The organism is Pseudoalteromonas sp. A601 (assembly GCF_002165575.1).
In the GTDB taxonomy this organism is placed as follows: domain Bacteria; phylum Pseudomonadota; class Gammaproteobacteria; order Enterobacterales; family Alteromonadaceae; genus Pseudoalteromonas.
This window is the reverse complement of the sequence record NZ_MXQF01000008.1, coordinates 1-115,343: the sequence shown is the minus strand read 5'-3', so window position 1 is coordinate 115,343 and position 115,343 is coordinate 1. Positions and strand designations below refer to the sequence as shown.

Genomic DNA, 115,343 nt, shown 5'->3' with positions numbered 1-115,343 from the left:
AGTACAACGCTCATGGGAAAATGGTTCTTTATGGGAAGAGGGGCGTCAGACACTTGATTTTTCAGCAACATATAAAGTAAACAACAATATTTCTGTATCGCTTCAAGTTGCTAACTTAACAGATGAAGGTGTTCGCCAATACTTTACCAGTCGCTTTTTATCAGCGGGTGGCGAAACATTTGCAGAAGGCAGCCCACTTGATGGTGATGCAACGCGTTCACGCACGGTCTATAACTACCATACTGGGCGTACATTTAGATTAAACACTCGTATTAACTTTTAAAAACTTATGGCTCACAGCTTTGCTGTGAGCCTATTAAACAAAAAAAATTGCTACAAATTTAACCCTGAAGTTCAACATCTCCTAACCTTTTGGAGATTTTGGAAGCAACTATTACAATTTCATAGTCGTAACCAACCTTTTCAAGTATTAGTTTTATCTGTGCTACATATGATTCAGAAAACACTTAGTCGATATTTTGGTATAGGGTGGTATAGGCGAAAAAAGCCCTCTTGATTTTCACTACGCTTTGTTAGATAGGTATACCCTTACTTTTAAGGCTTCCATGCAAATGGAAAGGCTTGTCACCACGTTTGATCTAAAAAGCAGCTCTATATCTTCAGCAGCAGTTTTAAATGCTACTAGGCCGTAAATCGAGTTTTTATTATTCGTAGGTACCGTTATATTTTTATTTCGAAATCAATTTTTAACATGTTGTATCTCATTGATTTATAACAGTAATGAAATTTTTTGTTAAATTTGTTGCATAAATGTATTGATATTTTTGACTTCGAAGTCTATTTTGTATTAATGCATTTTCAATTAATACAAACTGTTTACTGTAGTAATTGAAAATGTAGGTTTTGGGGAGAACTTAATATATTTTATAATCGGGAGAATAATTATAATGAAAGCTAAATTTACAACGACTCTCGTTCATTTTGCTGTGACTACCGCTATTGCAGCAACCACAATGAATGCCCACGCAGCACAAGAGCCTGAATCGGCACAAGTGCTAGAACAAGTTAAAGCAGAAGTTAAAGAGCCTGCTATTGAGCGCATAGCGGTAACCGCAAACCGACGATCACAAGATCTGCAGGAAGTATCATCATCAATTACGGCATTAGGGGAAGGCGATATTGCCCGTGCTGGTATTATTGATGTGACGGGTCTTGAGCAGGTTGTACCTGGCTTACGTATGGGGTCATCGGGTGGTGAGGTTCGCCCTGCTATGCGCGGCGCACGTACAAATGAAGTAGGTGTAGCTGGCACCGGTATTGCCGAGCAAATTGTCGGTATATTTCAAGATGGAATTTATGTACCTACTACTTCATCGGGCTTAGGTGCGTTGGTGGATGTACAACGTATAGAAGTATTACGTGGGCCGCAAGGTACGTTATATGGCCGTAATACGTTTGCGGGTAGCATTAATATCATTACGAACCAACCTGTTTTTGATGATTTACTGGGGAGTGTAAAAGTTGAAACAGGGAGTTATAACCGCAGCGCTTATGAAGGTATCATAAATATCCCTGTGAGTGACACGGTGGCAACCCGTTTTGTAGTGGCCTCTGATCGCCACGATGGTTATATCAATAATTTAGTCATTCCAGGGCCTTCGGATGACCTACGTGAAAAAAATCAGTTTTATATGCGTAACGTTACCAAGTGGGAACCAAACGAAAAGTTTAATGCCACAGTACGCTTTGACTATTCACGTAAAGACTCAAACTCAGAAGCTATTTGGGGTTATCAGCAAATAGCGGGCTACCAAATTGAAGAAACCTCGCCGGGTTCGGGTGTATTTAACACCACACCTACAGTAACCGAGGGGCATATTTATCAGCCAAGTGATGCGCAGCACGAAGATCTTGGCCCGTATGATGTTTACCGCAATGGATTTTCACTTGATAAGCAAGAAAGCTTTTCGACCACATTAGCACTTGAGTGGTATACCGACTTTGCTGATATTAAATGGACCACTAATTACTCAACACTTAGTGGTAAGCAATATTACGATAATGACTACAGCGATGGCGGTATTGATTTTGTGGGTGGCTTTGGCCGTGAGGATGACCAAAAAACTTTATCCTCTGAGTTACAGCTTGCCTCTAACGACGATGGTGATTTTTCGTGGATTGGTGGCCTTTACTACTTTGATCAAGAAGCCGACTGGAGCTGGTTATCGCATACAGATACCACAGGCGACGGTATATCTGACTCTGTTGTAGTGCCTTCGTGGGGGAACCCTGATTACGACCCACATACGGCTAAATCAATTGCGGCGTATGGACAATTACGCTACCAAGTAACAGAAGATTTGCGCGTGGTAGGTGGATTGCGTGTAAACCAAGACGACAAAACATTTACTGGCGATACAATACCAGATTGGGATGATTCAGCCCTGCTTTATAAAGCGGCTGCCGAGTACGACATTAATAACGATATTATGGTGTATGCAAGTGTAGCGACAGGCTACAGAACCGGTGGCGCTAACGACTCGCGCGTTGTAGCACGTGGTGCGGATCCACTATATGATAACGAAGATGTTATTTCCTACGAAATGGGAATGAAGAGCTATTTGCTCGATGGCGCAATGCGTGTAAATCTTTCTGTATTTATGAATGAATACGAAGATGTAAAAGCACAGTTATTTGCAACTTCATGTAACGATACAACCACAGGCGATACGGTTTTAGAGTGTGTATCTGCAGGTACAGCCACTACGTTTGAATACTACGAAAATGGTGGTGATGTAGAAACGGTAGGCCTTGAAGCAGATATACAATGGGTACCAATAGATAGCTTAACGCTAACAGGAACTTTATCGCTGCTAGATAGTGAGTTTGCAGATGGCTACGCCGTTGGCAACGAGCAATTACGCCCGTTACTGGCACTGGGTAACCAAGGTGGCCGCCAAGACATTAACGACAATGCTAGTCAGTTTAGTTTTGAAGGCTGGAGCCCAGCTATGGCACCTGAGTATAGTGTTGGTTTATCGGCTCGTTACGAGTTTAGCTTGGGCGGAGATTCGTACTTAGTACCGTACATTCAAATGAATTACCTCGACGATTACTACGCGTTTGATACGAATATTCCAGAGGTGCAAGTAGATGCGCATTTAATGGCTGATGCACGCTTAACGTGGTATATAAACGACAGTGTTCAAGTAGAAGCGTACATTAAAAACATTGGTGATAAAGCTATTTTAACCCGAGGCGTAGTTCACTCACAAATTGTTGATGGCTTACCCGCTAACTCAGTACAAGCTAACTGGAGCAACCCACGTACGTGGGGCGCAAGCTTAAAATATCAGTTTTAGAGTTTCTGAAAATGGCCGCAACGGTCATCACTTCCAGCCAGCTATTTATTAGCTGGCTTTTTTGTTTTCAGCCCCTAAACCACCTACTTCAGTAGGTGGTTATCATCAAATAGGCTTTGCCTGTAAAAAGTACTCATGTTAATTCCTAAGTTGATTTTTAGCGAAGTCACAAAAGGAAAAAACATGAGTAGATACGAGAAAGCATCGCATGTGTATTGGCGATGTCAATATCATATAGTTTGGACACCGAAATATAGATTTAGGATCCTTAAAAACAAAGTAGGCAGGGATGTATACAGATGCATTCAGGTCTATTGTGAACAGCTTGGATGCAAAGTTGTTGAGCTGAATGTACAAATAGATCACGTACACTTAGTAGTAAAAGTGCCACCAAAGCTGTCAATTTCAAAATTAATGGGAGCATTGAAAGGTAAAATAGCGTTAAAAATGTTTAGTAAATATCCGTATTTAAGAAAGAATAAGTTATGGGGTAATCATTTTTGGCAGCGAGGGTATTTTGTTGACACGGTTGGCATAAATGAAGAAGTAATACGAAGATATGTCAGGCATCAGCAGAAAGAAGAGAGGCAAGAGCAAGCTCAGTTAACACTGGAGTAAACAACGCCCCCTTCTTTAGAAGGTGGATCTTTTACTTTAAGCTCGTGGTTAGCGTTACTATTGTGTTTAACAAGCCTTTACTCGCATCCATCAAGTGCGCCTTCATTAGCTTTAATTGGAAGCTTAATCCTCTGAGAACTATAAAATTGGCGACCATGTTCAGTGTTTCTTATTGCAAATACTTTCTTCACTGTCATTAGGGTCTTATATGGACTCCCCTTAAATAGTTAAAGGCTAAAACAAAAAAAGCGCTCAGTGAGCGCTTGAAGGGAAGTGACATAAATTATCTTATAGTGCAAATTGTTGGCTTAGCGCCAGCGTATCAAATTGCATTACTTCGTCGGTGATCAGTTTATCGTTAATAGTAATTACTGTAATTATTTGTTGGCGAACACGTACGTTTTTAGCGTTAAAGCTGCCATCGAGGGTCCAACATACGGTGGCTTGGTTTTTAGCGCTGTCATACTCAACGGTTTCTAGCTGGGCGTAGCGTCTGCTCAGTGATTGTGTAAAGTTTAAATGGCAATCAAGCAATGCACTAATCGGCTGTGGTTCTGTATTACCTGCAAGGATAGCTGTAGCGCTTGGAGTATAAAGGGAATTAAAGTGAGCCAGGTTGTTGGTTTGCCAAATTTGCCACCAGTTATCTAAAGTACGAGCAATGTGAGAGGGTAGCTCGCAGATAGCGCTGGGCGTTGCATGAAAAGTAGTAGGGTGTAGCTGATTATCTAAATCGCTAACAATAATAGGATCGCTTTTTGGTAGTTTAGGAATAACCGAGTTGTTATTTAGCGTTGTATTTACATACTCGTTATTAGCCAGCGACAGCGTATCCACGATGCACTTTATTGTTTTAATAAACGTGCCGTTATGTTTAATTACAAACGTTAAGTGCACCGGGCTTTTAAGCTTTTTAGGCTGTAAAACCAGCTGTAGGGTTTCACGTTCTGCCCCTTTACTGTGTGCCTGCGATACTAGCTCTGAAACACCATACTGAGCTAAAAAGCTAAGCCATAGTGGCTGTGCTTGCAAAGCGCCCATGGCCGTAAAATGATGTTGCTGCCAACGGCTACTGCGTAGTAGTTTACCGCTTAGAGTTTCAATGTCGGCTTTAGTGTATAAATCGATAATAGCGTTGATCATGCATTTTCCTCCAACTGTGCTTCGCTAATTAATGCATGTGCTTTAAATAAGTTTGCATAAAGTGCCACTTCATCAAAAACCGTGATCTCTTCGATAATTTTTTTGTTTTTAATGCGTAAATGTGATGCGCCTAAAATAAAATAAGGTTGCTGTTTTAATGCCTTTAACTCATTATTTTGCGGGTTAAAATGCCCCGCAAGTGACCAGCGAATAGCGACATCGGTGGTGGTTTCGTTAAATGGGGTGATCGCTAAATGATCAACCGTGAGCTTAGCGTCAGGACAGTTTGCAAAAAATTGTATAAACACGCCGTTTATTTGTGCAAGGCCAGTAGCCATTCTGCCGCTAGGCCATTGTTGTGTGGCTGTTAAGTTATAAAACTCGTGTACCTTTGCAAACTGTTTTTGATTAAATAAAGTATCTAGCCAATTATGTGCAAAGGCAGCCAACTCCCCTGTTAAAATAGGGGTACTTGCGACGCGATGATCTATCGCGCGAACACGGTTAAATTCTTCTTCAAGCCACAGAGTGTGTTTGTCATTACTGGGTATTTGCGCCATGTACTTGGCTACATTAATAATATTTAGGCCCAGTTGTTTAACTAAAAAGCCGTTGTCGCGTACTAGCCATTCTTTTACTATTTTATTTTCAAAACACACGCAGTCAGCAATTGTGGTTACGCGGCCAGTTTTATGAGTTGCAGGGCCAAACTCAGAATTACCCGTATTGGTCATCACGCTGCTAATTAAGTGTGATGAATAATAGTGCTCGTTGGCTTCTTCTGAAAACACCACGTTTTCGCCAATCAGACTTCTATCGGGGAAAGCTGCAATAGTTTTAAGTGTACCTTGAATGACATCTTCTATGTTTTCACCGTAGGCACCTAGGGTAAATACGGGACATAAGTCGGCGTAATAGCGATAACAGAGGCCAATGTTTTTTTGTTCCCAAATGCGGTGTGTTATACGCAAAATGTAATCAACGATATCGACAAACTCGTCATCAAAGCCTATTAAAAGCTGCTGCTTGTTACCTTGCGGATTTAACACGTTTGCTAATGGTAGCCAGTAAGGTTGGGTCATATTATTGTGTTTATTCATACTTACCTCTTATTTAGCTGCAGCTATTTTGCGTTGCATTTGCTCAAAAATATCAATGCCCATACCATCTAATAAGTGAGGGATATCAATAGCGACCCAGTTTTCTTTTAAAATACCGTTTTCGCAGCGCCAAAAATCCATAACTCGCGGGAACAGCTTATTGCCTGAAGGCGGTAAACCTAACCAGTCTGCGCCGGTGTGAGTTCCGTACATATGTGGCCAGCCACCGGTGGCTACAAAGTTATCGTGACTCACTAAACACAGGGTTTTATTAATGCCGCGATCAGGAAACCCTTTTAAAAATGGCCCTTGGTGATGCTCTCTAAAACCGCTAATACCACGGGTTGTGCCTATGCCTGCAGGACCGTACCAAATAAAATCTGGGTGCCAGTATTTTTCTAAATTAATGCTGTATAAATCTTCGCCATCGTAGCGGCCAAGCTCTGTGAGCATATCAACTACGAGTTGCTCGTTAGTTTGGCTAAGCTCCTCGCTTTTTGCAGTCAATGGGACGCCATCAAGTGTAGTGGGGGGCATTACTAAGCCTGAATAGCCTAAGCTTGGGCGCAGTGGATTTACGCCTACTTGGTTCATTACATCAATGAAGTCTAAAAAAGTATAAACATTAACAATTTGATTGTTTTCTATTTGCGCCATTTCGCTGTATCGAATAAAGACACTTTTACCGCTGGCAGGGATCCCCAATAATGGCTGAGTAAATGTGCCGCTAAAGTAACCTGTGGCACAGATCCATTGCTCGTCTTTATAGTCACCTTGAATAGAGATAAATGGTTTACGCTCTATATCAGGTAATGCGTTTTTAAGTACTGAAAAGTAGTCATTAATAACATTTTCTTTTGTGCTAATAGGCTCAAAAGGGTGACTTACCTGCCATTGAACGGAGTCTGCGAGTAATGCTTGATTTGGCAATTCTGCAGCGCTAAAGTTTTCAAAAAGTTGTTCTAAAATATTCATTTATTTCACCTTACACAAAATATTCAAATAACATGAGGGAGACAAAACTCAGTACAAAAAAGCCAAGTAACCAGTAGTTGATTGAGTCGAACTTACCAGGCACTAAGTACCAGCCATTTTCTTTTTCTGGGCGATTTTGTTCTTTAAATGCTTTTAGTTGGCCTTTAATCGTGTATTCGTTGTAATCATTTTGAAAGCCATCAAATGCAATGCTTAATGCAATACTAAATAGCACACAGGTAATGGCGCCTATTGCACAGTACCAAGGCCACGCAATATCGGTATAAAGAGCACATACAGCAACGGTTACAAACGATATCAAAGTACCTATTAGCAATCCTTTTTCGGTGGTGTGTTTAGAGAAAAAACCTAGAGCAAACATTCCCAGTTGAGCACCAACAAAGTAAGAGCCAACTTTGGTGAGTATTTCTAAAATTGAGCCTTCGCTATAAAGGTGGTACATAATTGCAGGCACAATAATGATCACAGCCCACCCTAAGGTAAATAAACGAGTAACGTTTAAGTAATGGACATCATTTTTATCTGGCGCAAAGTACTTTTTATAAAAGTCGATGGTGCTAATGGTCGAAAGCGAATTAAGTGCTGAATCAAGGCTCGACATAGAAGCTGCCATGACTGCTGCGGCTATAATCCCCATTAATCCTGGTAGGCCATAATCGGCTGCAAACTGTAGGATAATTAAATTGTCGTTTTCAAATGTGCGTCCACCGTAATAGCTATAGAACAACACACCCATAACTATAAAAAAGAGGTAGATAAAAAATGCAATGAAGCCCATAAGTAGGTATGACTTTTTGGCATCACCAATATTTTTAGCTGCAAGCGTGCGTTGTACCATCATTTGGTTAGTGCCATACACAGTAATATGGTACAGCGACATGGCTAGCACACCGGACCATACGGTGGTCACTTGTGTAAAGTCGAACGAGAAGTTGAGTGGGTCTAACTTACCTTGTGTTTTTAACTCTGCCAGTGTTGAACTAAATGAACCGTCCATAGAGGTAATTAGCGCATACATAATAATACCAGCGCCAATAAACAAAATGCCCGACTGAATTACATCAGTCCAAATAACCGCGGTTATGCCACCTAGCATGGTGTAAATAAGAGCGATAATAGTGACTAAAAATATTGCTGTAATAACGTTTATATCAACAATAAATGCCAGTACTAAGGATGTGGCATAAAGCACGGCGGCTGAGCCCATTGTTTGCGAAATAAGCCAAATTGTGGAGATTAAAATACGTGCTTTTTTTCCAAATCGGCGTTCTTGGTACTCGTAAATAGACGCGACACCGGCATTATAAAAAAACGGGAAAAACAAACACACCACAGCCACAATAACCAGTGGGTAGTTTAAGTGAATAGCAATAACAGAAAGGCCTTCTTTGTATGACCACGCAGGTGCGCCTAAAAAGGTAAGGGCACTTACATAGGTAGCCACTACCGATATGCCGATGGCCCACCATGGTGTAGTTTTTCTGCCAATATAAAAGTCATTAGCACTACTCACCTTTTTACTTATTACAAATCCAAGTATGAGATTAGCAATAATGTACCCGATGAGAATGCTCCAATTCAATAATCCAAAATCATTCATAATTAATCCTGTTAGATTAGGTTTTACGGGCTTAAGAGCCTATTTGTATTTTTTATTTTGAATCATCATGAATCACTTTGACTTCGAAGTCAATTGTCATTAGTATTATTTTAAACCAATTTATAACTTATTATTCACAGGCTTTTAATTACTCTTTAAATAGAATACATTTTGCTAATGCATATTTATGTGCGGCTTGAGAGTTTAAATTTGACTGCGAAAACAACAAGGAAACATCATGGCAGAAACAATCAATAATAAGCAGCTGGTTCGTCAATTCCATGCTGCATTAGAAAAAACGCAAGGTACTGATTTAAATTTAGTATTTAATAAATACATGGTGGATGATTACCGCTTTAAAGGGGTACACCCGTTTAATGAGCTGAATAATATTAATGCTGTCATTGCACAAGTTTGGCAGCCGTTATTTCGATCGTTTAGTGCACTGCAACGCCGTGAAGATATTTTTATTGCAGGGCAAAGTGAAGCGGATGGCGGCGAGTGGGTTATGAGTATGGGTCACTTTATGGGCTTATTCGATAACGATTGGCTAGGCATTGCCCCTTCTCATAAGTTGGTGACTATTCGCTACGCTGAGTTTAACTGCGTTAAAGATGGGCAAATTGTTGAAACAGGTTTTTTTGTCGATATTATTGGCTTAATGCTGCAAGTTGATTTAAATCCGCTACCGCTCTCTACTGGGCAATACTTTACTTACCCAGGCCCGCGTACTCACGATGGCATACGCTTAGGTAAAAGCAATGATGAGCAAAGTGAAAAAACCATGGCGCTAGTGAATCAGATGATTGATAACCTTACAACGCTTAACAAAAGTGGTATTGATACATGTCCGCCTGAAGTACTTGCAAAAACGTGGGATAAAAACATGGTGTGGTATGGTCCTGCCGGCATAGGTGCTACATATACTATTGAGCGATACCAACAACAACACATGTACCCGTTTAGAGAAGGGTTAACGGGTAAAGTGTTTAATGGCCATATTTGCCGTTTTGCCGAAGATGAATTCGCCTGCTTTTTTGGTTGGCCGAATTTAACTAATACTGCGATTGGGGGGTTTTTAGGCTTACCCGGTGCGAATACCCCAGCTGATATGCGCGTAGTTGATGTTTACCATCGTGAAGGCGATAAACTAGTGGAGAACTGGGTGATTATTGATATCCCTTATTGGCTAAAACAGCAAGGGTTAGATATTTTAAAACGCATGCAAAGTATTGCAAACCCAGGAGCATAGTAGGGTTAATTTATAAAAAAGCTCTGTTATTACAGAGCTTTTTACATTTTAAGGGCCGTTAGGGAGCAAAGTTTAAGTAGCGCGCTTTGCTAAGCTCTTTCATACGTGCGAGTACGTCTACACCTATTTGATGATAAACGTCGAGCATATCTATTAATACCCAGTTTTCGCGGATGAGATTGTTTTCAGTACGCCAAAAATCTAAGCTACGCATAGTAATGTTTTGATTTGCAGGCGCAATACCTAACCATCCATCGTGGCTTATGGTCATGCTCATACCTGGCCATGCGGTAAACCCGACATAGTTTGCATCGGCAAATAAATAACCTTTGCTAGCATCGCCAACACGGTTGGGCAGGGCGTTTAAAAATGGAATTTGGTGCCAGTTTCTAAAGCCTTTTATACCCCGTGCGGTTCCTATCGTACTTGGCCCATACCAGCTACAGTGTGGGTGCCAAAACTGTTCTAGCTTCATAGCTGCTATACCACCTGTTGAATAAAACCCCAGATGCTCACACATATCGCCGACAAGTTTTAAGCTTTGTGCTGCTTGCTCTGTATTATATGGGCTTGTGATTAACCCATCTTGAGTGGCTGGGCCTGGTACATGCCACTCTTTTCCTAAGCTAGCAGAGAGCGGCCACACATTGGCTTGCATCATTACTTCAGGAATATCCCAAATAGCTTGTACTTCAACTACTTTGTTATTTTTTATGCGATAAAATTCATGAAAACGCATGCTTACTTGGTGCCCTGTCGGGGGGATATCAAGCCATGGCTTTTCAAATGAGCCGGTATAATAGCCGCAACAACCAACCCATTCAGAGTTGTTAATGGAGCTACCTGCCATAACAATGGTGTCACGGCGCTCAAGACCTATAAATGCGTTGGCAAGGGGGGTGTAGGCTTGCTCTAAAAGTGCGTTTGGGTTTGCGAAGGTTTCAAACGGATAACATAGTTGAATGAGCGCGTCATCGGCAAAGACGCGATTGATTTGTGCCTGTAAGGCTTGCTGATCAAAGTTATACAGTGCCTCTGTAAAACCTTGTATTAGCGCTTTGTTGCTATTATGAATACTCATTATTTTGTCGTGCTCATCTCGGTATCAAATTGGTTACGTAATTGCTTAGCGCCGCTTAATAAAAAGCTATGATCAGAGCTTAATAAATAAAAGCTTACCCCGAGTGATTGCCAATGACTTAGTTCACTCAAGTTACCGACAAACATGCCACAACATTTATTATACTTGGCTGCCGCATTGGTTATTTTTGTTACGGCTTCTAAAACACTCGGTGCACTTGGGTTGGTTTCGCCAAGAGAAATAGTTAAATCCATTCGGCCTATAAAAATGCAATCAATTTCGTCTATTTGGCATAGCTGCTCAATATGCTCCAGTGCATCGGCATCTTCTATTTGAGCAATAATGCAGGTTGATGACTTATTAGCTGCTAAGTTCTCGGTTAAAGCATGGGTGGTATAACCTGCAAAACGGCTAGAGCCAGCATAACCTCGACCATTGTTTCCATAAAAGCAGTGTTTAATAATCGCTTTGGCTTGCGCTGGCGTTTTTATGTGCGGTAGTACAAGACCCTCTGCGCCCATATCTAAACTGCTTAATAATGTGGCGTGATCGGTATTACTAACCCGTATTAGTGTGGGCATGTGTTTAGTGCGTGCTGCCATAATACAGCTGTCTAAATCGCCTTTATCAAAGGGAGCATGCTCGGCATCAAGGCACAGTACATCTAGGTTGGTATGCGCGAGTACCTCAGTATTATGATAATGCGTGCTCTTTATAAATGTGCCAAGCAGTAACTGTTTGGCGTTTAATTTTTGTTTTAAATTCATGATAAAGACTCCAACCAATCTAAAAGTATTACGTTTAATGTGTTGCTTCGCTCAAGAGGGATAAAGTGCCCGCAATTACCTAATAAAATAAGATCGCTATTAGCGCAGGCGTTATGCATGGTTTGCTGAATGTTAGTTGGACATAAAACGTCATGTTCACCACCAATGAACAGCAACTTTTTAGCGGTTTGCGCAATAACGTTTAAGGTATCTTCACGGGTGGCAAGTGCTTGCAGCTGCGCACTAAAAGCGTTAACGCCAAGTTCGTTTGCCATAGTTAAGGCTATTTGAGAGTGTTGCTCATTTGGCTGGTGGAAATAATGTGGTAAAAAGTCGTTTTTTAATACATCTTCAATATTGGTACTGTTTGCTTGTGCTATTTGCTTGAGTCTAATCGCAGAGCGTTCTGGCTTATCCGCTAGGTGGTTGCTAGATATTAAACACAGCGATTGTATCAGTTCAGGGTTTGATTTTAAAAGAGCAAGCGCAACAATACCGCCCATTGAAAAACCAATAAAAGGCGCGGGTTCAAGGGCTATGGTTTTAGTAAGCTCTGCCATTTCCGCAATGCTTGTTTGCTGGGTAAATGGAATAACATGGGGCGTGTAACCCGCATTTTTCAGCGCAACTATTTGCGCTGCAAACATACGCTGGTTACACAATGTACCAGGTAAAATATAAACAGGATTTTTGGCCACAAAAATTCCTTAATTTAACGTGTTTTAATAGAGTTCCCCTCAATTAATGAACCAGTAAAAACTCGCGCTTCTGCCGCCGCTTGAGGGTTTTCAATACGCTCCATGAGTATGTCTACAGCGGCTTTGGTTAGCTGTTTCATAGGTTGTTGTATTGTGGTTATTTGATAGTTGTACCACGATGATGCGCTTATACCATCAAACCCTACTACCGATATATCGTCGGGGACATTTATATGGAAGTTTTCTTTTAGTTCATCAATTACGCCAATGGCCATTGCATCGTTGCTGCATATTATGGCATCGGGCTTGGGGTGTTTTTTTAACCATTCATTTAGTGCTTCACGTGCTGATTTATACCCATAATCACCATAAATAACTGGGGTGTATTCTACCCCAAGAGTGTGTAAATAATTTTCGGCAATTTCTCTGCGTTCGTTTGCCACGTCAGAATCAGTAGGGCCGGCAATTATTAAATACGATTTATGATTAGCTTGGTGTAATAAGTCTATTAACTGCTTAATGCCTTTGTCATGATTGCAGCAAACCGTGTTTGCATTCGACTCAGGCACATTGCGGTTATAAAGCACAATAGGCGTACTGTGTTTAGCAAATAAATCTAAGCTTTTACTATCAAAATGGGCGGCTAGGGCAATTACGCCATCAACCTGAAATGTCCAAATGTTTTCAAGTAATTCGTCTAGCTCGTCGGCATTATCTAGTGTAAAAAGCAGCACTCGTTTATTATTAAGTGCTAGCTCTTTATTAAGCTCAGAGAGTACCTCAGGGTAATTTAGGTTAGCCTGCGATGATAATATCACCGCAACCATACCAGATTGTTTGGTGATCAACATACGGGCAATGGCATTAGGGCGATAGCCCATTTCATTGGCCGTAGCGATTACCTTTTCACGGGTTTTTTTAGACACACTAAATCCGGGTCTAAATACACGCGATACCGCCGATTGTGAAACACCCGCTTCGCGGGCTACATCGTATGAGGTGACTTTTTTTTGCTTTGACAATGATTTATTTCCTATATCGTCTTACTCGTATGTCTGCTTGTTCTTTGTGACCAGCGAACCCTTCTGCAGCACATAAACGTGAACAATACTCACCAACTACTACTGAGGCTTCTTCAGTTACTTGTTGGAAAGTACATGTTTTTATGAATTTTCCTACCCATAGTCCGCCAGTATAACGCGCTGCTTTACCTGTGGGTAGTGTATGGTTGGTACCAATACATTTATCACCATAGGAGACATTCGTTTGTGGGCCTAGAAATAAGGCGCCAAAGTTTTGCATGTTATCTTTAAAGTAACCAGTGTTGCTAGTCATTACTTGCACGTGTTCAAAAGCCAAGTCGTTTGCTACTTCAATCATTTCTTCATAAGTGTCGCACACAATGACTTCACCATGATCTTGCCATGCTACGCCTGCTATATCGGCAGTAGGTAAAATAGTCAGCTGTCTCTGTACTTCGGCCATTGTATCTTTAGCTAATTGCTCAGAATTAGTCAGTAAAATAGCAGGAGAAGTAGGACCGTGCTCTGCTTGCCCTAGTAAATCGGCAGCACATAGCTCACCATCAACGCTGTCATCCGCAATAACCAGTGTTTCAGTAGGGCCTGCAAATAAGTCAATACCTACACGACCAAATAACTGGCGCTTAGCCTCTGCTACAAAGGCATTACCTGGACCGACAATCATATCTACAGGGGCAATAGTTTGCGTACCAATTGCCATGGCAGCAACGGCTTGCACGCCGCCTAAGCAGTATATTTCATCTGCACCTGCCATATCCATAGCAACCACAATTTCAGGTGATGGTTTACCATTAAAAGGCGGGGCCATTGCGATAACACGTTTAACACCCGCTACTTTGGCGGTAAGCACACTCATATGGGCAGAAGCTAATAATGGGTACTTACCACCAGGTACATAACAACCGACGCTATCCATGGCGATATGTTTATGACCTAGTGTAACACCGGGTAAAGTTTCGACTTCAACATCTTTCATAGAGTCACGCTGAATTTGCGCAAAGTTTCTAACTTGGCTTTGTGCCCATTTAATATCTTCGATTAACTGCTCATCAAGTTGTGCATAACACGCTTTGATTTCTTCAGTTGAAAGTTTGAAAGACTTCGGAGTCCACTTGTCAAATTGTTCTGAATACTCGCGAATTGCTGCATCACCCTCGGATTCAACACGTGCCAAAATATTCTCTACAATATCTCTTACTGATTGATTTTGTTTTTCTTTTGAGTCAGATGGTTGACCCTTTTTTAAGTGCTTTATCATTGCTAATATCCTTTGTGAATCGTTTTTATATACACATTTGGTGAGACGCATTGGTTAAATAATGTCTTGCATCTAACTGCACTCTAATTAATAATGACTTCGAATGCAATATAGAATTTAGGTGAAAGAATGGGATTTGATAAAACTCTGTTACTTGGTAAAACCATTTTAGTTACAGGAGCGGGTAAAGGCATTGGCAAATCGTGCGTACAAAAGTGCGTTGCTGCTGGCGCAAACGTGATTGCGGTGGCTAGAACAAAACAAGATTTAGAACAGCTAAAACAATACGCGCCTGCACAAATAGAAATTTGGCCACTTGATATAAATAGCGATGCATTTTTTGCACGATTACGTGAGCTTTCTAAACTTGATGGATTGCTTAACAATGCAGGCATTAATCGTGTTGCTCCCATACTTGAGCAAACAGATCAGAATATTGATGATGTAATTGCGATGAATATTCGTAGTGTTTACAAAATTAGCCAAGCGGCATTGCCAGCCTTAATAGCCTCAGGTGCTGGAACTGTGGTTAATATGTCATCGCAAATGGGCTTTGTGGGCTCGGCCAATCGCAGTTTGTATTGCATGAGCAAGCATGCGGTGGAAGGACTAACAAAAGCGCTTGCTGTTGAATTAGCAACACAAAATGTAAGAGTTAATACAGTAGCTCCAACATTTGTAGAAACCCCAATGACCAAACCTATGTTAGCAGACCCTGCTTTTAATAAATTTGTTTATGAGATGATCCCAATGAAAAAAATCGCTCAAACAGATGATGTTGCTAATGCCTGTGTATTTTTGCTTAGTGAACTGTCGGCAATGATCACGGGTACAAGTATAAAAATTGATGGCGGCTGGACCGCTCAATAATTAATTAAGGAGATAGTAATGAGTTTATTTGCAGAGCGCTTAGTACGATACAATGATTTAATTCCGTGCAAAAATGCTTTTATAGATACACGTTCGCCAGGTAGCGATCAAAAAGAAAATTTTACTATTATTGGTCCAGGCGTTGCCGAGAACCCGAATCAGCATGTCCATATTTCGATCCCTCATGGTTTTAATATTGGTGGTGCACGCCAGCCTGCAGGATGTTTAAATTCACAGCATAGCCACTTAACCGAAGAGATTTTTGTTGTCCACACTGGTACGTGGGCATTTTATACCGGTGTAGAGGGTAAAGATGCCAAAGTAATTTTAAATGCAGGCGATATCATTTCAATCCCACTGGATATTTTTAGAGGCTTTGAAAACGTAGGCGATGATATTGGTTACTTATATGCAGTACTGGGTAGTGATGATCCGGGTCGAGTGTTATGGGCCCCACAAGTATTTGATATGGCAAAAGAGTTTGGCTTAATACTATTAGAAAATGGTAGTTTAGTTGATACCACGCTAAATGAAGAAATTCCAGATGGGGTTAAACCCATGGCGGTGACGAGTAAAGAACAAATAGCGCAACACAGAGTGATTACCAATGAAGAGCTTGCTGAAACAGTTGTTAGAGCAACGAACTTCAATTGGCAACAGCGCTCTTACCTGAGCCAGTTTAAAGGTGTTTATGAAGCCCCACTCGTTGGTAATTTAAATGCTGATACGCTCATTCAAACGCAACTAAACTGGCCACATGGGTTTAATATATCCGCTTTAAAACTTCAGCCGAATGCCGAGATAGCGCAACACATTCGTTTTGAAGAAGAGGTTATTTTTGTTCACCAAGGGTGCTTAACAATCGACTTGGGTGAAGAGGTATTAAAGCTCAACGAAGGTGATACATTCTCGGTACCTATTGAACATAGCAGGGCATTTAGTAATCAAACTGATGGTGATTGCATTGTGTATGTAACTCGCCGAAATGACTCACCAATACCACCGAATTTTATTTAATTATATATTCTATGGGCATAATAAGTTCTAGTTTAAATATACTTTAATAAGCCAGCACTAAAGCTAGGGCAAGAGCATGAAAAAAGTCTATGAGTTGTTCAATACCTTTTCAAGGTAGGTTGTACTGCGCATAGCTTTTTTCTGTTTTGCATGTATGCATTTATCAAAGCTAGCCTCTGCTTTTAGCTGATTAAATGCTATGTGTTGTGTCAGCTTCGTAAATACAGGTGGAGCAACTTCACGCTTAATTCGGCAATCGTCTTTTTAAGTGATCTTGTCCTGAATCATTGCCAGTCACGACTCTCTAGTTTTCTATAGGTTAAGATGACAAAGTTAAAGCTTTCGTGCGGTCTTGGTATGTAGAGATCATTGGTTTGATGTAACATGACAATAAAAAACCTGAGACTGAATTAAGTCACAGGTTTTTCTAACTATTATATTTTTATACAGTAAGAAGTTTAAAACTTACCTATTTTAATTAGCTTATCAGCATTAATATCGTTCACTATTTTTTTACTACCATCTCGCCAAGTAACGACGACTGAATTAACCTTATTCGCGTTAGCTAAACCAAAGTGTGCAATATTAAGTTGGCTTTGAGAGTGAGTGGCACTGTGCGAACCCACAATTTGATATTGCTTTGTAGATGCAGATTGAACCTCAATTTTTGCACCGAGTGGGTCTACACCCGATTCAGAATAGCCAACTCGAACAAGCAAGTGGTGTGCATGGCTTAAATCGGTATTATTCTGATACAAATGCCATTTTCCGTTGTCATCATCACCGCTAAGTAAATCGAGTTTACCATCTTGGTTATAATCAAATGCAGCTCCCATATCACCATGAGAGTCTTGCCCTAACTCAGTCGACGCATTATGAGTCAGTTGTGTTTTAAAGGTAAAATCACCGTTATTTAATAGCAGTACATCTTCAATACGCTCCTTTAATTCACCAAAACGATAAACCATAAAATCAACGTATGTATCATTGTTAAAATCCCCAGGTACTACGCCCCAATTGTTTGCGTTGGTGAGGGCTGGTAGTTGATCTGACACATCAACGAGTTTACCGTTATCATTTCGTAATAAAGCATCTGGTATCGCTAAGTTTTGTGGTTTCCAGTCACTTTTATAAGCTGAAATATTTTTAAATGATGCACGCACATCCCAAGCAAGATTATCTGCAAGCATCCACTCAACGCGCCACTGCCCATTACCAATATAACCAATATACCAACCTGTTTTATCAGTCTTTACAGGAAATCCTTGGGCACGTTGTTTTGTGATCTGAATATTATTATCAGGTGTTTCGATCAGCTCTTTGTTTTTACCTAGGTAAACAGGCATATGATCGAGTAATTTTGCACGTGGGAAATGATAAAAATCACTGAGGATGATATCACCTTCAGCAACGAGAGTGATGCCATCGTGGCTCTTATTACCTTCATCACGAATATCGAGACGTTTTTTACGTTCATTAAACGAAATACTATTATTAGCAATGGCATAGTGTAATTTGCCACGAGCAAGGTAATAATCCATATCACCATCGTTATCAATATCTGCTTGTGCCATTGCAAGCGTACCAAAGTAGTCTTTTGAGTTATCGGCTAATACATCTTCAGTTACATTGGTAAAAGTGAAGTCGTTATTGCCTTTGTAAATACTTAATTCACTATGGCCGTTAAAGCCAAGTATATCTAGAATGCCGTCGTTATTATAATCGCTTAATAACACCCGCTCAGCGTGTAAGTTTTCAAATTCTTCAGAAGGGTGGTATATAAATTGTCCATTACCTTGATTTTCAAAAAGTATATTCCGTGGTGTATCTTCGTTTACTTGCTTGGCCGCATTAACTTGCATAAAATCAAGGTCACCATCGTTATCTAAATCGACCCAGCGCACAGAGCGGCCTCGTGCGCCCATTTCTGATAATCCTGACTCGACAGTCACATCCGTGAACTTTCCATTATCATTACGCAACAGTCGTTGAGGCTGTGGCGTTTGACCATTGCCGCCACCTAGCGCAATTAAAATGTCATTGTCACCATCGTTATCGTAATCACCACTGGCCATACCATGTAGGTCAACACGAGGATAAATATCGGGTTGTAACGTGTATGTATTATCACCATTAGCCATAAATAAGCGTATGGGAGTTGAATCATGATTCGTCAATAATAAGTCATAATGACCATCATTATTTAAATCAGAAATAGTCGGGCCCCCATACTTCCAATTTTCATCAGTTTTTAATCCAGTTTCAACAGAAACATCGTCGAACACTATCTTGGAATGAACCTGTGTGCTGGTAGGTTGATTACTGCAAGCTGTGATGGTGAGTGCAATTGAGATAGCACTGAGTTTAAATAGTGTATTGTTCATAGAAAATACTCCTTACAATTTGTTGGTAGAGGGTTTCACCAAAGTGAATTCATTAATATAGCTTTCTAAGTTTTCAACAATGCCAGTTAAGTTATCGACCGTTTGTTGACTACTTTGGGTAGTACTTGCCACAGATTGAGCGTCATTATTGATCAAGGTTATTTGCTTATTAATGGCATTAGATACCGATGTTTGTTCTTCTGTGGCTGTAGCTATTTGCAGCGCCATATCTATTACTTGATCAAGTTGTTCTTTTAATTGTGTAAAAGCCTGTGTGTTATTAATTACATTATCAATTGCTTGATTCGATTTTTCTTGTAACTGCGCCATGCTTTGGGTGGCTGTTGTCGCACCTGTTTGTAGAGTATTTATTTGCCCTTGAATCTGTTTAGTTGATTGTTGCGTACGACTAGCAAGGTTTCTTACTTCGTCGGCAACAACTGCAAATCCTCTGCCTGTTGTTCCTGCGCGAGCAGCTTCAATCGCGGCATTAAGTGCAAGTAAATTCGTTTGCTCTGCAATTCCTTCAATCACATTTAAAATATTACTAATCAGTTGAGCTTGCTCATCTAACTTTGTAACTACCTCAGTGGTTACACTGAGTTCTTCGCTTAGTTGCTGCATCATGGTTTGGCTGATATTGGAGTTCTCTAAATTATTAGTTGAGAGTGTATGAGCTTGTTCTATCGCATGATGAGTTCGATTAGTCATTGACGATACTTCACTGATGGTTGCTGTCATTTGATTAATTGCCACGGAAATACTGTGCGTTGCTAATTGTTGATTATTGCTCAACGACGTACTGTCTTTTATTGCGTGGTGGATAGTGTCTGAGCTGTGTGATATTTGTTGCGACTCTTCAGTTATTTTAGTTAAAGTGCCATGAAAGCTGGATAATAATAAGTTAAATGCGTTAGTGAGCTCAGTTAATTCATCTTGTCCATTTTGGTTAAATCTAAAGGTTAAATTTTTTGTACGTGCCAACTCACACACATTCCCTACGATTTCAGATAATGGTTGGGTAATGCTGCGAATAATAAACCACGAAAATAAAGCCAGAAATACAACTTGCACCACGAGGGTTAAAACATTGCTGTATAGCTGATTTTTTGCTTGGTCTATTAAATTATTTTTAGTGTCGATCAGCTCTTTAAGTACAATTTCAATAGTACGCTGCTGTATGTCTGACACATTTTTAACAACCTCTGGCCAATGAGTACCTTCTATATTTAGCGGTTTGTTGACTGTTTGATATATATTTGTGCGGGCTTGTAGCGCAACTTCTTCAGATTTTAGGTAGTCCGCATTTTGTTTCATTTGGGTAAACGCAGATTGTGCATCTACAGTGGCGAAATTATAAAATAGGTTGTTATAGGTCTGAATAGCAGTGGCACTTCTGAATATTTCACCGTATATGTATACATCCAACTGTGTGTTGCTTGCCGTATTTATAAAGCTATCGTGAAATGAGCGTTCGACACTACTGGCAACTAAATAATAGTAAGCATTCGACATTTTTCCTAATTGTTGTTCACTACTGGCGATGACTACAATTTCGCTCAACGTCATTAATAATTTGCGGATCAGATCGTTAATCTCATACATTGTGTGAACTTCTCGGCCAAATTGCGCTGTGTATGCTTTACTTAGGTGATTTTTTTCATCAGCTACCTGTCTGACTACTTGCAGATCCCTTAATTGCTTTTTTATTATTTCTACTTGGTTATTCAGGGTCGGAAATTGCTTAATTGTATGCTGGTTCTCAGTAATGAATTGTTTAAACTGATTAGCATTTGTTAGCGCGTTTTGTCGATAAGTGAGCATCTGTTGCTGCGCTTTTTGTGCTCCTGAGACTGCATCAAGATACAATCTTGTGTAAAACCCTTCTTCTAATAAGCTTGAAATTAGTGGATAAGTGACATGAGCGTAATCGAGTATTGCATCAAGTTTAATTATCGCTTGCTGCTGCGCCAAAGAGGATCGTACTTTTTCAACTGACATCAATCCTGTAATTAGCAATGGAATGAGCACTAGCGCTAAAATTCGTGTCTTTATTTTATAGTTAGTTAGAAATGACATAATGAATTTAATTCAATGTTAATTGTTAACAATTTTCTTAGATTATATTTTTTTGTTATTAAATAGCAACCATTAATTAGCGCAATAATAGTCCAAAGCATGAAGCTGGGTGCTAAATGTGATTAGTTAATTGTTTTATCGTGTCACTTCGATAAATGGCAAACTCGTTAAATATAAGGAATTAAAACAATGTCTAACCGTGTGTTAGTGCGCATGAAGTAGGGGCCTATAAAACATGTAACCTCAGGTTTGAATGACGTTTTTATAATTTCTTAACGTTTTTATGAAAACAAATGCTGATATTTTCACCAAAAACATATATTGTTTGTTTACTGTTAACAATATCCAATAAGTGAGATGAAAATTATGAATAAAAATATATCTCGTCGTTCAGTCCTCAAAATGCTAGCCGCAGGAGTTGTTGCTACAGGAGTTTCTGGTTGTAAGAGTCATTTAGGTACTACTGCATCAGTTATAACTAGCGGGACCCAGTCGCACCATGATAATTGGCATAAAACCTACAACAGAGTCTGGCTAGGCAAACAATATTGGGCTAATCCAATGGAGGATTGGCGCGTTGTTAATGGTGCTGCTGAATGTATAACTCGAGGGGGTAATCGCAGTGTTCATTCTTTAACACACCAAATAACGAATATTGCTAAACCTTTTTCCATGTCAGTGGAAGTTGCTCGTTTAGAGCAAAACAGTAATGATGGTGGTGCTGGTATTCGTCTTGGCGCTAAAAGTGAACTCAATGAATACCGTAGTAACTGTTTTGTTCAACAGGGATACGACCTCGGTATTAAAAATAACGATTTAGTGTTAGGGAATAACACAACACCTTTAACGACTACGATTGAAAATCAAGCAGTTACTCTAACGCTGACTGGCACTCCTCAATCAGGTGCTATGGCGTTAGAGTTAACTGCTAGTTTAACGTCGTCAGGAAAAGTGATAGGTACTCTCACTCACTTGGCTGCAGCCACTGAATTATTAGGCAATGTGGCGTTGGTGAGTAACTTTTCGATTCCATCCGTCACATATGAAAATGCACCTGAAGACAAATTGGGCGCACGATATAAATTTAGTAATTGGACCATGCAAGGTGAAGCATTTTCAGTAATAGATGAACAAGTGTTTGGTCCAATACTTTGGACTATGTATTCGTTAAACGATACATTGAGTGATGAAGGCTTTGTGATGAAGTTGAGTGCTTACACAGGGCCAATAGGTGAGCAAGATAATCAGCAAATAGAGCTACAAATTCAGCGTGATAATCAGTGGAACGCTATCGATTCGCAAGTCATAGACCATGACGGCTGGTTGGCGACCTTTCGTATTGCCAATTGGGATGAAACACGCGATACGCCTTTTCGGGTTGTATATCGTGAAAAACACACTGACGGTACTCAAACCCCTGATATATATTCAGGAGTTATAAAAGCGAACCCAGCGAGTGAAAAATTACGAATGGCTGCGCTGACATGTCAAAATGATTATGGTTTTCCGTACCAGCCAGTTGCTCAAAATGTCGAAAAACTAAACCCCGATTTGGTGTTCTTTTCTGGTGACCAAATTTATGAAAGTCATGGCGGGTTTGGTGTAATTCGTACTCCAGATAATTTAGCAATTTTAAACTATTTACGAAAATTCTATCAGTTTGGTTGGGCTTTCAAAGAGGTCATGCGTAATCAGCCGACAATTTGTTTGCCCGATGATCATGATGTACTCCAAGGTAATTTGTGGGGTGAGGGTGGTGCAAGGATGGAAAACATTTCGAAAGACCCTACAGCGAGTGTTTTAGGTGGCTACATTGATTCTGCACGCGTGGTTAATATGGTACATAGAACGACTCTAAACCATCACCCAGATCCTCATGATCCAACACCAACCAATGGTATTAGCTCGTACTACGGAACGATGTTATACGGCGGTGTTGGTTTTGCCATACTTGCCGATAGGCAATGGAAAAGTGGCCCAGAGCGGATTAATGTTGCGGTAGGAGAAACAGGGCAAGACGAAGATCCGCTTTATTATAATCCAGTATTTAACCCCCCTGGCTTAGACCTGTTAGGAAACCGCCAAGAGAACTTTCTTGTGCAGTGGGGTAATGACTGGCGTGGACATAAATTAAAAGCGGTATTAAGCCAAACTGTATTTGCAGCTATTTCTACTCATCAGCCCTTACCCGATCGTTTCTTGAAGTATGATTTTGATTCAAGTGGATGGCCTGCCTCTGCACGTAACCGTGCAATTGATGCAATGCGTGACTCTATGGCGTTACATATTTGTGGTGATACCCATTTAGGTTCTTTATCGCAATACGGCGTAAATCAGCAAAGAGATAGCAACTGGGCTTTTTGTACACCAGCTATTTCTGCCGGTTGGCCAAGGTGGTGGAAACCTGACTCTATGAAGATGCCTTATCAAAATCGCCCAGCACATGGGTTTGCTGAAACAGGCGAGTATCATGATACCTTTGGTAATAAAATTTATGTCTATGCGGTAGGTAATCCTGAAGTAGGGAAATCTACTAACCGATATGTAAAGGCACATGAGAAAGGGAGTGGTTTTGGTTTTATTACCTTTGACTCTAAAAAGCTCACCTACACAATGGAAGCATATCGGTTTTTAGTTGATGTAGCTGATAATAAGGCAAGTAACCAGTTCCCAGGTTGGCCTGTTACAATTCATCAGCAAGAAAACAAAGGCCTAAATTTATTAAGCTAACTTAAGCTAAAGTTAAATGGAAGCGTTTGCATTGTAGGTGTTCTATAACTTGCAATAGGCAATATCTGAAGGGTTTTAATAGCGCTTAGGTCTTAATTGTAAAAAAAGTTAATGGTTTATTTAGGGGGCTAAAATATAGAGGATTAATTCAAGGGGTGCTAGTAAAGTGGCAATGCCCCTTGTAATTAACTTCAAATAGACTGCCTGGTTTGTCTTATCTAATAGGTGTATTTGTATGCTAGCGAGTGCTTTATTCTAAAGTGATAGCGATATCGCCGTCGGGTTTACAACAACAAAGCAATACTTCACCTTCACGGACAAACGCGAGAGGTTCTTGATTATAGATGATGCTGCCTTTCGTTAACTTGACTCTACAGGCGCCGCAATACCCTTCACGACATTGGTATGAAACCGTTAGTTTATTGTGTTCGAGGCAGTCTAAAAGAGAAGGGCAGCCAGAGTCAAAGCGTACATTCTGGCTGCTATCTGTAAGGTCAACCCTTACAGTTTTACTATCAGGCATTACAGATCAAAATCACCAAAGTCAGATGCATCAACTTGTGAATCTATTTGACCAACCAAGTAAGAGCTGATCTCGGCTTCTTGTGGTGCTACTTGAACGTTATCAGAAACCAACCAAGAGTTTATCCATGGGATTGGGTTACTGTTATTAGCAAATTGCGTTGGTAGACCTACAGCACTCATACGTGCATTAGTGATGTATTCGACATATTGGCAAAGAATATCTTTGTTAAGACCAATCATTGAGCCATCTTTGAATAGGTACTCAGCCCACTCTTTTTCTTGCTCTGCGGCATCAACAAACATCCTTATAGCTTCATCTTTACATTGTGCAGCGACAATAGCCATTTCAGGGTCGTCTTTACCATCTTGCATAATATTTAAAATATGCTGAGTGCCAGATAAATGCAATGCTTCATCACGGGCTATGAGTTTGATGATTTTGGCATTACCTTCCATTAATTCACGCTCTGCAAAGGCAAATGAACAAGCAAAACTAACGTAAAAACGAATTGCTTCTAGAATATTAACTGACATCATGGCGAGGTATAACAGCTTCTTCAGCTCAAATAAGCTGATATGCACGGTTTCACCATTTAATTCATGTTTACCTTCACCGTAAAGGTTGTAGATAGCCACTTTATTGATCAGTTCGTCATAATATTTTGTCACCGCATCAGCGCGCTCACTAATTTTATCGTTACTGACAATATCATCAAAAATGAGCTCAGGTGATTGTGTCACGTTACGAATAATATGCGTGTATGAACGACTATGAATTGTTTCACTGAACGCCCATGTTTCAATCCAGGTTTCAAGCTCTGGGATTGATACAATGGGTAGTAAGGCAACATTTGGAGAGCGCCCTTGAACACTATCAAGTAACGTTTGGTATTTTAAGTTACTTAAAAATATATGTTTTTCGTGATCTGGTAGTGCTTGAAAGTCTAATCGATCTTTACTTACATCTACTTCTTCAGGGCGCCAAAAGAAAGATAACTGCTTCTCGATTAATTTTTCAAAAATAGGGTATTTTTGTTGATCATAACGAGATACGTTAACTGTCTGGCCGAAAAACATCGGTTCTTGTAATTGGTTATTATGGTTTCGGCTAAAAGTAGTATAAGACATAGGTTCACTCAAAAAACTAACAGGGCAAAGCGGGCATAAAGCCCGCTGTGATTTTATTTAAATATTTTTATATTTTACACGCACCGCCTGCGCAATCGTCATCTTCTACTTGCGGAGCAAGCTCATCTTGTGAATCTGATGCACCGTCGCGGGTGTTGTGGTAATACAAGGTTTTTACGCCAAGCTTATAAGCAGCAAGCAAGTCTTGCAGTAATACCTTCATAGGTACTTTACCACCTTCAAACTTATTTGGATCATAATTTGTATTTGCTGAGATAGTTTGATCAACAAACTTTTGCATAATCCCCACAAGTTGCAAATACCCTTGGTTTGAAGGAATATCCCACAATAACTCATAATTTTCTTTTAAGCGGTCATACTCAGGTACAACTTGTTTTAAAATACCATCTTTACTTGCTTTAACACTGATATGACCACGTGGTGGCTCAATACCATTGGTTGCGTTTGAGATTTGTGATGATGTTTCTGACGGCATAAGCGCTGACAATGTTGAATTACGCATACCGTGTTCTTTAATGCTCGCACGTAATGCATCCCAATCTAAATGCAGTGGCTCGTCACAGATTTTATCTAAATCTGTTTTGTACGTATCAGTGGGCATTATACCTTGTGAATACGTTGTTTCATTAAACTTAGGACATGCCCCACGCTCTTTTGCAAGCTCGTTTGATGCTTTCATGAGGTAATATTGAATTGCTTCAAATGTTTTGTGGGTAAGTGCATTGGCACTGCCATCTGAGTAACGTTTACCATTTTTAGCTAAGTAGTATGCGTAGTTGATAACACCTATACCCAGAGTACGACGACCCATAGTCGCATTTTTAGCTGCAGGCACTGGGTAGTCCTGGAAATCAAGTAAGTTGTCTAGTGCACGTACCGCAAGCTCTGCAAGCTCTTCTAATTCGTCAAGTGACTCAATTGCGCCTAAGTTAAAGGCAGAAAGCGTACATAAAGCAATTTCACCTTCTTCATCATTTACATTGCTCAGTGGTTTAGTTGGTAATGCAATTTCTAAACATAAGTTAGATTGACGAATCGGTGCAACCTTAGAAATAAATGGGCTGTGCGTATTACAGTGATCAACGTTTTGTAAATAAATACGGCCAGTGCTGGCACGCTCTTGGGCAAACATTGAAAACAGCTCGATTGCTTTTATACGCTTTTTACGAATTGACTCATCTTGCTCATACTGAACATATAAACGATCGAATTCATCTTGATCTTCGAAGAATGCATCATAAAGACCAGGTACATCAGATGGGCTGAACAAGGTAATATAATCATCTTTGATCAGACGTGCATACATTAATTTATTAAATTGTACGCCGTAGTCTAAGTGACGAACACGGTTATCATCAACACCACGGTTATTTTTAAGTACTAATAAGTTTTCAACTTCTAAATGCCATAATGGGTAGAATAACGTTGCTGCACCACCACGGACACCACCTTGCGAACAGCTTTTAACCGCTGTTTGAAAGTGCTTATAAAATGGGATACAACCGGTGTGGTAAGCTTCACCATTGCGAATAGGACTACCTAAAGCACGGATTCGACCAGCATTAATACCAATACCTGCACGTTGCGATACATATTTTACAATGGCAGATGAAGTGGCATTGATAGAATCAAGGCTGTCACCACATTCAATTAGAACACATGAACTAAATTGACGTGTTGGTGTACGTACCCCCGCCATAATTGGCGTTGGTAATGAAATCTTAAACATTGATACCGCATCATAAAAACGTTTGATGTAATCTAAACGCGTTTCTTTTGGGTAATCAGAGAACAAACTTGCCGCAACAAGAATATATAAAAACTGTGCACTTTCGTAAATTTCACCCGTTACACGGTTTTGTACTAAATATTTACCTTCTAGCTGCTTTACAGCTGCGTAGCTGAAGTTTAAATCTCGGCTATGATCAAGGTAGTTATCTAGCTCGTCAATTTCTTGTTCTGTGTAATCAACCAGTAGATGCGCATCATAACGCTTGTCTTCTACTAACTTAGTAATGTGATCATATAAACGTGGTGGCTCAAATTGGCCATATGCTTTTTTACGTAGGTGGAATACAGCTAAACGAGCCGCTAAGTATTGATAATCTGGGCTGTCTTTAGAGATTTGATCAGCAGCAGCCTTGATAATCGTTTCATGGATGTCTTCAGTGCGAATACCATCATAAAACTGAATATGTGACTTTAACTCTACTTGCGAAACAGAGACGTTATTTAAACCTTCGGCGGCCCACTCAATAACGCGATGAATTTTATCAAGATCAAGTGACTCTTTACGGCCGTCACGTTTGCTTACAGATAGCTGTTGGTTCATAGTTTTGCCTGTATTCCTTGGGAAATATAGTCTTAGAAAATTATTATTCTAGTTATAACGTTAAAAGCGAATTTAATTGAATAACATTTAGCCACAATATCTGGTGCTCTTCAAATTCTAGATCACAAGATAGTGTGGTCTGCGATCATTTGCAAGGGACAGAAAGGAGACCCTTTGTGGATAAGTTTGGGATAACATGCTTGTGTTAGTAGCCATTAACCTTTGACCATTTGATTAAGGTGAAATTTATAAAAAGCAACTCAAGATCTATTAAATTTAGTCATTTTAAAAATAAATTTTGGCTGCTTTTTTTATCAACACAGTTTGAGCTAATTTTAAACTAATCACAACATATAGTGTTTTTAAACTGTAAATTCACTATATGTGGTTAAATCCATCAATTGGGCTTTGCCAGTTAAAATCTGCATTCCAACTTAATGCCTCGGCTTCACTTGGTACATAACCCCACAGTGCGGTCGCGCTGTGCATATTGGCGGCTTTTGCAGCTTCTATATCACGTTGTGCATCGCCGATATATAAACAGCGCTTAGGTTCGACATCTAAAAGCTCAGCTGTATGTAACAAAGGTAAAGGGGAGGGCTTTGCAATATTGAGGGTATCACCACTGACTAAAGCGTGAGTATCTTTGAGTTCAGGTATTTGGGCAACTAATGGCTTAGTAAGAAACTCTGGCTTATTTGTCATGATCCCCCATTTTATCTTTTGTTGATCAAGGGCTAATAACAATTGCGCGACGCCGGTGAAGCACTGACTATGAGCTGCAATATTAGCACTGTAGGCATCAAGTAATTGCTGACGCAGCTCACTTTGGTCTTGCCGTGATTGCCATAACTGACCAAAACCGACTTCTAAAAGTGCTACTGCACCATTGGAGGCGGCAGGGCGGTATATGTCTGCAGTGACCAAGGGCATTAAATGTGCTTTGAGAACACTATTAAGCGCAGCACCTAAATCATCCGCTGTATCAAGTAGGGTACCGTCTAAATCAAAAATAAATGCATCATATTCAATTGTTTGCTCTGTTTTATTGAAACTTACCATTAGGCAAGTTTCTCAAAATGTAGAATATAATTAACGCTTACATCACTATTTAATGTGTATTGCTTTGACAGTGGATTGTAATTTAAACCCGTACTAGCACGTACTTTTAAGCCCGCTTGTTCAGCCCAAGCAATTAATTGGGCGGGTTTGATAAACTTTTTGTGATCATGAGTACCTTCAGGCACCATTTTTAAAAGCTTTTCTGCACCGACAATAGCGAATAAATACGCTTTAGGGGTTTTATTCAAAGTTGAAAAAAATATGTCAGCCCCCGGTTTTGCCAGTGCTGCCACAGCATGGATAATTGAGGATGGATCAGGGACATGCTCAAGCATTTCCATACAGGTAATTACGTCAAAGCGAGCAGGGTGTTGTTGTGCGTACTCTTCTGCAGGTACTTTAATGTAATCAACATTCACTCCAGTTTCTAAGCTATGTAACTTTGCCACTGTTAATGGCTCTTGCCCCATATCAATGCCGGTCGCTTTAGCACCCATACGGGCCATACTTTCTGTTAAAATTCCGCCACCACAGCCAACATCAAGTACTTCCTTATCAAATAGCCCTTGTGTCTTATTACAGATAAAATCTAATCGTAACGGATTAATCTCATGAAGGGGTTTAAATTCACCTTCGCGGTCCCACCACCTTTCGGCAATGGCTTCAAACTTTGCAATTTCTGCACTATCTACATTTTGATGTTCGGTCATAAAATACTTCCTCGTCAATCTGAGGCCATTATATAGGGCTAAATTAATAAATCGCAAAGATTTAGCGCCTGTAAATCTAAATTAATTGTGGTAGCATGGTCTATTAGAATACGTTTAATAACAACAAATACTCTATAGCGCCTTTAAAACGGCACTTTGTGAGTTAATACTGAAGGAATGTGATATCAAATGACTGATCTCGCCAATGAAATTCTGCCAGTCAATATTGAAGACGAGTTAAAAACGTCCTATCTAGATTACGCGATGAGCGTAATTGTTGGACGTGCATTGCCTGACGTGCGTGATGGTTTAAAGCCAGTTCACCGCCGCGTTTTGTTTGCAATGAACGAGCTTAGTAATGATTGGAATAAACCATATAAAAAATCGGCACGTGTTGTCGGTGACGTAATTGGTAAATACCATCCCCATGGCGACAGTGCGGTTTATGACACCATAGTCCGTATGGCCCAGCCATTCTCTTTACGTTATATGTTAGTAGACGGCCAAGGTAACTTTGGTTCTGTTGATGGTGACTCAGCGGCAGCAATGCGTTATACCGAAGTACGTATGGCAAAAATGTCGCATGAATTATTAGCCGATCTTGAGAAAGAGACCGTAGACTTTGTACCTAACTATGATGGTACTGAGCAAATCCCAGATGTGTTACCAACGAAAGTTCCTAACCTATTAGTGAATGGTTCATCAGGTATTGCCGTTGGTATGGCAACAAATATACCGCCACACAACTTATCTGAGGTTATTAATGGCTGTTTGGCTTTAATACAAAACCCAGATTTAACTATTCATGAGTTAATTGAATACATTCCTGGTCCTGATTTCCCAACTGCGGCAATCATTAACGGTAAAAAAGGCATTGAACAAGCTTATTTAACCGGCCGTGGTAAAGTGTATATCCGTGCTCGTGCTGAAATTGAAGTGGACGAAAAGTCAGGTCGTGAGACCATTATCGTTCATGAAATTCCTTATCAAGTAAACAAAGCGCGTTTGATTGAAAAAATTGCTGAGCTTGTAAAAGATAAGAAAATCGAAGGCATTAGTGCATTACGTGATGAATCTGATAAAGACGGTATGCGTATCGTTATCGAGATCAAACGTGGTGATGTAGGCGAAGTTATTCTTAATAACCTATATGCACAAACACAGCTTCAAACAGTGTTTGGTATGAACATGGTTGCTTTGATCAATAACCAGCCTAAATGCTTTAACTTAAAAGAAATGCTTGAAGCGTTTATCATTCACCGCCGTGAAGTGGTTACGCGTCGTACCGTGTTTGACTTACGTAAAGCCCGTGACCGTGCTCACACGCTTGAAGGTTTAGCTATCGCGCTTGCGAATATCGACCCGATTATCGAATTAATTCGTAAATCACCGACACCAGCAGAAGCTAAAGCCGCATTAACAGCACGCCCTTGGGAGTTAGGTAACGTTAAGTCGATGCTTGAAAAAGCAGGTGAAGCAAACGTTGCACGCCCTGATTGGTTAGCAGATGACTTAGGTATCCGTGACGGTCAATATTATATTTCTGAGCAGCAAGCTCAAGCAATTCTAGATCTACGCTTACACAAGCTAACAGGTCTTGAACATGAAAAAATCTTAAACGAATACCAAACGTTGTTAGATTTAATTGCTGAGTTATTACATATCTTGGCATCACCAGAGCGTTTAATGGAAGTTATTCGTGACGAATTGGTTGAAATTAAAGACCAATACGGTGATGAGCGTCGTACAGAAATTAACGCCGCAGCACACGATATTAGTCTTGAAGACTTGATCAATGAAGAAGATGTTGTTGTTACCTTGTCTCACGAAGGGTATGTGAAGTATCAACCATTATCAGATTACGAAGCGCAGCGACGTGGTGGTAAAGGTAAATCAGCAACCAAGATGAAAGATGAAGACTTCATCGAGCGTTTATTGGTTGCGAACACCCACGATACTATTTTGTGTTTCTCAACAGCAGGACGCTTGTATTGGCTTAAAGTGTATCAATTACCGCTAGCGAGTCGTGCGGCACGTGGTAAACCAATTGTTAACTTGCTACCACTTGAAGCTGATGAGCGTATTACTGCTATCTTACCGGTACGTGAATACGAAGAAGATAAATACATCTTCATGGCAACGGCATTTGGTACAGTGAAGAAAACACCACTAACTGCATACAGCCGTCAACGTGCTAGCGGTATCATCGCGGTAAATCTTAATGAAGGCGATAGCTTAATCGGTGTTGATATCACCGACGGCAGCAACGAAATCATGCTCTTTACTGATGCGGGTAAAGTTGTACGCTTTAAAGAAGCCGAAGAGACAGCTGTTGTTGATGAAAATGGTAACCCTGTGCTTGATGAAGATGGTAACCCTGAAATCCGCTTTAAAGGTGTGCGCCCAATGGGTCGTACCGCAACGGGTGTTCGTGGTATCAAGATGGCCGATGAGCAACGTGTTGTATCCTTGATTGTGCCTAAGACTGATGGTGCTATTTTAACAGTGACTGAAAATGGTTACGGTAAGCGTACATTACTTGAAGATTACCCATCTAAGAGTCGTGCAACACAAGGTGTTGTATCGATTAAAGTGAGTGAGCGTAACGGTGCTGTTGTTGGCGCTGTACAAGTAGACGACAATGACGAAATCATGATTATCTCTAATCGTGGTACGCTTGTTCGAACACGTGTAAACGAAGTTTCTACCGTTGGGCGTAATACTCAAGGTGTTATTTTGATAAGAACTATTGACGAAGAGCAAGTAGTTGGTTTACAACGTATCGAAGAGATCGAAATCGATGAGCTTGACGTTATCGAAGGCGAGAGCGAAGAAATAGTCGAAACGGTTAATGAAGAAGCGGGTGATAATCCACCGGTTGAATAACATTGACCATTAAAAAGCGGCTTCGGCCGCTTTTTTTATTTATAAATAAAAAAAGTAATTACTGGAATGAGGAAAGGTAATGAGTATATATAATTTTTGTGCGGGTCCAGCAATGCTACCGCCAGCTGTGATGGAAAAAGCACAAAAAGAATTTGTCGATTGGCAAAACTTAGGTGTCTCGGTGATGGAAATTAGTCACCGTAGTAAAGAATTTTTAGCATTAACTGAAAAATGCGAAGCAAGCTTGCGCCGATTAATGAATATTAGCGATGAGTTTGAAGTACTGTTTATGCACGGTGGTGGCCGTGGTCAATTTGCAGCTGTTCCTTTAAATTTGCATTTGGATGATAAAGCCGCTGTTTATTGTGAAAATGGTGTGTGGTCTAAAGGCGCTGTAGCAGAGGCATTAAAGTTTACGCAAGTTGAAGAGCTTGATGTTCGTAATGATACAAACGAACAGTTTTCGATTAAGCCAGTGAGTGAATGGTCGTTTCCAAAGGATCCTTCATATATTCATTACTGCCCAAATGAAACCATTGATGGTATTGAAGTGTTTGATGTGCCAAGCCACCCAACAGCGCCTATTGTCGCTGATATGTCATCAACAATTCTGTCTCGCGAATTTGATGTGAACCAGTTTGACCTAATTTATGCCGGTGCACAAAAGAATATCGGCCCTTCAGGGCTTGCAATAGTCATCATTCGTAAAAGTTTGCTTGAACGCCAAGGCCTACCAAAGCCGGGGATTTTTGATTATGCCCTGGAAGTTAAACAAGGCAGCATGTATAACACGCCGCCAACGTTTGCTTGGTACCTAGCCGCTGAAGTATTTGAATGGCTTGAGCAAAACGGTGGTGTTAAAGCCATGGAGCAGCAAAATATAGCAAAAGCCGAGCTGTTATATAATTTTATTGACGAGTCGCCATTTTATAATAATAAAGTAGCCAAGCATTGCCGCTCTCGCATGAATGTACCATTTTGGTTAAATGACGAAAGTTTAAATGAGCAATTTTTAGCTCAAGCTAAAGCCGCGGGTTTACTTGCATTGGAAGGGCATAGAATTGTTGGTGGTATGCGCGCGAGTATTTATAATGCAATGCCCCTTGCAGGTGTAAAAGCGCTGGTTGATTTTATGGCTAAATTTGCTCAGGAGAACAGTTAATGGAACAGTTACGACTTGAGCCAATATCATCAGTAAATGGCACTGTTACCCTCCCAGGCTCTAAGAGTTTATCTAATAGAATATTATTACTGGCTGCTCTTGCACAAGGCACCACCGTTGTTGAAAACTTACTTGATAGCGACGATATTCGTCACATGCTTGGCGCCCTTAAATTATTAGGGGTTAATGTTGAACTTAATGAAGATAAAACCGTGGCTACCGTACAAGGCGTTGGTGGGCAGTTTTTAACGCCAAGTGAACCTTTGTTTTTAGGTAACGCAGGTACAGCATATCGACCTCTAACAGCCGTGCTAGCGGCTGTGCAGGGTGAGTATGAGTTAATTGGCGAGCCGCGTATGGAAGAGCGCCCAATTGGCCATTTGGTTGATGCATTACAAGCGCTCGGTGGTGAAATCAAATACTTAAAGTATTTAGATTATCCGCCCCTTAAAATCACCGGTGGTCAAATTAATGGTGGCAATGTTGAAATTGATGGCAGTATTTCAAGTCAATTTTTAACAGCTCTATTAATGGCTGCACCACTATTTAATGGCGATACCACAATCACAATTAAAGGCACTTTAGTGTCAAAACCATATATCGACATTACTTTAGACGTGATGGCGCGTTTTGGTGTTGATGTTAGCCATGATAATTATCAATCTTTTAAAGTTAAAGGCTCACAACAATATCAAGCCGTAGAGCGAATTATGGTAGAGGGTGATGCTTCATCTGCATCATATTTTGTTGCCGCAGCGGCTATTGCAGGTGGTGAAATTGAAATTAAAGGCGTGGGTGCTAAATCAGTTCAAGGTGATATTGGTTTTGCCAAAGTAATGGAGCAGGTTGGCGCACAAATTGATTGGTATGATGAGCGATTAGTCGTGCGTAAAGGCCAATTGAAAGGGGTCGACATTGATGCTAATGCAATTCCTGATGCGGCCATGACTCTTGCCACCGTTGCATTATTTGCCGATGGGCCGACTGCTATTCGAAATATATATAATTGGCGAGTAAAAGAAACTGATAGATTGTATGCCATGGCCACTGAGCTACGTAAAGTGGGGGCTGAGGTTATTGAAGGTCAAGATTTTATTGAAATAACGCCACCAACTAAATTCAACGATGTGGCCATAGACACTTATGATGACCATAGAATAGCCATGTGCTTTGCCATGGTGGCAGTGGGTGGTCAAGCAATCACAATTAACGATCCTAAATGTACCTATAAAACTTTTCCAACGTTTTTCAATGTACTAGCGTCTGTAAGTAAATAGTTACAATACGTAAAAATAAAAACTTGCGTACAAAAAGCGGATCTATTTTAATATCTGGCGTATAATACGGCGGTTTTATTTTGGTGTGCATTGCAGGAGGTTTTAAATGCAGGCGTTATTAATGCCCGTAATCACCGTTGATGGCCCAAGTGGTTCAGGTAAAGGAACTGTTTGTCGCTTGTTAGCCGATAAATTAGGATGGGATGTTTTAGACAGTGGCGCGATTTATCGTGTGTTATCACTGGCGGCACTTCATCATCAAATTGCATTGGACAACGAAGAGGCATTGGTGCCTTTAGCTGCCAATCTGGATGTGCAGTTTTTAGTTGATAGTCAGACCAATGCTGGAAAGGTTATTCTTGAAGGCGAAGATGTATCAACCACTATTCGTAATGAAGAAGTTGGTGCTGCTGCATCAAAAGTAGCGGCTTTACCACGAGTGAGAGAAGCACTACTTCGCCGTCAGCGTGCTTTTCGAACCGAAAGTGGCTTAATTGCGGATGGTCGTGATATGGGGACTGTGGTATTCCCAGATGCACCATTAAAAATTTATTTAACTGCCAGTGCACAAGAACGCGCCCGTAGACGTTATGTTGAGTTGAATGAACGCGGTCTTGATGTTACACTAAGTGGTCTATTAGAAGATATTCAAGCTCGTGACGAACGCGATATGAATCGTGAAGTTGCGCCGCTTGTACCAGCAGAAGATGCTATTGAACTTGATACAAGTGAGCTCAATGCACAGCAAGTGTTTGATAAAGTTATGACTTTATTGGATGCTGCGGTTTCTGAAGGTAAACTTCCTAGCAGAAAGTAAACACATTTTTACATGCGCCAGCAGGATGCCAGTGCTATTTTAACAACCCCATGCAGCATGGTTGCTTATTGGTATTAAATATATGAGACGTATATTCGTATGTCAGAAAATTTTGCGCAGTTATTTGAAGAAAGCCTAAAGGGTTTTGAAGCAGAGCAAGGCTCTATTGTTAAAGGTACAGTAATCTCTATCGAGAATAACATTGTACTTGTAGATGCTGGTCTTAAATCAGAAAGTGCTATCCCTGCAGAGCAATTCAAAAATGCTGCTGGTGAACTAGAAGTTGCAGTTGGCGACGAAGTAGATGTTGCACTAGATGCAATCGAAGACGGTTTCGGTGAAACTATCCTTTCTCGTGAGAAAGCGAAGCGTCACGAAGCGTGGATCCGTCTTGAGAAAGCATGTGAAGAGCAAGAAACTGTTACTGGTGTTATCAACGGTAAAGTTAAAGGCGGTTTCACAGTTGAAGTTGATTCAATCCGTGCTTTCCTACCTGGTTCACTTGTTGATGTTCGTCCAGTACGTGACACAACTCACCTTGAAGGCAAAGAGCTTGAATTCAAAGTAATCAAGCTTGACCAAAAACGTAACAACGTTGTTGTTTCACGTCGTGCAGTTATCGAATCTGAAAACTCACAAGAACGTGAAGAGCTTCTTGCTAACCTTGTTGAAGGTCAAGAAGTTAAAGGTATCGTTAAGAACCTTACTGACTACGGTGCATTCGTTGACCTTGGTGGTGTTGATGGTCTACTACACATCACTGATATGGCGTGGAAGCGTGTTAAGCATCCTTCAGAAATCGTTAATGTTGGCGACGAAATCGCAGTTAAAGTTCTTAAATTCGACAAAGAGAAAACTCGTGTATCTCTAGGCCTTAAACAGCTTGGCGAAGATCCATGGGCAGCTATCGCTGGTCGTTACCCTGAAGGTTCTAAACTTTCTGGCCGTGTAACTAACCTTACAGATTACGGTTGCTTCGTAGAAATCGAAGAAGGCGTTGAAGGTCTAGTACACGTTTCTGAAATGGATTGGACTAACAAGAACATCCATCCTTCAAAAGTTGTTAGCCTTGGCGACACTGTTGAAGTTATGGTTCTTGAAATCGACGAAGAGCGTCGTCGTATTTCTCTTGGTCTTAAGCAATGTATTGCTAATCCTTGGCAAGAATTTGCTCGTCTTCAAAACAAAGGCGACCAAGTTACTGGTAAGATCAAATCAATCACTGACTTCGGTATCTTTATCGGTCTTGACGGTGGTATTGATGGTCTTGTACACCTTTCAGACATTTCTTGGAACACACCTGGCGAAGACGCTGTACGTGAATTCAAGAAAGGCGACGAAATCACTGCTATCGTATTGCAAGTTGACCCAGAGCGTGAACGTATCTCTCTAGGTGTTAAACAAATCGAAGCTGACCCATTCAATAACTACCTTGATGCAAACAAAAAAGGTGCTATTGTTAAAGGTAAAGTGACAGAAGTTGATGCGAAAGGCGCAACTGTTGAACTTATCGAAGGCGTTGAAGGTTACATCCGTGTAGCTGATATCGCTCAAGAGCGCGTTGAAGATGCAACTACTGTTGTTTCTGTAGGCGACGAAGTTGAAGTGAAATATGTTGGTGTTGATCGTAAGAACCGCACTTTAAGCCTTTCAGTTAAAGCTCTTTTCGAAGCAGAAGAGAAAGAAGTACTAGAAAAGCTTAAGAAAGAAGAGCCAGTGTTCGAAAACGCAATGGCTGCTGCATTCGCAAATGCACAAAAAGACTAATTAATCAGTCTTAATAATTGGAAGGGCAGTGTTGCCCTTCCTTTATCTCTTTTTAAGGAAACGCTATGACTAAGTCAGAATTGATAGAACAACTTGCCGAGCAACATGCACACGTACCTGTGAAAGATGTTGAAAATGCTGTTAAAGAAATTCTTGAACAAATGGCCGGCTCATTATCAAGCTCAGATCGTATTGAGATCCGTGGCTTTGGTAGTTTCTCATTGCATTTTCGTTCACCGCGCACTGGCCGCAACCCTAAAACAGGTGATACGGTTGAATTAGACGGTAAACATGTACCTCATTTTAAACCAGGTAAAGAGCTTAGAGATCGCGTTAACGCGAGCATTGCCTAGTTACCAGCAGGAGTAGTTACTTGTTTCGGGTATTAAAAGTAATCTTGGTAGCAATATGCTTAATTTTTGCATTTGTACTTGGTTCACAGAATCCACAGTTGGTACAAATTAATTATATTATTGCTAGTAATACATTACCCTTAGCAATGATAATTAGTATCTGCTTTGCTTTAGGTGTCGCAATTGGTTGTTTTATTAGCTTTAAATTGTTTTCACAATTGAAGTGGCAAAATTATCGTTTGAAAAAAAAATTAGCGCCTGAAAAAAATAATAATAAGCTTGTTGCCAATAAAGACACCTAACTATGATTGAGCTTTTGTTTTTACTTTTACCTGTTGCGGCTGGTTATGGCTGGATCATGGGTAAAAACAGTGCTAAAAACCAAGCTCATCAATTAAACCGTCAGATCACCTCAGAATACAGTAAAGGTTTAAAATTCTTGCTCGATAGAGAAGAAGATCAAGGCCTTGAACACCTCATTAATCTGTTAGAAGTTGCAGCGGACTCTGTAGAGCATTATTCAACACTTGCGACCATGTTTCGTCGCCGTGGTGAGTTAGACCGTGCAATAAAAATCCATGAACTTTTGTTAAAGCATCCTAGCCTCAATGAACAGCAAGCAGCTTCTAGTCGTCTAGAGCTTGCTGAAGACTATATTATGGCTGGACTTTTAGATGGTGCAGAAGAGCATTTAGTATGGCTGGTTAAAGCGAATCAAAGTGAAGCGCTTGAGCCTATCCTTACCTTGTATGCACAAACACGTGAGTGGGAAAAAGGCATTAATATGTTTGAAGCCCATAGCGATTTATTTTCAAAACCTCAACATTTTAAAGCGATTGCTAATTTTTACTGTGAAGCTGCATTGCTTGAAAACGACCCGCAGATTATGCGAAAAGCAATTAGCTTAAACCAAAAAGCCATGAGGCCATTATTCGAGCTTGGAAAGTCAGCTTTTGCTAAAGAAGATTACGTAAAAGCCATTTACTATTGGCGCGAACTAATTACCAACTTTACGTTTTTCGCTCCACTATTTATTGACGATTTAGCGCATAGTTACAGTCAGTTAAATTTAACCCACCAATTTCACGAGCTGCTAGTACAACTACTTGATAAAGGTGGCGTTTTAATAAAAATAAAGCATTGCCAAGCTTTATTAGAGCAAGGGCATACAGAACAAGCAATTAAGTTTTTAACAGATAGTTTAAAACGCCAGCCGACAATTCGTGGTTTTAGTTTTTTATTGCAGTTATTAGCTAAGCAAAATCATGATATTAAAGAAGTGCTCGACCAAATTGATAACTTAGTTACGTCCTATATAGCAACTAAACCAGACTTTCAGTGCCAGCACTGCGGTTTTACTAGCCACACTATTTATTGGGTGTGTCCTTCGTGTAAGCACTGGGAAACCATAGTGCCGAGCCGTGGCATAGACGGTTTTTAATTTTACTTATATTTTCATTCTTGTTAGGAAAGTTATGTCTCTCGAACAATCAAAAAAAGTTCTTATCGCCCTTGATTACGATGATCAGCAAACAGCCTTAAATTTTGTAAAACAACTTTCTCCAGATAGTTGCAGATTAAAAGTAGGCAAAGAAATGTTTACCTATTTTGGGCCGGCGTTTGTAAAAGAGCTCATTGATCTAGGGTTTGATGTTTTTCTAGATTTAAAATTCCATGATATTCCTAACACGATAGCAAAAGCGGTTACTGCCGCGGCTAAAATGGGTGTATGGATGGTTAATGTTCACGCCAGCGGTGGCGTAGAAATGATGACGAAAGCTAAACAAGCGCTTGAGCAGTTTGGTGATAAAACACCATTATTAATTGCGGTCACTGTATTAACCAGTATGGATGAAGCTGAACTTAAACGATTAGGTGTCGAGAAAACACCTGCGGAACAAGTAATCTATTTAGCCAAGCTTGCAAAAGAGTCAGGCCTTGACGGGGTAGTGTGCTCAGCACAAGAAGCCAAGCAATTAAAAGCAGAGCTAGGTGAAGATTTTAAACTTGTCACCCCAGGTATTCGCCCAGCAGGCAGTGATGCTGGCGACCAAAAGCGCATTATGACGCCAAAACAAGCCATTGATGATGGAAGTGATTACCTAGTTGTTGGGCGCCCGATCACACAATCCGCAGATCCTGTCGCAGTTCTTAAAGAAATTAATGACTCGTTAAAATAAACAAGCGTTATTTTAATTAGTATTAGTACTAGTACTAAGAACAAAGAGCAAAGTATTTACTTTGCTCTTTTGTTTATAGATACCTAAACTTAATCATTTGGTGATGAATATGCCAGTTGCGGTCATTTAAAACACAAAATGGCAAAAGGCAAGACACGACCCCATTACCCACTTTTATTTTGCAAAAAATTTAGTAAATGATTCACAAAGAGGTTAAGAGACGCTGCGCTTAAGAGTGATACAGGTTCTAGGCTCAAAAGTATTTGCGCGCCTGAGGACACTACTACCTAATAGCCAACGCTTATCAGCTAACGGTGGATTTAGATCACTGGATACGCTGAAGGATAAGAATTGCTACTGACGGTAGTGGCGTAAACCTAGCACAAGGCAATGACAACTTGGCTTCACAAGGTTTAGTGTCATTGAGAGATATTTGGATCAATATTCATTACGGGAGATGAACCGCCCATTGCACTTCCTGCTAATAAAAAGCGCTTGATGGGTGGTGTGGGGGCTGGAGGTTAGAGACCTCCAGCTACCCGATTATGCATGCTATGCTACAGACGTTAATAGAGCCTCATAGTGAGCTTTATCTGCTTGAAGATGTTTAATTATATCCTCGACAGCATTACCTATATCACAGATTAAATCTGAATTATTGGCCAATCGCTCGATATTGTTCAAGTGACTAAAATAATGTAGCACTTTCAATATCCTTTTAGATTCCTGTGCTCCAAATAATTGTTCTGCACGCTGATCGACTGTGTCTCTGGTAAAACTTGGTATTCTGGAGTATGTGTATAGTTCAACAAATCGTCTAACTGCGTTTGGAATCGACAATAGTAGCTCTAGGTTTTCTTTATCTTCACTTTTATGGAATCGATGAATTATACTAAAAAGGTAGTGATACTCTGAGGAATACATCTCGATTGATTTTGGTAAGTTGACGATTTTGGATTCCTTGCCAGAAACTCTCTTGATTTGAAAGAACGCACTTTTCTTATTACCCAGTGGCAACTCTTTTAGTAAAGAGAAAAACTCAAAATTATGAGTCGATATAAAAAGTTGCTTACATTTGCATTGCCATTGAACAGAACCATTATCAGGATTTTTTACTTTTCCGAAGAAATACTCCTTAATCAATGCGTTCACTTGAAATATGTGGTTACTATCAAGACTCGAAATCGGGTCATCGATATACACAATAGCTTGATTAAGCTCTTTAATCTCGCCTAACTTTGTTAAAAAGAATGAAAATGCAATCGCAGATTTTTCACCTTCACTTAGGTTTTTGGCGATACTCCCTTCTCTAGACAGCCTAAACCTTTCATACCCGTCTATTTCAACTACATCAATTCTAATTTCATCACGACCAAGAAATTCAGATATATACTCATTGATAATTTCTCTACCTTTTTGAGCCTTACTTATTGAAGCCTGTAATTCTTGAATTTCAGCTTTAAGATTCTCAGCTATATTTCTATATTTTTCTTTATGAGATGAATATAGCGCTCGCTTAGATTTCTTTTCCTCTATTTTGTTATCGATCAAAAAAGTCGCAGCATAGTGCTTTTTCAACTCATCTATAGCCTTTTTCTTCTGGCCATCAAAGTCTTCAGTAGCCTTATTGGATTGATCAATTGCCTCATTTAGTTGTTTTAACGAATCTTTGACTAAGCTTTCATGAGCTTTAGAATAAGAGATTTTATTAACTTCTAAAAATGGCGCATCATGCTTCTCTTTAAGTCTGTTTATCAGCTCCTCAATTTGATTGTTATAATTCTTAATTGATGTTTCTATATTGCTATTAAATTCGTTAATGTTAGCTCTAAACTCTGGATACAACTGATTTTCGTTCAAGTGTACATAAGCCATTGGAAGTTTCTCAGCACTTCTAATAAGCCCCTTTAATTCTCCTTTATATTTAGCTAGGTCTTTAGAAAAGTGTAATTTAAAACCTTTAATTCTCTCTTCATCAATTTTTCCACCACAGAATTCACAACTTTCCTTACCTTCATTGATAGATAACCCAGTTTCAATCCAATTCGAAATTGATGGATTATCCCTCAGATATTCAATAACTGAAGAAAAGGCGGGAGTCTCCTTAAGTTTTGCATTGCATTTATCAAAAAACTCTCCTGCGCCGAGCGGAACACTGATATTTTTAACCTTTTCCAATCTGTCGCTATTAGTGGATAAAGCCATCTTCAGCTTAGATGATACTTCAATATCACTTAGTAAAGATTGGTTGATGGGGGTGGGTAATATGGCTATTGTTTTATCTAGATGAGCCGCCGTGTAAGCTTCTACGATATTTAGTGTGTTTTTAATCTGTTTAGCTGTGTTGGTTTTTAAGGAGCTAATTAACTTATCGATTTCTTTATCTTCATCTTGCTTTTTCTTGTAACCTGTTCTGCATCTTTCAACCAAAGCTTCATATTTATCAATTTTCTTCTCGGCTTCAATTGTGTCCTCGCCCAAAAGAAGAATTGGATTGAAAGACTCTCCATCCCAGCTTAAGTTGTTTTCAATGAAGTCAGAATTGAATACCCTGACCACTGGTGCAATATCTTTAAAGTTATTCTCATCTAGCTTCGTACCATCACCTAACTCAAATGTAAATTTTCCGGCCGGATAATCTGGATGGGCATTGCGATGCTCTAAAGTTGAGAAGATTCTAGAAAAAGTAGTTTTACCTGAATAGTTCCAACCATAAATGATGTTTTTATCATTAAAATCCGAAAGATCAGCTGAACTACTGAAGTTGTTGTAGACTCCGAATGATTGGATTTTCTTTAATGACTTTAACATCGTAACTCCATTTTCGATTTATGATACATAACGCCCCGCTAAGGGGCTGATAATTGCTTGCTAAAATGTGAAGCGGAGCGAAACTGAGCAAGCTATTAGCAGTCCCGTCTTCAGCGGCTTGTTAGAGGATGTTTACTCTTCAACTTTTTGGTATTTCGTTATTTAAATATTCAACGAAGTCCAGCAACTCTTTGTCCACACTCCAAGCATAAGCTGACTGAAAGTGAACCAAATTTCTTCTACCTCGCACTTTTTCAAGTCCTTTGAGTATATTATTTGGAGCCTTTGTTTTATTTAAATATTCTTCTTTAACCAAACAACCAACACCTATCGTGTTTTCACCAAATTTAATTTCTTCTCCCTTTTTAGTAAGGGATTGAATTGTTCTAATGTGAATTGGTGCTTTTTTTTGCCGCTTTTTCAAAGAATTTGGCTTTGATATTTCGTGAATTACATAACTTTTTGCCAACAATTTTCTCTTCATTAGCATTTCAAACGCAGACATAAGAATGAGGTCGTCCACGATGACTTCAAAGCAATCGGATAAAAGCATATATAAATGATGAAAATCTTCATTATCCATATGCTCACCAGCTTCAATTTTTTCATCACAGACTTTACGTAGCACCTTAGCACTATTTATGTTTTTAACTATCGTAGCTTTATCCAGCATAGATCTAGCAAAATAATCCAAAGATTTATACATCTTTGAATTTCTACCTTCAAGGTAATGTTCATGCATTAGTTCATGTACGCTACTATACGATTTATCCATAATCCTCTAACAGCTTATTGAACACCATTTTGGTGGTTTATAACAAACCAAAACGGCGTATATTACATACCCTGATAATTTCACCAAAAATTACCATTGTAAACAAATAATTAAAATAGCTAGGAATTGAGCTTGTTTTTTTGCACTAAAACGGCGTTTAATAATGTTATCGGACAAAATTAGGCTCCTACTCAAAGAAGTAGGAATAAATTTAACCTTTTCAATGACAGGTGATCGCTCATAGTTGCCATTGGAGCGTATAAAACAAAAAGAGCAAAGCTTTCACTTTACTCTTTTCTATATCATTTTAAATTACCGCTGACCGCTGACCGCTGACCGCTGACCGCTTACTTAAGCCTAATAGACTTAGCTTCAATATCAATTAACCCTTGCTTAAACAAACCGCCAATGGCTTTTTTGTAGTTTGCTTTGCTGGTAGAGAACACCTTTTTAATAAGCTCAGGGTCTGACTTATCACCAATTGCTAAAACACCGCCTTCGTCTTTTAGCTTTTGCATGATTTTTTCACCCAGCTCACTGACTTTCCCCATACCTGGTTTTTCAAGTATGACGTCTATTTTGCCATCTTCACGGACTTTCTGAATAAAGCCTTTGAGCTTTTGACCAACAAACAGGTTTTTAAATACCATATTATAAAAAACCACACCAAAATGTGCTTCTTCAATCAATACTTTGTAGCCGATATCCGTTTTGCCAGCCACAATTAAATTAACTTCCTGAAGGGCTGTGTATTGTGGTTCATCTTTTGATAGAAAACGATTAAAGTTGCTAGAAGCACAAATACGTGAACTGGCGTTATCTAAGTAAAGACGAACTAAGTAGGAGTGGCCTTCTTGCATACGAGGCTTTTGTTCATTAAACGGGGCAAGTACATCTTTGTCTAAACCCCAATCTAAGAAAGCGCCAATGCTATTAATTTCTTTAACACGCAGTAGAGCGTATTCACCCACTTGTGCGTGTGGTTTTTTAGTTGTTGCTGTCGGTAAATTAGCATTATCTAAAAAGATAAAAACACTGATGCTATCGCCGGCTTCAAGCTCATGTTTAATTTCATGGCTAGGTAAAAAAACTTCGCCTAAATCGTGGCCATCAAGGTAAGCACCTTCATTACTGACTTCGTTAACAAATAAGGTTTGGGTTGTACCAAGGTAACTCATAATTATTCCTGCTCTGGCTTTTTACGACGGCGCATAGGTGCATCACCATCAATATTTAATGGTGCTTTTATTGGGGCTTGAGGTTTTTTAGGCTTAGCTTTGCGCTTAGGTGCAGCTTTAGCTTTTGGTTTTACTTTTTCGTTTATTTTATTCTGTACTTGCGGTTTTTTATCCCGCAGGCCTTTAAATTTACCCGTTAGCCCTTCAACAGTGTGAAACTCTAATTCATCATTTAAAAATGATTTAATGGCCTTATAACTAGGCCAATCTTTAGGACCGACCAATGAGATAGCTGTGCCTTTAAATCCGGCGCGACCTGTACGCCCAATACGATGAACGTATTCTTCAGCATGTTTTGGTAAGTCAAAGTTAATAACATGGGTGACACTTAACAAGTCTAAGCCGCGAGAGGCAACATCGGTGGTAATAAGTATTTTGAAGTTTTCTCGGCTGAAGGCATCCATGATTTCAAGGCGTTTACTTTGTGTTAAATCGCCAGCAAGCGCTTGTGCTTTGAGCCCTTTACTATTTAAAAGCTCACTTAATCTGGTTGTGTCTGCACGTGTCGCGGTAAAAATAATGCATTGGCCAACGTCTTCTTGTTTAACAAAGTGCTCTAATAGCGCTTCTTTATGATCTAAGTGATCAGCTAAATATAAGCTCTGTTTGATATCAGAATGCTGCTCATTTGCAGCACTTAGCATTATTTGTTTAGGCTTTTTAAGTAAATTACGCGATAGCGCATCAACTTGGGCGTGATCAAGCGTTGCTGAAAACAATAATGTTTGGCGTAAACGGTGGTCGGCCAAATCATTAATCATTTTTAATTGTTCAGTGAAGCCTAAATCAAGTATCCGATCTGCTTCATCGAAAATTAATAATTCTAAACCACTCAACTGCAATGAACGTTGGGTTAAGTGATCAGCTAAACGACCAGGGGTAGCAATAACAAAATGCGGATCATTTCTAAGCGCTTTTATTTGGTCATTAAAGTTTTCACCACCGAGTATTTTTACCGCTTTTATGTTGGTACCAGCAATAAGTAACCTAAGTTGAGTAAAAACTTGGGTGGCAAGCTCGCGAGTTGGAGCGACAATTAAAACGCGTGGGTCACGTTTACTGAGCGCTTTTTGCTTCATGACACGCTGAACGGCAGGTAATAAAAACGCTAATGTTTTACCTGAACCAGTTTTAGATTGAGCAAAAATATCATGGCCAGCCAATGCTGTCGGCACAGCGTGAGCCTGAATATCTGTAGGCTTAGTAATGCCTTGGTGCGCAAGTTGAGTTTCAAGGCGGTTATCGATGCCAAGATCAGTAAAGTGCAAAGTGTCTATCTCCAAATGAGTAATTTAAATCTTCATAAATCTGGCCGCTATTATAGCTCAGTCAAGGTGATTGCTCACAGTAAAAACCCGTTAATCATTAGTTTTTTTGCATTTAATTTGAAAAAGCGTAAAATATGCGCCCCAATGCGCCGGATTTACGATTCGGTTATCAAAAAGCAAAATTAGGAACGCTCATGACAGCCATTCATAAAGATAATGTCACTAGCGCGCACTTTGTTGTGTGTGCACTGTATAAATTTGTTGCCCTACCTGAATATGAAGACCTTCGCCAACCTTTGCTTGATGTAATGGAGAAAAACGATGTACGTGGTACGTTGTTAATTGCTGCCGAAGGTATTAATGGTACAGTTGCAGCTAAACGTGAAGGCATTGATAATCTACTTGCTTGGCTTGATAGCCAGCCTAATTTAGACAATATCGTGTCTAAAGAGTCTTATGATGATGAATGCCCGTTTTACCGTACCAAAGTGAAATTAAAAAAAGAAATTGTCACTATGGGTGTTGAAGGGGTCGACCCACTTAAAGTGGTTGGCAGTTACGTTAAACCAAAAGACTGGAATGCGCTAATTTCAGATCCTGAGGTTATCCTTGTTGATACCCGTAATGATTATGAAATTGAAATTGGCACGTTTGAAAACGCAGTCGATCCAAATACAAAAACATTTCGTGAATTCCCACAATGGGCAAAAGAAAACCTCGATCCAACAAAACATAAAAAAGTAGCCATGTTTTGCACTGGTGGCATCCGCTGTGAAAAATCAACCGCGTATATGAAAGAGCAAGGGTTTGATGATGTATACCACCTTGAAGGTGGCATCTTAAAGTATCTTGAAGAAGTGCCAAAAGAAGAGACCATGTGGCAAGGTGAATGCTTTGTTTTTGATAATCGCGTTGCGGTTGATCATGATTTACAAAAAGGCTCATACGATCAATGTCATGCGTGTCGTATGCCAATCACTGAAGAAGAAAAGCTAAAACCTGAGTATATGGAAGGGATATCGTGCCATCATTGTATTGAAGATGTGACCGATGAACAACGTGCGCGTTTTGCTGAACGTCAAAAGCAAATTGAATTAGCTCAAGCGCGCGGGGAAGGGCATATAGGTAATGAAGCTCAGGCTGTATTACAAAAGCGTAAAGAGGCTAAAAAAGCACAAAAAGACGCGCAACGTAATAATTAAGCCAAATAAGTTTGCAGAAAAACCCCAACTATTTGGGGTTTTTTTATGGGTGAAGCAAAACTGCTTTATGAATTATTTGCTATTGATAATAGCTGATATGTTGAAAGAAACGCACGGTGATATCTTGACGCTCTTTGTTAATTGCAAGGGGCTCAACCATATTACGAATAACACTTTCTACTTTATTCATAAAACGCCCATGACCAATGCCTTGTTCATCGTTTTCATTGGCCACAATTATAAAATGCATTGTTTCAACAAGCTTGTTCTCTAAAAAGTAATGATTGAACTGGCAGGTTTGTTCATTGGTCGAAAAGCTTAACTTTTGTAGTTCACTGTTACTGTCATTTTTGTCAATCTTACTGTTTCGAATTATGGGCATACTGCCATTAGCCACCATAGCGGCAATATTTAATTGCTTAGCTTCGCACTGGCTTACAAACTCATTGTAGAAATGCTCATAAAACTCGGTGTAGTCTCCCTTGTTCAGTAAATGTTGAAACTGGGTTTTAATGGTGCGAGTCACAGGAATTTTAAAGGTCGCGTAGGTCATTTCATTATGGTGTTCGGGTAAACTACAATGACGACTTTGGTAGCGTTGATATAAGCCTCGCAGTTTGTAGCCGTAGCTTTCTTTGTGACCTTTCGCTTTAGCAAATAGATCGTAAGTTAAATGCTGATGGTCACGCAGTTTAAATTGCTCCTCGCCATCAAGAATACTTTCTTGCAAAGTGTCTAATACCTTCTTCACATTATTATGAAAAATAGCACTGTTAGCACGTAAATCATCACCGGTTGCTAAAAATAGTAGGCGAATTTTTGTACTTGCTTGCTCAGTGTCATAAAAACACTTATGCGCTTCGTGATAACGAGGGTTATAGAAAAACAATATTTGCTTATTTGTTTGTAAACAATAGGATTCTTCGTGAAATCTAACGACAGGTAATTTATCGTTGGCGATTAGATGAACATTGTGCAGCTCATATTCATCACATAGAGCAAATAGCTGCCTTGCGATTCGCTCATAGCATTGCCGCGGCGTTTCAAATTGTGAGTAGAGTTTATTGCTTGGTTTAAATTCAGCAAGAATGTATTGATTTGCTCTAGCACTCGTTGGTATGTACACGCGATGTTGCGATAATGAAGCCATATTTATTCCCTAATATTGTTTCGTTAATGGCGCCACTTTAACTTGTTTGAATGACTTTTTTATTGCGCTAGAACAATTTATAGCCCAATTTTTAAACCCTGTGTCACTTTGTGAGGTTGCTTGGGTATATATGTAATAAACCCACATGTTTTACTGTATGTTAACGGTTGTTTTTGTAATAATGCAGTAGTTTTGTAACCATGCACTTATGTGAGGATTGTACTCCTATGGCGGAAATTGAGAATCGCCCAAGTAATTTTATTAGAACCCGTATTGATGAAGATTTAGCATCAGGAAAGCATGCGACCACGCATACGCGTTTTCCACCAGAGCCTAATGGTTTCTTACATATTGGCCATGCAAAATCGATCTGTTTAAATTTTGGTATCGCACAAGATTATAACGGTCTTTGTAATTTACGTTTTGATGATACTAACCCAGAAAAAGAAGACATCAACTATGTAAATTCTATAAAAGAAGACGTGCAGTGGTTAGGCTTTCAATGGGATGGTGAAATCAATTACTCATCTAACTATTTTGATGCCCTATATGGTTATGCGGTTGAGTTGATTGAAAAAGGCTTGGCTTATGTGTGTTTTTTAACGGCAGATCAAGCCCGTGAATACCGTGGCACATTAAAAGAACCTGGTAAAAACAGCCCAACTCGCGATACATCACCGCAAGAGAACCTCGTGTTATTTGAAAAAATGCGTAATGGTGAGTTTAAAGAGGGTGAATGTGTATTACGCGCTAAAATTGATATGGCAAGCTCATTTATGGTGCTTCGCGATCCAATTATTTATCGTGTTCGTTTTGCGCATCACCATCAAACTGCTGACAAGTGGTGTATTTACCCAATGTATGATTTCACGCATTGTATTTCAGATGCGCTTGAAGGTATTACTCATTCTTTGTGTACGTTAGAGTTCCAAGATAATCGTCGCCTATATGATTGGGTACTTGATAACATCAGTCTAGAATGTCATCCACAGCAAATTGAGTTTTCACGATTAAACCTTGAATACACTATTATGTCTAAGCGTAAGTTAAACGACTTAGTGGTAAATGGGCACGTAGAAGGCTGGGACGATCCACGTATGCCGACAATTGCCGGTCTTCGTCGCCGTGGTTATACACCAGCGTCTATTCGCGAGTTTTGTTTGCGAATTGGCGTAACTAAACAAGAAAACATGGTTGAAATGGGCATGCTTGAAGCATGTATTCGTGAAGATCTAAATGAAAACGCACCGCGTGCAATGGCTGTACTTGATCCTGTTAAAGTTGTGATCGAGAATTTTGGCGATGACGCTGAAACACTGTCTGTTGCTAATCACCCAAATAAGGAAGAAATGGGTCGTCGTGACGTGCCTTTCACACGTGAGCTTTATATTGAACGCGAAGACTTCCGTGAAGAAGCCAACAATAAATTTAAACGTTTAGTGCTTGATAAAGAAGTGCGTTTACGCGGTGCTTATGTGATCAAAGCGAACCGCGTTGAAAAAGATGAAAATGGTGAAATCACAGCTATATATTGTAGCTATGACCCTGAAACACTTGGTAAAAACCCAAGTGATGGGCGCAAAGTTAAAGGGGTGATTCACTGGGTTAGCGCAACTGAAGCTGTTACAGCTGAAGTACGTTTATATGACCGTTTATTTAGTGTGCCAAACCCAGCTGCGGCTGACGATTTTGCAACTACACTAAATCCAGAATCTCTAGTTGTTTTACCTAATGCAAAGCTTGAGCCATCACTTATAAAAGCTACGCCAGCGCAAGGTTTTCAGTTTGAGCGAACAGGTTACTTTAGCCGCGATACTAAGTCTGAAACCTTAGTGTTTAATCAAACTGTGGGTCTTCGTGATTCATGGGCTAAAATAGAGCAGAAGTAATTCTGCTCTAAAAGTAATAGACACAAAAAAACCTGCTTAAGCAGGTTTTTTTTATTATTTATAAAGCTAAATTATTGGCTGTCAGCAAAAGCTTTACAGGCCTCAGTGTCAGTACACTCGCCGTAAAGGTAAAGAGAATGGTTAGTTAGCTTAATACCATTTGCTTCAGAGATTTCAACCTGACGTCGTTCAATTAAGTCATCTTCAAACTCAACAACTTTGCCGCACTTCAAGCAAACAAGGTGGTCGTGGTGAGTGCTGCCAGATAATTCAAATACTGACTTACCACCTTCAAAGTGGTGACGAGAAACAATACCTGCATCATCAAATTGGTTCAAAACACGGTAAACCGTAGCAAGACCAATTTCTTCGCCTAGATCCAAAAGAATTTTGTAAACATCTTCAGCGCTGATGTGTTGGTTATCTGGAGATTGCAATATCTCTAAAATTTTAATACGCGGTAAAGTTACCTTTAAACCGGCTTTTTTTAATTCCAAGTTGTGATCAGTCATTAAATCTGTCTCAATTTTAATTTGGTTATACTAGTACACCTTAAAAAAGATGTGCACGACACATTAGCAACGCTTAGAATAACGTGCTAAACGCTCAAGTGCAAAGATCAATTTCAATAAAGTATCTGAAAGCTTAATTGCTAAACAAAAGCATAATTAAAAAGCGTCATTTAACGCTTTTTCAATTTGTTAGTCAGCAAGTTCGCTCAAGCACATTTCTTCATACACTTGGGCAGACCATGCTTTAACACGTTGCTCTGTCAGCTCTGGTTGACGGTCTTCGTCAATTCCTAAACCAACAAAGTGGTTATCATCAGCCATGCCTTTAGATGCTTCAAAGTCATAGCCTTCTGTTGACCAATGACCAACAACGATAGCACCACGTTCAGTGACAATATCGTTAATCATACCCATCGCGTCTAAGAAGTACTCAGCGTAGTCTTCTTGGTCACCACAGCCAAAAATAGCCACAAGTTTGCCATCAAAGTCTATCTCTTCAAGTTCAGGGAAAAAGTCATCCCAGTCACATTGCGCTTCACCATAATACCAGGTAGGGATGCCAAATAAGATTAAATCAAATTCTGCGATCTCTTCTTTTGAGCTTTTCGCAATATCATGAACAGCCACAAGCTTTTTACCCAATTCTTTTTGGATCATTTTAGCTACGTGTTCTGTGTTACCTGTATCACTACCGAAAAAAATACCTACACTTGCCATGAATTTAAAACCTTTTATCTATCAATAGCCAATCTTTCTTGTAAAATCGTTTCAATCAGTGCACTGCGGCTAATATTTTGTGCATCGGCCATATCACTTAACGCCTGATAAAGCTGAGATGAAACTTTAAATTCAACACGTTTTAAACCACGTGCCTTATCTCTTTTTATTTGATTACGTTTATTTACCTTTAACTGAATGTCCCGAGGGAGGGGGTTCGTTTTAGGCCTGCCTGGGCGTTTTTCGTATTCAAATAAATCGAGCGTTGTTCTGTCTGTTTCTGATTTAGCCATGGTTAGTTACCCTACACCTGCGCCTTGCCAAAAAACTTGAATAAGCCCTTTAGCAATAAAACCAGAACAGCCTAAAAAAAGTACAAGCCATACTATATAACGACCAAATTTAGGCACATTGCCACGTTTTAGTACATCTTGAATAGCCATACCGATAAAAAAGAACACACCGGCTAAGCCAAAATACAACCCAAGGGTATCAAATTCGTTAATTAACTGACTGACCATCAACGTATAACCTTTAAATTAAACGGCGCGTACTATAGCACACTAAATCGTAATAATTTAGTGTGCTTGATCAAAAACACGTGATTAAATTTGGCCTAGTCGGCAAGTAAAAAATCACTGATCGCTTTATTCACGGCTTGAGGCTTTTGTGCATGAAGCCAGTGGCCTGCGCCGTGAATAATTTTTGCCTTCGCATTTTTAAAGCGAGCCATAATTGCTTCTTTATATTGAGGCAATATGTAATCAGAGTCATTACCCTTAATAAACAAAGTATCGCATAAACAAGAATCATTTGCTTTAATATCTGATAAAATATTTTCATATTTATTGTTCAAAGCAGCTAAATTGAATCGCCAAGCAAAAGTACCTTGTTCATTTTTAGCTAAGCTTTTAAGTAAAAACTGGCGTACGCCAAGTTCGCTAATATCTTCTTGCATAACAGTATCAGCGTGTTTTCTATCATTAATGGCTTGATTAGCAACATTATTAAGGGCTTTAAAAATACTTGTATGACGTGCTTGATAGGCAACAGGTGCGATATCGAGAACGACTAAACGGCTGACTTTTTCAGGATATAAATGAGCCACTTGCATAGCGACTTTTCCGCCCATCGAGTGACCAATAAAATGTGCTTTATCTATATTTAAATACTGCATAAGCTCTATGATATCTTGGCTCATACTGGCATAGTCCATGGTTTCGCTGTGTGCTGAGCGTCCATGGTTACGCAAGTCTACGTTGATGACGAGAAAATTTTCAGCCAATGAGTTGGCAATGACGTTCAGGTTTTCAAGTGAGCCGAATAGACCATGTATAAGAATAACAGGCAAACCTTGGCCCGATTGTTTATAATTTAATAGCATTGTGGTCTCCAATAAAAGTGTGCTTAGTTTGCCTAGTGAAATAACAAATTGCAAAACATAGAGAATTAAATCAGCTTTGGGTATAATCAAGCTGAATGAAAAAATATGACCCGTAACGACAGGAATAACATGAAAAAAATTGACATAGACGACGAGTTGTATCAATACATTGCGAGTAATACGCAAAGTATTGGCGAAAGTGCATCAACTATTTTACGTCGTTTATTAAACCTTAACGGCGATATTGAACAAACAACTGACAACGTTGAGCAGGACCACGCAGAGGTAGATGCTACATCGCAAAGTGATACTACCGCCGCACAGGCAACAACAGAAGACACCCCAACAAAGCCAGTTACAAAAATGAAGCAAAAAAACGCTAGTGTCTTTAATGTACTCAATAAAGAAGAGCTCGCGATGCAAAAGGGCGTAGTTGGACGGTTTTTATTTATTCTGTCTGCACTACACCGCACACACAAAGACGATTTTTCAGCAGTCCTTGATGTTCAAGGCCGTGACCGTGTCTATTTTGCTACTAGTAAAGAAGATTTAGTAAATAGTGGAAGCAGCATGAATCCAAAAAATATCACGGACAGTGAATATTGGGTCATGACAAATTCAAATACAACACGAAAGAAAATGATGTTGCACGAAGTGGCGCTTGGCTTGGGTTATAATGCCGAACAAGCAGAACAAATTAGAGATTACTTATAACAAATAAGGAAATGTAATGGCGATTCATCCAGGTGCAGGTAAAGCTGCAACTCAATCTGATTTAGTAAACGTACCAAAATTAGTGTCGGCTTATTATTTAAATGAGCCAGATTTAGAACAAAATCCAGAGCAATGTGTTGCGTTTGGTACATCAGGGCATCGTGGTTGCTCTTACGATGTGAAATTTAATGAATCACATATCCTTGCTGTTACCCAAGCAATTTGCGATTACAGAAAACAAAACAATATCTTTGGTCCGCTTTTTTTAGGTAAAGATACCCATGCCCTAAGTGAAGCCGCTTATAACTCTGCAATTGAAGTATTAGTCGCTAACGAAGTTCAAGTAATTACACAAGAAAATGATGATTACACACCGACACCTGTTATCAGTCATGCGGTAGTTTGTCATAATAAAGCCCACCCACATGAATTAGCTGATGGCATTGTGGTGACGCCTTCACACAATCCACCTGAAGATGGCGGATTCAAATATAACCCACCTAATGGTGGTCCGGCAGATACCGACGTAACCAAATGGATTGAAGACAGAGCCAACAAGTTGTTATTAGAAGACTTAGTTGAAGTCGAATTATTCCCGTTTGCTAAAGCATCTCGTTCGGGATTTATAAAGTACCAAGATTTGATGACACCGTATATTGCCGATTTAGTCAATGTAGTTGATGTTGCTAAAATTGCTCAAGCAAAAGTGAAAGTTGGCATTGATCCACTTGGTGGTTCAGGGATTAACTTTTGGCCAATAATTGCAGAGAAATTTAATTTAGACCTAACAGTCGTGAATGAAAGTGTTGATCCGCGTTTTGCTTTTATGCCGCTAGATAAAGATGGCAAAATTCGCATGGATTGCTCTTCTCCTTATGCAATGACAAATTTAATCGCGTTAAAAGATGAATTCGACCTTGGTATTGGTAACGACCCTGACTATGACCGCCATGGCATTGTGACCCCTGATGGTTTAATGAATCCAAACCATTTCTTAGCCGTTGCGATAGATTATTTACTTAATCACCGTAATTGGTCTAGTGATGTTCAAATCGGCAAAACGTTAGTGTCAAGTGCGATGATTGATCGCGTAGTCGAACGTAATAATCGTCAAGTCAAAGAAGTGCCTGTTGGCTTCAAATGGTTTGTAGAGGGCCTAAACGAAGGATCACTCGCATTTGGTGGTGAAGAAAGTGCAGGCGCGTCGTTTTTACGTTTAGACGGCACGGTATGGAATACAGATAAAGACGGTTTTATCATGGGCTTACTTGCTGCTGAAATTATAGCTGTGACAGGTAAAACGCCATCAGCACTTTATAAAGAGCTTGAGCAAGAATTTGGTGCGCCTTTATATAAGCGTATTGATGCACCAGCAACGGCACAACAGAAACAGCGTTTAAAAGCATTAAGTGCGCAAGATGTCACTGCGGATACATTAGCAGGTGAGCCAATTTTACAAAAATTAACGCACGCGCCAGGTAATAATGCTGCTATTGGCGGCCTTAAGGTTGTGACTGAAAACGGTTGGTTTGCAGCACGTCCATCGGGTACAGAAGATATCTATAAAATTTATTTAGAATCTTTTAAAGGTGAAGAGCACTTAGCCTTGCTAGAAAAAGAAGCTAAAAAGCTAGTTGATTCTGTAATTAGTTAATATTGCGCATAATTTTAAAAATGGCTGATTCTTTCAGCCGTTTTTGTATTTACTCCACACAAAAGGCGATGAACATGTCAGCCACATCAGATTATATAGAAGAATTAAAAAGCTCAGGGGATTTCCTTACATTAAGCCGAGAAAATGAATGGCATTTAGACCCAGGTGAATTCACCTTGGCAAACGGTACAAAAGTAAATGTACATGATACAGGGGTTATCGAATTCCAACCAACATGCGACACCACAAAAGACGTTGTACTATCAAGTGCTATTCATGGAAATGAAACAGCTCCAATTGAAATATGTGATGCGCTAATTAAAAGTATTATCAGTGGTAAACTTACACTCGCACAAAGGGTTTTGTTTATTTACGGTAATCCGCAGTCAATCAATATTGGTAAACGGTTTGTTGAAGAAAACTTAAACCGTTTATTTAATGGCCATCATACAGTTGATGGTATACCTATGAATAATGAACGAAAACGGGCGGCACAACTCGAACAGTACGTGACTGATTTTTATAATCGTGGTGGTCAACAACGTGAACGCTATCATTACGATTTACATACTGCGATAAGAGGCTCGAAAAACGACAAATTTGCAGTGTATCCTTTTATGCATGGTAAACCGTGGAAAAAATCTCAGCTGCAGTTTTTACTCAGTTGTGGTGTAAATACTGTATTGATGATGAAGTCTGCCGCTACTACATTCAGTTATTACTCTTCTTATATACACGGCGCAGACTCGTTCACCGTAGAACTTGGCCAGGTAAAACCTTTTGGTGAAAATGATATGTCTCGCTTTGCCAAAACCAAAGATACATTAATTGCATTAATTACTCAAAATGAAGTTAACTACAAGCAATTTAATGCAGATGATTTTGAGCTGTTCTCTGTCCATCGTTCAATAAATCGCACAGAGCAGGATTTTTCTTTCCCATTTTCTGATGATGCCGTGAATTTTACAGGCTTTGCAAAAGGCGAACTGCTCGCCAAAGATGGTCAGACCTGTTATTACGCAGATGTAGATGGTGAAGCGATTATTTTTCCAAATGCAGATGTAGCACTAGGCCAACGTGCATTATTAACTGTTGTTCCCCTTGAAATTAATGAGAATTTTAATTAATTCCAGTATAATATTTGAGTTAACTATATGATTTTAAATATCACTTTATATTGTATAGTTAACTTTCCAGTCCCTCTCTCGTCATTTATCAATCATTCGTCTATCATTAGTTGAATAACATTTTACGTTAACGTAAAGTGTTGGCAGCTTTAATTTAATTACAGTGCAATTTTTGCAAAGATTAACCTAGCAAAAATTACGAATAATAATAATTAACCTAAGATCAGGTTACCTAATTTAGCACTGTATTTCTCGACAACAGAAGAAGGTAGGTTATGAGTAACCCAAATAACGTATCGCAGAATATTAGTCATGAACTTGAATTTATTGATGGTCATGCCTTAAATATTCCAACCTTGAGTATTTTAACCGAGGATGGCGATATCCACAGCGGTGCTTGTGCACCCGATATTGATAAAGACACAGCAATTAGCTTATACGAAACAATGCGTTTTATTCGAGCACTTGACGAACGTATGCAAGCAGCTCAACGCCAAGGCCGCGTTAGCTTTTATATGCAATGTTTAGGTGAAGAAGCTGCGGTTACAGCCTCAGCAGCAGCACTGGATCAAAATGATATGATCATGGCTCAATACCGTGAGCAAGCAGCATTGCATTATCGCGGTTTCACCCTTGACCAATTTATGAATCAAATGTTTTCAAATGAACTTGATTTAGGTAAAGGGCGTCAAATGCCGATTCACTATGGTAGTGCAGCGTTGAACTACATGACTATTTCGTCGCCTTTAGGTACCCAAATACCGCAGGCAACGGGTTACGCTTATGGTCAAAAAATTAAGCACGTTGACGCTAAAACCGGTGAGCTAAAAAGTAATATCGACAATGTCACTATATGTTACTTTGGTGAAGGGGCGGCCTCTGAAGGTGATTTTCATGCAGGCTTAAATATGGCTGCTGTGCATAAAGCCCCGGTGATCTTTTTTGCTCGTAATAATGGCTATGCTATCTCTACCCCAGCAGATGAGCAGTTTAAAGGTGATGGCATTGCTTCTCGTGGTGTGGGCTATGGTATTAAAACCATTCGAGTTGACGGCGGCGATGCATTAGCGGTATTTGCGGCAACTCAAAAAGCGCGTGAAATAGCAACATCCACTGGTGAGCCGGTATTAATAGAATCAATTGCATATCGTTTAGGTGCTCACTCAACGTCAGATGATCCAAGTGGTTATCGTTCAAAAGCGGAAGAAGCTAACTATCAGGCTTGCCCAATTGAGCGTTTCCGTAAGTGGTTAATAAAACAAGAATGGCTCAATGACGAAGACGATGTAAAAGCGAAAGAACAAATTCGTGAAGACATTCTTGCTGCATTAAAACGTGCAGAGGTGATTGAGAAACCAGCATTAGAAGAGTTGATTTCTGATGTATACGACACGCCAATACCATCATTACAACGTCAATATGAGCAATTAAAAACCCATATTAAGCAACATCCTGATGCCTATCCAGTCACTGCAGGGAGAATTAAGTAATGGCTAAAATGAATATGTTACATGCAATTAATTCAGCCCTTGATATTACGATGGCAGAGCATCCGCAAGCCTGTATTTTTGGCGAAGATGTGGGCTACTTTGGTGGCGTGTTTCGTGCCACGTCAGGGTTACAAGAAAAATATGGTCAGCATCGCGTTTTCAATACTCCATTGACTGAGCAAGGGATCATGGGCTTTGCTAATGGCTTGGCTGCATTTGGCGCGCCAGCGCTTGCAGAAATACAATTTGCCGATTACATTTTTCCTGCATTTGACCAAATTGTAAATGAATCAGCTAAATTCCGTTATCGCAGTGGTAATGAGTTTAATGTGGGTAATTTAACCATACGCACGCCTTACGGCGGTGGTATAGCAGGGGGGTTATATCACTCTCAATCTCCAGAGGCTTATTTTGCTCATACCCCAGGATTAAAAATTGTAGTACCTCGTAACCCGTACCAAGCTAAAGGTTTATTACGTGCATCTATTAAAGATGATAACCCGGTTATTTTCTTTGAGCCTAAACGTTTATACCGTGCATCTACAGGGGAAGTTCCTGAAGAAGATTACAGCATTGAGCTTGGTAAAGCTGAGGTTGTTGAGCAAGGAAGTGATGTAACATTACTTGCTTGGGGCGCACAAATGGAAATTATCGAAGATGCTGCAAAACAAGCTGCTGAACAAGGCATTAGCTGTGAAGTGATTGATTTACGCAGCATACTACCTTGGGATGTTGAAACAATTGCGCAGTCAGTTACGAAAACAGGGCGCTTAGTAATTAGCCATGAAGCACCAATCACTAACGGTTTTGGTAGCGAGATCGCGGCAACGATTCAGCAAGAATGCTTTTTACATTTAGAGTCTCCAATCTTACGAGTATGTGGACTTGATACACCTTATCCGTTGGCACTTGAAAAAGAATATGTGCCAGATGCATTAAAAGTACTTGCTGCCATTAAGCAATCGGTCGAATTTTAGGAGTTATCATGGCAAAAGATTTTATTTTACCCGATATTGGCGAAGGCATTGTTGAGTGCGAAGTTGTTGAATGGCTTGTAGAAGAAGGCGACACAGTCGCTGAAGATCAACCTATCTGTGATGTAATGACAGATAAAGCGTTGGTGCAAATTCCCGCCGTTCACGATGGCGTAATTACCAAGTTGTATTATCAAAAAGGTGATATCGCGGCTGTACATGCCCCTTTATTTGCGATGGATGTTGCCGGTGAAGCGAGCTCGCAACCGGTTGAGCAACCAATAAACCCAGCAAATAATGGCTCTGAACAATTAGAAGATTTTATTTTACCTGATATCGGTGAAGGAATTGTTGAGTGTGAAATTGTTGAATGGTTAGTCGCAGAAGGCGAGCACATTGAAGAAGACCAAGCTGTTTGTGATGTAATGACAGATAAAGCGCTAGTACAAATTCCTGCTAAATATACTGGTACAGTTCATAAGCTCTATTATGCAAAAGGGGATGTTGCACAGGTTCATAGTCCGCTGTTTCAAATGAGCATTGCAGGTACAGGCCAATCCCAGGTTGATGTGAATGAAGCTGTTGTTAAAGCGCAGTCCAACGCCAAAGAGCACACACCAGCTGCACCAACGTGTAATGTTATTACTCCGGTTGTGAATAAAAAGGCTGTTGCTTCACCGGCTGTTCGTCGAAAAGCGCGTGAAATGGATGTTGATTTAACGTGCGTACCAGGTAGCGGAAAAAACGGCCGTATTTATAAAGAAGACATTGAACAATTTGTAAATTCAGAAGTACCAAATACTATTGATACGTCTGAGCTTGACGCACCTGTGGTCAACACAGCTGCTGTTAGCAATGAAAGCACACGTGTTGAGCCTATTAAAGGGATTAAAGCTGCTATGGCTAAACAGATGGTTGCCTCTGTTAGTAGCATTCCACATTTTACTTTTTGTGATGAAATAGACTTAACCGATTTAATTGCTTTACGTAGTTCGTTGAAAGAGCAATACAAGCAGCAGGGCATTAAATTAACGATGATGCCGTTTTTTATTAAGGCGTTATCGCTAGCAATGAAAGAATACCCAGTACTAAACTCTAAAGTAAATGATGAGTGTACTGAATTAACCTATTTTAACGATCATAACATTGGCATGGCCGTTGATTCTAAAATTGGTCTTTTAGTGCCTAATATCAAGCAATGCCAAAATAAGAGTATTATTGATGTTGCAAATGCTGTTACACGCTTAACTGATGCTGCTAGAGACGGTCGTGTTAGCCCTGATGACTTAAAAGGTGGCACAATCAGTATTTCTAATATTGGCGCAATAGGTGGGACTATCGCAACGCCTATTATCAATAAGCCAGAAGTTGCCATTGTTGCATTAGGTAAACTTCAGCATCTCCCTCGCTTTGATGATAAAGGTAACGTGATAAGTAAAGCGATCATGCAGATAAGTTGGTCTGGCGATCACCGTGTTATTGATGGCGGGACTATTGCTCGTTTTAATAATCTGTGGAAATCGTATCTAGAAGAACCCGCTAAAATGATGATGGCAATGAGCTAACGCTTATTGTAGCAAAAAAAGCTCAACGTTATTGTTGAGCTTTTTTGTGTCTGTTGGTTTTATTAAACACCATAAAAATACAAGCCGTAGCCAACTAACACCGCAGGAATGGCTGAATAGAAGGTTGCGATAAGTGCGGCTTTTGGTGCCATTGCAATTGCCGGGAAGAGGGCGTCACCATCATTAGAAATAGCATTTGCTGCCAAGGCACTAAACGGAATAATACCCTGAATATATAAAGTAGTGACAATGATTTGTGGACCACAACCAGGCAAAAATCCTATGAGCACAGCGATGAGTGGTGCAAGGTAGGTATAATGTGAAAACCACGCTTTTAGGTCAACACCAGCAAAGTTAACCAATAATTCAAACAGCATAAAAGACGCCACAACCCACGCAGTGACAAAGTGTGTGTCTTGTAACACTTTATAGAGCTTAGAAGGCGGTTGGCTAGATTCTTCTTCGCAAGTAATGTCTTGATAGCTTTTACCTTTAGATGAAAAAGCCCACGTTATTACTGCAAATAATGCCATTGCAGCACCAAAAAACATAACCGTATCATTTAATCCTGAGCCAAATTGTGCAAAATCAACATTGAGCGCAATAAGAAACGCAATAATAAGGCTCGGAATTAATATAACCTTCCAAATTGATTTGCTCAAAATGATGGCTTTACTTGGTTGGCTCTTGTATTCATGCTCTACATCTTGGTTTTCTGGCTTTAAAAAGTCACTTTTATGAAAGTAATTCACCAAACTACCGCTGATCACACCAACGCTTAATCCAATAAGCATTATTAGTAAACCTTCAGTTGGTTTAGTTGCGAGTAACAAAAAAGCGGCATCGCCCATGGTGGCTGTTAACACAGCGACTATAGAGCCAAAGCTAGCCTGTCCTTTCGTAAATTGAGTCACCACGATGATTGCGCCGCCGCAACCAGGCAAAGCGCCTAAGAAAGAGGCAAAACTAACTTCTAAAATAGGTGATTTAGCATTAAGGTAGGCTAACTCTAACTGAGGAAGTCTATCAATCAAGTAGTAGTAAATAAAAAGCGTAGCAGCGACAAATACGCTAACTTGAAAAAAAGCATCGCTCATTGCAGTAAGAGTAATGTCGCGAATAGGGGAGTAGGCCAAACAAATAAGTAAAACCAGTGGCAACAACATGCGTTTATTTTCAATAAAAGAGCGTGTTGATATAGATGACATAAACTTTGGCAATGTGAGAGTGAACATAAGTGCAACCTAAAACGTTATTAAGTTGCACTTTAGAATTAAATTAAATGAAAATCAATATCATTTGCGTTATTTTCTTTGGAATTCTGAGCTTTCATTCCATTTTGGCCATTCTACCTGTTCAGATATATCAAAACCTACTTGATAAAACAGCTGTAAATCTTGCACAGCACCTGATAAATCCCATTCATCACGGTATCTATCACAAGGTTGATGATAACAACCACGAAGCACTAAGCTCATACGTTTACGGTAACTTGCAGTTTCTTCGTCAAACGCTTCACTACCACCACCAGCATACATGGCTGGTACACCCATATTGGCAAAGGCAAAGTGATCTGAACGGTAGTAACCACCTGAAGATGGTTTAGGGTCGCCAGACACAGTACGGCCTTGCTTTTTCGCTGCGCTAGCGAGTAAAGAGTCCATTTGTGATTTACCAATGCCGACTACACTAATATCTTTCACTTTGCCTAATAGATTCAGGCTATCCATATTAATGTTTGCAACTGTTTTATTGGCTGGGATCACTGGGTTTGCAGCATAGTATTTAGAGCCTAGTAAACCTTGCTCTTCTGCTGTCACTGCTAAGAAAGTCATTGAACGGCTAGGATGCTTAGGCAATTGAGCAAATGCTTCAGCCACTTCAATCATACCCGCTGTGCCAGTTGCATTATCGTGAGCACCATTATAAATTTGATCGCCCTTACGACTTTTATCTGTACCTAGGTGATCCCAATGCGCAGAATAAATGATGTGCTCATCTGGTTTTTCGCTACCTGGTAACGTCGCGATGAAATTATATGAGATAGATTTTTTTATGGTGTTTTTAACCGCTACAGATGCTGTTAAATCGCCCATATCGACATGATAGGCACCTTTTGCTGCATTTTTCTTTGCAGTGTCAAAATCAAGGCCTGCTTTTGTAAAGAGCTCTTTAGCTACATCAGTTGTAACCCAGCCTTCAACAGTGACACGATCCATGTTGTTATTTTCTTTTTGAAAACCAAATTGTTCGCCACTCCATGAGTTCTCAACAACAGACCAAGGGTAAGAAGCTGGGGCTGTTTCATGAATGATGATTGCACCAGCAGCACCTTGACGACTAGCTTCTTCATATTTGTATGTCCAACGACCATAATAGGTCATTGCATCGCCAGTAAATAGTGCTGGATCTTTGGTGGCAAAACCGGGGTCGTTCACTAGCATGACTACTGTTTTACCTTTTACGTCAAGGCCTTCATAGTCATTCCAGTTATACTCTGGCGCGTTTACACCATAACCAACAAAGACAAGCTCTGAATCTTTAATACTCTCGTTTTCACTAATACGGCTGCTGCCCATGACCATATCTTTTTTATATTGGTAATCTTTGCCACCAATTGATAAAACCATATCAGAATCTGCTTCAAGAGATACAAGCGGTACTTCTTGCAAAAAGCTGTCGCCATTACCTGGTTCAAAACCAATTGCTTTAAATTGTTCAGTTAGATAAGCAAGAGTCAGCTCTTCGCCTTTAGATGATGGTGCACGACCACCAAATTCATCAGATGCCAATACCTTTACATGCTCTGCAAGTTGCTGTGCATTGATAGACTCATAGCCTTGTTCAACATCTTCAGAAGTGAGACTTGTTGCTGCACAACCTGCAAGCACTGCGCTTGCCAGTAGTGTAAGAGAAAAATAACGTTTCATAGTCACTCTTTTTTTGTTTTAAGTACCAACAGTATAAGAACTTCTATTAAATAGAACCAGTTTTTGCGGTAAACTGAGCGAATACTCTGTAAAGCAAAAGGTACTCATGAAGCGGTTTACCCCTTATGAGCAATGGCACCCTCAGTTAGTAAGCAGTGGTGCCTTTGAACATTTAAATAGACTATTTAAGTTAAATCAACAATTAGATTGGCCTACATGTGATTGGTTTTCACCGTTTCTAACTGGTGTAAATGAGAATAATAGACCGATCGTTTTTAAAGATGACGCTTTATTTAGTGAAGAACAGCGTTATTACGAACAAATCATATTTGATACAGGCTGTGTACCAACTCGCCAACAAAACTGGCATGATTTATTTGGTGGCTTTATTTGGTGCCTATTTCCTAAAACCAAAGCTTTATTGAATAAGCGTCACGTTGAAGAAATCAGCTTGCATGGCACAAAACAACGAAGTAAACACCGCAATGCATTAACACTGTTTGATGAATGCGGTGTTATTTTGGCCGTGACAGATTCTCAATGGCCCGAATTACTTAGAGAGCATCAGTGGCAAACTGCCTTTGTTGATTTACGCGCACAGTGGGGTAAAAGCATCAATGCCTATATGTTTGGTCATGCAAACTATGAAATGCTGACAAAACCGTATATAGGGCTCACTGGTAAAGCCTTTTTTGTGAAAGTGCCTGAAGACACATTTTGTAAAGATTTAACTGCGCAATATGCGTACCTAGATACGGTGCTTTATGAGATGATTGGGAAAAATAATTGTCTAGCTGATAATAGTCTATTATCTCCTTTGCCATTGTTAGGTGTTCCTGGCTGGCATATTGATAATAATAACAGTGATTTCTACAGTAATACGGATTACTTTAGGCCAAAACGAAGGACACGAAAATGATAGAAGTAGCAGGGCTTAAAAAGAAGTTTAAGCTAACTAAAGATCATAAAAAAAACAAACTTGAAAAAACGGACCCAAGGGAAGATAAAGATTATTTTCATTCGGTTAGGGATGTAAGCTTTCATTGTAATGCAGGTGAAGTACTTGGTTTACTTGGGCCAAATGGGGCAGGAAAAACCACCACATTGAGAATGATCTCGACTGCGCTTGTGCCAGATGAAGGCAGTATTAACATCGCTGGGCAAGATATCATAAAAAAACCATTGTTTGGCCGTAAGTCAATTGGATTTTTGTCTGGTAGTACGGGGTTGTATGGCCGTTTAACAGTGAAAGAAAATATAGAGTATTTTGCTAAATTACATGGCATGAAAAAAGCAGCCATTACCTCGCGTTGTGCACAGTTGTTTGATTTACTCGATATGCACAGCTTTATTGATAAACGCGCTGATAATCTATCAACCGGTATGAAACAAAAAGCAAATATTGCACGTGCTGTTGTTCATCAACCCGCAGTAGTTGTTCTTGATGAGCCAACAACGGGGCTTGATATCATGACTACGCAAACTGTGATTAAGTTTATTAAAGGGTTAAAAGAGCAGGGGACACCGGTTATATTTTCAACCCACCACTTGGATGAAGTCGCTCTATTGTGTGATCGTGTTGCGGTTATTAATGAAGGTATTAGCTGTTTTGATGGTACTGTTACAGATTTTAAACTCGCTGGTAATAGCGAAGAACTTAACCAAGCATTTATGAATATTTTGACGGAGAAGCGCGATGTTTGAGGTATTTAAAAAGGAATTAAAAGAGCTTCTACGCGATAAAAAAACATTATTGTTTATTGTGGCGTTACCAATAGCCGTATTCCCGTTAATTTTTGCTGTAATGGCATTTATCACTTCTCAAGCGGCACTTGAGGCCGAACAAGAAGTTCACACGTATGCCATTATTAATGGCGAATACGCACAAGAATTCACAGACAAAGTGTTTTATCATAAAAGTTTTAAACTTTACCAAGGTGATAAAACGTTTACTACGGCTGAACAGCTTAAAGAAGCAGTAAAAGCAGGCCACATTGATATGGGGATCTACCTGCCAAGTAATGCAAGAGAAGCACTGGACGGTGAAAAGCAAAGTGAGTGGCAAGTTGTATTCAATGACGCCAAATCAATCAACTTTCTATTTCAACGAGTAAAGGAATTAGCAACTGAGTTTGGTGACTCAATAAGAGCGGATAAACTAGCCAGTTATGGTATTAGTGAGGAGCTACAAACGGCCATCATAGACCCGATTAAAGTTGTTAAAGTTGACACTGCCGATAAACGCGAAAGCCTAGGTGAAAAAATAGGTGGATTTATACCCTATTTATTAATTCCGTTAGTGTTAATGGGAGCAAGCTACCCAGCCATCGATATTGGGGCTGGGGAAAAAGAACGAGGCACACTTGAAACGCTGCTATTAACCCCTATTACACGTACGCAACTGGTACTTGGTAAATTTATCACTTTATTGGTGTCATCAATTGTAACAACCAGTATCACTGTTTTGAGTATGGGCGTGTGGATCACAATCGCCATTAATGTTATGGATTTAGAGATTGCAAAAACGGCGTTTAGTACTTTACATGTAATAGACTTTGCGTTGATATTTATTATTTTACTCCCTCTAGCGGCTATTTTTGCATCTCTTGCGTTGGCTATATCAATATATGCCCGTAGCTTTAAAGAGGCGCAAAATTACATGACTCCACTGAGCATGGGCGTGATTTTCCCAATTATAGTGGCACTTTTGCCTAATGTAGAGTTGACGGCTAAAACAGCTTTCATCCCGGTTACTAATGTTGCTCTTGCTATAAAAGAGATAATCAAAGGGACTGTTGATTACACCTTGGTCGGTTTAATCTTTTTAGCAACAGTTATTGTTGCAGGCGCGTTGATTGCGTTTTGTGTTAAGTGGTTTAACAAAGAAGAAGTATTATTTAGGTAAGCATTGTAATGGTGGCTCCTCAGCCACCATTACTATATATTTCAATAAATAAGATAAATAATTCAGAAATATCGATTAATTCAGTGTGTAAATGATCTATACTCGGTGATAATAAAATTTATCAAAATGGCATTGATTTCATGCAAAGCCCACGCTCTTTGACGAGTATGTTCAAATCAAGCAAAGTTTTTCTTTTAGCGCTACTAATATCTGTTATGTTAGCACTGCCGAGTATATATGTTTTTGAATTAAAAACTCGAAGTGATATTTTCAATAATGAAAAAGTAGCGCTTGAACATGTACTTGAAACTAAAATACAGTATCTTAAAGCTCAACTACAAACCAGTGTAGCGTCAATCCACTTTTTAGACTCAACGCCTCCAATATCGGGTATCCGCCGCTCTCATGCTAACAATAATATAGACCCCGCTTTTGATATCTCAGTGTCCGTTTGGCAAACCCGTTTAGCTGAAATATTCACAGGGTTTATGCAAACAGATGAAACCCTCTCACAAGCTCGTTATATCACTTTAGCGAATCAAGGGATGGAATTAGTCAGAGTTGATCGTATAAATAATGAGATAATACGCATCGAAGGAGATGCGTTACAACAAAAAGGGCAACGAGATTATATGCTCAAAGCGAGCATGCAAGATAAAAACACAATTTATATTTCTCCGATAAATTACAATCGTGAAAATGGAGATATTCAGCGTCCATATACAAGTACATACAGAGTTGCTAAGCCGGTATTTGATGATCAGGGCTTTGTGTTTGCAGTTTTAGTGACCAATTACTTTGCTGAACCCTTGTTAGCGAATTTACCTAAAAATACAACGCAAGGTCTAAGTGTATATTTATTGAATAGTAATGAGCAATTTCTTTACCATCCAGACAATAGCATTCAGTTTGGCTTTGAATTTGGCCAAGACGTGACATGGTCAAGTCTTTTTACAAAAAGCCAAGAGATGTCATCGCAGGTTACACTGCCGATGACGGGATTATCACAGCAGTATTATTTAAAAAAACGCTTAAATTTGGAGGGTAATATTGCAATGCAACCGTTAGAAATCGCGGTTTCAATTGATACTCAAATATTACTTGAAAAGGTCTCTCAGCGACGAAATAACTTTATTATTGTATTAGCTACTTTGTTTTCAGTCATACTCTTTTTAGTCTGGTTGTATCAACGTTATATTAACCGTAAGTTAGAGTTTCATTCATTAAAAGAACAAAATAATAAGATAATAGAAAATTCTCTTGATGCGATTCTTACGATTGAAGAACAAGGCGTTATCTGTCAATCTAATCATACAGCTAAAGCGAACTTTAAATTAATAGAGGGAACAACTAGATTTTCTGATTTATTTATTCTTAATGAGCAAGATCATGATTACATTAGTGAAACAATTAATTTAGGTACTAAACCGCCGTTTGAAGCAATCTATATAGATGAAAATAAGCAACAGCATTTTTACTCAATTACGCTCACCTCTGTTTATGATATTTTTACTCAAACCCACCAAGTTGCTGCCATTTTAAGAAATATAAACTCATTAAAGACGATACAAACGCAGTTACAAGCGCTGAACGGTTCACTTGAACAAAAAGTAGCACAACGTACTATTGAACTCGAAATGGCTATTGACGAAGCATTGGCAGCAAGTAAAGCTAAAAGTGATTTTGTAGCTAATATTTCCCACGAAATCCGCACCCCCATGAATGGTGTATTGGGTATGTTGGGCATGCTTGCTGAAGAGCCGTTAACACAGCAGCAAGCTAATTACCTTAAGTTAGCAAACTCAAGTGCAACGTCATTAATGACGTTGATTAATGATATTCTCGACTTTTCAAAAATAGAAGCTGGCAAACTCGATATTGATAAGCACAGTTTTGATGTGATTAGCGTATGCAGTGATTTAATTACTTCAATGGCCTTACAAGGTCAACGCAAAGGTTTAGAGATCATATTAAATACAGATAAAGTCCTCGATCGAATGCTGGTAGGCGATAGCCACAGATTAAAACAAATATTAATTAATTTACTAAATAATGCGTTCAAATTTACTCATCAAGGTGAAGTGAGTCTGAGTTTAGACTGTCAGTATTTAACCCAAAATAAACTGATCATGAGTTTTGCAATACAAGATACTGGAATAGGTATTGCGGCGCAAAATATAGATAAACTATTTGAAGTTTTTACACAGGAAGACAGCAGCACAACTCGCCATTTTGGTGGCACGGGGCTAGGGCTCTCAATATGTAGAAAGCTTGCCCGGTTGATGGGGGGGGATATTTCGGTTGTAAGTGAAAAAGGAAAAGGAAGTTGTTTTACAGCCCAGATAGAGCTTCATGTCGCACCTGAGAAAAAATTAAATACCCCAATTGAGCTTGCTAAAGATATTGAAGTGGGTGTATTGATTAAAAATGAAAGTGTCTTCAACAATATCAAGAATTTACTTATTAAGAATTGCCAAGTTGATTCGAATAATATTCAACGATTTGACTATCAATTTAATTGCGAAGAAGTCAAAGTTGATTTACTGGTCATAGATAATGAACACCCTCAATTAGATGCATTAATAACATTATGTGAAAAACAGAATAAAAAATACATGCTAATTTTACGTGATTTATTGCTCAGCAAAGATATAAAAGCCAGTTACCCGCAAAGTTGTCACGTGTTGAATAAGCCATTAACACAAGATCAATTTAGCTATAAGCTTGCCAGTATATTTGGTGCAAATAACAGTTTTTTATTACCAACGGATAAAACAGTAGAGCTGGGGGATGAATTTGAGCTATCAGGCTATAAAGTATTACTGGTCGATGACAATATGATCAACCTTGAAGTTGCTAAGGCAATTTTAAAGCGTACTTCGATTAGTATTACCTGTGCCAGTGATGGTGTTGATGCCATAGATACCTTAAAGCAAAATCAAGAGAACCCATTTGATGTGGTTCTTATGGATTGTCAGATGCCAAATTTAAATGGCTATGAAGCAACATCAGAGATAAGAAGGGGGGCTGCGGGAAAAGTCTATTTACATGTGCCTATTATTGCAATGACAGCCAGTGCTATGGCGGGGGATCGTGAGCGTTGTATTACCGCAGGAATGAATGATTATATTACTAAACCCATTAAGCCGCCTACATTGAAAAATAAACTGGCTATGTGGTTAAGTCATAACTCATAGCCAGTTAGTTTATGCCGCTGACTTTTCAGGCTTAGTTTGAGGGTCATTAATTGCAGTAATATCTGCGGAATTAATGACCCTTTGTGTCTCTGACCAGTGTAGTAATTCAATACGGCCATTTTCTTGCTCTACTAACGCGGTACAGTTTTCTATCCAGTCACCATCATTACAATACACAATCCCATCCACTACTTTTAATTGAGGGTGGTGAATATGGCCACAAATAATACCATCAACACCTTGCTTTTTTGCTTCATGGATTGCAGCATTTTCGAAAGCTTCAATGGCTTCACGCGCTTTATGGACCCGTGCTTTTAACCATGATGCTAGAGACCAGTAATTACCACCAAACAACCGTCTAGCTCGATTTGTCCAACGATTTAAAAATAATAACAGATCATAGCCTGCATCACCGACAATACTGATAAATTTGTTATAGCGGGTTGCTGAGTCAAAATCATCACCATGAACCAGTAAAAAACGTTTATTGGCTTTGGTTGTATGAATATATTGCTGGTGGACTTCAACACCAAATAATGTGTTATCTACATAATGTCGAAATGTCTCATCATGATTCCCTGGAATATAAATAACACGGGTACCTGATTGTGCTTTTTTTTGTATACACGCCAACACTTGATAATGGCTTGGGTGCCAGAAAAATTGCCTTTTCATCGACCATAGATCAACGATATCACCCACTAAAAATAGAGTGTCGCATTCAATGCTATTTAAAAAGTCGAGCAGATAGTTTGCTTGACAATCTTTATAGCCTAGATGTACATCGGAGATCCAAACGGCTGGATAGTGCTTTTTATCACTCTTTTCTGTATTGTTCATGAGAGTTACTCGCGGTGTAATAATAACCATTTTAGGTATATTTAGTTACGCTTACACGACACTTTTACTAAATCTCTATGACAACTATAAAGATATTCAAATATGATAACCATTACCGTATCCTAATGGACTACCAACTAGTTAATGAACATGAGGATATAAATTAATGCAGTTGAATTTAAAAATATAAGCGATCAGGTCATTGAGAATGTCACTTTATCTGTCATTACTACAGGTGGCTATGTTTTTTGCAGTGTAGTAGATGCGAATAATCGTTATGGGACAGGTCGAAATAGCCGTGGAGGCAATTACATAGCCAATAAAAAACCGCGTTAAGCGGTTTTTTAAAATGATGGCAGCAAATAATCAGGCGTTTAATGCAGCTTTAATTGTCTGCACAGCAGTATCTAAATCAAGTATAAGCTTTTCGCCAGTTTGGCGATTTTTCAGCTCAACTTTGTTTTCATCTAGATTACGTTCACCTATCACTAAAGTAAACGGTACCCCAAGTAATTCCATATCATTAAACATGACTCCTGGGCGTTCTTTACGATCATCAAATAAAACGTCAAGCCCTGCTGCTTTTAGTTCATCGTAAAGGTTATTTGCAATATCTGGAATACGATGTGACTTATGCATATTCATCGGTACTATTGCCAAGTCAAATGGGGCAATTGGCTGTGGCCACTTAATACCATATTGGTCATTATTTTGTTCAATGGCAGCGGCAACAATGCGTGAAACACCAATACCGTAACAACCCATAGTCATAACTTGGTTTTTACCAGATTCGCTCAAGACACCAGCTTTCATTGCTTCTGAGTATTTTGTGCCTAGCTGGAAAATATGGCCTACTTCAATACCACGTTTAATTTGCAATGTACCTTGGCCACATGGACTCGGATCGCCCTCAACAATGTTTCGAAGATCGGCGACTTCATAGTTTGATACATCACGATCCCAGTTAATGCCGCTGTAATGTTCGTCATCTTTGTTAGCACCGGCTACAAAATCAGCCATTACATTGGCTGTACGATCAACAATTATTGGCATAGTCAAACCAACAGGGCCAAGGGAGCCAGGTTTTGCACCAATTGCAGCAACAATTTCTGCTTCAGGTGCCATTTCAAGTGGCGAATGTACTAGTGGGTGGTTTTGAGCCTTTAATTCGTTTAACTCATGATCGCCTCGCAGAACAAGGGCAACCAAATCACGTTGACCATTCTCATCAGCCACACCATAGACAATCAAGGTTTTAACGCCGCGATGAGGCTTCACGCCGTAGTGTTTTTTCAGCTCACTAATTGTTTTAGCATCCGGTGTTGGAAATGCTTTTAATTCTTTACTTGGGGCTGGGCGTTCTTCACTTGGTGCAAGCGCTTCTGCTTTTTCAATATTTGCTGCGTAGTCACCCACATCACTAAACGCAATCGCATCTTCACCAGACTCAGCAAGCACATGAAATTCATGTGATAAGCTACCACCAATTGATCCTGTGTCAGCTAATACCGGGCGATAATCTAAATTTAAACGCTCAAAAATATTACAATACGCTTTGTGCATAATTTTATATGTAGTATCAAGGCACTCTTCACTTAAGTGAAAAGAGTATGCATCTTTCATGGTAAATTCACGAGCCCGCATTACACCAAAACGAGGGCGACGTTCATCACGTACTTTAGTTTGTACTTGATAAAGTGTTAACGGAAGCTGCTTGTATGAACTTATTTCTTTACGAACAAAGTCAGTGATAACTTCCTCGTGAGTAGGGCCAAGCGCAAAAGGGCGGTTATGTCGGTCATTAAACCGAACTAGCTCATCACCAAACTGGTCCCAACGACCAGACTCTTGCCATAAGTCTGCAGGTTGAATAACAGGCATCAACATTTCAATTGCACCTGCTTTGTCCATTTCTTCACGAACGATATTTTCGACTTTACGTAACACGCGTAAACCAGAGGGTAGCCACGTATATAAACCCGACGCAACGCGGCGGATCATGCCGGCTCTAAGCATTAATTGATGCGATATTATTTCAGCATCAGACGGCGTTTCTTTAAGTGTAGCGAGTATATATTGACTGGTACGCATGTTTTTTCCGATAGTTATAAAATTATTATTTCAATAAGAGCCACAGTTTAGCAGCGGTTGCTTTTACACTAAAGCGCTAAGTGACATTTTCTATATTTTTTCTATATGACTGACATAGTTGTGTTCGTTATTAACTTGCCAGCGAATGTTAAATTCATATAAGGTCATGCCATAATTTTGCTCGCCATCTTTTTGTTTTTTATACGCGGGACGAGGGTCTTGCTTAAGCACATTTTCGATAAACTCTTTAAGCTCGGGATATTGCTTTTGCTGAGCAATAAATTGAGTAGCAGATTCACTAAAATCGACACTCATTTGTGTTTCTGGCCTTACATCAGCAAACCCTGCACTTGCATCGGTCATTGCATCAGAGTAAGGCAAATAAGGTTTGATGTCTAAAATTGGCGTGCCATCGAGCAAATCGATACCTGAGAGTAGCAGGCTGAGCTGACCATTTACATATTCGATACCTTCAAGCTTAACAGCGCTCATACCGATAGCGTTTGGCCGAAATGTTGCACGAGTGGCAAATACGCCTTTGCGGTCATTTCCTCCTAAACGCGGCGGCCTTACCATAGCAGAGTAGCCTTTATCAGCCGTTTCATGAAAACGAAAAAGCAGCCAAATATGAGAGAAGTCATCCAAACCTCTGACAAATTCTTCCCGATTGAAATCAGCACAAAATACAAGTTTTGCCTTTGCTTGTGGTACTAATCTAGGTTGGCGGGGGATTGCAAACTTTTGCTTATATGGAGAGTGAATATGGCCTACGGCCGTTAACTGATAGTCGCTCATAAAACCAATTTTTTGTTTATTTTGCGTTATTCTAACCGTAAAAGACAGAAAAAGGCAGCTGATGCTGCCTTTTAATATTAAACCGAGTGGTCTAATTAAAACATATACTGAACTGAGACAGAAGCGACATCCATATCTGGATCAATATCGTCTTCTAATTTATAACGCTCATACTCTAAACGCATTTGTATATTTTGCGTAAACGCATACTCAATACCTGCACCATAGAATACATCGCCACCATCTTGATCAACCGACACACTTCCAATTGCAGGAATGTCCTGAGTTACTTCAGCATCCCATTCAAGCCAACCACCTTTTGCGTAAATGGAAAAGCTTTCTGTAAGTGGGGCTGCCAAGCGTGCTGCAAGCGACACACCATCAACCTCAGCATAACTATCGATATCACTTACTTCATCAAAATTCTGATAAGCAAGTTCTACACTCACGTATTTATTAAATTGAGCACCCACGTAACCTTTTAGCATTTGTGAGTCGTCATCAAAGTCTGTATCGTTTTCTGAGTCTTCAAACTCAAAAGAATATTGTCCATAGCCGATACCAGTATAAATGCTCGGCATATCTATATCAGTTACTTCTGCGTGAGCCGCGTTGTTAAAACCAAATAGGGCAAGTGCAACAGCAGAAATTGAAAGTGATTTAATCATTTAATAGCTCCTTTACAAAATAAAAAATAAATAACTTTTCGTTATTCGTCGTTTAGTCATTTGTTTAGGAGCATCTATTGTGCCAACAATAAGGAGCTTAAAAAATTTTCTAATTTTATGTTTTATATGATTTTCTCGGTATTCGCTGTTATTTTGAACGCGCGTTCAGTTTCATCGATGCAGCTTTTTCAAAGGGCTTTGTAAGTTTTACTTGCTCAATTAATACTGTAACGCTTTAAGGTGCTGATTTATGCAATAGCGTTTCTGTTTCAATCGCAATTTCTTTCATTTTTATTGCATAGTTTTCCAGCTGCTTGTCGTCTTTTGTTACAGCAGTAAAAGGTGGAACAGCTACTGGGTAGCCTGTTTCATCCATTGCAATGAAGCTAATAATACAATGATTTGTTTCAACTAAATTTTGAGTTTTAGGATCGCCACAACGCACTTGTATAAAAATTTGCATACTTGTTTTGCCAGTGTGCGCTATTTTAGCTTCAACTTCGACTATTTGACCCACAAGGATAGGGCGTCTAAATTTAACTCCAGCGACAGATACTGTGACGCAGTAATGCCCGCTCCAACCCGCGGCACAGGCATAACCTGCTTGGTCAATCCACTTCATGACAACACCGCCATGGACTTTCCCTCCAAAGTTAACATCGGTTGGCTCTGCTAAAAAACGAAATACGACACTTGATGACGGCATACTCTAACTCTCTTATTATTTCTCGACATTATTGAGCATAGCGCAAAAAAGGGGCCGAAGCCCCTGCAATTTAGGATTAGTTTATAAATTAGAGGTATTTACATATTAGGGTAGTTGGGGCCTCCAGCACCTTCAGGGGTGATCCAGGTTATGTTTTGGCTTGGATCTTTAATATCACAGGTTTTACAATGCACACAGTTTTGAGCATTAATAACAAACTCATCTTTGCCTTCAATTTCTTGTACTTCATAAACACCTGCAGGGCAGTAGCGCTGTGCCGGTTCATCAAATTTAACTAAATTAACATCAATTGGAATAGCCGTGTTTTTTAACTGTAAATGGCACGGTTGCGATTCTTCATGATTGGTATTTGATAAAAACACCGAGGAGAGTTTATCAAAGCTAATCTGACCATCTGGTTTTGGGTAATTAATTTTATCCACTGTATGTTGGTCAACTAATGTTGCATGATCAGGTGTATGGTCCTTGAAATTAAAAGGTAGGCCTCCTGCAAAAATATTTTGGTCAAGGGTATTGTAAGCCCCGCCAATAAATTTCCCCAATTTATGCATAACTGGGCCGAAGTTTCGTGATTGATACAACTCTTTATATGCCCAGCTTAGTTTGAAGGCTTCGCAATACTGTTTTAAGTTAGTGTGTTGCTGGCCGCTTTCTATGGCTGAAAAAATAATCTCTGCTGCAATCATGCCTGACTTCATTGCCGTGTGATTGCCTTTAATTTTTGCAAAGTTCAGTGTACCTGCATCACAGCCGACTAATAAACCGCCAGGGAAGTGCATTTTGGGTAATGAGTGTAGTCCACCTTTGGCAATTGCACGAGCACCATAAGCAATACGTTCACCCCCTTGGAGAACTTCTTTAAAGACTGGGTGATGTTTCATCCGTTGAAACTCATCAAATGGGCTTAAATGTGGATTTGAATAATTTAAATCCACAATTAAACCTACGACAACTTGGTTATTTTCACTGTGGTACATGAATGCACCGCCATTAGTATCACTTGCTAATGGCCAGCCAGTACCGTGTACAACAGTCCCTTCTTTATGTTTAGATGGGTCTATTTGCCAAATTTCTTTGAACCCTAACCCATAATGTTGTGGTGAAGCATCTTTATCGAGTGCAAAACGATTTATTAGTTGTTTACCTAAGTGCCCACGGCAACCTTCTGCGAATACAGTGTACTTGGCACGCAGTTCCATACCAGGCATATAGCCATCTTTTTCGTTGCCGTCTTTATCAACACCCATATCGCCAGTGATAATGCCTTTTACTGTATCATCTTCAATTATTAACGAGTGAGCACTAAAACCAGGGAAGATCTCGACGCCTAAACTTTCTGCTTGCTCAGCCAACCAACGGCACACGTTGCCCATAGAGACAATATAATTACCTTCATTATGGAATGTTTTGGGAGTGGCAAAATGAGGAATAGAGGTTGCTTTATTTTCATTATTGAACCAATAAATCTCATCAGAAGTTACTTTTGTACTCACTGGTGCCCCTAATTCCTGCCAGTTCGGTAATAACTCATCTAAAGCGGTGGTTTCAAAAATAGCTCCCGAAAGTACATGGGCGCCGACCTCTGAGCCTTTTTCAACAACACAGATCATGCACTCTTGTTCTTTTTGTTGTGCTTGTTGCGCTAATTTAATCGCCGTTGATAGCCCCGCAGGGCCTGCTCCCACGATAACTACATCAAATTCCATGGTTTCGCGTTCGACCATAATAACCTCTTGTGTGTGACGGACCTGCACCTTAAAACAAGGAAATTTCATACTTGCAAATGAAACGTTACAGGCTTTGGATAGTTTAAGGTTATTTTAGGTTGACGTTTACGTCAACAGGAAGTAGTCTGAAATCATAAAATAAATAGGTTGACGTAAACGTTAGCTTGTAGGTTTAAATAATCAGGGAGTTCCTATGAAAGTTCTCGTTCCAATAAAAAGAGTCATCGACTATAACGTTAAAGCTCGCGTTAAATCCGATAATAGCGACGTTGATCTTACTAATGTAAAAATGGCGATGAATCCATTTTGTGAAATTGCGATTGAAGAAGCTATTCGTTTAAAAGAAGCAGGCACTGCAACCGAAGTTGTCGCTGTGACTATCGGCACAAAAGCCTCTCAAGAACAGCTTCGTACAGCGCTTGCACTCGGAGCAGATAAAGCCATTCATATTGAAACAGATGAGAAACTAGAATCACTTCATGTTGCTAAATTACTGGCTAAAATAGTTGAGCAAGAATTACCTGAGTTGGTTATTTTAGGTAAACAGTCAATCGATTCAGATAATAACCAAACAGGTCAAATGCTCGCTGCGCTAACAAATCGTGGGCAAGGTACGTTTGCATCTAAGGTTGATATCGAAAATGCAACGGTCAAAGTGACCCGTGAAGTGGATGGTGGCTTACAAACGGTAGAATTAAAACTACCCGCAATAGTCACAACTGATTTACGCTTGAACGAACCTCGTTATGCGTCATTACCTAATATTATGAAAGCCAAACGTAAGCCGCTTGAGGTAATTGCTGCCGATAGCCTAGGTGTTGATTTAGCGCCACGAACGCAATTGGTTTCAGTCTCAGAGCCAGCAAAACGCAGTGGTGGTATTATTGTTGATGATGTTGCCCAATTAGTTGAAAAACTAAAAACAGAAGCGAAGGTGATTTAACATGAAAACATTAGTAATAGCCGATCATGATAATGGTATTTTAAAACCAGAAACTTCTAAAACAATTAATGCGGCAGTGAAGTTAGGCAATTCAATCGATGTGCTAGTTGTTGGTGAAAATATCAATGAAATGGCTACTCAAGTTGCGTCAATCGATGGTGTAAGCAAGGTACTAGTAGCTGATCATTCAGTTTATGCCCATCAATTAGCAGAAAATACCGCCGAGCTGGTTATATCACTTGCGGAAGCTTATTCGCACATCGTTGCAAGTGCAACAACCACGGGTAAAAACTTTATGCCCCGGGTTGCAGCTTTATTAGATGTTGCTCAAATTTCAGAAATTATCGATATCGTGGATGCAGACACGTTTAAGCGTCCGATTTATGCAGGCAATGCAATCGCAACAGTAAAATCACTTGATAGTAAAAAAGTAATCACAGTGCGAGCAAGTAGCTTTGATTTACAAACAGAACAAGCTGCTGTAACAGTTTCAACTATAGATAGTGCTATTGATAATCAATCAAGTAGCTTTGTAAGTGTTGAACAAACTGAGTCTGAACGTCCAGAGTTAACAGCCGCAGAGGTGGTTATTTCTGGCGGCCGTGGTATGCAAAATGGTGAAAACTTTGCGCTCCTAAATGGCATTGCCGATAAGCTAGGTGCCGCAATTGGTGCATCACGTGCTGCTGTTGATGCCGGTTTTGTACCGAACGACATGCAAGTAGGGCAAACGGGTAAAATTGTCGCACCTAACTTGTATATAGCAGTTGGTATAAGTGGTGCGATCCAGCATCTAGCTGGTATGAAAGACTCCAAAGTCATTGTCGCAATAAATAAAGATCCAGATGCGCCAATTTTTCAAGTTGCTGATTATGGTCTAGTGGCTGATTTATTCGAGGTATTACCGCAACTTGAAACCGCCCTATAAATCTATTCTGGTTGTTAAAAGCTGTTGCACTTGTTAAGTGCACAGCTTTTTTCAAGTCAAATTACTTTAACTCTCTATAGAACGGGTAATACCTAGCTAAAAATTCATAATTATAGCTAGATAAGTGGTCTCGTTAGAGAAGGGCATTTTGTAATAATTTACTTAACTTTGCTTCTTGCTCAGCAACTTGCTCTAATTTCGCTGCTATATCATGCAGGGTGACGTCGCTGCGTTTTTTACAGTATTTGACTGCTAACATGGCAAACTCGCGCCATAAATCACCTACCTGTGTTGTATGCTCTGCACATTCTTTTAATGCTGGAGTGTTTGTCAGCTCGCTGGCTTGTGTTAAAAAGCTGGCGTACATAAATCTAAAGCCAGCGCCACCGGTGCCAATTTCCTCTTGCATTCGTACGATGTGCGCTAAATATAAACGTGTGTATTTTGCTGGCTTTTTATCAAGTTGACGTATTTGTTTTGCCATGTGGCGAATGCCTTTCAGGCCAAAGTAAGGTAACACTAGACCATTCATCATCTTAGCGGTTTTTTTGATTGCAGGCTTTATTGCTGGGGCTAAGTCACATTGGCTTGGCGCTGAGCGAATCACATACATTAAGCCTTTTGCAGCCAATGCACCTTTGGCAAAGCGGGCATTTTTTAAATCATCGTATGCGCAAGTAACAGGGTTCTCAAAAACCGGATCGCTGATCAAGTAATCACCTTGCTCGGTTTTACCATACACCACCAAATTATGGGCATTAAAGTGAAAGCGCATATCCTCAGGGAAGTAGGGTAACCAATAAACTGAGCTTTGTAGGCCCACTAAATTGCCTTTTTCAAGCTCGTCATCAAGTGCTTGCATACCGGCTTCTGGAGTTGAAAACTTGCGGCTTTCTAATTCTATATTTAACTTTTTACATACCTTTTTGATGATGGTTTTTGGTGGCATGCGGTAGGCGATTAATGGCATACCACTAATTTTAACAAAAGGTAAATAAGCAAAAGTAAGCGCCGATGCAAGCCCAAATGCCATTGGCTCGCTCATGTCTATGCCTTTACTTTGCAATAGCGTAGCCACTACGCCAGTTTCACAATGCGAAGATTGCTGGTGGTTTATTGGTAAAATAATATCAGGCATGAAAGTATCTATTGTGAGGGCAAAGTCAGCAATGCTTCGCGGCTAATTTTTAAGGTGTCGCAGTAGCGATTAAGTTTTTTATCAGACAATTTTGCAAACACCGCAGGGCGTAAATGACGTTTAATTTGCCATTGAAAAAAACCACTGGCGCCAGCGAGTGTGGGAATATCGAAGCGTCTAGCTAACATATGATAAGCTAATGGCGACACTTCACCACGTTGCGCTTGTGCTAGGGCTTCGTTGGTTTGCTCGTTTAAATCGTCAACAGCCAGTTGGGTGGCAAAACTTTCTACTTCCCAACCCGATGATTTTACGCCTTCATAATGGCCGCTCTCATCCACGGCGTAAACAAGTTTATTTTGGCCTTGATAGGTTTTACTGTTGTCTTGGGGCACATCGTGTTTTTTCACAGGCGACTCACATTATTTGTTAATAACGGTTAACTGCATAAAAGCACTAGAAAAACGGCCGCTTTCTGGTACATAACACAATAGTGTTTGTCCATCAGTTAATTGACCTGATTTAAACAGTTCATCAAGCATAATAAAGATCGACGCAGAGCCAGTATTGCCTTTTTGCGTTAAATTTGTGAACCATTTGTCGTACGGAATTTGGAAGTCTATATTGCAAAGCCCATCGAATAAACGCTCACGAAAATAACCCGAAGAATAATGCGGCAGGAAAAAGTCATAATCACAGGCTTTAATGCCTCGCTTTTGAACTATTTTTCTCAGCGCGTCTTCTACGGTGTATTTTACAATATTTTCATTTAACAGTTTTACGTCTTGTTTTACTGATAAAATAGAGTGTTGTTCACGCTCTTGTGAATCAAAACGTGTCCAGCTTTTAAGCTCACCGTCAATTTTTTCAGCGCCGGCATACATACAGGCTTCAAGTTGATCAGCATACGAAGTGACATCAATCCAGTCGATACGCAAAGATAAGCCGTGTTCGTTGGCTTTGTTACTTAATAATGCTGCACCGGCACCGTCTGAAAGCATCCAACGTAAAAAATCTTTTTCAAAGGCGATTTCAGGCTTTTGGTTTAGCATTGCAACTTTATGTTCGCTCTCAGCGTTAAAATTACGCGAATGCATGACATTTGAGGCAAGCTCACTGGCTACCACTGCGCTGTGCTGGCTTTCACCTGCTTTTACATTTAAGTATGCGTATTTAAGTGCGGTGATACCGCATAAACAAATACCAGCGGTTGAGACCACCTCAAGACTCGGATTTTTAAGCTCGCCATGAACCATCACACCGTGATTAGGCATAATTTGATCGGCCATTGAGGTACTGGCAACTAAGCAATCGAGCTGTTCAAGTTGTGTGCCTTGCTGATTAAACAAACCACGAACTGCATCCGCAGCCAATGACGCATTGGTGTAATTGTATTCACCGGTTTGTGGGTCAATGGCGTAGTATCTGGTTTTTATTTGGTTGCTTCGTAATATAACGGGTTTTGCGCGGGACCGTTGTCCGCCAACCTCACCTAAAACGACTTCCATTTCTTTATTGCTTACAGGACTATTGGGTAAGACAGCGTGTAAGTTATTTATATATACAGCATTTTCCATAACGGACGGTTACTCTCCAGATGGCTCAGCAAAATAGGCTTTTTGCTTGGCTATTCTTTTTCTAGTTAAGGGGGCAATTAATTTTTTTATTATTGCTGTTATTGGCACAACAGTAATGATTAAGGTCAGCAAAAATAACACATAGATCAATAGCCCACAACTTCGGCGCGTTGAATGCATCGGGCCAAGTGTAGTTAAAATTTTACTCCATATTCTAAAGCTATGCTGGCCTACACGTTCGCTGGCTATAAACTTTTCGTTCACCTTGACTGCGCCTAATCCTTTAAGCACGGGTTGCTCTAATATTTGCTTAGGCTCTAAGGCTAATAAGGCTTTTTTGATAGCAACACCAAAACGACTTGCTGCGGTTATTTCGTGCTCTGCTACACCCGCCGCTGGCACCCAAGATACTGATTTCTTTTTTCCTGAAAACATCCAAAGTGGTGTGGCTAAAAAGCTAAAACCGGTGCCGCATTCATCGCTTAGTACCACATTATCAATGAGCTTAGCGTTTACATTACTCAGTAGTTGTTTCATTTTCTCTTGCGCGCTTAGCCACATACCGCGACAACCAATTACGGTAATAACAGGTTTATTGTTGAGCAGCTTAATCGCTTGTTCAGACTGCATAAACGAAGATATAGGTAACGAAGGCGATAAAAACCATACTTGGTAAGTTAAAATTACCAAATCGTAGTCATCATGCTCAGGCTCTATGAGCTCCATTGGTTGTGGAGTCATTTTTACGCATTCAGGAAAAATATGAAAAAAGGTTAAAAACGGCCAAGGGAAAGGAAAAGGCTGACTCGGTTTTAAATTAAGGTAGTCGACAACTATATCGTCACCAGCTTTAATCGGTGCGACTATAGAGTCTGCTATTTGAGTGAGTTGACCCGTTTGCGAATAGTGAATAACGAGGACTTTACGCATCCTTTAACCTTTTGTAACTTCCTAAAAGTCCGCTATTATACCTAGATATAGGTACTCAAGCCATAGAAAGGAGCGTATAGGGCATGAAAAAATTCATTGGATTATTAGTCTTATGCTTAATGATGAGCCAAAGTGTCGCGGGGGAGCTGCACACACTTAAGCTATCGTTAGCAAAATTTAAACAGGTCACTGGCACGGTGCATTATCAAATTCTTGATTGCAGCAATGTGGCCTTGAGTTGGGAAAAGTTACCTAATTTACTCACCCAACAAGTAGCCGTTTCAGCCAGCTCACTTGAGCAGTCAACTTCACTGCAAGCAGGTAGCTATTGTGTACGCTTTTTTCAGGATTTAAATGGCAATGGTGAGCTAGATTTAGCTGCCAGCTCGATACCCAAAGAGCCAGTTGGTTTTTCAAATAACCCTAATTTGATGTTTGGCCAGCCATCCCCAGAAGATACTGTCTTTGAACTTAACCAAGATAGCGATATTCGCATCAAGGTTAATAATAAAAAACGCCGCTAAAATGCGGCGTTGTTATTAAGGTTTGTTGAGCTTATAACGTCTACAGACCCCGTATTATTGTAGTTGTTTTTCGACTTTGACTAGGTCAACCGTACCTGCCTGATAGTAGGGGCCTTTGCCTTCTATTTCGTCAGGACAATGCTTGCGCACTGCGCGAATAGGGCTATTTTCTTCGGCATCTTCAATTAAGGCTTTATAGCGACCGTTTTTATCTGTTGCTAAGCCTTTACATACCCATGCGAGTGTATCGTATTGATGTTGTTGCCCCGTTTTGTAGTTTTGGGCAAAATATTCAGCCAGGGTGTCGCCAACTTGTTGCGAAGGAATACCACTTGTGGTGTATTTTTGCGCGAGCATTTTGATTTCAATTAAATTTCCTGAAGCAATATCAAACATTGCTTTATCATCACCAGTTAATGATGAACCGTTTGTAGCAGGCGCTTTTTGAATGCTCTTTAAATCAATACTACCAACAACGTATTGGCTCGCATCAGTAGAGGGTAAGCTTTTTAGTGAGCGTTTCGCGTATTTACGAACTTTTTTATGAGCATCACTGTTTACAATGCTAGTGAGTAACTCTCGGTAACGTGGGTTACCTGTTTCACCTAGTGCGCGACACGCCCATGCAATGGTATCGAGTTGATAATCCGGTGCATGTAAATAGTTTTGTGCGACAAATTCGGCTAGTACATCTAACACTTGAGCATTGTTGGTATTATTAGCGACTATTGATTGTGCGGCTTTTTTTACTTCGGTTAAATCACCAGAAACTAAACGATCATAATCGCGCTGCTCTATTGTTGTAAGGGCAAATGCTGAGCTTGATAAGGTTGCTAATGTTAAGCCAACCAATAAAGGCTTGAATGAAAACATAACCATTCCTTGTTGGTAGAGTAAAATAAAATTAATAAAAACAGAGGGTACAAACGTTTTTATCCGTTAATTGAGTTTTATCATAATGCCGGTTTAGCTATTCAACAAGCCCTCATTTTTAATTTTGCCTATAAAATGCACTGTTTAATATGCTGAGAAGAAAATTAGTGGGTAATTTTTGCAGTCATTATTAAAGCTTGCTACTCTAGCGCGGTTTTGTACCACAGTTGTGTAGTTTGTATGTCATTCAGTCGATTATTTACCCCTTATCATTTAGCTTTTACTACGCTGAAAAACCGCGTGGTAATGGGGTCTATGCATACAAATTTAGAAGAGCTACCAGATGGCTTCACTCGCCTTGCTGCTTTTTACGGTGAGCGTGCGCAGGGTGGGGTCGGTTTAATAATCACAGGGGGGATTTCACCGAACCCCGAAGGCATACTGGCACCGAATAGAAGTGTACTTGATTGCCAAACTGGGGTGGCACAGCATAAGCTCATAACAGATGCCGTAAAACAACACGGTACCAAAATATGCATGCAAATACTCCACGCCGGTCGTTATGGTTATCAGCCTCAGCAAGTCGCGCCTTCGGCCATTCAGGCACCGATCAGTCCTTACACGCCCAAAGAATTAACCGCCACTGAAATTGAAAAACAAATTAATGATTTTGCGCAATGCGCAAAACTCGCTAAACAAGCAGGCTATGATGGCGTTGAGATCATGGGCTCAGAAGGTTATTTAATTAACCAGTTTATTGTTAAAGCGACCAATAAGCGTATTGATGAGTGGGGCGGGTGTTATGAAAATCGTATCCGTTTTGCGATTGAAATTGTAAAACAGGTTCGCCAAGCCGTAGGCCCTGAATTTTTATTAGTATTTAGGTTGTCATTACTGGATTTAGTTGCAGATGGCAGCACTTTTGCTGAGGTATTACAGCTTGCACATGCGCTTGATGATGCTGGAGTCGATATGCTTAACTCAGGCATAGGCTGGCATGAGTCACGTGTGCCTACCATTGTAACCAGTGTTCCTAGGGCGCTATTTACGTCATTGAGCCAACGTTTAAAGGTGGCGGTTTCGGTGCCGGTGATCACCAGTAATCGTATCAATACCCCGGAAGTCGCAGAGCAATTATTAGCGGACGAACACGCTGACTTTATTTCCATGGCGCGGCCATTTTTAGCTGACAGCCAATTTGTTGCCAAAGCACATAACAACCAAAGTGCACAGATCAATACCTGTATAGCGTGTAATCAAGCTTGCCTCGATAATATTTTTGTTAATTTACCCGCTTCATGTATCGTTAATCCTCGCGCATGTAATGAAACCTTAATGCCGACAGTTAAAGCTACACAAAGTAAACAGATAGCTATTATCGGCGGTGGGGCTGCGGGCATGGCCTGCGCAATTTATGCTGCTGAGCGAGGCCATAAAGTGAGCTTGTTTGAACAAAGCAACCAGCTGGGTGGGCAACTTTTATTAGCGGCAAATATTCCGGGTAAAGAAGAGTTTAAAGAAACATTACGGTATTTTAAAAATCGTTTATCGAGCCTTAATGTTAAAGTTTGCATGAATACACAAGCGGATACTGCAACCTTGGCTAAGTATGACCATTGTGTTGTTGCTACTGGGGTGAAGGGCTTTAAACCGGATATTGTGGGAATTGACGACCCGAAAGTGGTCGGCTATCAAGCAGTGTTAGATGGCAGTGTACCAATTAAAGGCAATGTGGCGATTGTCGGCTCTGGTGGCATAGGCTTTGATGTTGCAAGTTTTATTACTGGGACTCAATCTGGGCACAGTGTGCAACAATCTGCGCAGGATTTTTCGAATCAGTGGGGCATTGATTTAACGGTGAATTCACCGGGTGGTGTAATAAATAAACAACCGAAAGTCGATAGTGCTGATACAGCACCTAAAGTGTACTTATTACAGCGAAAACTACGAAAGCATGGGGCTGACTTGGGAAAAACCACAGGTTGGATCCACCGTGAACATTTAAAACATCAAGGTGTTAAGATGTTAGCTGCGGTAAATTACACTAAAATTGATCAACAAGGGTTACATATCAGCGTACGAAAAAGAGAGCGGATCCTGGCAGTTGACCATGTTGTGATTTGTAGTGGGCAAGAATCCGTATTACCTTGCAATCATCAGCAGCTAGATGAACTCTCTATTCCTGTAAGCTATATTGGTGGTGCATTAAAAGCCGAAAAACTAGATTTACAACGGGCTATTGGTGAGGCGTTTCACCTTGCGCAACGTTTATAATTAAAATAACAACAAGGACAGTAATCATGGCGCAGGATACCTTATGGCAAAAATAGCTCCTATCATGCTCGAGCTACAACAACTTAGCTTTGCTTACAAAAGGGCTGAACGGTTGACGGTTGATGCTGTTTCATTGCAGCTAAAACAAGGTACATGCACCGCTATTTTAGGCCCAAATGGCGCAGGTAAATCGACATTAATTTCGTTAATGACTGGCTTGTTAGCCCCTGATGCTGGACGGATAGAGTATCCGTATTATCAACAGCTAAGCCTAAAACAGGCAATAACAAAAAAAGTGGCTTTAGTACCACAAGATTTTGCCTTTTATGAAGAGCTAACTGTGTATGATAATATTGCTTTTTTTGTTTCAATAAGTGAAAAAAATAGTCGTCTACATGCGCAGTATATTGAATCAGCAATTGCAGCCTGCAATTTACAAGCGGTTTCGAATAAACGTGCAAGTACACTTTCAGGTGGCTATAAACGGCGTTTAAATATCGCGATCGCACTGAGCAAACAACCTGATATTATATTTTTAGATGAGCCGACTGTAGGTATCGATCCGCTCTCTCGTGATGCCATTATTAGTTTGTTGCAGGATTTAAAAAAACAAGGGAAAACCTTGGTTTACACCTCACACTTATTGTATGAAGTGACGCAATTATGTGACGATGTAGTGTTTATAAAAAACGGTAAAATTGTCGCCAACCAAGCTATTAACAGTGCTCAACTCACGCTTAACTTTACTACTAAAAACCGTTTATCTCAGGCGCAGTTAGCGTTATTTACAGAGCAATTAACAGTAATTAGTGAGGCTCACTATCAGTTGACTATTTCAGACACCAAGCTACTTGGCAGTCTTTTTAGCGCTTTAAGTCAGCTCAGTGATGAAATAAAGTCTGTTAATTTTTCTGATAACCAAATTGAGCAGCTTTATCGGGCGTTGTTTTCGGAGCAGGCATGTTAATTCACACACTGAAAAAAGAAGCGCGCTTAATTGCTAATGATTTACACAGTTTAGCTGTATTATTACTTATGCCTATCGTGTTCATGGTGATTATGACCATGGCAAGTAGTCAGTCACAACAAAGTATACAGCAGAACTTGATACTGTCAGTGGCGGGTGAAAATAATAGCCAACACAGCTTGGTTATTACTAAGTTACTGCAAGCACAAGGGTTTACCATTAGCGCTAATAAAAACAGAACCGAGCAAGTCAGTCAGTTGATTATCAACCCGCAGTTTGATCAACAAATCCTTATGCGACAAGGTACAAGCCAGTTACAACTTATTATAAGTGATGATCTTGCACCACAAACACGTTTATTACTGCGAGAAAAAGTTAAAGCGTGTTTAGCCCAACTGAAACTTTATTTATATATGCTCGAAACCGGTGATTTAGACGCCGATGCCGTTATTGATGAGCAAATAAACGCAGTAATAACAGCATCTGATGTCAATTATTTACTTATTGATACGCCAGCAAAAGCACTACACAACCCAGCATTAAATAGTATTCCTGCATGGTGGGTGTTTGGCGTGTATTTTATTGTGTTACCAGTCTCTTTAACTTTTATAAACGAGCGAAATAATGGCACCTTAGTACGGTTAAAAACCTACCCGATTAGCATGGCGCGTTACTTTTATAATAAAGCATGCGCCTATACACTCGTGAGTTTAGTGCAAAACGTGTTATTAGCGTTAATAGGCTGCGTGGTGATCCCTTATTGTTTAGATTTGCCGCTACTATCACTAAATAGCTTTAGCTTGTCTGTGATTGCGTTAATCACTTTGAGTGTTGCGGCTATTTCATTTGCATTATTTTTAGCCAGTTTAGTATCAAGCTATGAGCAAGCTATTGTTATTGGGGGAGGAGTGAATATCATCCTAGCGGCATTGAGTGGCTTTATGGTGCCGCTTGAGATCATGCCAAGCAATCTTGCCGCTCTGGCAAATGGTTCGCCTATGTATTGGTCAGCACAAATTTTAAGGCTGATTATGGGCGAGACAATGACACACAGTTTTTGGCATTATAGCGTATTACTTTGGGGTTTTTCATTGTCATGCTTTAGTGCCGCTCTATGGATATTTAATAAAAAAATGAGGAATTTGACATGGAATTAGCCGAGCTAAAACTACAATTAAAGCAGCTGATTATAACCGAATGTGACAAAGAGGATGATTTTGCCCCTGAAGATATTATTGACTCAGAGCCTTTATTTGGCAGTAAGTCACGCATAAATTTAGACTCATTAGATGCGTTACAGTTATCTTTAGTACTAAAGCAGCATTTTGGTATTAAAGTTGAGGGCTCGAAAGAAACCCGTAAACATTTGCAGTCTATTGATACTATTGTTGATTTTATTGTTAGTGAGCGCGCTAAATAATGACTTTACGCAGTGTCTATTTAAATGCCAGTGAAGTTATGTGTGCAGCGCTAGGCACTGAAACAAGCAATAGCGTGGTGACTAATGAAAGTGAAATAGTGGCGTTTAAATCATTTAGAGATGAAATAGACAATAGTCCGTTTGGCGACATTTTAGCTTACTTTGATCAATTGCTATTACCGCTGTTTGCAAAACTTTCATTAACTGCTGAAGATCTTAAAACGACATCTTTGTTTTTAGGTTCAACATCATTAGATATCAGTGCAGTTGATATTGGTGCCAGTGGTGAACTTTGGCTCTCTACTACCAACAAAATAAATCGTGCTTTAGTTCAGCGTTATGGACTCAATGACTTAGAATTTACTTTTAGTACGGCCTGTACCGCTAGCGCTAATGCATGTTTATACGCAACACGCTTAATTGCACAAGGTAAAATAGACAATGCGTTAGTCATTGGCTGTGAGTTTTATAATCCTTTAACAGTCGAAGGATTTAAGTCGCTAGATTTGATTAGTCAATCTGGTTTAGCTGCATTTGCTAAAGGGCGCTCCGGTCTGGTGTTAGGAGAAGGCCTTGCTGCATTGTATTTATCTGCAAACGCAGCTGAGCAGTGTCAGTTTAAGTTATTAGGTGGTGCTTCTGCGTGTGATACTTACAGTTTGACAATGACGCAAGAAGACGGCACCCATATTGCGCAAGTGATCACCGATGCGCTTTGCTATGCCGGTATTAGCGCTGACGATATTGATGTTGTAAAGATTCATGGCACAGCAACGCTTGGTAACGATGAAGCAGAGTGCAATGCCTTAACAAGGGTTTTTAACCAGCATCAACCACCTTTAATCGCTTTCAAGCCTTTTACAGGTCATACCTTGGGAGCGTGTGGTGTTATTGAAATAGCCCTGTACCAGCAATGTCAGCAACAACAAAATTACACAGTGGCAAGTTATGCTCATGATAGCAAAGAATTAATGTGGCCGTTTTATTTAAAGCCAGACTTTACACAGGTGAACACTGTACTACTTAATTACTTTGGTTTTGGTGGCAATAACGCAGCGTTAGTGATGCAAAGGCATAAGGCTTAGATGATGAACGTACTTGCAAACTCATTAGTCAGTTTAGATAAATCCCTGGATATAAAAGTACTACGCCAGCAAATAAAGCAAGAGACAGGTTTAACAGTTCGTAGAATGGATGCATTTACGCTGATTGCCTTATTGGCCGTTTTTAGGGCAAAACAGGACGTTGATTTAACCTCGCGGATTGGCTTGTACAGTTGCGCTGATTATTTTTCTAGTGATTTAATGCAATCTATGTTGCTTGATGTGCACAACCGTGAGGCCATTAAGCCGCTTAGCTTTGTTGCGAGTGTGGGCAATGCCGCTAATTACTACCTTGCCAGTGCATACTCGATTACTGGACCTAATCTATTTATCGGCTCGGATAAGTTAGGCATGAAAAAAAACCAACTGTTAGCTCAGGCTGATATTCAAAGTGGGATCATTGATATTGCTATCTTAGTAGTGTGGCAAGAAGATGACAAAACACGGCAATGTTCAGTTAAAATTATAGAAAACGCGGATTTTTCCAGCGAACGTGATAAAGATTAGTGGGTTTCCCTTGAATCAGAACATGCACAACTGTAGAATCTAGCCTCTTTTTGTCATCACCTTTGTAATAAGGATTGTTACGTTGAAATTTGCTATAAAAAAATGCATAGCTTGGGGCGACGGTAAAACCAGCGTCGAGGATTGGTATACGTTTGCTAATAATGGCAGTTTAAACACTGAAACGTTAACACTTCCTGAATTAAAACAAATGCCTGCTATGCAGCGCAGACGTCTTAGTCCATTTGCTAAATTAACGCTGCACTGCGCACTTGCTGCCAGTGAATCCTATGAACAAACAGTACCCAGCGTATTTTCGTCTCGTCACGGTGATTTACATAAAACAAGCAAATTAATTGCTGATGTGGCAAATAAAGAGGCTTTGTCTCCAACCCACTTTGGCTTATCTGTTCATAATGCTGTAGGTGGTTTATTTAGCATATTTACTGGTAATAAAGCGCCTTTATCGGCAGTGTCGGCGGGCGAAGATAGTTTTTTTATGGGTTTGGTTGATGCGGTCTCAAAATTACATGCTTACAATTATGATCGTATTTTATATGTATATAGCGATTTAGCCGTACCTGAGCAATACCAACCTTACGTACAACAAAACCCTGATAACGTCGCTGTGGCTTTATTAATAGAGAAAAGTACATCGCAAGCATGCGTTAATTTAGAGTTTACCAGCCATGACACACCTAACAGTGCTGAGTCATCGCAATTACAGGCATTGGCGTTTTTGCGTTTTTATTATTCAAACAATCAACAGTTAGTGCTTGATTCAAAACGCTATCAATGGCAGTTAAGCCACGTATGAAAGCCGCATTCATAAAACTATACCGCGTAATAGCAACGGGTAGTGCGTTTGCCTTATTTAGCGGTGGAGGCTTGGTTTTATCGGTTTTGGTGTTTTCGATTCAACGCTTACTTTATGCTGATATAAACCAACGAAATCAAGCCGCGCGCACAGCGGTGCATTATTCGTTTAAATTCTTTGTCGGTTATATGCGCCTCGTTGGTATTTTACGAATTGATCTTGATAAATTAGATACAATAAAAAATGCGAAAGGGCAGCTAATTATCGCTAATCACCCTTCTTTAATTGATGTGGTGGTACTAATTTCTATAGTCAGAAATGCCGATTGTGTCGTCAAAGCAGACCTTTGGAAAAATCCATTTTTAAAAGGTGTGGTAAAGGCTACGGGCTATATTAACAATGATGCTGATCCTGAATATTTTTTAAATCAGTGTCAGCAAAGTTTTGCCCGTGGTAATAACTTGATTGTATTCCCTGAGGGCACACGAAGTGTCCCCGGTCAGCCATGGAAATTTAAACGAGGTGTAGCAAATATAGCCCTTCGTACTGAAGTTGATATGCTGCCAATTTTGATAGATGTATCACCGGTCACGCTGACCAAGGGACAAAAGTGGTATCAAGTGACAGATCGTCGCTTTACCTTTAAAATGCGCGTGCTACCGATTTATGAGATAAAACCTTATTTACAAGGTGATCATGTAACGAACACTGTTAGACAACTTACACGCGACTTACAAGCTTATTTTAACGAGGAAAAATTAAAACATGAGTGATTTAAGCACTGAAGTAAAACAACTAATCATTGAAACTCTTGACCTAGAAGATATCGAAGCATCAGATATCAATGATGATGAAGCGTTATTCGTCGATGGTTTAGGCCTTGATTCTATTGATGCACTTGAATTAGGTGTTGCGATTAAAAAAGCTTATGACGTAAAAATTGATGGTAATACCGACGACAGTAAAAAGCATTTTTACTCGGTTAAAACCTTGTGTGATTTTATTGCCTCAACACGGGCATAATAAACGGCAGTCACTCTGCATTGTTTGGAAGTAACTATGAGTAATGAAAACATGAATAATGGCGATAAAATTTTTGCAATGCTAAGCGAAATCCTAGAGCAGGATTTTGAAATAGATGCAGAAGATATTACCCGCAGCGCGAATTTATATGAAGACCTTGATTTAGACAGCATTGATGCGGTTGACTTGGTTGTTAAATTACGTGAGCAAACTGGTAAAAAAATCGAGCCAAATGACTTTAAACAAGTGCGTACAGTGCAAGACGTCATTGATGCTGTTGAAAAACTAATGACAGCAGACGCTTAATGAACAAAGCCGTGCTAGTTGGGTTACTTTTTTTATATCCGCTAGCCGTGTATTTTGGCTTGCAGTTTAGCGAGCCTGCGTTAATTGCTGCACTCTTTATTTTAGTAATTTTAGCGCGATACTGGTTAACGAAAAGCAGTATAGTTAATTTTGCACACATGAAAATAATAACTATTAGTGGTATAGCTTTATTAGGTTTTGCGACTTTTGCTAACTCTGAATTGGCACTTAAGTTTTACCCAGTGGTAATAAGTAGCTGCTTTTTAGCTGTATTTGCGTATTCACTTTATAAACCACCTAGTTTTGTTGAAATGATTGCCAGTAAATTTGAAACGCTTGACCAGCACGGCAAGCGTTACACTCGTACAGTAACAAAAATATGGTGTGCATTTTTTATCATTAATGGATTAATTGCGACAGCAACGATTTTTCATCCAGATCCAGTGGTTTGGCTAACCTATAATGGTTTAATTTCCTATTTGTTAATGGGGACATTAATGGCTGTAGAATTTATAATAAGAAAGTTTCAAAAGGCAAAAAATAAATCAAATGAAATGGCCGACTAACAAGACCTACTTTTATTGTCAAAATCATGGCTTTGATATTTGGCAACAGCAAGTACATGCTCATGCCAGTCTATTTGCTGCGCGTGATGAACAAACATGGTTATTATTTGATGCTGACAGTTACCAGTTTAGTGTTTTATTTTTTGCATTATTAGCCGCAAACAAGTCTATTGTATTGCCACAAAATGGCCAACCAGAGCAACTTGCACAGTGCTTAGCGCAAGCTGAGGCGTTTACTGGCGTAGCCGATAACACCTACGCAGAAGTGGCTTTTAATATACACATTGGTATTGAGCAAGCGGTAAATACAGTCATTGAGGTTGATGAAAACGCCGCGATCCGATTCTTTACCTCTGGCTCAAGTGGTGTGCCAAAAGCAATTGATAAAACCTTTTCCCAGTTATTGATTGAAGTTAAAGAGCTTGAACAGCAATTTTCTGAACAAATGCAACAAACCATAATGGTTGCGACTGTGTCGCATCAGCATATTTATGGTTTATTGTTTAAGGTTTTGTGGCCACTGTATACTGGCCGCGATGTCTGTTTTAATAGCTTTGACTACCCAGAGCATTTACTGCACTTTATAAATCTACAAAATGATAGCCATGACTTTGTGGTGATTAGCAGCCCTGCTTATTATCATCGATTAGTACAAGATAATGTGCTTGTCGCTATAAAGCACAAACTACGTTGTTTATTCTCATCAGGTGGGCCACTAAAAACCGCCGCGGCAAGACAGTTGGCTTGTCAACTTGGTGATGCGCCAATAGAAGTGTTAGGCAGTACAGAAACGGGTGGCATTGCTTGGCGTAAACAAAACGCCCATGATCATTGGCAGGCTTTTTCAACAATTAAGCTTAAACTCGATGATTGTCAGCGACTTATTATTTCATCTCCTTATGTTGATAATGGGCAGTGGTATCAAACTGATGACCGGGTACAGTTATTGACAAATAATCAGTTTAATTTATTAGGTCGCGCTGACCGTATTGTCAAAATAGAAGAAAAACGTTGTTCACTCGATGAAATAAGTGTCAAAGTTAATCAATCTGATTGGGTTCTAGATAGTTATGTTTTATTACTGCAACATGATTCAAGTACGGGTAAGCGAGATGAAATTGCCGCTGTACTAGTATTAACAGAGGTTGGTGAGCAGGCATTAGAGCAGCTTGGCAAATTTAAGTTTTCTCAAGCATTAAAAACACATTTAAAAGCATTTTTCGAACCCTTAGTGATACCTAGAAAATATCGTTATTTAACTGAGTTACCATATAACTCGCAGGGTAAACTGAATAAAGCGCAGGTGGAGAAGTTGTTTGACTGATTTTGTATATAAACCGGATTGTCAGCTGATTGAGCAAAGTGAAGAACATGTTTTGCTAAAGTTAACAATTCCTGAAAATCTCTATTATTTCCAAGGCCATTTTCCGCAGGCACCTATTTTACCCGGTGTAGCGCAGCTTGACTGGGTGATGCATTATTTAACAGAGTTTATGGCGGTCGATAGCACTAAAACGATGTCGATTGATGCCCTGAAGTTTCAAATTATTGTACAGCCTAAGTATGAGGTTGATCTGCTTTTAAAAAAAATCAAAGCAAATAAATTTAGCTTTAGTTACAGTTCCACACATGGTCAGCATGCCTCTGGCAAAGTGGTACTTGCAGATGATTAAGGCGAACTGGTCATGAGCAGCCAATACGGATTTGTGATCCCAAATTACAATCATCATTTAGTTATTCGCAATACCATTGCAGATTTAGTTAGTTTTAATTTACCTATTATTTTGGTCGACGATGGTAGTAACCAACAAACTCAAACAGTGTTAGAGGATGTTGAACGAGAGTTTGCTCTAGTTACGCTTGTTCGTAGAACGAAAAACGGTGGTAAAGGCGCCGCAGTACAAACAGGGTTAGCCCATGCTCATCAAGCAGGGTGGAGTCATGCGATTCAAGTTGATGCCGATGGTCAGCACGATTTGAATGATGTAGAGCAACTAATCGCCCGCTCTAAGTTTGCTCCTACAGCGTTGATAAGTGGTCAGCCTGTTTACGATGAATCAATATCTAAAGGGCGTTATTACGGTCGCTTTATCACTCATTTTTGGGTCTATATTGAAACGCTTTCTTTCAAAATTAAAGACACTATGTGTGGCTTTCGGGTGTATCCATTAGCTGCTTATGCGCAGTTAATAAATAATACGCGCTTAGGCAATAAGATGGATTTTGATATAGAGGTCATGGTAAAGCTTTATTGGCAGGGCATACCCGTTGAGTTCATTAAAACTAAAGTATTGTACCCAGAAAATGGTGTTTCTCACTTTAATGTATGGGAAGATAACGTTTTGATATCAAAAATGCATACGCGTTTATTTTTTGGTATGTTGCTGCGTTTACCTCGGCTCATCGCGAAAAAATTTAAATAGGAAGTAATAAACACAGTGTCAGACAACAACAAACCACAGCAACCTCATAACGACAGTACTTTTCATTGGTCACAATTAAAAGAGCGTGGCTCGATGTTTGGTATCGAAGTGTTAGTGTTTATTTATAAAGTATTTGGCAAATGGCTATTTAAGGTCGTATTAACGCCAGTGATGTTTTACTTTTATATTACCGGGCGTTTATCACGACATGCGATTTGGCATTACTTAGACAATTTAAACACCAGTATGGGCGAGCAAAAGCGAGTTGGCTTAGCGCGCTTTAAACAAGGTTTTAAATTATATTTTTCATTTGGTATGGCGATACTCGATAAGTTTGATGCGTGGCTTGGTAAAGTAAATATTAAAGATATCGAAATAGCGACCCCTGACGGTTATCAAGCGTTAGTGCAAGCGAAAGGGGCGGTCATCTTTAGTGCTCATTTAGGCAATATGGAAATATGCCGCGCAATTTTTAGTATGGGTGATAATAAGCGTCCACTTAATGTGATCACTTATAATGAGCATACCCCGTCATTTAATAATTTCTTAAAGAAAGTAAACCAAGAAGCGGCCATTAATTTTATTCATATTAATAACTTCGGTCCTGATGACACGATTAAACTAAAACAAAAAATTGATGATGGTGAAGCGGTGGTCATCTTTGCTGATAGAACCTCGGTCAATAACCCAACAAGTGTGCATCAAGCACCGTTTTTAGGGGAAGAGGCGCCTTTTGCTGTTGGTCCGTTCGCACTGGCAAACATTATGGAATGCCCAGTGTTTTTGATGTTTTGCATTAATGAACACGGCCGCTATAGAACCTATATTGAGAAGTTTGCAGATCCTATTAAAGTAAAACGTAAAGAGCGCCAAGCGCATTTTCAAGCAATGGCAACTAAGTTTGCTGAGCGTCTTGAGTTTTATTGTAAAAAAGCGCCTTATCAATGGTACAATTTTTTTAATTTTTGGCAAAAAGCCAGCGACAAAGATTCAAAGCCTAGCTAAATATCTGGAGACAGTAGTAAATGGAAAACAATAAATCAACACACCTTTTATTTGGCGCAGGCCGTTTAACGATTGAAGACATTATTAGTGTTGTAAAAGAAGATCGTACCGTAGCGCTATCTGGTGATAGCCAGTTTGCTGAAAAAATTGATTCAGCCGTTGCCTTTTTAGATAAGCTTTTAGCTGAAGAAGGCCATATCTATGGTGTAACTACTGGCTATGGTGACTCGTGTACGGTAGAAATTCCATTAGCATTAGTAAATGAGTTACCTATGCACCTTACGCGCTTCCACGGTTGTGGCTTGGGGGATTTTTTTACGCCTGAACAAGGTAAATTGATTTTAGCTAGCCGTTTAGCATCATTATCACAAGGCTATTCAGGTGTTAGTTGGGATTTACTAAAACTACTCGTAGAAATGATCAACCGTGATATTATTCCTGTTATCCCACAAGAAGGTTCAGTGGGTGCTAGTGGTGATTTAACGCCGCTTTCGTACGTAGCAGGAAGCTTAATTGGTGAACGAGACACCTATTATAAAGATCAAGTTGTTAACTCATTAGCGGCCTTTAAAGAAGAAGGCCTCGAGCCTATTACCTTACGCCCGAAAGAAGGCTTAGCAATAATGAACGGCACAGCGGTGATGACAGCGCTTGCGTGTCAGGCTTATGATCGCAGTGAATACGCAAGCCGTTTGATGACGCGAATTACTGCTCTTGCAAGTATTGCACTGAAGGGTAATAGCAATCACTTTGATGATATTTTATTCAGTGTTAAACCGCATCCGGGGCAGCAAAATGTGGCAAAGCGCATTCAAACTGATTTAAATCATGTTGAACATCCGCGTAATTCACATCGTCTACAAGATCGTTATTCAATCCGTTGTGCACCTCATGTTATTGGTGTGTTAGAAGACAGCCTACCGTGGCTGAGAAACATGATTGAAAATGAACTTAATAGTGCCAATGATAATCCGATTATTGATGGTGTCGGTGAGCATGTGCTACATGGTGGCCACTTTTATGGCGGCCATATCGCCATGGCAATGGATTCAATGAAAAACTGCGTGGCTAACTTAGCAGACTTGGCTGATCGCCAAATCGCCACCTTAGTTGATGTTAAAATGAACCACGGTTTACCGTCTAACTTAAGCGCGGCTTCAAGTGAACGTCGTTTTATAAACCATGGCTTTAAAGCAATTCAAATTGGCTGCTCTGCTTGGACTGCTGAGGCGTTAAAGTTAACCATGCCTGCGAGTGTATTTTCTCGTTCAACAGAGTGCCATAATCAAGATAAAGTGAGTATGGGAACCATAGCTGCGCGTGATTGCTTACGTATTTTACAACTGACTGAGCAAGTTTTAGCTGCGACTTTACTTGCTGCAGTACAAGGTGTGCGCATCCGTATTTTAAATAATGAAATAGATGCAGACTCACTGAACCCAGAGATCGCCGCTATGATCGATGACGTTGCCAGCTTCTTTGAACTATTAGAAGAAGATCGCCCAACGGATAAATTATTACGCCAAACCATCGAGTATATTCAAACTCAACGTTGGTCGCTTTACCAATAACGCTAAGGGCTAAAATGAAAAAATCCAACGCTATTGTAACCGTTTATGTTGATATGGTGGTGCCATTTTACGATGTCGATCCAATGCGAATTGTGTGGCACGGTAACTATGTGAAATACATAGAAGATGCACGATGCGTATTGCTTGACAAAATTGGCTATAATTACAATACGATGGAACGCTCAGGCTATATGTGGCCGATTGTTGATATGCGGTTAAAGTATGTTGCATCGGCTGTGTTTGGTTCACATATACGTATTCATGCGAGTTTGGTTGAGTTCGAAACACGGATCAAAATTGACTATAAAATTGAATGTTTAGACAGCCAGAAGGTGTTGACTAAAGCCTATACCATTCAAGTTGCCTTAGATTTACAAAATCAAGAATTGCAATTTGAATCTCCTGCTGTATTTACCGATAAAGTACGTGCCTATGTTGAATAAATTTAGCCATACATTATGGCTTGTAGCCATGTTGTTCGTTTGTGTGACGACTAACTGTTTTGCGCAAAGTGATTTTAGTAAGTTTGAAATTAAACAAGGAAAAGGGGAGTTTAGCCAAGCAAAGCATTTCACCTTTTTAAAGCGAGCCATTAAATCACAAGGTGAATTTGTTATTTTTCAGCAACAAGTTTATTGGCATACGCTTTTGCCCGTGAAAAGTGAGCTACTGGTCTTAGCTGATGGGATTTATCGACGTAATGATGTTGAACAAGATTACCAAGTGCTGACTCAAGATAAGCAAATAAACCAATTATTAGCCAAGTTATTAAGTGGCCAAATTCAGAACTCCGATTGGCAAGTAACTGCTATTGAGCAAACCAGCTGTTATCTATTAGTACCAACTTTAGTGCAAGTTGCACAGATGTTTAAGCAAGTTAAACTGTGCCGAAATGGTGACAGCCAACGTGAAATAGTGATAACCGATCAGCAAAATAATAATACCCACATTACGATGACAATAACCACTAAGGAGCTTAGTCAAGGTGACATGGATGCCGTTAAGCTCACGCACTAAGCTCGTTGTATGGTGCATACAGTTTGCCGTTTTATTAGCGGGATTGAGTTATTTATGGCTATTTAAGTCATTTACAATTGTTGCTGATCTCAATCAAATATTTAGCGTAGAACAAGAACCAGAAATACAACTTGTTAGTGAGCAATTAGAGCAACAGCAATTACGCCAACACCTTTTATTAGTTGGTCACCAAGATAAAACCACGGCAATTAACTATGCCCTGAGAGCGGCTGAGTCATTAAATGCAATTGCGGGTATTGCTGTTAAAGTAAAATTTGATGCTTTACCCCAACTTGACTCAATAGTGCGTGATTACCTTAATTATCCGCATGCGTTTATCAGTGAGCAATATAGATACTTGTTGCAAGCCAATGATAGTCAAAGTTTATTCAACTACCAATTTAATCTTCTTAATGAAATGGCTTCGCCTTGGGTTGCCGCTACATTAGAAAAAGATAAAACATTAGCGCTAGCCGATTTTTTTAATCAACAGAGCTTACCTTCAGCAAAACTTAAAAATCATGATGGCTTTTTAATTGCGACTAAAAACGAGCCTGTAGGACATACTCGCTATTATGTGCTCGTAAACTTTATGAGTAATGGTACGGGGTTGGATTTAAATGTCGCGAAAAAGATTGCAGCAAACGTTACTTCCCTTAAAAAACAGGCATTAACACAAGATACAGGTGTGGATTATTTGGCCACAGGGGCTGCTTTTTTTACCGCGAGCGCAAGCTCAAGTGCACAAAATGAAATGACAGTATTTGGCGCCATTTCAGTATTTGCAACCTTGTTGCTGATCATGATCATCTATCGTAGTGCATTGAGTGTGTTTTGCACGTTATTCGTCGTTTCAGTCAGTATGATTTATGGCTACACTGCACTGCGTTTATTGTTTACTGAGGTTAATGTTTTAACACTCGTATTTGCAGTGACATTAATTGGGATAGCAGCCGATTATAGTTTTCATGCTCTGAGTGAGTTACGTTTTTCTAAACCAAAAGTAGCAAATCCACTGCATACTATTCGTAGCTCATTGTTATTAAGCTTTCTAACGACGACTGCCGGTTATTTAATACTGGTGTTTACACCATTAATATTATTTAAACAAATTGCAGTTTTCACCATGGCAGGGCTGTTAGGGGCTTTATTGTGTGTATTGCTACTCTATCCAAGTTTAGTGGTATTAAAAGCTAAAAGCGCTATGCAGGTGCCGAACTTTATTTCAGGGTTGCATAACCTACAGCAAGTTTGGCTAAATAATAAGTTGGCAATGCGTTGGCAATTGTTGTTTATTATTGTCGGGTTATTTGGCTTAACGTTTTTAGATAATGATGATGATCCACGGCATTTCTACAAAGTTCCCGATGATTTAATTACTCAGCAACAAACAATCAGCGATTTATTAGCAGAGCAATGGGACAGTTCATATCTGTTGATCGCCGGTGAAAACGAGCAGCAGGTGCTTAGGCAGATGGAGCAACTGTTACCACGGCTTGAGCAATTACAAGCAAACAAAGAAATTACAGCGTATTCCAGTATCAGCCAATGGCTGCCGTCAATATCCATGCAAAAGAGTAATCAACAATTGTTAAGTGATGCAGTCAATCGTGGGGATTTTACACAGTTAAACTCAGTGCTTGGTTTTAACTTAGCAGCAAGGCCGTTAGATGAGTACCAACAACTTGATTTTGCAACATGGCAAAACACAAAAGTAGCGCCTTTATTTACTAACCAATGGTTGCAAATTCAGCATCGCTACTACAGTGTGATTAAGCTAAAAAGTCTACAAAACACAAGCTCGGTTAAAAGCTTAGCTAACACTTATACGGATGTCTTTTTTATTGATAAAGTAGCCGGTATTAGCGAGCAAATAGGGCAATTTAGACTGCAATTGATTTTTATCTATGCCTTAGCTTTGACTATGGCTATGGCAATATTTTGGTTGCGCTATGGCTTGTTAAATGCCTTTGTTGCAGTGACTCGTCCGCTCATTGCAGTTCTAGTTGCACTTATTTTAAGTACATGGTTTTATGGCAGCTTAACAGTTTTTAATTATGTAGCAGGGATACTTATTTTAGCCCTTGGTCTAGACTATTGTATTTTTTATGCAGAGCATGGTTTGTGTAAAAAAATTACGCTGACAACCTGTGTATCAGCGTTGAGTTCACTGTTTGTGTTTGCAATATTAATTGTTAGCTCAACACCTGCGGTAAGCCAATTTGGTTTCACTGTATTTATCGGTGTGGTGGTGGTGTTTTTAATTTCACCGCGCCTTGCTTTAGTATCGAAAAGGAACATTTAATGACATCAACTGATTTTGATGTATCTATCATTGGTGCTGGCCCGTCAGGAACAGTTGCGGCTTGTTTGTTAATGCAGCATGGTTTAAGTGTGTGTATTATTGAACGCGATGAGTTTCCACGCTTTTCAATTGGTGAAAGCTTATTACCCCAATCAATGGATTATCTTAAGCAAGCAAATATGCTTGAAGCTTTAATCGACAATGCGAATGAACTTGGTTTTCAATTCAAAAACGGTGCTGCTTTTTATCGTAGTGGTCACCATACTTACTTCAATTTTGAAGAAAAGTTCAGTGAAGGTCCTGGCACAACTTATCAGGTAAAACGTGCAGAATTTGATAATTTGTTAGCTGAAGAAGCGCAAAAACAGGGAGCAACTATTTGCTTTTCACATCAAGTGACCGGCTTTAGTACTGAACACAATATAACTTCATTAGATGTTATTGATTTAAAAACGCAACAAGAAAAAACAATAACGGCAAGATTTACGCTAGACGGTAGTGGCTTTGGTCGTGTACTGCCGCGTTTACTTGATTTAGAAGAGCCAAGTGAATTGACTCCTCGTAAGGCAGTATTTACCCATTTCAAAGATAATATTGATAACAGCCAGTTTGACCGTAATAAAATATTGATCACCGTACACCCTACAATCCCAGATATTTGGTACTGGGCTATTCCATTTAGTGATAGCACAATTAGTGTGGGTGTCGTAGGTGAAACAGCACAAATCGAGAGGGCAGATCAAACACTTGAACAAACACTTTTAGATTTTATTCATGCAGATGACAACCTGAGCACATTACTTGCTGATGCCCAAATTATTGCGCCTGTACGAACAATAGGTGGCTATTCAGCGAATGTAAAAGCACTACACGGTGATAAGTTCGCCTTACTGGGTAACGCTGGTGAATTTTTAGACCCGGTATTTTCATCTGGCGTTACAATTGCTTTAAAATCAGCAGTTCAAGCAACTGAGCTGGTAGTAAAACAACTTGCGGGTGAAAACATTGATTGGCAAAGTCAATACGAGGTCCCATTACGTGAAGGTATTGATGTTTTCAAGTATTTTGTAAACTCATGGTATGACACGAGTTTACAGTCGGTGATCTTTTTTGCTGATGGTCAACCAGATGTAAAAGCCATGGTCTGCTCAATTTTAGCAGGGTACGCCTGGGATAAAAGCAACCCATTTGTTAAAAATACAAAGCGTGGGTTGAAGATTTTAGAACAAATCTGCGAGCCAGATAACAATGATAGTGTTGCTTAACGGTGTTGCTGATGTTGCGATTATTTAGACGAACATTGTTGCCATTATGTGTACTATTTATAGCTGGTTGCCAACAAATGGCCGCCAATCATGTGGCAACGCCAATGTTTAATTTCATGCCAGTACCCACAGAGCTGAATGAACAAGGCTGGCTAGAAAGATTTCAATTTGCAGGCATTGTTGATGAATCAATGTTGGTATCAACTGAGTTCACAACATCATCAATTAAAGTTGTTGCCCTTACTTTTGAAGGGGTGCCATTAACACAGCTGCAATTTGATACTAACACTCATGAACTAAGCACCTCGACTACGTTAGCGGTAGAGCTTGATGGCAAAAAAATTATTTATGATATGCAAAGTGCATTTTGGCCGTTGGTGATGCTTGAGCAAAACATGCTTGATAATAATCAGGTGATTGAGCTTGATAACACAGTAATGCGAACTCGGCAGTTTTATCGCAATGACACATTAGTTCGAGAAATCACGTATAATGGTGCTATTACTCTAATGACAGAGTATGAGCAAGACTACCGCTTGAAAATAGAACGATTAGAAGAATATTAATATGCAACAACCGCTATTTATTAGCCACTACGCCATGGTTAACCCATTAGGGTGTGACAATAAAACAATTAAACGTAACTTGTTAACAGGTAATCAAGACGGCATAGTTGTTAATAATGAACTACTTAATGAAGGGCCAATTCATGTTGGCGCGGTGCAAGTAGCGTTACCTTCATTAGCGCAATATCCTCGTGAGTTTCATACCCGCAATAACCAATTAGCTGCTTTAGCACTCGAGCAACTTATTATCCCTGTTAGCGAATTAAAACAGCAATATGGCCAACATCGAATTGCGGTTATTGTAGGGACGAGTACTTCAGGGATCGCGCAAGGTGAACAAGCCATGGTGCAACAGCTAGCGCAAGGGGAGTTTGGGGAAAATTATCATTATCAGCAGCAAGAGATGGATAATTTATCTCAGTTTATTAGTTTGTATCTAGGAGTAAAAGGGCCGGCGATGACCTTATCAACAGCTTGCTCTTCGAGTGCCAAAGCATTTGCTACAGCGCAAGAATTAATTGCTGGCGATCTTGCTGATGTTGCAATTGTTGGTGGTGTAGATAGTTTGTGCGGTATGACAGTCAATGGGTTTACTGCTTTGGCTTCAACCTCTGCTGGTATAAGCAATCCTTCAAGTAAAAACCGTGATGGTATCAATTTAGGTGAAGCCGCGGCATTATGCATAGTTGAAAAACAAGGTACAATTAAATTGCTCGGCGTGGGAGAATCTAGCGATGCGCATCATATGTCTGCCCCGCACCCACAAGGCGAAGGTGCAGTGGCGGCTATGCGTGCTGCGTTGTCTCGAGCTGGCTATCAACCAAGTGACGTTGATTATGTTAATTTGCATGGTACTGCAACCCCCAAAAATGATGAGATGGAAGCCATTGCAGTGGCTGAAGTGTTTGGTACTGACACACCCTGTAGTTCTTCTAAAGGCATGATAGGGCATACCTTAGGTGCAGCAGGCGCAACTGAAATCGGCTTGTGTTGGTTGTTACTTGGTGACGATGAGTTTGCCCCACATATTTGGGATGGCGAAGCGGACCCAGCCTTGCCAACTATCAACCTCGTACCAGTAGGGGCGAAGAGCGAAACAAAAATTAAAACATGCCTGTCAAACTCATTTGCTTTTGGCGGCAATAACGTCAGTGTATTAATCGGATTATAAGAGATGCCTGTGCACCCAATTGAAACTATTTTACCTCATACTGCGCCCATGATTTTGATCGATAGCTTAGATAGTTACGATGAAAATACTGGAATTTGCTCAGTCACTATTACACCACATAGCAACTTTTATGATGCCGATAGCCAAAGTGTCGCAAGCCATGTCGGCATTGAGTATATGGCGCAAGCAATCGCTGCTTACGCCAACGCTAACCAAGTTGATAATGGCGCAAAAGTAGAAATTGGTTTTTTAGTGAGTAGTCGTAAATATAAAATGCACTGTAATCGTTTTGCTTTAAATAGCACATTAACGATCAAAGTAGAAAAACTATACAGCGAAGCAAACGGATTAAGTGCTTTCGAATGTAGTATTAAACAAGCGGATACCCTGTTAGTAGAAGCGAAAATTAATGTATTTCAACCTGAAAACCCAGAACAATTTTTAGCGGAGCAAATGTAATGTCAAGACGAGTATTAGTGACCGGTTCAAGTAAAGGAATTGGTAAGGCAGTTGCTCTACAATTAGCTAAAGATGGGTTTAATATTAGCCTGCATTGCCGCTCAGGTCTAGAAGCGGCAGAGCAAGTTAAAGCTGAAATAGCTGCGTTGGGTGTAGATGTTGATATCTTGCAGTTTGATGTAGCAGACAGGGCCTCAGCAAAAGCAATTTTAGAGCAGTACGTTGAAACCCATGGTGCTTTTTATGGCGTTGTTTGTAATGCAGGGATCACCGCAGACACTGCATTTCCAGCAATGACAGATGAAGAGTGGGATAGTGTAGTGCACACCAATCTAGATGGTTTTTATAATGTGTTACACCCTCTTGTTATGCCGATGGTCAGAACGCGAAAGGGTGGACGTATTGTTGCTATGTCGTCAGTGTCTGGTGTGGCAGGCAATCGTGGTCAGGTCAATTATAGTGCCTCAAAAGCGGGCGTCATAGGCGCATCTAAAGCACTTGCGGTTGAGCTTGCAAAGCGAAAAATTACCGTTAATTGTGTTGCACCTGGTTTGATTGATACCGGAATGACCGACGATCTACCGATTGCAGAAATGACAAAAATGATCCCCGCCAATCGCATGGGTAATCCAGAGGAAGTCGCTGCTGCGGTCTCGTTTTTAATGTCTGACGGCGCCAGTTACATCACCCGCCAAGTTCTTCAAGTAAATGGTGGTATGGCGTAATGAAACGAGTAGTTGTTACTGGAATGTCATCTATCACCGCTTTGGGTGATAACTGGAGTGATTTTAAAAGCGCATTGGTCGCAGGTAAAAATGCAGTCAAACGAATGCAGGAATGGGACTATATTGATGGCTTAAATACCAACCTTGCAGCCCCAATAGAAAACTTTAGCCGTCCTGCTCATTACTCACGTAAAAAAGTGCGTTCAATGGGGCGTGTGTCTTTAATGTCGACCTTAGCCACTGAACGTGCTCTTGAGCAAGCTCAGCTTCTTGATCATCCTGCATTAACCGATGGTTCGACTGGAGTGTCTTATGGCTCGTCAATTGGCTCTACGGCACCGCTGGTATCATTTGGCCGTATGATGGACACAGGCTCAATGAATGGAGTAACAGCCACCAGCTATATTCAAATGATGGCGCACACAGCCCCGGTTAATGTTGGCGTGTTTTTTGGTATCAAAGGGCGAGTGATTACAACAAGCTCGGCCTGTACATCCGGCTCTCAAGGTATTGGTTACGCATTTGAAGCGATAAAGTTTGGCCGACAAAAACTCATGGTTGCAGGCGGTGCAGAAGAGCTGTGTGTTACAGAAGCCGCAGTGTTTGATACTTTATATGCAACAAGTACCCAAAATGATAGCCCTGAATTGACACCCAGGCCGTTTGATAAAAGGCGTGACGGGTTGGTAATTGGTGAGGGTGCATCAACTTTAATTTTAGAAGAATATGAGCATGCTAAAGCCCGAGGGGCAACTATATTAGCCGAAATAGTTGGCTTTGGTTGTAACTCTGATGGTCAACACGTTACGCAACCAACATCGGGCACTATGCAAATTGCGATTGAGATGGCGTTGCAAGATGCCAATTTATCTGCCGATCAAATTGGTTATGTTAACGCGCATGGCACATCAACGGACCGAGGTGACATTGCTGAAAGTCAAGCCACCTTTAATGCCTTAGGCGCTAAACCTATCAGTTCATTAAAGAGCTATCTTGGTCATACTCTAGGTGCGTGTGGTGCGATAGAGGCGTGGGCAAGTATTAATATGATGACTGATAACTGGTTTGCCCCAACAATTAATTTAACCGAAGTGGACGATGAATGTGCAGCTTTGGATTACATCACAGAGTGTGGTCGAGAAATCAACACTGACTATGTAATGAGCAATAACTTTGCGTTTGGCGGCATCAATACTTCATTAATATTTAAGCGCTTCAAAAGTGAATAATATATCGTGGTTGTTGATTTCGCTGTGTTTATACAGTTCGGTGAGTGTGGCTGCTGCTAAACTGGAAATTGGTGGCGGCGCCTTTATGGCTGATATTCCTCATTACTTAGGCTCTGATCAAAGTGAACAATACATAATGCCAGTGCCTTATGTTCGTTATCAAAGTGATGAGTTAGATGTGGACCGTAACAGCTTTACTGGTTACTTATGGCATTTTGATAATGTACACCTAGATATATCTGCGGGTGTGAGCCTTGCTGTAGACAGTGAAGACAATCAAGCCCGTGAAGGCATGGATGATTTAGATTGGGTATTTGAACTTGGGCCTTCGCTAAATTATTACTTTAAAGGTGATCCCCAAGCGGCAGAACAATTTTATATTGGCTTATTTACCCGTAAAGCTATGGCAACTGATTTTAGCTCAGTGACTAACGTCGGTTGGCGTTATGGCCCGAGTGTTTATTATGAGAGCCCTGTGCTTATTACGCCAACGTATGAAATTACTACCAGTATACGAGCAAATGCTAATTTTGCCGATGACCGTTACTTAAATTATTATTATGGTATATCTGCATTAGATACACATAATGCACGTTCTGAGTTTAACAGTCAGTCGGGCTATTCTGGCGCTGATATGTCGTTTGGGCTTAATTTTGATAGTAAAAAATATTGGCTAGGTGGTTTTATTAAATATCACCATCTAGCTCAAAGTAAACAGCAACGTAGTCCCTTAGTGAAACAAGATAGTAGTATCTCGTTTGGTTTTGGAGTTGCATGGAAGTTCTATACCAAAGAAGGAATATAAAATGAAATTAATGACAAGCTTATTATTAGCTACATCAATGCTAACAGTCACTGCGGTTGAAGCACGTGACGATATAGGTAAATATCCTATTCAGTCACTGTTAGAAACGAGCAAAGCCAAAAGTGCGCTATTAGATGTGCCTCTTTACTTTGCTGATCAAAGTTATGGTAGTGAGAGCAGTAAATACGGCGAAGTGATCACGAATAAAAAAACCAATGCATTTAATAAAAGTGATCAAGAGGCGTGTGAGTGGGTTATGCTCAGTGCTTTAAAAGCGTTGCAAGAGCGCGCAGTTAAAGAAGGAATGAACGCCGTTGTTAATATTCAGTCTTATTATAAAAAGCGTGAATTTGTTAGTAGCACTGAATATGAGTGTGGCGCAGGTACAATCATGGCCGGCGTTGCATTAAAAGGCACTTTAGTTAAGTTATAACTAACTGTTGCCACAGAATTGCTGTATAATTTGCGACCCTTGATAATGTGGCCGTAGGTTATACAGCATGAATTTTAAATCTTTTAGTTTTGCCCCTGAGCTTATTCAGGCGTTAGACGAACTTAACTATCACACCCTCACGCCCATTCAACGTGGCGCTATTCCTGCAGTACGTAAAGGTAAAGATGTTTTAGCCAGTGCTCAAACGGGCACAGGTAAAACAGCTGCATTTTCATTGCCTATTATACAAAAACTATCTGAAGTTGAGCATACAGCGACAAACGCTCCACGTGCATTGGTACTTGCTCCTACACGTGAACTTGCGGAACAAATCGCGAACAATATTAAAGATTTTGCTAAATACACTTCACTTAAAACAGTGTGCTTATTTGGTGGCGTTAACATTGCGGGTCAAGCCAATGGCTTAAAAGAAGGGGCTGATATCGTTGTTGCAACGCCAGGGCGTTTACTTGATCATATTCGTCTTGGTAATTTAAGCCTCGCGCAGGTCAATCATTTAGTGCTTGATGAAGCCGATCGTATGCTAGATATGGGATTTATTACTGATATGCAAACAGTGATAAATGGATGTGCTGAAGAACGCCAAATTTTACTGTTTTCAGCAACGTTCCCTTCGGCAATTAAACAATTTGCCAGTAAAGTATTAAAGCAAGCTGAAATTATTAGAGTTGATCAAACTAACAGCACCGCTGCGACCGTTCACCACGTGGTTTACCCTGTGGAAGAGCGCCGTAAACAAGAGCTATTATCTGAGCTTATAGGCAAGAAAAATTGGCAGCAAGTGCTGGTGTTTGTAAACATGAAAGACACGGCAGATAAATTAGTTAAAGAATTAAACCTTGATGGTATTCCTGCAGCTGTGTGTCACGGTGATAAAACCCAAGGTAATCGCCGTCGCGCATTAAGAGACTTTAAAGAAGGTAAGGTTCGTGTATTAGTGGCAACTGAAGTTGCTGCGCGAGGTATTGATATTGATGGCTTGCCTCGTGTTATTAATATTGACTTACCGTGGCTTGCTGAAGATTACGTTCATCGTATTGGCCGCACAGGGCGCGCTGGTAATCAAGGCCAAGCAATTTCATTCGTAAGCCGTGAAGAAGAAAACATGCTTTTTGAAATTGAAACGTTAATTGGCCAAAAAATTAAGCGTGAATATCTAGCAGGTTATGAAGTGAGTAACCGCGAAGTTTTAATTGATAAAATTGGCAAGAAGCCTTCACACCTTCGTCGTAGTCGTGTAAATAAACCTTCAGGACAAGCAACGGGTGAAGCACGTGCTAAAAATCGCTCACGTATATCAGGTGTACGAAAGTCACTTAAAGGCGAAAAGCTTTCTTTAAAGAAATAGCCGAATAAGTTAATGTTAGCCTGCTCAAAAGCCTGAATTTATTTCAGGCTTTTTTGTTTCCAAAGCAAAACTGAAAAAGAGGGTACGAGTATGGCTAATACCAATCAACTTAAATATTAAATCATTCTCGCGGGCTAAATAAAGCACTAACAACGTTAGCTATTTTTTAAGTTAACAAACTAGATGTCAAAATCTCTATCTTGTTATCAATGAACTCATCTGCCGCAATAGGTGCTTTGTAACTTAACGCGATTGTAAGGCTGGTTAGATAGTGACAGTACCTCCCAATCTTTCAAATTGTTAGAGCCATTAGCTTATCCTTTAATGACTCCTTCGGGAGGAACAATATCATCCAGCAGTAAGATTACATTAAACAATACCCAATACGAAAAAACAGGGTTTTATTCACATCAGCGAATTTATAATGTTGGTGTTGTGGAATATAAAACTTTGAATTACCAACAAAGTTGTGATGTTGGTTTATGGAGAACTTATATCGTTCCCTTTAAGCTTAACGGCAGTAGCAGGGTATGCTCGAGAGTCATATTAGCAGGGCAATCTTCGAGCTCAGTTAGCTATAAAGATTTTAATTTGAAATTTAAACTTACGAGCCCAGCCATCAGCCCTAATGGCGGGAATTACTCTACTAATACACCGTTTTCAATATCAAACCCGCAAAGCGCGGTGATTAAGTATAAAATGGTCTCGGTAGGAGCCGCATGTAGCGACAGTAGTTGGTTAAATTACACCTCAGCAGTCACATTGACCAACAGCCAGCGTGTTTGTTATAAAGCAACCAAATCAGGGAGGATGGATAGCAACATAAGCTATGCCGATTTCAACTTTAAGTTAGAGAAACCAAGTATATCACCAGCCGTTAATGAGATAATTGCTGGCACTTCAATCACTTTATCTATTAATAATAGTAATGCAAATTTGCAGTATAAGCTTGTACCCCATGGAGCGAGTTGCACAAGTGGTGCATGGTTAGATTATTCAACATCAATTGTACTCGATAGTGATGCAAGATTTTGCGCAAAAGCAACAGCCTTAGGATGGACAGATAGTGACATTGTAGTTAATGATTATCGTATCCAGCAGAGTGAATATGCCGACATATCAAATAATTCACTGGCAGATTCAGCTTTTTCCAGTGTAGATGTCCCCACTGTTGATAACATTGGCGCAATAAAAGGCCAAGCTGGTGTGAGCGGTGGTGCTGCAACCTACCATATTCCAATTCAACTTCCCACTGGGCGTGCAGGTATGCAGCCTGAAGTATCACTTAATTATTCATCACGAAACGGTAATGGTATTGCGGGTGTTGGATGGTCATTATCGGCAGGTTCCAGTATAACCCGTTGCGCCGCAACCTATGCTCAAGATGGCTTTACCCAAAACCCACAATACAACAGTAATGACCGTCTGTGCTTAGACGGCCAGCGTTTAATAGCTACATCGGGCAGTTATGGTAACTCAGGTACGCAGTACCGCACCGAAATTGATAGTTTTGTGCGTGTAACGCAAAGTGGTGCGCTCAACGGCACTTCAACGTGGTTTAAAGCTGAGTATAAAAATAGTCGAGTTGCGTATTTTGGGAAAACGACTGATTCAAGGTTGGTGCACGGTGGCAAAAGTGCGGCTTATTCGTGGCTAATTGAATATCAACATGATGCGACAGCCAAAAATTATATTCATTATGAGTATGAAGAGTTTGGGGTTGGTGAGACGTTATTGACCGATATTTATTACTCTGGAAATTCGTCTAGTTTGGTTGGTCATCAACGTGTTTCTTTTATCTATAATGATAGAGCAGATAAAAGGCAAATGTATATTGCAGGAGGAAAATACAGTACGACTCAAATTCTAAAGCATATTAATTTAATAAGTAATAGTAATGAGGTGAAGGCCTATAATTTTAACTATATTACCAGCTCAGCATCATCACGTAGTTTATTAGACAGGTTAGCCCACTGTTTTAATGGTATATGTATCAACGATACGACTTTTCGTTGGCAAGATGAAGCTGTTCAATTTGATATAGAGCCTCTTGGGTATGTTAAAAATAATCTCTTTTATCAACAATATGAAGACAAGCGCTATTTAAATTCCGTTATACCTCATGGAGATACAAATGGGGATGGTGTTAGAGATTTTGGCGATTTTTATATCAATGCAGAAGGGGAGTATATCGGTAAGCCTTCATCTCCCCTTGATTCGTGCAGAATGCAACAGTCAACGTTAGGCGCTAATTGTGTCGATTTGGACATAGATTTGGATGGTAAATCGGATTATTGGTTTATTAATAATGAACTGTTGAATTTTAAACTTGCTTCTGGAGAGGTAATAACTACGCAAATTCCTTTATCGACACCTGGTTTATCTGATGGAAATGATATTATAAAGTTCGCCAATGACTTGAATGGTGATGGTTGGACTGACATTGTTGTTTCAGCCCCATTTGGGAATGGCCAACAAACAAAGTTAATAATTTACTTTCATACACAAAATAGATCGCAGCCCTATACAATAAATGACGCATACGATTTAGGAACTGAAGCATTCATAAAGAAAAATATTACTGCTGGGGAAAAACAGGGGAAATCTCAAATTTCTTTAGTAGGTGATATTGATGGAAATGGTTTACCAGATTTTGCGATCTTAAATAATTGGACTACTCGTGATGTGAATACTCATGCAAGTGGTATTTTGAGTACAGCTATAGCAGAGCTAACAATCCATAGTTTACTTTTAAATATGTCATCAGCCTCTACCGCAATTTTCACTAGCAATACAATGCAGGGTATGTTTCAAGATGATGCATATACAGTTTTTGGTGATATTAATGGAGATGGTTTAAGTGATTTACTTGATGTACGTAATGCGAAAATACGTATTAATGAAGGGGGGGGGTAAATTTAGTGGTCAAATAGATAGTGGCTTCAGCTTGCCAAGCGTTTTTTACTCACAAGTTTCCGATGATGGTTCAGAAGCGGATTCAGCAGCTATTATCTATTTTCAAAATGCCATAAAGTTTTTTGATATAAATCATGATGGAATTAATGAATTACTAGTTCCTGGTGAAGTGGCTGTGCTTGGTTGCTCAAGAGTCTGGGAGTATGATTGGAGTAAAGGTAAACCCAATAATATGACTTCATCAGATTTATGTGGTTCACAGCTTTACAGTACGTATAAATATAGTAATCAAAACCGTTTTGCCACTAGACCAATTGATTGGAATAATAAGGATGAAAGTTTATATTACTTTGATGCTATTTCTTTTCACTTTACTGACAATACTATAGAGGCAAGCCGCACTTCAACAGATATTATAGCCTCGGCAAACCAATCCGCTGTTGTTGATACGTCCGGAAATGGATTAAATGATCTTTTATTCATTTATGGTTCCCGTTATGAAGATATTAGTCGAAATAGCTATAATTGGTTTGAAGATATTAATGAACCACAATTTATAAATAAAGGATATGGTGTATATGTAAATAAAAATAAGGGCTCAAATAAGCACAGTCATTTTGCTGCAAGTGACACATTACTATCTTTTAATTCCGGAATGGGGCTAACAGGCGCTTGGGAATTAAAACCGCTTTCTGCAAACAATAATGATAATTTTTATAATAGAACTAGCAATCATGAAGGCCAATACTTTAATTTCACGTCAAGTATGTATGTGGTTGCATCATTCACGCAAAGTAATGGTGTTGGCGGTTTAACAGAAAAGCACTATAAGTACCGAGATGCAATGTACAATGCCCAAGGCCGTGGTTTTATGGGCTTTAAATCCATCATTGAGGAAGATGTAACCAAGGGCATCATTACACAGTCAGACTTTAATCAGGTGTTTCCGTACCAAGGAAAACTAGAACGTCAAGCAACTTTTGCTAGTGAAGATTTTGGTGTATATGATTTGTTAGGTTCAGCAACAGCTGAAACGGATGCACTTAGCTACCAAGAGATTATTTGGCAACACAACCCAAATCATTCTGTTGCAGGTGTTTATAGCGTGTACCCTAAAACTTCAACCAGCCTTACTCAGCTGCCTGAAACAGAAAGCGATAATGCTAATTCGCTTACTAAAAAACAAGTCACAACAACTATAAAATCTATTACCAGTATTGACCAGTACGGCAATGTTAAGGCGAGTAATACACAAGTAACAGATGAATGGGGGGCATACAAAACCTCTGAATCCAATACGTATGCATATAATGAAGATGATTGGTGGCTTGATAAATTAACCAATAAAACAGTGAGCAAGTATACGATTACAAGGCGAAATGAAAATGACCCAATTACAAATGCAGCACCACTAGACCCTAAAATTGATACGTCGTATATATACAGTAACTTCCATGCTAATAGGCAAGCTGGCAATATTGCAGTGACAGGTCAAAGTGCGGGGGCAGCGTCAGGCCGAGGCAGTACAACGGCCATAACCTTTAATGACTATGGTTTACCAACACAGGTAAGCCAAACAGCATCGGTGCGTAATAGCAGTGGTAACTGGGTGAATCAAACGCGCACTAATTCAACCACGTACAGTAAAAATGGCACCAGTGCGGCAAGCGATGGCTATTTTCCTTACAAGCAAACTAATGCAAAAGGGCATATTAGTTATACCAAAGTAAATCCAGCAACAGGGCAAATCACACAAACACAGCAACAACTGAGTGGGACTAGCTACCTTACAACGACTTACACTTATGATGATTACAATCGTCCTTATAGTAGCAAAACAGATGGTCAGCCTGTTGTTTACACCGCTGTGCAAACACCTGACGAGCAAGCACCTGATAATGCGGTCATGCAAATTGTTAAAGTCAGTGCAGGCATGCCGACACAAAAAGTTTATCAAGATAAGTTAGGGCGCGTACTTCGTACCGCAGTGGAGGACTTTAATGGCGACTGGGTGTTCACTGATGTTACCTACAATGAAAAAGGCTACAAAACCTTTGAGTCAGTTCCTTATAAAAGCGGTGCTACTGCCTATGGCGTGAGTTATAGCAGCTATGATGTGTTGGGCCGCTTAACTGAAAAAGTGACGAATCAACATTGCGGTGATATGACCACACAGTACAGTTACTCAGGCTTAAAAACCGATATCACAGCCTCTGAAGATTGCGAAAGTAAAGTGCTTGATATGTCACGCACCTATAATAGCTTAAAGCAGTTGATGGAGACCGAGGATGCTGATAATGGTGTAACGCGTTATAGCTATAACAACCAAGGGCTTCCTATTGTTATTCAAGATGCCAATGGCAATAATATTGTAGCTAAGTACAATGCGCTTGGGCAAAAAATACAAGTAAATGACCCTAACCAAGGGGTCACTAACTTCGAGTACAATGGCTTTGGTGAGTTACAACGAGAGGCACGGGTTGGCAGTAAAACACTGACCTTTGTAACTGATGTGTTAGGTCGTGTTACACGTCGTACCGCGTCAGGTGAAAATACACTCACGTATACCTATGATGGTGCAAGCTATGGCTTAGGGCAGTTAAATCAAGCCACAGGTAATGGCATTACCAAAACATTTGCATTTGATAACCACGGCCGACCAACCACACAAACAATTAACGGTGATGGTAAATCCTATGCCACAACGACCTTCTATGATGCTAACTATGGCCGAATAAAAGGACTTCGTTATCCAAACAACTTGACGCTTGAATATGGTTACACAGATTCTGGTTATCAAAATGTAGTGAAGAATACCGCCAGTGGCTATGCGTATAAAACCATTACTGAACAGGATGTGTTTGGTAACATCACTGCGGCTAATCTAGGTAATGGTACATCAGAAACCGCATCGTACAGCAACAAAAATGGCCAAATGTTATTAAAAGCGGTCGCCAAAGGCAGTAATAACCTGATGAATATTAGTTATCAAGGGTATGATGGTTTTGGTAACTTAACGCAAGTGGATGTCACCACAGGTAATGTGGGGATTGACCAACATCAGTTTACTGAAACCTATGAGTACGATAGCTTACATCGCCTAGAGCGTAACTTGGTGGATAACCATGTAGTCACCAGTTACAGTTATGATGCAGTTGGTAACTTGTTATCTAAATCAGATTACGCATCGCAGTATGATTATACTAATGGCGCAACAGGTGGGCCGAATGCGGTAAAACGAATTTATCGTAGCGGAAGCTGGCGAACCTTTAATTATGATGCACGCGGCAACATGACGAGCGGTGATGGCCTAACCAGCGCCACGTATAACGCGATGGATAAACCCACACAAATAGTAAAAGACGGTAAAACCCTCAATTTTACCTACGGCCCACAACATCTGCGCTTTAAGCAAGTGAACGGCAGTGTGACCACCTTCTACAGCGATAAACTGTATGAAGAAGAAATAAACGGCACAAAAACCACGTGGCGGGCCTACATTGACGACATCGCAGTTATAAGCCAAACCACCGATGAGGGGGCTACCATCCGCTACACCCACCGTGACCGCCTAGGCAGTGCACGGGTCTTTACCGACCACAACGACCAAGTAGAAGCAGAGCGCAACTTTGACCCATTTGGTAAACCTAGGCTGGCAAGTG

Annotated in this window: 99 protein-coding genes and 1 pseudogene (1 of these 100 running past the window's edge); 61 read left to right on the top strand and 39 right to left on the bottom strand. The window is 39.9% G+C overall.

Features of this window, described 5'->3' with window-relative positions:
• From B5G52_RS08500 to tnpA, 3 genes are all read left to right on the top strand, one after another.
• Positions 1-283, top strand: partial view of a TonB-dependent receptor gene (locus B5G52_RS08500; RefSeq protein WP_087532239.1) — the final stretch only. Its footprint begins 3,176 nt before the window's first position; the window shows 283 of its 3,459 coding nt (coding positions 3,177-3,459); the start codon falls outside the window, past its left edge; its stop codon occupies positions 281-283.
• 625 nt (positions 284-908) lie between these two features.
• Positions 909-3,323, top strand: coding sequence for a TonB-dependent receptor (locus B5G52_RS08495; RefSeq protein ID WP_087532238.1), 2,415 nt, complete (start codon positions 909-911; stop codon positions 3,321-3,323).
• 183 nt (positions 3,324-3,506) lie between these two features.
• Positions 3,507-3,941 (top strand): IS200/IS605 family transposase, encoded by a 435-nt coding sequence (gene tnpA, locus B5G52_RS08490; RefSeq protein WP_087532237.1) that lies wholly within the window; start codon positions 3,507-3,509, stop codon positions 3,939-3,941.
• A gap of 288 nt (positions 3,942-4,229) precedes the next feature.
• On the opposite strand, the gene B5G52_RS08485 is transcribed toward tnpA, so the two are convergent.
• From B5G52_RS08485 to B5G52_RS08470, 4 genes are read right to left on the bottom strand one after another with little or no spacing between them, the layout of a single operon-like run.
• Positions 4,230-5,084 (bottom strand): nuclear transport factor 2 family protein, encoded by an 855-nt coding sequence (locus tag B5G52_RS08485; protein WP_087532236.1) that lies wholly within the window; start codon positions 5,082-5,084, stop codon positions 4,230-4,232.
• Entirely contained in the window at positions 5,081-6,184 is a 1,104-nt protein-coding gene (locus tag B5G52_RS08480; protein WP_087532235.1) for an ester cyclase, read from the bottom strand. The genes B5G52_RS08485 and B5G52_RS08480 overlap by 4 nt, the downstream gene beginning before the upstream one ends.
• Positions 6,185-6,193: 9 nt before the next feature.
• Positions 6,194-7,159, bottom strand: coding sequence for an ester cyclase (locus B5G52_RS08475; RefSeq protein ID WP_087532234.1), 966 nt, complete (start codon positions 7,157-7,159; stop codon positions 6,194-6,196).
• Between the two features lie 10 nt (positions 7,160-7,169).
• Complete coding sequence (locus tag B5G52_RS08470) at positions 7,170-8,780, bottom strand: sodium/solute symporter (RefSeq protein WP_087532233.1); 1,611 nt, start codon at positions 8,778-8,780, stop codon at positions 7,170-7,172.
• A gap of 238 nt (positions 8,781-9,018) precedes the next feature.
• Here B5G52_RS08470 and B5G52_RS08465 point away from each other — a divergent pair, with 238 nt between their 5' ends.
• Positions 9,019-10,032: an ester cyclase gene (locus B5G52_RS08465; protein ID WP_087532232.1), complete on the top strand. Its 1,014-nt coding sequence runs from the start codon at positions 9,019-9,021 to the stop codon at positions 10,030-10,032.
• 58 nt (positions 10,033-10,090) lie between these two features.
• Here the strand turns inward: B5G52_RS08465 and B5G52_RS08460 are convergent, their stop codons facing one another.
• Genes B5G52_RS08460 through hisD form a run of 5 tightly spaced genes read right to left on the bottom strand, consistent with a single transcriptional unit; the run spans position 10,091 to position 14,879 of the window.
• Positions 10,091-11,113: an ester cyclase gene (locus B5G52_RS08460; RefSeq protein ID WP_087532231.1), complete on the bottom strand. Its 1,023-nt coding sequence runs from the start codon at positions 11,111-11,113 to the stop codon at positions 10,091-10,093.
• A complete protein-coding gene (locus B5G52_RS08455) occupies positions 11,113-11,880 on the bottom strand; it encodes an HpcH/HpaI aldolase/citrate lyase family protein (protein WP_087532230.1) in 768 nt (255 codons plus the stop codon). Before B5G52_RS08455 ends, B5G52_RS08460 begins: the two co-directional genes overlap by 1 nt.
• A complete protein-coding gene (locus B5G52_RS08450; RefSeq protein WP_087532228.1) occupies positions 11,877-12,578 on the bottom strand; it encodes an alpha/beta fold hydrolase in 702 nt (233 codons plus the stop codon). The genes B5G52_RS08455 and B5G52_RS08450 overlap by 4 nt, the downstream gene beginning before the upstream one ends.
• 14 nt (positions 12,579-12,592) lie before the next feature.
• Positions 12,593-13,600: a LacI family DNA-binding transcriptional regulator gene (locus B5G52_RS08445; RefSeq protein ID WP_087532226.1), complete on the bottom strand. Its 1,008-nt coding sequence runs from the start codon at positions 13,598-13,600 to the stop codon at positions 12,593-12,595.
• Between the two features lie 4 nt (positions 13,601-13,604).
• Positions 13,605-14,879 (bottom strand): histidinol dehydrogenase, encoded by a 1,275-nt coding sequence (gene hisD, locus B5G52_RS08440; protein WP_087532223.1) that lies wholly within the window; start codon positions 14,877-14,879, stop codon positions 13,605-13,607.
• A 129-nt stretch (positions 14,880-15,008) separates the two neighbouring features.
• On the opposite strand from hisD, the gene B5G52_RS08435 reads away from it, so the two are divergent.
• Positions 15,009-15,749 (top strand): SDR family NAD(P)-dependent oxidoreductase, encoded by a 741-nt coding sequence (locus B5G52_RS08435; protein ID WP_087532221.1) that lies wholly within the window; start codon positions 15,009-15,011, stop codon positions 15,747-15,749.
• 18 nt (positions 15,750-15,767) lie between these two features.
• Complete coding sequence (locus B5G52_RS08430) at positions 15,768-16,766, top strand: cupin domain-containing protein (RefSeq protein ID WP_087532218.1); 999 nt, start codon at positions 15,768-15,770, stop codon at positions 16,764-16,766.
• 458 nt (positions 16,767-17,224) lie between these two features.
• Here the strand turns inward: B5G52_RS08430 and B5G52_RS08425 are convergent, their stop codons facing one another.
• Together B5G52_RS08425 and B5G52_RS08420 are read right to left on the bottom strand one after the other, a co-directional pair.
• Positions 17,225-19,150 carry a CRTAC1 family protein gene (locus B5G52_RS08425; protein ID WP_087532217.1) on the bottom strand — a complete coding sequence of 642 codons (1,926 nt, stop codon included), beginning with the start codon at positions 19,148-19,150 and terminating at the stop codon, positions 17,225-17,227.
• A 12-nt stretch (positions 19,151-19,162) separates the two neighbouring features.
• Entirely contained in the window at positions 19,163-21,229 is a 2,067-nt protein-coding gene (locus tag B5G52_RS08420) for a methyl-accepting chemotaxis protein (RefSeq protein WP_087532216.1), read from the bottom strand.
• A gap of 366 nt (positions 21,230-21,595) precedes the next feature.
• Between B5G52_RS08420 and B5G52_RS08415 the strand changes: the two genes are divergently transcribed.
• Positions 21,596-23,959, top strand: a complete 2,364-nt coding sequence (locus tag B5G52_RS08415; protein WP_087532214.1) for an alkaline phosphatase D family protein — start codon at positions 21,596-21,598, stop codon at positions 23,957-23,959.
• Between the two features lie 250 nt (positions 23,960-24,209).
• Here B5G52_RS08415 and yfaE read toward each other — a convergent pair whose 3' ends face one another.
• From yfaE to ubiG, 5 genes are all read right to left on the bottom strand, one after another.
• A complete protein-coding gene (yfaE, locus tag B5G52_RS08410; RefSeq protein ID WP_087532213.1) occupies positions 24,210-24,482 on the bottom strand; it encodes a class I ribonucleotide reductase maintenance protein YfaE in 273 nt (90 codons plus the stop codon).
• Positions 24,482-25,612 carry a class Ia ribonucleoside-diphosphate reductase subunit beta gene (gene nrdB, locus B5G52_RS08405; RefSeq protein WP_087532211.1) on the bottom strand — a complete coding sequence of 377 codons (1,131 nt, stop codon included), beginning with the start codon at positions 25,610-25,612 and terminating at the stop codon, positions 24,482-24,484. The genes yfaE and nrdB overlap by 1 nt, the downstream gene beginning before the upstream one ends.
• Before the next feature lie 67 nt (positions 25,613-25,679).
• A complete protein-coding gene (gene nrdA, locus B5G52_RS08400) occupies positions 25,680-27,965 on the bottom strand; it encodes a class 1a ribonucleoside-diphosphate reductase subunit alpha (protein ID WP_087532209.1) in 2,286 nt (761 codons plus the stop codon).
• A gap of 378 nt (positions 27,966-28,343) precedes the next feature.
• Entirely contained in the window at positions 28,344-29,027 is a 684-nt protein-coding gene (locus tag B5G52_RS08395) for an HAD family hydrolase (RefSeq protein WP_087532207.1), read from the bottom strand.
• Entirely contained in the window at positions 29,027-29,737 is a 711-nt protein-coding gene (ubiG, locus tag B5G52_RS08390) for a bifunctional 2-polyprenyl-6-hydroxyphenol methylase/3-demethylubiquinol 3-O-methyltransferase UbiG (protein WP_087532206.1), read from the bottom strand. The genes B5G52_RS08395 and ubiG overlap by 1 nt, the downstream gene beginning before the upstream one ends.
• A 189-nt stretch (positions 29,738-29,926) precedes the next feature.
• Between ubiG and gyrA the strand changes: the two genes are divergently transcribed.
• The 9 genes from gyrA to pyrF all read left to right on the top strand — a co-directional run bounded on the left by gyrA (position 29,927) and on the right by pyrF (position 40,179).
• Positions 29,927-32,623 carry a DNA topoisomerase (ATP-hydrolyzing) subunit A gene (gyrA, locus tag B5G52_RS08385; protein WP_087532205.1) on the top strand — a complete coding sequence of 899 codons (2,697 nt, stop codon included), beginning with the start codon at positions 29,927-29,929 and terminating at the stop codon, positions 32,621-32,623.
• 79 nt (positions 32,624-32,702) lie between these two features.
• Positions 32,703-33,785 (top strand): 3-phosphoserine/phosphohydroxythreonine transaminase, encoded by a 1,083-nt coding sequence (gene serC, locus B5G52_RS08380; protein ID WP_087532204.1) that lies wholly within the window; start codon positions 32,703-32,705, stop codon positions 33,783-33,785.
• Complete coding sequence (aroA, locus tag B5G52_RS08375; protein ID WP_087532203.1) at positions 33,785-35,062, top strand: 3-phosphoshikimate 1-carboxyvinyltransferase; 1,278 nt, start codon at positions 33,785-33,787, stop codon at positions 35,060-35,062. The genes serC and aroA overlap by 1 nt, the downstream gene beginning before the upstream one ends.
• A 106-nt stretch (positions 35,063-35,168) precedes the next feature.
• On the top strand, positions 35,169-35,879 hold the full coding sequence (gene cmk, locus B5G52_RS08370) for a (d)CMP kinase (RefSeq protein ID WP_087532202.1): 711 nt from the start codon (positions 35,169-35,171) through the stop codon (positions 35,877-35,879).
• A gap of 99 nt (positions 35,880-35,978) precedes the next feature.
• On the top strand, positions 35,979-37,646 hold the full coding sequence (gene rpsA, locus B5G52_RS08365; protein WP_087532200.1) for a 30S ribosomal protein S1: 1,668 nt from the start codon (positions 35,979-35,981) through the stop codon (positions 37,644-37,646).
• 65 nt (positions 37,647-37,711) lie between these two features.
• Positions 37,712-37,999, top strand: coding sequence for an integration host factor subunit beta (gene ihfB, locus B5G52_RS08360; protein ID WP_087532199.1), 288 nt, complete (start codon positions 37,712-37,714; stop codon positions 37,997-37,999).
• 20 nt (positions 38,000-38,019) lie between these two features.
• Complete coding sequence (locus B5G52_RS08355; RefSeq protein WP_087532198.1) at positions 38,020-38,301, top strand: lipopolysaccharide assembly protein LapA domain-containing protein; 282 nt, start codon at positions 38,020-38,022, stop codon at positions 38,299-38,301.
• A gap of 2 nt (positions 38,302-38,303) precedes the next feature.
• Positions 38,304-39,440, top strand: a complete 1,137-nt coding sequence (gene lapB, locus B5G52_RS08350; RefSeq protein ID WP_087532196.1) for a lipopolysaccharide assembly protein LapB — start codon at positions 38,304-38,306, stop codon at positions 39,438-39,440.
• Between the two features lie 34 nt (positions 39,441-39,474).
• A complete protein-coding gene (pyrF, locus tag B5G52_RS08345) occupies positions 39,475-40,179 on the top strand; it encodes an orotidine-5'-phosphate decarboxylase (RefSeq protein WP_087532195.1) in 705 nt (234 codons plus the stop codon).
• A 552-nt stretch (positions 40,180-40,731) separates the two neighbouring features.
• On the opposite strand, the gene B5G52_RS08335 is transcribed toward pyrF, so the two are convergent.
• The 4 genes from B5G52_RS08335 to B5G52_RS08320 all read right to left on the bottom strand — a co-directional run bounded on the left by B5G52_RS08335 (position 40,732) and on the right by B5G52_RS08320 (position 46,271).
• Positions 40,732-42,990 (bottom strand): AAA family ATPase, encoded by a 2,259-nt coding sequence (locus tag B5G52_RS08335; protein WP_087532194.1) that lies wholly within the window; start codon positions 42,988-42,990, stop codon positions 40,732-40,734.
• Positions 42,991-43,129: 139 nt separating this feature from the next.
• Complete coding sequence (locus tag B5G52_RS08330) at positions 43,130-43,765, bottom strand: hypothetical protein (RefSeq protein WP_087532193.1); 636 nt, start codon at positions 43,763-43,765, stop codon at positions 43,130-43,132.
• 347 nt (positions 43,766-44,112) lie between these two features.
• Positions 44,113-44,943 (bottom strand): S1 RNA-binding domain-containing protein, encoded by an 831-nt coding sequence (locus tag B5G52_RS08325; RefSeq protein WP_087532192.1) that lies wholly within the window; start codon positions 44,941-44,943, stop codon positions 44,113-44,115.
• Positions 44,944-44,945: 2 nt separating this feature from the next.
• Positions 44,946-46,271 (bottom strand): DEAD/DEAH box helicase, encoded by a 1,326-nt coding sequence (locus tag B5G52_RS08320; protein WP_087532191.1) that lies wholly within the window; start codon positions 46,269-46,271, stop codon positions 44,946-44,948.
• 194 nt (positions 46,272-46,465) lie between these two features.
• Between B5G52_RS08320 and B5G52_RS08315 the strand changes: the two genes are divergently transcribed.
• Positions 46,466-47,473: a rhodanese-related sulfurtransferase gene (locus B5G52_RS08315; protein ID WP_087532190.1), complete on the top strand. Its 1,008-nt coding sequence runs from the start codon at positions 46,466-46,468 to the stop codon at positions 47,471-47,473.
• Positions 47,474-47,552: 79 nt separating this feature from the next.
• Here the strand turns inward: B5G52_RS08315 and B5G52_RS08310 are convergent, their stop codons facing one another.
• Positions 47,553-48,623, bottom strand: coding sequence for a DUF3083 family protein (locus B5G52_RS08310; RefSeq protein ID WP_087532189.1), 1,071 nt, complete (start codon positions 48,621-48,623; stop codon positions 47,553-47,555).
• Positions 48,624-48,850: 227 nt separating this feature from the next.
• On the opposite strand from B5G52_RS08310, the gene glnS reads away from it, so the two are divergent.
• Complete coding sequence (gene glnS / locus B5G52_RS08305) at positions 48,851-50,512, top strand: glutamine--tRNA ligase (protein WP_087532188.1); 1,662 nt, start codon at positions 48,851-48,853, stop codon at positions 50,510-50,512.
• Positions 50,513-50,583: 71 nt separating this feature from the next.
• On the opposite strand, the gene fur is transcribed toward glnS, so the two are convergent.
• From fur to B5G52_RS08280, 5 genes are all read right to left on the bottom strand, one after another.
• Positions 50,584-51,024: a ferric iron uptake transcriptional regulator gene (gene fur, locus B5G52_RS08300; RefSeq protein ID WP_087532187.1), complete on the bottom strand. Its 441-nt coding sequence runs from the start codon at positions 51,022-51,024 to the stop codon at positions 50,584-50,586.
• A gap of 189 nt (positions 51,025-51,213) precedes the next feature.
• Positions 51,214-51,741, bottom strand: a complete 528-nt coding sequence (fldA, locus tag B5G52_RS08295) for a flavodoxin FldA (protein WP_087532186.1) — start codon at positions 51,739-51,741, stop codon at positions 51,214-51,216.
• A 14-nt stretch (positions 51,742-51,755) separates the two neighbouring features.
• Positions 51,756-52,034, bottom strand: a complete 279-nt coding sequence (gene ybfE, locus B5G52_RS08290) for a LexA regulated protein (RefSeq protein WP_058558703.1) — start codon at positions 52,032-52,034, stop codon at positions 51,756-51,758.
• Positions 52,035-52,040: 6 nt separating this feature from the next.
• A complete protein-coding gene (locus B5G52_RS08285) occupies positions 52,041-52,262 on the bottom strand; it encodes a DUF2788 domain-containing protein (protein ID WP_064666161.1) in 222 nt (73 codons plus the stop codon).
• Positions 52,263-52,357: 95 nt separating this feature from the next.
• Positions 52,358-53,125 (bottom strand): alpha/beta fold hydrolase, encoded by a 768-nt coding sequence (locus tag B5G52_RS08280; RefSeq protein WP_087532185.1) that lies wholly within the window; start codon positions 53,123-53,125, stop codon positions 52,358-52,360.
• Between the two features lie 129 nt (positions 53,126-53,254).
• Here B5G52_RS08280 and seqA point away from each other — a divergent pair, with 129 nt between their 5' ends.
• From seqA to B5G52_RS08250, 6 genes are all read left to right on the top strand, one after another.
• Positions 53,255-53,839 (top strand): replication initiation negative regulator SeqA, encoded by a 585-nt coding sequence (seqA, locus tag B5G52_RS08275; protein ID WP_087532184.1) that lies wholly within the window; start codon positions 53,255-53,257, stop codon positions 53,837-53,839.
• Between the two features lie 16 nt (positions 53,840-53,855).
• Positions 53,856-55,493: a phosphoglucomutase (alpha-D-glucose-1,6-bisphosphate-dependent) gene (gene pgm / locus B5G52_RS08270; RefSeq protein WP_087532183.1), complete on the top strand. Its 1,638-nt coding sequence runs from the start codon at positions 53,856-53,858 to the stop codon at positions 55,491-55,493.
• Positions 55,494-55,567: 74 nt separating this feature from the next.
• Positions 55,568-56,620 (top strand): succinylglutamate desuccinylase, encoded by a 1,053-nt coding sequence (astE, locus tag B5G52_RS08265; protein ID WP_087532182.1) that lies wholly within the window; start codon positions 55,568-55,570, stop codon positions 56,618-56,620.
• A gap of 275 nt (positions 56,621-56,895) precedes the next feature.
• Positions 56,896-58,110 (top strand): thiamine pyrophosphate-dependent dehydrogenase E1 component subunit alpha, encoded by a 1,215-nt coding sequence (locus tag B5G52_RS08260; protein ID WP_087532181.1) that lies wholly within the window; start codon positions 56,896-56,898, stop codon positions 58,108-58,110.
• Positions 58,110-59,087 (top strand): alpha-ketoacid dehydrogenase subunit beta, encoded by a 978-nt coding sequence (locus B5G52_RS08255; RefSeq protein WP_087532180.1) that lies wholly within the window; start codon positions 58,110-58,112, stop codon positions 59,085-59,087. Before B5G52_RS08260 ends, B5G52_RS08255 begins: the two co-directional genes overlap by 1 nt.
• 8 nt (positions 59,088-59,095) lie before the next feature.
• Complete coding sequence (locus B5G52_RS08250; protein ID WP_087532179.1) at positions 59,096-60,649, top strand: dihydrolipoyllysine-residue acetyltransferase; 1,554 nt, start codon at positions 59,096-59,098, stop codon at positions 60,647-60,649.
• 62 nt (positions 60,650-60,711) lie between these two features.
• Here the strand turns inward: B5G52_RS08250 and B5G52_RS08245 are convergent, their stop codons facing one another.
• Positions 60,712-61,884, bottom strand: coding sequence for a putative manganese transporter (locus tag B5G52_RS08245; protein ID WP_087532178.1), 1,173 nt, complete (start codon positions 61,882-61,884; stop codon positions 60,712-60,714).
• A gap of 69 nt (positions 61,885-61,953) precedes the next feature.
• The gene (locus B5G52_RS08240; RefSeq protein WP_087532177.1) at positions 61,954-63,579 is read right to left on the bottom strand and encodes a M28 family metallopeptidase; all 1,626 of its coding nucleotides are present in this window, start codon (positions 63,577-63,579) and stop codon (positions 61,954-61,956) included.
• A gap of 106 nt (positions 63,580-63,685) precedes the next feature.
• Here B5G52_RS08240 and B5G52_RS08235 point away from each other — a divergent pair, with 106 nt between their 5' ends.
• From B5G52_RS08235 to B5G52_RS08220, 4 genes are all read left to right on the top strand, one after another.
• Complete coding sequence (locus B5G52_RS08235) at positions 63,686-64,498, top strand: DUF3025 domain-containing protein (RefSeq protein WP_087532176.1); 813 nt, start codon at positions 63,686-63,688, stop codon at positions 64,496-64,498.
• Entirely contained in the window at positions 64,495-65,283 is a 789-nt protein-coding gene (locus B5G52_RS08230; protein ID WP_087532175.1) for an ATP-binding cassette domain-containing protein, read from the top strand. The genes B5G52_RS08235 and B5G52_RS08230 overlap by 4 nt, the downstream gene beginning before the upstream one ends.
• Positions 65,276-66,484, top strand: a complete 1,209-nt coding sequence (locus B5G52_RS08225) for an ABC transporter permease subunit (RefSeq protein WP_087532174.1) — start codon at positions 65,276-65,278, stop codon at positions 66,482-66,484. The genes B5G52_RS08230 and B5G52_RS08225 overlap by 8 nt, the downstream gene beginning before the upstream one ends.
• Before the next feature lie 140 nt (positions 66,485-66,624).
• Positions 66,625-69,681 carry an ATP-binding protein gene (locus B5G52_RS08220; protein WP_176372528.1) on the top strand — a complete coding sequence of 1,019 codons (3,057 nt, stop codon included), beginning with the start codon at positions 66,625-66,627 and terminating at the stop codon, positions 69,679-69,681.
• Between the two features lie 9 nt (positions 69,682-69,690).
• Here B5G52_RS08220 and B5G52_RS08215 read toward each other — a convergent pair whose 3' ends face one another.
• The 6 genes from B5G52_RS08215 to B5G52_RS08190 all read right to left on the bottom strand — a co-directional run bounded on the left by B5G52_RS08215 (position 69,691) and on the right by B5G52_RS08190 (position 76,526).
• Positions 69,691-70,521 (bottom strand): UDP-2,3-diacylglucosamine diphosphatase, encoded by an 831-nt coding sequence (locus tag B5G52_RS08215; protein WP_087532173.1) that lies wholly within the window; start codon positions 70,519-70,521, stop codon positions 69,691-69,693.
• A gap of 366 nt (positions 70,522-70,887) precedes the next feature.
• A complete protein-coding gene (locus B5G52_RS08210; protein WP_087532172.1) occupies positions 70,888-72,612 on the bottom strand; it encodes a proline--tRNA ligase in 1,725 nt (574 codons plus the stop codon).
• 90 nt (positions 72,613-72,702) lie between these two features.
• Positions 72,703-73,407 (bottom strand): tRNA (N6-threonylcarbamoyladenosine(37)-N6)-methyltransferase TrmO, encoded by a 705-nt coding sequence (gene tsaA, locus B5G52_RS08205; RefSeq protein WP_087532171.1) that lies wholly within the window; start codon positions 73,405-73,407, stop codon positions 72,703-72,705.
• 95 nt (positions 73,408-73,502) lie between these two features.
• On the bottom strand, positions 73,503-74,075 hold the full coding sequence (locus tag B5G52_RS08200; protein WP_087532170.1) for an outer membrane beta-barrel protein: 573 nt from the start codon (positions 74,073-74,075) through the stop codon (positions 73,503-73,505).
• A gap of 235 nt (positions 74,076-74,310) precedes the next feature.
• Complete coding sequence (locus B5G52_RS08195; protein WP_087532169.1) at positions 74,311-74,781, bottom strand: acyl-CoA thioesterase; 471 nt, start codon at positions 74,779-74,781, stop codon at positions 74,311-74,313.
• Positions 74,782-74,879: 98 nt separating this feature from the next.
• Positions 74,880-76,526: an electron transfer flavoprotein-ubiquinone oxidoreductase gene (locus tag B5G52_RS08190; protein ID WP_087532168.1), complete on the bottom strand. Its 1,647-nt coding sequence runs from the start codon at positions 76,524-76,526 to the stop codon at positions 74,880-74,882.
• Between the two features lie 196 nt (positions 76,527-76,722).
• Here B5G52_RS08190 and B5G52_RS08185 point away from each other — a divergent pair, with 196 nt between their 5' ends.
• Complete coding sequence (locus B5G52_RS08185) at positions 76,723-77,472, top strand: electron transfer flavoprotein subunit beta/FixA family protein (RefSeq protein WP_087532167.1); 750 nt, start codon at positions 76,723-76,725, stop codon at positions 77,470-77,472.
• A gap of 1 nt (position 77,473) precedes the next feature.
• Positions 77,474-78,400, top strand: a complete 927-nt coding sequence (locus tag B5G52_RS08180) for an electron transfer flavoprotein subunit alpha/FixB family protein (RefSeq protein WP_087532166.1) — start codon at positions 77,474-77,476, stop codon at positions 78,398-78,400.
• A gap of 133 nt (positions 78,401-78,533) precedes the next feature.
• Here B5G52_RS08180 and B5G52_RS08175 read toward each other — a convergent pair whose 3' ends face one another.
• From B5G52_RS08175 to B5G52_RS08160, 4 genes are read right to left on the bottom strand one after another with little or no spacing between them, the layout of a single operon-like run.
• A complete protein-coding gene (locus tag B5G52_RS08175; RefSeq protein ID WP_087532165.1) occupies positions 78,534-79,538 on the bottom strand; it encodes a BtrH N-terminal domain-containing protein in 1,005 nt (334 codons plus the stop codon).
• A gap of 8 nt (positions 79,539-79,546) precedes the next feature.
• A complete protein-coding gene (locus B5G52_RS08170; protein ID WP_087532164.1) occupies positions 79,547-79,948 on the bottom strand; it encodes a hypothetical protein in 402 nt (133 codons plus the stop codon).
• A gap of 12 nt (positions 79,949-79,960) precedes the next feature.
• On the bottom strand, positions 79,961-81,115 hold the full coding sequence (locus B5G52_RS08165; RefSeq protein WP_087532163.1) for a beta-ketoacyl-ACP synthase III: 1,155 nt from the start codon (positions 81,113-81,115) through the stop codon (positions 79,961-79,963).
• Positions 81,116-81,124: 9 nt separating this feature from the next.
• Positions 81,125-82,045 (bottom strand): hypothetical protein, encoded by a 921-nt coding sequence (locus B5G52_RS08160; RefSeq protein ID WP_087532162.1) that lies wholly within the window; start codon positions 82,043-82,045, stop codon positions 81,125-81,127.
• An 83-nt stretch (positions 82,046-82,128) separates the two neighbouring features.
• On the opposite strand from B5G52_RS08160, the gene B5G52_RS08155 reads away from it, so the two are divergent.
• Positions 82,129-82,569: a DUF2141 domain-containing protein gene (locus B5G52_RS08155; protein WP_087532161.1), complete on the top strand. Its 441-nt coding sequence runs from the start codon at positions 82,129-82,131 to the stop codon at positions 82,567-82,569.
• Between the two features lie 54 nt (positions 82,570-82,623).
• Here the strand turns inward: B5G52_RS08155 and B5G52_RS08150 are convergent, their stop codons facing one another.
• Positions 82,624-83,442 (bottom strand): HEAT repeat domain-containing protein, encoded by an 819-nt coding sequence (locus B5G52_RS08150; RefSeq protein WP_087532160.1) that lies wholly within the window; start codon positions 83,440-83,442, stop codon positions 82,624-82,626.
• 240 nt (positions 83,443-83,682) lie between these two features.
• Here B5G52_RS08150 and B5G52_RS08145 point away from each other — a divergent pair, with 240 nt between their 5' ends.
• The 30 genes and pseudogenes from B5G52_RS08145 to B5G52_RS08000 all read left to right on the top strand — a co-directional run.
• Positions 83,683-85,716: an FAD-dependent oxidoreductase gene (locus tag B5G52_RS08145; protein ID WP_087532159.1), complete on the top strand. Its 2,034-nt coding sequence runs from the start codon at positions 83,683-83,685 to the stop codon at positions 85,714-85,716.
• Between the two features lie 43 nt (positions 85,717-85,759).
• Complete coding sequence (locus B5G52_RS08140) at positions 85,760-86,683, top strand: ABC transporter ATP-binding protein (RefSeq protein WP_087532158.1); 924 nt, start codon at positions 85,760-85,762, stop codon at positions 86,681-86,683.
• Complete coding sequence (locus B5G52_RS08135; protein ID WP_087532157.1) at positions 86,677-87,840, top strand: ABC transporter permease; 1,164 nt, start codon at positions 86,677-86,679, stop codon at positions 87,838-87,840. Before B5G52_RS08140 ends, B5G52_RS08135 begins: the two co-directional genes overlap by 7 nt.
• Positions 87,831-88,103, top strand: a complete 273-nt coding sequence (locus tag B5G52_RS08130; RefSeq protein ID WP_087532156.1) for an acyl carrier protein — start codon at positions 87,831-87,833, stop codon at positions 88,101-88,103. Before B5G52_RS08135 ends, B5G52_RS08130 begins: the two co-directional genes overlap by 10 nt.
• On the top strand, positions 88,103-89,188 hold the full coding sequence (locus B5G52_RS08125) for a beta-ketoacyl synthase N-terminal-like domain-containing protein (protein ID WP_087532155.1): 1,086 nt from the start codon (positions 88,103-88,105) through the stop codon (positions 89,186-89,188). The genes B5G52_RS08130 and B5G52_RS08125 overlap by 1 nt, the downstream gene beginning before the upstream one ends.
• Positions 89,189-89,713, top strand: coding sequence for a hypothetical protein (locus B5G52_RS08120; protein WP_087532154.1), 525 nt, complete (start codon positions 89,189-89,191; stop codon positions 89,711-89,713).
• An 82-nt stretch (positions 89,714-89,795) separates the two neighbouring features.
• A complete protein-coding gene (locus B5G52_RS08115; protein WP_176372527.1) occupies positions 89,796-90,527 on the top strand; it encodes a beta-ketoacyl synthase chain length factor in 732 nt (243 codons plus the stop codon).
• Positions 90,506-91,300, top strand: a complete 795-nt coding sequence (locus B5G52_RS08110) for a 1-acyl-sn-glycerol-3-phosphate acyltransferase (RefSeq protein ID WP_087532152.1) — start codon at positions 90,506-90,508, stop codon at positions 91,298-91,300. The genes B5G52_RS08115 and B5G52_RS08110 overlap by 22 nt, the downstream gene beginning before the upstream one ends.
• Entirely contained in the window at positions 91,293-91,550 is a 258-nt protein-coding gene (locus tag B5G52_RS08105; protein WP_087532151.1) for a phosphopantetheine-binding protein, read from the top strand. Before B5G52_RS08110 ends, B5G52_RS08105 begins: the two co-directional genes overlap by 8 nt.
• A gap of 51 nt (positions 91,551-91,601) precedes the next feature.
• On the top strand, positions 91,602-91,856 hold the full coding sequence (locus B5G52_RS08100; protein WP_087532315.1) for an acyl carrier protein: 255 nt from the start codon (positions 91,602-91,604) through the stop codon (positions 91,854-91,856).
• Positions 91,856-92,422 (top strand): hypothetical protein, encoded by a 567-nt coding sequence (locus B5G52_RS08095; protein WP_087532150.1) that lies wholly within the window; start codon positions 91,856-91,858, stop codon positions 92,420-92,422. The genes B5G52_RS08100 and B5G52_RS08095 overlap by 1 nt, the downstream gene beginning before the upstream one ends.
• Entirely contained in the window at positions 92,406-93,746 is a 1,341-nt protein-coding gene (locus B5G52_RS08090) for an AMP-binding protein (RefSeq protein ID WP_087532149.1), read from the top strand. Before B5G52_RS08095 ends, B5G52_RS08090 begins: the two co-directional genes overlap by 17 nt.
• On the top strand, positions 93,739-94,095 hold the full coding sequence (locus B5G52_RS08085; protein ID WP_087532148.1) for an acyl-CoA synthetase: 357 nt from the start codon (positions 93,739-93,741) through the stop codon (positions 94,093-94,095). Before B5G52_RS08090 ends, B5G52_RS08085 begins: the two co-directional genes overlap by 8 nt.
• A 12-nt stretch (positions 94,096-94,107) precedes the next feature.
• Positions 94,108-94,845: a glycosyltransferase family 2 protein gene (locus B5G52_RS08080; protein ID WP_087532147.1), complete on the top strand. Its 738-nt coding sequence runs from the start codon at positions 94,108-94,110 to the stop codon at positions 94,843-94,845.
• Positions 94,846-94,860: 15 nt separating this feature from the next.
• Positions 94,861-95,850, top strand: a complete 990-nt coding sequence (locus B5G52_RS08075) for a family 2 glycosyl transferase (RefSeq protein ID WP_087532146.1) — start codon at positions 94,861-94,863, stop codon at positions 95,848-95,850.
• A gap of 20 nt (positions 95,851-95,870) precedes the next feature.
• Positions 95,871-97,421: a histidine ammonia-lyase gene (gene hutH, locus B5G52_RS08070; RefSeq protein WP_087532145.1), complete on the top strand. Its 1,551-nt coding sequence runs from the start codon at positions 95,871-95,873 to the stop codon at positions 97,419-97,421.
• A gap of 14 nt (positions 97,422-97,435) precedes the next feature.
• The gene (locus tag B5G52_RS08065; protein WP_087532144.1) at positions 97,436-97,864 is read left to right on the top strand and encodes a thioesterase family protein; all 429 of its coding nucleotides are present in this window, start codon (positions 97,436-97,438) and stop codon (positions 97,862-97,864) included.
• Complete coding sequence (locus B5G52_RS08060; RefSeq protein ID WP_087532143.1) at positions 97,854-98,438, top strand: outer membrane lipoprotein carrier protein LolA; 585 nt, start codon at positions 97,854-97,856, stop codon at positions 98,436-98,438. Before B5G52_RS08065 ends, B5G52_RS08060 begins: the two co-directional genes overlap by 11 nt.
• Positions 98,416-100,743: an MMPL family transporter gene (locus B5G52_RS08055; protein ID WP_087532142.1), complete on the top strand. Its 2,328-nt coding sequence runs from the start codon at positions 98,416-98,418 to the stop codon at positions 100,741-100,743. The genes B5G52_RS08060 and B5G52_RS08055 overlap by 23 nt, the downstream gene beginning before the upstream one ends.
• Positions 100,743-102,008 carry an NAD(P)/FAD-dependent oxidoreductase gene (locus B5G52_RS08050; protein WP_087532141.1) on the top strand — a complete coding sequence of 422 codons (1,266 nt, stop codon included), beginning with the start codon at positions 100,743-100,745 and terminating at the stop codon, positions 102,006-102,008. Before B5G52_RS08055 ends, B5G52_RS08050 begins: the two co-directional genes overlap by 1 nt.
• Positions 102,009-102,019: 11 nt before the next feature.
• Entirely contained in the window at positions 102,020-102,574 is a 555-nt protein-coding gene (locus B5G52_RS08045; RefSeq protein WP_087532140.1) for a DUF3261 domain-containing protein, read from the top strand.
• A 1-nt stretch (position 102,575) separates the two neighbouring features.
• Positions 102,576-103,745 carry a beta-ketoacyl-[acyl-carrier-protein] synthase family protein gene (locus tag B5G52_RS08040; protein WP_087532139.1) on the top strand — a complete coding sequence of 390 codons (1,170 nt, stop codon included), beginning with the start codon at positions 102,576-102,578 and terminating at the stop codon, positions 103,743-103,745.
• Between the two features lie 3 nt (positions 103,746-103,748).
• Entirely contained in the window at positions 103,749-104,204 is a 456-nt protein-coding gene (locus B5G52_RS08035; RefSeq protein WP_087532138.1) for a 3-hydroxylacyl-ACP dehydratase, read from the top strand.
• Entirely contained in the window at positions 104,204-104,929 is a 726-nt protein-coding gene (gene fabG / locus B5G52_RS08030; RefSeq protein WP_087532137.1) for a 3-oxoacyl-ACP reductase FabG, read from the top strand. Before B5G52_RS08035 ends, fabG begins: the two co-directional genes overlap by 1 nt.
• Positions 104,929-106,158 carry a beta-ketoacyl-ACP synthase gene (locus tag B5G52_RS08025; RefSeq protein ID WP_087532136.1) on the top strand — a complete coding sequence of 410 codons (1,230 nt, stop codon included), beginning with the start codon at positions 104,929-104,931 and terminating at the stop codon, positions 106,156-106,158. The genes fabG and B5G52_RS08025 overlap by 1 nt, the downstream gene beginning before the upstream one ends.
• Entirely contained in the window at positions 106,151-106,963 is an 813-nt protein-coding gene (locus B5G52_RS08020; RefSeq protein WP_087532135.1) for a MipA/OmpV family protein, read from the top strand. The genes B5G52_RS08025 and B5G52_RS08020 overlap by 8 nt, the downstream gene beginning before the upstream one ends.
• Before the next feature lies 1 nt (position 106,964).
• The gene (locus B5G52_RS08015) at positions 106,965-107,396 is read left to right on the top strand and encodes an excinuclease ABC subunit A (protein WP_087532134.1); all 432 of its coding nucleotides are present in this window, start codon (positions 106,965-106,967) and stop codon (positions 107,394-107,396) included.
• A gap of 67 nt (positions 107,397-107,463) precedes the next feature.
• On the top strand, positions 107,464-108,765 hold the full coding sequence (locus tag B5G52_RS08010; protein WP_087532133.1) for a DEAD/DEAH box helicase: 1,302 nt from the start codon (positions 107,464-107,466) through the stop codon (positions 108,763-108,765).
• Between the two features lie 591 nt (positions 108,766-109,356).
• Positions 109,357-111,681, top strand: coding sequence for a SpvB/TcaC N-terminal domain-containing protein (locus tag B5G52_RS08005; protein ID WP_176372526.1), 2,325 nt, complete (start codon positions 109,357-109,359; stop codon positions 111,679-111,681).
• Positions 111,647-115,343 (top strand): annotated as a pseudogene (locus tag B5G52_RS08000) (hypothetical protein); the annotation flags it as partial. The gene B5G52_RS08005 and the pseudogene B5G52_RS08000, both read left to right, overlap by 35 nt.

Excerpts from the sequence above, each read along its gene's own strand:
- B5G52_RS08495 (WP_087532238.1), top strand. The coding sequence starts at position 909 with ATGAAAGCTAAATTTACAACGACTCTCGTTCATTTTGCTGTGACTACC.
- tnpA (WP_087532237.1), top strand. The coding sequence starts at position 3,507 with ATGAGTAGATACGAGAAAGCATCGCATGTGTATTGGCGATGTCAATAT.
- B5G52_RS08485 (WP_087532236.1), bottom strand. The coding sequence starts at position 5,084 with ATGATCAACGCTATTATCGATTTATACACTAAAGCCGACATTGAAACT.
- B5G52_RS08480 (WP_087532235.1), bottom strand. The coding sequence starts at position 6,184 with ATGAATAAACACAATAATATGACCCAACCTTACTGGCTACCATTAGCA.
- B5G52_RS08475 (WP_087532234.1), bottom strand. The coding sequence starts at position 7,159 with ATGAATATTTTAGAACAACTTTTTGAAAACTTTAGCGCTGCAGAATTG.
- B5G52_RS08470 (WP_087532233.1), bottom strand. The coding sequence starts at position 8,780 with ATGAATGATTTTGGATTATTGAATTGGAGCATTCTCATCGGGTACATT.
- B5G52_RS08465 (WP_087532232.1), top strand. The coding sequence starts at position 9,019 with ATGGCAGAAACAATCAATAATAAGCAGCTGGTTCGTCAATTCCATGCT.
- B5G52_RS08460 (WP_087532231.1), bottom strand. The coding sequence starts at position 11,113 with ATGAGTATTCATAATAGCAACAAAGCGCTAATACAAGGTTTTACAGAG.
- B5G52_RS08455 (WP_087532230.1), bottom strand. The coding sequence starts at position 11,880 with ATGAATTTAAAACAAAAATTAAACGCCAAACAGTTACTGCTTGGCACA.
- hisD (WP_087532223.1), bottom strand. The coding sequence starts at position 14,879 with ATGATAAAGCACTTAAAAAAGGGTCAACCATCTGACTCAAAAGAAAAA.
- B5G52_RS08435 (WP_087532221.1), top strand. The coding sequence starts at position 15,009 with ATGGGATTTGATAAAACTCTGTTACTTGGTAAAACCATTTTAGTTACA.
- B5G52_RS08430 (WP_087532218.1), top strand. The coding sequence starts at position 15,768 with ATGAGTTTATTTGCAGAGCGCTTAGTACGATACAATGATTTAATTCCG.
- B5G52_RS08425 (WP_087532217.1), bottom strand. The coding sequence starts at position 19,150 with ATGAACAATACACTATTTAAACTCAGTGCTATCTCAATTGCACTCACC.
- B5G52_RS08420 (WP_087532216.1), bottom strand. The coding sequence starts at position 21,229 with ATGTCATTTCTAACTAACTATAAAATAAAGACACGAATTTTAGCGCTA.
- B5G52_RS08415 (WP_087532214.1), top strand. The coding sequence starts at position 21,596 with ATGAATAAAAATATATCTCGTCGTTCAGTCCTCAAAATGCTAGCCGCA.
- yfaE (WP_087532213.1), bottom strand. The coding sequence starts at position 24,482 with ATGCCTGATAGTAAAACTGTAAGGGTTGACCTTACAGATAGCAGCCAG.
- nrdB (WP_087532211.1), bottom strand. The coding sequence starts at position 25,612 with ATGTCTTATACTACTTTTAGCCGAAACCATAATAACCAATTACAAGAA.
- nrdA (WP_087532209.1), bottom strand. The coding sequence starts at position 27,965 with ATGAACCAACAGCTATCTGTAAGCAAACGTGACGGCCGTAAAGAGTCA.
- B5G52_RS08395 (WP_087532207.1), bottom strand. The coding sequence starts at position 29,027 with ATGGTAAGTTTCAATAAAACAGAGCAAACAATTGAATATGATGCATTT.
- ubiG (WP_087532206.1), bottom strand. The coding sequence starts at position 29,737 with ATGACCGAACATCAAAATGTAGATAGTGCAGAAATTGCAAAGTTTGAA.
- gyrA (WP_087532205.1), top strand. The coding sequence starts at position 29,927 with ATGACTGATCTCGCCAATGAAATTCTGCCAGTCAATATTGAAGACGAG.
- serC (WP_087532204.1), top strand. The coding sequence starts at position 32,703 with ATGAGTATATATAATTTTTGTGCGGGTCCAGCAATGCTACCGCCAGCT.
- aroA (WP_087532203.1), top strand. The coding sequence starts at position 33,785 with ATGGAACAGTTACGACTTGAGCCAATATCATCAGTAAATGGCACTGTT.
- cmk (WP_087532202.1), top strand. The coding sequence starts at position 35,169 with ATGCAGGCGTTATTAATGCCCGTAATCACCGTTGATGGCCCAAGTGGT.
- rpsA (WP_087532200.1), top strand. The coding sequence starts at position 35,979 with ATGTCAGAAAATTTTGCGCAGTTATTTGAAGAAAGCCTAAAGGGTTTT.
- ihfB (WP_087532199.1), top strand. The coding sequence starts at position 37,712 with ATGACTAAGTCAGAATTGATAGAACAACTTGCCGAGCAACATGCACAC.
- lapB (WP_087532196.1), top strand. The coding sequence starts at position 38,304 with ATGATTGAGCTTTTGTTTTTACTTTTACCTGTTGCGGCTGGTTATGGC.
- pyrF (WP_087532195.1), top strand. The coding sequence starts at position 39,475 with ATGTCTCTCGAACAATCAAAAAAAGTTCTTATCGCCCTTGATTACGAT.
- B5G52_RS08335 (WP_087532194.1), bottom strand. The coding sequence starts at position 42,990 with ATGTTAAAGTCATTAAAGAAAATCCAATCATTCGGAGTCTACAACAAC.
- B5G52_RS08330 (WP_087532193.1), bottom strand. The coding sequence starts at position 43,765 with ATGGATAAATCGTATAGTAGCGTACATGAACTAATGCATGAACATTAC.
- B5G52_RS08325 (WP_087532192.1), bottom strand. The coding sequence starts at position 44,943 with ATGAGTTACCTTGGTACAACCCAAACCTTATTTGTTAACGAAGTCAGT.
- B5G52_RS08315 (WP_087532190.1), top strand. The coding sequence starts at position 46,466 with ATGACAGCCATTCATAAAGATAATGTCACTAGCGCGCACTTTGTTGTG.
- B5G52_RS08310 (WP_087532189.1), bottom strand. The coding sequence starts at position 48,623 with ATGGCTTCATTATCGCAACATCGCGTGTACATACCAACGAGTGCTAGA.
- glnS (WP_087532188.1), top strand. The coding sequence starts at position 48,851 with ATGGCGGAAATTGAGAATCGCCCAAGTAATTTTATTAGAACCCGTATT.
- fur (WP_087532187.1), bottom strand. The coding sequence starts at position 51,024 with ATGACTGATCACAACTTGGAATTAAAAAAAGCCGGTTTAAAGGTAACT.
- fldA (WP_087532186.1), bottom strand. The coding sequence starts at position 51,741 with ATGGCAAGTGTAGGTATTTTTTTCGGTAGTGATACAGGTAACACAGAA.
- ybfE (WP_058558703.1), bottom strand. The coding sequence starts at position 52,034 with ATGGCTAAATCAGAAACAGACAGAACAACGCTCGATTTATTTGAATAC.
- B5G52_RS08285 (WP_064666161.1), bottom strand. The coding sequence starts at position 52,262 with ATGGTCAGTCAGTTAATTAACGAATTTGATACCCTTGGGTTGTATTTT.
- B5G52_RS08280 (WP_087532185.1), bottom strand. The coding sequence starts at position 53,125 with ATGCTATTAAATTATAAACAATCGGGCCAAGGTTTGCCTGTTATTCTT.
- seqA (WP_087532184.1), top strand. The coding sequence starts at position 53,255 with ATGAAAAAAATTGACATAGACGACGAGTTGTATCAATACATTGCGAGT.
- pgm (WP_087532183.1), top strand. The coding sequence starts at position 53,856 with ATGGCGATTCATCCAGGTGCAGGTAAAGCTGCAACTCAATCTGATTTA.
- astE (WP_087532182.1), top strand. The coding sequence starts at position 55,568 with ATGTCAGCCACATCAGATTATATAGAAGAATTAAAAAGCTCAGGGGAT.
- B5G52_RS08260 (WP_087532181.1), top strand. The coding sequence starts at position 56,896 with ATGAGTAACCCAAATAACGTATCGCAGAATATTAGTCATGAACTTGAA.
- B5G52_RS08255 (WP_087532180.1), top strand. The coding sequence starts at position 58,110 with ATGGCTAAAATGAATATGTTACATGCAATTAATTCAGCCCTTGATATT.
- B5G52_RS08250 (WP_087532179.1), top strand. The coding sequence starts at position 59,096 with ATGGCAAAAGATTTTATTTTACCCGATATTGGCGAAGGCATTGTTGAG.
- B5G52_RS08245 (WP_087532178.1), bottom strand. The coding sequence starts at position 61,884 with ATGTTCACTCTCACATTGCCAAAGTTTATGTCATCTATATCAACACGC.
- B5G52_RS08240 (WP_087532177.1), bottom strand. The coding sequence starts at position 63,579 with ATGAAACGTTATTTTTCTCTTACACTACTGGCAAGCGCAGTGCTTGCA.
- B5G52_RS08235 (WP_087532176.1), top strand. The coding sequence starts at position 63,686 with ATGAAGCGGTTTACCCCTTATGAGCAATGGCACCCTCAGTTAGTAAGC.
- B5G52_RS08230 (WP_087532175.1), top strand. The coding sequence starts at position 64,495 with ATGATAGAAGTAGCAGGGCTTAAAAAGAAGTTTAAGCTAACTAAAGAT.
- B5G52_RS08225 (WP_087532174.1), top strand. The coding sequence starts at position 65,276 with ATGTTTGAGGTATTTAAAAAGGAATTAAAAGAGCTTCTACGCGATAAA.
- B5G52_RS08220 (WP_176372528.1), top strand. The coding sequence starts at position 66,625 with ATGCAAAGCCCACGCTCTTTGACGAGTATGTTCAAATCAAGCAAAGTT.
- B5G52_RS08215 (WP_087532173.1), bottom strand. The coding sequence starts at position 70,521 with ATGAACAATACAGAAAAGAGTGATAAAAAGCACTATCCAGCCGTTTGG.
- B5G52_RS08210 (WP_087532172.1), bottom strand. The coding sequence starts at position 72,612 with ATGCGTACCAGTCAATATATACTCGCTACACTTAAAGAAACGCCGTCT.
- tsaA (WP_087532171.1), bottom strand. The coding sequence starts at position 73,407 with ATGAGCGACTATCAGTTAACGGCCGTAGGCCATATTCACTCTCCATAT.
- B5G52_RS08200 (WP_087532170.1), bottom strand. The coding sequence starts at position 74,075 with ATGATTAAATCACTTTCAATTTCTGCTGTTGCACTTGCCCTATTTGGT.
- B5G52_RS08195 (WP_087532169.1), bottom strand. The coding sequence starts at position 74,781 with ATGCCGTCATCAAGTGTCGTATTTCGTTTTTTAGCAGAGCCAACCGAT.
- B5G52_RS08190 (WP_087532168.1), bottom strand. The coding sequence starts at position 76,526 with ATGGTCGAACGCGAAACCATGGAATTTGATGTAGTTATCGTGGGAGCA.
- B5G52_RS08185 (WP_087532167.1), top strand. The coding sequence starts at position 76,723 with ATGAAAGTTCTCGTTCCAATAAAAAGAGTCATCGACTATAACGTTAAA.
- B5G52_RS08180 (WP_087532166.1), top strand. The coding sequence starts at position 77,474 with ATGAAAACATTAGTAATAGCCGATCATGATAATGGTATTTTAAAACCA.
- B5G52_RS08175 (WP_087532165.1), bottom strand. The coding sequence starts at position 79,538 with ATGCCTGATATTATTTTACCAATAAACCACCAGCAATCTTCGCATTGT.
- B5G52_RS08165 (WP_087532163.1), bottom strand. The coding sequence starts at position 81,115 with ATGGAAAATGCTGTATATATAAATAACTTACACGCTGTCTTACCCAAT.
- B5G52_RS08160 (WP_087532162.1), bottom strand. The coding sequence starts at position 82,045 with ATGCGTAAAGTCCTCGTTATTCACTATTCGCAAACGGGTCAACTCACT.
- B5G52_RS08155 (WP_087532161.1), top strand. The coding sequence starts at position 82,129 with ATGAAAAAATTCATTGGATTATTAGTCTTATGCTTAATGATGAGCCAA.
- B5G52_RS08150 (WP_087532160.1), bottom strand. The coding sequence starts at position 83,442 with ATGTTTTCATTCAAGCCTTTATTGGTTGGCTTAACATTAGCAACCTTA.
- B5G52_RS08145 (WP_087532159.1), top strand. The coding sequence starts at position 83,683 with ATGTCATTCAGTCGATTATTTACCCCTTATCATTTAGCTTTTACTACG.
- B5G52_RS08140 (WP_087532158.1), top strand. The coding sequence starts at position 85,760 with ATGGCAAAAATAGCTCCTATCATGCTCGAGCTACAACAACTTAGCTTT.
- B5G52_RS08135 (WP_087532157.1), top strand. The coding sequence starts at position 86,677 with ATGTTAATTCACACACTGAAAAAAGAAGCGCGCTTAATTGCTAATGAT.
- B5G52_RS08130 (WP_087532156.1), top strand. The coding sequence starts at position 87,831 with ATGGAATTAGCCGAGCTAAAACTACAATTAAAGCAGCTGATTATAACC.
- B5G52_RS08125 (WP_087532155.1), top strand. The coding sequence starts at position 88,103 with ATGACTTTACGCAGTGTCTATTTAAATGCCAGTGAAGTTATGTGTGCA.
- B5G52_RS08120 (WP_087532154.1), top strand. The coding sequence starts at position 89,189 with ATGATGAACGTACTTGCAAACTCATTAGTCAGTTTAGATAAATCCCTG.
- B5G52_RS08110 (WP_087532152.1), top strand. The coding sequence starts at position 90,506 with ATGGCAGTTAAGCCACGTATGAAAGCCGCATTCATAAAACTATACCGC.
- B5G52_RS08105 (WP_087532151.1), top strand. The coding sequence starts at position 91,293 with ATGAGTGATTTAAGCACTGAAGTAAAACAACTAATCATTGAAACTCTT.
- B5G52_RS08100 (WP_087532315.1), top strand. The coding sequence starts at position 91,602 with ATGAATAATGGCGATAAAATTTTTGCAATGCTAAGCGAAATCCTAGAG.
- B5G52_RS08095 (WP_087532150.1), top strand. The coding sequence starts at position 91,856 with ATGAACAAAGCCGTGCTAGTTGGGTTACTTTTTTTATATCCGCTAGCC.
- B5G52_RS08090 (WP_087532149.1), top strand. The coding sequence starts at position 92,406 with ATGAAATGGCCGACTAACAAGACCTACTTTTATTGTCAAAATCATGGC.
- B5G52_RS08080 (WP_087532147.1), top strand. The coding sequence starts at position 94,108 with ATGAGCAGCCAATACGGATTTGTGATCCCAAATTACAATCATCATTTA.
- hutH (WP_087532145.1), top strand. The coding sequence starts at position 95,871 with ATGGAAAACAATAAATCAACACACCTTTTATTTGGCGCAGGCCGTTTA.
- B5G52_RS08065 (WP_087532144.1), top strand. The coding sequence starts at position 97,436 with ATGAAAAAATCCAACGCTATTGTAACCGTTTATGTTGATATGGTGGTG.
- B5G52_RS08060 (WP_087532143.1), top strand. The coding sequence starts at position 97,854 with ATGTTGAATAAATTTAGCCATACATTATGGCTTGTAGCCATGTTGTTC.
- B5G52_RS08055 (WP_087532142.1), top strand. The coding sequence starts at position 98,416 with ATGCCGTTAAGCTCACGCACTAAGCTCGTTGTATGGTGCATACAGTTT.
- B5G52_RS08050 (WP_087532141.1), top strand. The coding sequence starts at position 100,743 with ATGACATCAACTGATTTTGATGTATCTATCATTGGTGCTGGCCCGTCA.
- B5G52_RS08045 (WP_087532140.1), top strand. The coding sequence starts at position 102,020 with ATGTTGCGATTATTTAGACGAACATTGTTGCCATTATGTGTACTATTT.
- B5G52_RS08040 (WP_087532139.1), top strand. The coding sequence starts at position 102,576 with ATGCAACAACCGCTATTTATTAGCCACTACGCCATGGTTAACCCATTA.
- B5G52_RS08035 (WP_087532138.1), top strand. The coding sequence starts at position 103,749 with ATGCCTGTGCACCCAATTGAAACTATTTTACCTCATACTGCGCCCATG.
- fabG (WP_087532137.1), top strand. The coding sequence starts at position 104,204 with ATGTCAAGACGAGTATTAGTGACCGGTTCAAGTAAAGGAATTGGTAAG.
- B5G52_RS08025 (WP_087532136.1), top strand. The coding sequence starts at position 104,929 with ATGAAACGAGTAGTTGTTACTGGAATGTCATCTATCACCGCTTTGGGT.
- B5G52_RS08015 (WP_087532134.1), top strand. The coding sequence starts at position 106,965 with ATGAAATTAATGACAAGCTTATTATTAGCTACATCAATGCTAACAGTC.
- B5G52_RS08010 (WP_087532133.1), top strand. The coding sequence starts at position 107,464 with ATGAATTTTAAATCTTTTAGTTTTGCCCCTGAGCTTATTCAGGCGTTA.